Genomic DNA, 115,343 nt, shown 5'->3' with positions numbered 1-115,343 from the left:
AAGATGACGGATGGCACGTTCGAGAAGATTTCGAAGAAAGAACGCCTGATGATCGAACGCCGCCGTGAAAAGCTGCTCGAATCCATCGGCGGTATCCGTGATATGAACAGGCTGCCGGGCGCGATGTTCGTCGTCGACGTGCGCCGCGAGAAGATCGCGGTGGCTGAAGCTCGCCGGCTAGGTATTCCCATCTTTGCGATCACCGACACCAACGTAGACCCGGATCTGGTGGACTATCCGATCCCGGCCAACGATGACGCCTTCAAGTCCATCGCCGTCGTCACCCGCGCCTTCACGGACGCCGTTGCCGAAGGCCTCGGGGCTTATCGCGCCACGGCCCACTTGCATGAAGCCGCACAGGAGACCTCCGCGCGTGATCAGGAGCATCGCGAGCCGCGTGGCCGTGATGGCGGTGGCCGTCCCGGCGGTCCGGGCGGACCGGGTGGAGATCGTGGTGGCGATCCGCGACGCAAGAGAGTGCGTCGTCCCGGTGAAGGCGGCCCCAGCGCGGGACCGAGCAGACCGCCGCAACACGGCGGAGAAGAGAAGCCGCAACCTGCAGCCGATGTGACACCCCCCAGTGCCCCGGAAGCTCCGCGCGCGGAAACCGCCGGCAACAGCGGCGAACAGGCTTAAGACGCTTTGGAGTCTATGGTGGGCAACTGCCGGTGATTCGGGCGGATAGGCAATATAAACATACGACCATTAGCTTGTAGAGGATAACGTGGCAGAAGCAGGAATTACCGCATCTCTGGTCAACGAACTGCGTCAGGAAACCGGCGCGGGCATGATGGATTGCAAGAAGGCGTTGACGGAGTCTGGCGGAGACAAAACCAAGGCTCTGGAATATCTGCGCAAGAAGGGCAAGGCTGCCGCTGAAAAGCGTGCCGACCGCTCTGCGGAGCAGGGACTTGTGGTGATCGCCCTTTCCCCCGATTCCCGCACGGGCGCCCTGGTGGAATTGAACAGCGAATCTGATTTTGTCGCCAAGAACGATATGTTCCGGCAACTCGCGACCAATGCGGCGGCCGTTGTGCTGTCGTGGACGGATGCCGATGGCAAGTCCGCCGATGAACTGGCGGCGAAGCCGATGGCTGACGGGACGAAGATCGGCGACGCGCTTTCCGACCTGATCGGCAAGATTGGCGAGAAACTGCAGATCGGACGTTTCGCCCGTTTGCAGGTGGCGGATGGCGTGATCGGCACCTACATCCACTCCGACCAGAAGTTGGGCGTGATGGTGGCGTTGAAGGGCGCGAAGGCCGCCAATGCCGATGACGTGACGCTGGGCCGTGATCTTGCCATGCAGGTAGCCGCTTCCGCACCAACGTTTGTGACGCGCAATGAAGTGCCCGCCGAGAAGATCGCGTCGGAGACCGAACTGGAAAAAGAGCGCGCGCGTGCCGAAGGCAAGCCGGAAGCCGCCGTGAACAAGATCGCCGAGGGCCGCGTCAACAAGTGGTTCTCGGAGGTCGCTCTGATCGAGCAACCGTTTGTGAAGGATCCCAAAGTGATCATCAGGGACCTCATTGCTGCCACGTCCAAGAAGTCCGGCAGTCCCATCGAGGTCACGTCGTTTGTGCGCGTCCGCGTGGGCGCGTAACCTCAATCCTGCGAGATTTTTCTGCGATACAGTCGTGTTCTGCTTAAGCTCTCGGGTGAGGCGCTGGTTGGGGCGGGGGACTATGGCATAGACCCTGCCGTGCTGGCGGCGATGGCCGAAGAGATCGCCGAGGTGCATGCGGACCATGTGGACCTCGGAATTGTCATTGGCGGCGGGAATATCTTCCGCGGCTTGAAGGGTGCTGCAGGCGGGATGGACCGCGTGAGCGCCGATCAGATGGGAATGCTGGCCACGGTCATCAATTCCCTTGCTCTGCAGGATGCGTTGGAGCGCCTGGGCGTGGTTACCCGCGTGCAATCGGCTATTCCCATGCAGACCGTTGCCGAACCGTTTATCCGTCGCCGGGCGCTGCGTCATCTGGAGAAACGGCGCGTGGTGATCTTTGCCGCCGGCACGGGCAGCCCGTTCTTTTCGACGGATACCGCCGCGGCGCTGAGAGCGAAGGAAATCAAAGCCGACGTGCTCATGAAGGGCACCAAGGTTGACGGCATTTTCACGGCAGACCCTGTGACCACTCCCGATGTGACCATGTTCGACAACCTCACCTATCTTGAGTTTGTGAGCAAGCAGCTTCGGGTGATCGATACGACGGCGGTCACCTTCTGCCTCGAGAACAGTATTCCGATTCACGTGTTCAATTTCAAGAAGCGCGGCAACCTGCGGCGCATCCTTGCCGGCGAGAAGATCGGCACATTAATTGGCAGGTGAGTAATTTATGGTCAAGGAAATCGTAGCGGACTGCGAACTGCGGATGAATAAATCCGTAGAGAAACTCCGTCTGGAATTGACGCACATTCGGACGGGGAAGGCATCGGTCGGGTTGGTAGAACCTATTCGGGTGGATGTGTACGGCTCCGAAATGCCGCTGGCCCAGGTCGCATCGGTGTCGACACCGGATGCGAAGTCCATCGTCATCCAGCCGTGGGACAAGAGCACCTTGGGTGCGATTGGCAAGGCGATACAGATGTCGGATCTCGGATTGAATCCGATGAATGACGGCACGATGATCCGCCTGACTATTCCGCCGCTCACCGAAGAACGCCGCAAGGATCTGGTGAAGCTCGTGAAGAAGTATGTCGAAGAGGCCAAGGTTGCCGTTCGCAACATCCGCCGCGACGCCAACGAGCATATCAAGAAGCTCGAGAAGAATCACGAAATCTCCGAGGACGAGACAAAGAAGGCCGAGCATCGCACTCAGGAGATGACCGACAAGCATATCAAGGAAATGGATCACCTCTTCGATCTGAAGGAGAAGGAGATCCTCGAAGGGTGAGTACGGACGGGAGCAGCGGACTATGAATCACATCTCACCTGTCCGCGCGGAAGAAATTCTGAATGCCGCCCGTGGGAAGCGCATTGCCGTGCTGGGTGACTTTATGCTTGACCGGCATCTGTCCGGCAGTGTGAAGCGGATCAGCCCGGAAGCTCCGGTGCCGGTGGTGGAAATCGAATCCGAGAGCACGGGGCTGGGCGGTGCGGGAAATGTGGTGCAGAACCTCGGCACGTTAGGCGTGGAACCCTTTGCCTTCGGCGTGATGGGTGAAGATGCCGCCGGCCAGGTGATGCTGGGCCATCTGGAAATCTGCGGAGCGGTTACTTCCGGAATGATCATTACCGCCGGACGCCGCACCACCGAGAAGACCCGCATTATCGCGCACGATCAGCATGTGGTCCGGGCCGACCGTGAGACGCTGGGTGATATTTCCGCCGCTGAAGAGAACCGGTTGCTGGCCGCTTTGGAAAGCGCCATGCCGACGCTTCAGGCCATCATCCTGCAGGACTACAACAAGGGCGTGCTGACAGGCCACGTGATCGAATCCGCGTTGAAAATCGCTGCCGCGCACAACGTGCAGGTCGGCGTCGATCCCAAGTTCGAGCACTTCTTCGACTACCGCGGGACACACCTGTTCAAGCCGAATCTGCGGGAACTGGAGCGCGCGATGGGAGTCAAGATCGGTGACGAAACGCAGCTTGCGGATGCGGGACGGGCTCTGTTTGACAGGATTTCCCCCGACCTGTTGCTGGTGACGCGCGGCGAACGCGGTATGACGCTGTTTCATGGCCGGGATGTCATGCAGCATATTCCCACCCGCGCCATCAAGGTCAGCGACGTTTCCGGTGCGGGTGACACGGTTATTTCCACATGTATGGCTGCCGAAGCGGGCGGCGCAAACCCGGCGGAAGCCGCGGTAATGGCCAATTATGCGGCCGGAATCGTTTGCGGTGAAGTCGGTGTGGTTCCCATCGAGCGGCAGCGGTTGCTTGATGTGATCGCGCAGCGAGACTGAAATCGCCTTTCAGCGTTTCAGTTTTTCGGCCTTTCAGATTTTGAATTCTTGGGCGACTAGCTCAGTTGGTTAGAGCGCTGGTCTCACATACCAGAGGTCACAGGTTCAAGTCCTGTGTCGCCCACCATGAAGAGAGACACTAATTTCCCTGCACTGCTGACTCGCGAAGAGGCAGCGCGCCGCTGCAAAGTCGAGCGCGTGATGAGTGGCACGATAGTGTTCACCAACGGCGTATTCGATATTCTGCATCGCGGTCATATCGAGTACCTGTGCGCGGCGCGCGACTTGGGGACCGTGTTGATTGTCGGTGTGAACAGTGATGACTCCACCCGGCGGCTGAAAGGCCCGAAGCGGCCCTTGATGAGCGCCGAGGACCGGGTCTATGCGCTCGCGGCGTTGCGATGCGTGGACCACGTGGTGTTGTTCGATGAAGATACTCCGGAAGATCTGATCAAGGCGATCACACCGGACGTGCTGGTTAAAGGCGGCGACTACAAGCCGAGTGAAGTGGCCGGTGCGAAGCATGTTGAGCAGAACGGCGGCAAGGTGGTGATTCTGCCTTTTCGCGACGGATGCTCTACCAGCGGTTTGATCGAAGAGATTGTAGAGCGGTTTTCCTGATCCATGTTTGATGATCTGACCTCACGGCTTGACCAGGTTTTCCGGAACCTGCGCGGAATCGGCAAGATTAGTGAAAGTAACATTCACGAGTCGTTGCAGGAGATTCGGCGCGTTCTTCTGGATGCCGACGTCAATGTGCAGGTGGTGCGGGATTTCCTCGCGCACGTCGAAGAGAAGGCTGTCGGACAGGAAGTCGTCAAGGCCGTTATGCCCGCGCAGCTCATCGTCAAGATCGTCTATGACGAACTGGTGGTGTTGCTCGGCGAAAAGGAGAGCCGGCTTGTCACGGCGTCTCAGCCGCCTACCGTCTACATGGTGGTCGGTCTGCAGGGCTCCGGTAAGACGACGTTCTGCGCCAAACTGGCGCGGCATCTGAAGACTAAGGGCAAGCGTCCGCTGCTCGTAGCGGCGGACTTGCAGCGTCCTGCCGCGCAGGATCAGTTGCAGGTGCTGGGCGAGTCCATCGGCGTTCCGGTGTTTCGCGGCGACAGCAAGAGTTCGGTGGAGGTATGTGACGCGGCGCTGAAGCACGCGCGGCGCATCAGCCTTGATCCGGTCATCCTGGATACCGCGGGCCGTCTGCACGTGGACGACGAGCTGATGAATGAACTGGAGCGGATCCAGAAGCTCGTTAAGCCGACCGAAATTTTGTTTGTGGCGGACGGCATGACCGGCCAGGACGCGGTGAATTCCGCCAAGGCCTTCCATGACCGGCTGCAGTTTACCGGTTCGGTGCTCACCAAGATGGACGGCGATACGCGCGGTGGCGCGGCGATCTCCATCCGCAGCGTCACCGGCAAACCGCTGAAGTTCGTCTCCGTCGGTGAAAAACTCGAAGCGCTGGAGCCGTTCCATCCCGACCGGATGGCCGGACGCATTCTGGGCAAGGGCGACATCGTGTCGTTCGTCGAGAAGGCTCAGGCGACCGCCGACGAAGCAAAGACCGCCAAGTTAGAAGAGAAGCTCCGCCGCGCGGAATTCACGCTGACGGATTTTCTCGATCAGTTGCAGCAACTCAAGAAGATGGGATCGCTGCAGAGCCTGCTGGGGATGATTCCCGGCGTGGGCGCGAAGCTCAAGGACGTGCAGGTGGACGAGCGCGGATTGAAGCACATGGAAGCGCTCATTCTGTCCATGACTCCCGAGGAACGTGAGCGTCCGCAGATCCTCAATGCACGCCGCCGCCGCCGCATCGCTTTGGGAGCGGGGCGCAATGTGCAGGAAGTGAATCGCCTGATCCAGCAGTACGAGCAGATGGTGCAGATGATGAAACGGCTGCGCAAGGCGGGGCCGGGTCAACTTCGACGTGTGCTCGGCGGGAATTAAGAATCATAGTGTACTAACCATAGGAACCTGTTGTGTCCGTACGCATCAGACTCACACGCGCGGGACGTAAGAAAGTGCCGCACTATCGCATCGTCGTGATGGACTCCCGGAACCGCCGGGATGGCGCTTATTTGGATCAGATCGGCGTGTATCATCCTAACCTGCAGCCCGCGCAGTTCGAAGTGAACGAAGAAAAGGCGCTGCGGTGGCTGACCCAGGGCGCCGTGCCTTCCGATACGGTGCGAAGCCTTCTTTCGCAGCGCGGCATCCTGCTCCGGTTTGATCTCATGAAGCGGCAGACGCCGCCCGAAAAGATTGCTGCGACGCTGGCAACGTGGCGCGAGGCCGCGGCGGCGAGGACGGCACAACGGGCGGAACAGAAAAAGCTGAAGCGCAAAGGCAAGGCTTCCGCCGAGAGCGCCGCCACTTCCTGAACAACTACACATTCTGCCTGATCTTTGCCACGTTAGAGCGCAAGGGTGACCCGGATTATGGAACAGTTCATCAGCTTCATAGTCAAGCACCTGGTGGACAACCCGGATGCTGTTCACGTCGAACATGTCGAGAAGGAAAGCGGTCGTCATCTGTACCGGCTCCATGTCGGTGATGGCGATCTCGGACAGGTCATTGGGAAGGAAGGGAAGACCGCCAAGTCCATCCGGACTCTGGTGATCGCCGTCGCGGCGCGACAGGGACTGCGCGCCGGATTCGAAATCGTTGACCCGGCGCGTCCGCATCTGGAGGACGGTCAGGCCGCCGACCACGAGTAGGATAACGGAAAAGGACAGAGGATGAACCCGGAAGACCTTCGCACAGTTGGAGTCATCGTCGGTGCGCACGGGCTTCAGGGAACCTTCAAACTCGAGCCCCTCTCTGATTTTCCTGAACGGTTTGAAGCGCTGCGCACAGTGTATCTGCTGCGCGGTGAGACTGTGCTCGCTCAATGCACCGTGAAGAACCTCCGCTGGGCGAATGCGCTACTGCTGCTTACGCTTCGGGAAATTCGCACCCGGGATGAAGCCGACCAATTGCGCGGCGTGGAGGTGTGCGTGCCCGATACCGAGACGTGGACGCTGCCCGAGGATGTCTACTACACGACCGACATTATCGGCTACATGGGCGTGGCGGAAGACGGAACTGTGCTGGGAACTCTGAAGGATATACAGGCCGGAGCGCAGGACATTCTGCAGTTTGAGAAAGATGGGGACGAGCTGCTGGTGCCCTTCGTCAAGGAATGGGTGGGTACAGTGAACACCGAAAAGAGGACCATCGAAATCCTCAACTGGCGCCAGTTGGCGAGTTCGGAAGTGATTGAACCGTCGCCGGAAACGGATGACGATTGACATTCTCACCGGCTTTCCGGAAATTTTTTCCGGACTGATCAACAGCTCGATCCTGCGCAATGCGCTGCTGTCGGGCGCGGTGGAAATCTGGGTTCATAATCTGCGGCACTACACGACGGACCGGCATGGAAACATTGACGATTCGCCGTACGGAGGTGGAGCCGGGATGGTGCTGATGGCGCAGCCTGTATGGGCCGCGCTGGACCATCTCAAAACCATCCGCGCCGCAGAGCCGTTGCGACTGTACATGTCGCCGCAGGGGCAGACGCTGACCCAATCGCGTGTCCGCGATTTGGTAACGGCCGAAGAACTGATCCTTCTGTGCGGACACTATAAGGATGTCGACGGCAGGGTCTTTGAGCGCGACGAATGGCACGAAGTCTCCATCGGCGACTATGTGCTCAGCGGCGGAGAAATTCCGGCCGCGGTGCTTGTTGACGCGATGGTGCGGCTGCTGCCCGGAGTGATCAGCGATCCGGAGTCGGCGGACACGGACAGTTTTGAAGATGGCCTGCTCGACGCGCCCTACTACACGCGTCCCGAAGAGATTAATGGGCGGCGGGTGCCTGAGGCATTGCTCAGCGGGCATCACGAGAATATCCGGCGCTGGCGAATGGATCAGCGCGTTGGGCGTACGAGAGAACGCCGCCCGGATTTGTGGAACGCCTGGCTGGCGGCCCATCCTGAGTTTGAAAAAGACAGACGAAACCATAAGTAACTATCATGAACCGCATTTCGAATTGGACCCAAGATGACCTGCGCAAAGACGTTCCGAGCTTTGTCCCCGGAGACACCGTCAGTGTCTCGGTGCGCGTTATCGAAGGTGATAAGGAGCGCCTGCAGGCCTTCCAGGGTACCGTGATCGGCCGGCATAGCGGCGGACTCGATGAGACGTTCACCGTCCGGAAAATTTCCATGGGTGTTGGCGTGGAGCGTATTTTCCCGCTGCATTCGCCGTCCGTGGCGCGCATCGAAGTGATGCGCAAAGGCCGCGTCCGCCGTGCGAAGCTCACGTACCTGCGCGGATTGAAGGGCAAGAAGGCGCGTATCAAGGAGAAGGCTCGCGTGATCGTCCCCGAGACCACGGCAACGGCTGAGGCCGCGAAGTAGTTTCGATTGCCTCGGCGATCTGCTTTTTGTTCTTTGTTTGCACACCAGCGGTTGGTGTCCGCGCAAGCGGAAGAATAGGGAAGACGGTGTGATTCCGTCGCTGACCCGCAACTGTGAAAGCGCGGCTTTCTTCACTGAATGCCGCGCTCAGCCAGGAGACCTGCCAGCCGTATACAGTATCCTTCGGTCGTAAGGTTCAGGTGGAGGCTCTCCGCTTTGGCGGGGAGATGCAGATGAGTATCGAGTCCCGGCTGGGTCGTCCGCCGCTCCTGCTCACGCGTCTGGCGATGTTCGTCGCGCTGGGACTGGTGGCGGGAGTCGCGCTGAGCGGCATACCCAATGTTGAACTGGTAACGGCGATCTGCTTTATCGCCGGGTTCATGCTCGGGCCGGGCGGGGGATTGCTGACCGGAGGTCTGACCGAGGCTCTGTTTGCCGGCTTCAACCCCATGGGAAGCTCGCTCGGACTTGTGCTCGTGGCGCAGGTCATCGGCATGGCGGCGGCGGGATTGGCCGGATCGCTGGCGGCGTTTCTCGTGCGCGGACGCGAGAAAGGCACATGGTATGCGAGTGTCATGGTCGGACTCGGAATCGTCGCCACTCTATTTTTCGATTTGATAACGAACCTGGCCTTTCCCGTGATGGCCGGGTTTTCTGTTTCCGAGATGTGGGTGACACTGGCGGCCGGCGTGCCGTTCGCGCTCATTCATCTGATCTCCAACACGCTCGTGTTCCTCATCATCGTTGTTCCTTTTGTGCCCCGGCTTGAAAGGGCCTTGAAAGTCTCGTGAAACGTACCGCACTTTTCGTTCTTGCTTTCATCCTCGCCGCAGGCGCGGCGTGGTGCCAGGGACCGGTATTCCGGCAGAAAGACCTGTGGACACTGCCGTATGAAGATCTCAGCGATCTGCTGCGGCGGTATCCCGGCATGTATCCGCTGGACTACGGCAACGTCGGGCAGCCCCTGCTGTTCCGGCCATGGAATCTGAATCCCTGGGAACTCCGCGTGGATCGCGACGGTATCCCGCAGAACCGTGTTTCCGACGGGTTGTATGATCCGAATCTGCAACCGGGCATCGAACTCGACTCGATCCGTTATGATTACCTGCGTGATGGAGGAGCGGGCCGGTTTGACCTGGCAACGCGGACGTTTCAATCGGATACGCCCTATACCGAGGTGCACATCCGCGAGGGATTCTACGGTTACGGGACGGTAGACTTCGCGCAGGGCGAACGCATTCACAAATCGCTGACTCTCGAGGTGACGGGACGCCTGCTCTTTTATAACGGACTGCGCAGCCTCCCGAACAATCCGGGGCGCAACGATTCCTCGCGAGACCGCTGGGTGCGAGGACGCGTGGGATTTGATCTGGGACCGCGCTGGCGTTCGTACATCACCTACGCCGGTTCGGTGGTCAACAGCCTGACCCCTCTCAGCCCCCGGCAGTTCTATCTTGAGCGGCACGAGGGAATTCTCACCGTTGCGCAAAAGGACTCCGCGCGCACGGCGTTCGATCCATCATTGAAACTGTACGCCCGGCAGGACAGGGAGAAGTGGGGCAATCCCTTCCAGCAACGCGAACTGACGCGGGGTGCTATTTTAGAAGCCCATGCCACGCTGCCGGATCAGCGTTTCACATTCCGGCAACTGAGCACCTTGAGCACCATCAACTTCCCGGGCTTTGCCAAACGGGATGAACTCTGGCTCGAATTGCATGCGGCGGACTCCATCGGCTTGGCGGTCGGGGGTGTGACAGTCTTCGGCAACGTGCGGCGGGAATCTAACACCGGTCTGGGCATTCCTAAACAAAACGATGTCGTGTCAGGGATCGGCGCGCGATTCGAATCGGTGCCGATGTCCGATTTCGTGCTGCACGGCGGCACGCAATGGACAGAAGAACTGGCGCCGCTGGCATGGCGGTTCGGATCGTACACATTAAGCGACCGACCACTATTGGCCGCCCCGGAATTTGGTGATGTGTCCCTTCGATATGTTCCCTACACAGATACGACGGCGCGGGCAACTGACAGATACTGGAAATCCGACCTGGGTGTAAGATGGGATCTCAGCGGCGGATATGTGGATGTCACGGCCATGCGCCTGAGTCATCCTGGACATTTGCGGAATGTGTTCAGTCTCAGCAATGACCAGTTTCACAACATTTACCTCGCGCCAACTTTTGTGAGCAGGGATACGGCGCAGGTCGGGGTGTCCGTAGCGACTTCCATTCCCTTGAAATGGGGGCTTCGCCTTGAAGGATGGGGATTTGGACAAGCGGCGGCCAATGACCTAGGTAATCTTGTGGATTCCCGCGGCTACGCCCGGCTCTATTTCGAGCATGCGTTTTTCAGCACGCCGCTGATTATTCGCGCTCATGTCAGCGACGAGTTTTTCGGGCAGCGCGTCGCGTATTCGGAGTTAGGGCAGGCGGTCCTCGGTCCTAATAGCTCGATGGGTATTCGAATCTCGGCCACGATTCGAGGTGTGACCGCTATCTGGGGCACGGAAAACTTCCTCAATCAGCCATACTATATTCTCCCGGGGTACAAGATGATCGGCAAAGAGGAGTACCTTGGCTTTATGATCAGGCTCTGGCTGTGATTCGGCTGGCCGCGGTGATCTGCCTGATCTGCACGGTCATGGCCCTTGCTCAGACGGGAGCGTCCATCGACGTGCGGGTTCTGGATGCGGGCCGTCCTGTATCTTCCGCCACAGTGTTGCTTTGGCCTTTTGATCGTGCGGCTCAGACTGACGAGATGGGCAAAGCGACATTTGACGGATTGGCCGCCGGGCAATACCGCCTTGAAGCCGCAGCGGAAGGATATGCAGCACGGGATACGTCCTTTGATCTTTCCCCCGGGCAGCGGCTGGGCATGCCCATCGCCTTGCAGAGGCTGTCCGTGACCCTCCCGGAAGTGGTCGTGGAAACGCAGCGGCGTATGGGCGACGCACACGTCTTTACTCGCAAAGACATTCAGGCCGGCACCGCTCGCACTCTACCGGAGTTTCTGAACCGCTCCGCCGGACTCGATGTGCGCAGCGACGGCACCGCGGGCGGGGCGCAGATCGTGCGGATCGGCGGCTCAAATGCCGATCAGGTGCTGGTGCTGGTCGATGGTCAGCGCATGCGCAGTCTCGGCAGTGGTGAGGCGGATCTGTCGGCTATTCCATTGGATTGGGTCCAGTCGGTCAAGGTGTCGCGTGGCGGACGTCCGGATGAGGGAGGCGAAGCCATCGGCGGGATTCTGGAAATCACCACCCGTAACGCCGGCGAGCGCGGCGAACTCTCGGTGGAAGGTGAGGCGCATCCGACCTATCAGACACTTAATGTCCTGAAATCTGCAAAGACTGGAACTCTCTCCAGTCTTTTGTCGTATTGCAGGACTCAGGGTCCCGGTGATTTCCGGTACACCATTACGGAAGATGACGGCAACGGGCCGTTCACTGTGAACCTCGGCAAGTCTTTTCGAAGGATCAACGCCGATGTGGCCCGCGATCAGCTTCTGCTGAAACTGTCCGCCACGTTGGATGGCGATGGCCTGCTTGAAGCCACAGGTTACTTGGATCGTGCCGTTCGCGGCATGCCGGGTTACCTTGCGCCGCAATTGACTCCGCTGGCCCGGCAGAGCACGACTCAACAGTCGGTAAATGTGCGCATGGAGCATAGCATCGGCCCGGTTCGCATGCAAGCGCGCGGAGCCTATGGACACGATCGGCGCGGCTTCACGGATCCGGACATCTATAGCCTCGCGCCGTACAGTTCCGAATCCAGCTCCGGATGGGAAGGTGAACTGCGCGGCAACACGCAGGCCAAGGGTGCCTCACTTAGCGGGGGAACACTAGTGTCCCGTGAGTCGCTGTACAGCAGCCAGATTAGTGCGGGACGCGCCGCACGTACCCGCTGGGCGGGCTGGACACAGATCGGCCATACACTCTACACGTCGTCACACCGTGAGTTGGCGCTCTCCGGGGATGGCGGCGCCCGCTGGGAAGCGTACGGTCACGGCCAGGCGCTGCTTCCCAAGGTCAGCGTGACTCTCGACCATCCCGGTGCCCTTGATGCAGGAGCAACCGTGTCCTGGGGAAAATCCTATCGAGCGCCAAGCTTCTATTCTCTGTTTTGGCTCGATGACCAGGCGGCACAGGGGAACCCGGACCTGAAATCAGAGCTGTCATCGGAGTGGACGGGCAGCGCACACGTTGAGCCGTCCATCGTTCACGGGTTGCGGCTCGAGGCGGAAGCATCGGATCAGCGCGTCAATGACCTCATTTATTGGAAGCGTACATTCGATGGCCGCTGGAAGCCGTTCAACTTGAATCGTGCGCATGTGCGGACTCTCGATCTTGACCTCAAGCAATCCGCCTGGAACGACTGCGTGCAGTTGTCAGCCGGCGTGAACTGGACGGAAGCTCGCGACGCCACGAATGACCGCAACACGGGCGGCAAGTATCTGACCTTTCGCGCACCGCGCTCATACCGGGGAACGCTGACGCTCAAACTGCACGGTGCGGAATTTGTCGCAAACTGCCGTTGGCTGTCCGCCCGCCCTGTGCTGGAAACTAATTCCAAATGGCTTCGCGCGTATCAGGTCGCCGATCTGCGCTTCAGCTACGGTTTCCGTCTGAGCCGCATGTGCATTGAACCGACCGTTGGCGCCAACAACCTGTTTGATGAAAACTACCGCATTGTGCGCTTTGCCCCTATGCCCGGGCGGGAAATCTATGCGGCTATCCGTGTTTCCCAACTTTAGCCTGTAAAGAAACATGATTCGACTGCTGGTGTTTTTGATATGCGCGGGAGCCCTGATGGCTCAGGAGCGGCTGTATGTGGTGCAAGTCAGTGATGAATCCCTCGGGGAGATCAATCTGGCCAATGGTCAGGTGGATACTCACGTGCTCTCGCTGGGGCACCTGTGCAATGACATTGTGGCGCACGGCTCCCATCTCTATGTGACCAACTCGGGGCTGAACACGGTTCAGGAAATCGACGCCGTCACCAACACAACGTTGCGCGAAATCCCCGTCACGGGCGGTGCGAACCCCTATTCGCTGGCTTTCATCAATGATGATACTCTGGCCGTCACGAACTGGCTGAGCAACAATGTGGTCCTGTTGCGGCTGTCCGATGGCGCTCAGGTAGGAACTATCCCCGTGGGTCTTGGACCGGAAGGAATTCTGGTACATGACAGTCGATTGTTCGTTTGCCTGACACGCTACCAGACCTCCGGCTACGGTCCCGGAGTAGTGATGGTCTATGACCGGAGCACTCTGAGGCTGCTCGACAGCATCCGAGTAGGCACAAATCCCCAGTCGGCCCAAGTGGATGACCGGAACCGCCTGCATGTGGTCTGCACAGGTAACTACGCTGATGTACCCGGTCAGATCCATGTCGTAAATCTGGAAACTTTGCATACCGATACCGTTCTGGCCGTGGGTGGAACCCCTGGAAACGTCAGCTTCGGCGGCGGTACTGCGTTCGTGGCCGCTGGCGGATGGGGTGGACCCGGAGCGGTTTTTCGATACCGACTGGATGACTTGTCCATCCTGAACAGTTCGGCTAACCCGATCCCGGTGGGAGAGGGGGCGACGGATGTCGAGGCCCAGCCCGACACGACCTTCTTTGTCAGTTGTTTTGCGGCCAATCAGGTCGAACACCGAATGCGTGACGGCAGCAGGATTGACGTCTTTCCGATGTCCACAGGCCCCGGTCAGATGGTGTTGTTCGGTGCCCCAGATGAGGCGAGGCCAATAATTGGGCCTGTCCCGAGGCAATTCGCCCTGACAGAGGCGTTTCCCAACCCCTTCAACAGCGCCGTCCGCCTGAAACTCAGCACGACGATGCCAGCCAATAGTTATATATTGATTTATAACGAATTAGGAAGGCAGATAGCCAAAGTGCTGGTTCCAGCGGGAGCAAATGAGATTCTCTGGGCACCTCAGAGTTCATCTCGAAGTTACATAACATCAGGAATTTATTACGCTATTTGGGAACAAGCAGATCCAAAAACGGTGCAAAAGCTTGTCTACCTGAAGTGAACCGCAAGCTGACCTATTGCGGGTAACTTGGGTTGCTATTTTTGTGAAAATATTGTATCTTGCGGTTTATTCTGAAGGGTAAAGACCAGCAAATTATGACGCGCAAACGGCGTTTACTTTCCGGCATGAGGCCCACTGGACGATTGCATCTTGGCAATTACGTCGGGGCTTTGGAAAACTGGGTTAAGCTGCAGGAGCAGTTTGAGAGCTTCCTGTTCGTGGCGGATTGGCATACACTGACTACCGATTACGAGCACACCCGGCTGATTCCCGAAAACACGTTCGAGATGGTGACGGACTGGCTCGCGGCAGGCATTGACCCCGCGAAGAGTCCGATTTTTGTGCAGTCGCAAGTGAAGCAGCATGCCGAACTTCATCTGATCTTGTCCATGCTGATGACGACAGCCCGTTTGGAACGCAATCCGACTCTGAAGGAGCAGGTACGCGATCTGGATCTGGAATCCAAAATGACTTATGGGCATCTTGGTTATCCGGTTCTACAGGCGGCGGACATCCTGATGTACAAGGGAGAAGTGGTTCCAGTCGGCGAAGATCAGCTTCCCCACATTGAGATGGCGCGCGAACTGGCGCGGCGCTTCAATAATGTGTTTGCCCCTGAGAAACCCGTTTTCCCGGAACCGGAAGGTTTACTGACCGAGTTTCCGCGTTTGCCGGGGTTGGATGGACATCGTATGTCGAAATCGCTGGGCAACACCATATTGCTCTCCGATTCTCCCGATGACATCAAGGCCAAGATGAAGAAGGCGGTGACCGACCCGCAAAAGGTTCGCAAGGGCGATCCCGGACGGCCGGACATCTGCCTGGTGTTTACCTATCATACGAAGTTCAATCCGGCGGAAGTGCCGGAGATCCGCGCGGGCTGCGAAAGCGGCGCGCTGGGCTGTGTCGATTGCAAGATGCGGGCGGCCAACCGGATTATCGAGCATCTGGCCCCGATCCGCGAGCGCAGACTGCAACTCGAAACGCAGCCGGAGAAGGTTCAGCAGATTATGGCGGACGGCAACGCCCGCGCACAAGAAGTCGCCGCGAAAACGATGGACGATGTACACGACGCTATGGGGTTTGGATGAGCGCTTGGCATGTGAAACTTCCGCGCTTCGATGGGCCGCTTGACCTGCTGCTGTTTCTGGTTACTAAGCAGGAATACGACATTCTGGACCTGCCGATTTCGGAAATCACCGACTCCTACCTCGGAGTGATTGATTCTATCGGCGTGGAGAATCTTGAAGACGCCGGCGAGTATCTGCTGATGGCGGCAACGCTGATCTCCATCAAGGCCAAGATGCTGCTGCCGAGGCCGCAGATCGATGGCGCCAAGGATGAGATGGATGATCCGCGACACGAGCTGGCTCAGCGTCTGTTGCTGTACCAAAAGACCAAGGAAGAATCCGCGGATCTGGCGCGGCGCGAAGCCGAGATGGCCGAACGCTTCGAGATGGGCAGGCCCGCAGTTCCGCCCGCCGTCGAACCGGAGCCGGAAGAGTACCTGATGCAGATGACGCTCTACGATTTGACGTGCGCCATCGAAGACATCATGAAACGAAAAGAAGAAAAGCGCTATCATCAGGTGCGGCTGGACAAGGTGACTCTGGATGAGCGCATCCGATGGGTCCTTGACCTGCTGGCGAATAAGGAGCGGTTCGGATTTGTAGGCTGTCTCCAGTCCGAGATGGAGCGCATGATCTGGGTTGTGACGTTTCTGGCCGTGTTGGAGATGACGAAGCGCCAGCGGATCCGTGTCGAGCAGAACGAGTTGTTTAGCGAAATTTATGTCAGCCGCGCGGAAGTGCCTGAACTTCAGGCGGCATAGGTAACCTGTGAGCATGGTGGAAGACGAGAGAAGAGACGAGCCGGAGGAACCGGACCTGAACGACGCGCCGCCGCGCATTCTGTATGCGCCGCCGGAAGGTGAGGATCCGGATAAACGGTTTCTGCTTGCCGCCACCGAAGCGCTCATCTTTGCCAGCACCGAGCCGCTGACCGCCAACCAGCACGCGGCTGCTTTGGGTGACGGTGTCAAGGGCCGCCTGGCCGAGTTCGTCGCGGAATTGAACGCCGAGTACGAACAGCAGGGGCGGGCTTTCGAAATTCTGGCCGTGGCCGGCGGCTACCAGTTCTTCACGCGGCGAGACTTCTCCGGCGTGTTGCGCAAGTTGTTTATGGAGAGAGCGCGTGCGCGGTTGTCCCGCGCGGCTCTGGAGACTCTGGCTGTGGTCGCTTTTCGCGGCCCGGTAACGCGGGCGGAGATCGATGAAATCCGCGGCGTGGACTCCGGTGGCGTGCTGCGCACATTGTTGGACCGCCATCTGGTGGCGGTGAGAGGACGGGCGAAGGTGATCGGACGGCCATTGCTGTACGAAACCACGCCGGAGTTCCTCAAACACTTTGGTCTTTCAGACCTGTCAGAACTGCCCCGTGATTCCGAGCTTTTGCGTGAGTGGGGACAGCCACGCGCAATTGATGAATCACCGGTCGAAGAACCGCCCCCGGCGGACGACGGAGGGGAGATTCTGGAACTGAGCCTTACAAACGCACAAACGAACGGCCGGCCGGATATTCCGCCGGTTGAGGAAACTGATTCTGAGAAGGACATCGGCCATGATGTTGCATAGGTCAAAAGTTTTAGTCGTCGGCGGGTGGGGACTGGTTGGCTCGTCGGTTTGCCGCAGGATTCTTTCGCGCGGACCGGATAAGATGGTAATCCATTCCCTGAAGCAGACGGAAGCGGAAGACGCTTGCCGCGAGATGCGCGCGGAATTTCCGGGTGTTCAGATCGTCCCCGCCTGGGGTGACATTTTTGTTCGTGAAGAGTACAAGGATATGCCGCGCAAGGAAATCATGACGCGCGCGGATTTACGGCGTGAGTTTATCGAGGACGTCTTCGAGAAGCCGGTTGCTGACCGCCTTGGCCGCTTCTTCCTTTACAAGCTGATCATGGAGCACAAGCCCGATGTCATCGTGGACTGTGTCAACTCCGCGACCGGGTTTGCCTATCAGGACATCTATTCGGCCTACTACGATCTGAAGGGCGTGCTTAATCTGAAGGATCAGGGCTTGCCGCCGAATGATCCGTTCTTTGAGACCGTCGAGCGCTTCTGCGGCACGGATTACATTCCGCAGCTCATCCGCCATATTCAGGTGCTGGCCGACGCGACGATGCATGCCGGTGTCCACACCTATGTGAAGGTCGGAACCACCGGTACCGGCGGCATGGGATTCAACATCCCCTACACCCATTCTGAAGAAAAGCCTTCGGGCCAGCTTCTGGCCAAGTCCTCGATGGGCGGCGCGCACAGCCTGCTGCTTTTCCTGATGGGCCGCACCCCCGGCTGTCCGTACGTCAAGGAGATTAAGCCTGCCGCGGCAATTGCCTGGAAGAAGATCGCCTACGGCGAAATCAAGCGCGGCGGCAAGCCGATTCCGTTGTTTGACTGCCCGACCGAGTCCGCGGAGACGCTCAACGGCGAGTTTGTCCGCAACAAGCCGGATTCCGGCAAGGCCTTGGGCGAGAATTTGAAGTCGGTGTACATTGACACCGGCGAGAACGGTATTTTTTCCACCGACGAATTCTTCACTATCACAGCAGCTGAACAGATGGAGTTTGTGACTCCCGAAGAGATCAGCCAGGCGGTGCTGTGGGAAATCGAAGGCGGCAACAGCGGCATGGATGTGATCGGCGCGCTGGACTCCGTGGTGATGGGCCCGTCCTATCGCGCGGGAATTCTGCGTGGCGCGGCGCTGAACGAGATGCGCCGTCTCGAAAAGGAGACTAATACCTCCAGCGTGGCCTTCGAAATGCTCGGCCCGCCGCACCTTTCCAAACTGCTGTATGAAGCCTATCTGCTGAAGCTGGCCTATGCCGATCCGTCCACCATTCCTTCCGAGAAGCCCGAAACGGTCTCACAGAAGATGTTGCAGGTGATCGAGCAGGATAAGAAACTGCGCGCGACGATTATTTCGATCGGCGTCCCCATTCTGCTTCCCGACGGCAAGCGGATTTTGCGTGGTCCCGAAGTCAAGATTCCGGCTTACTCCGGCAGCAATGAGATCTCGATTGAGAATCCGGCGCTGGTGGACGAATGGGCGGACAAGGGCTGGGTGGATCTGCGCCCGTCCAACGTGAAGCGCTGGCAGTCGCGGATTACCGCATTCTTTACCACTGCGGGCGCCGGCGCGCCGGTGGATACCTCGTCGGCATTCCCGTGGGAGCGCATGGTGCTCGGCAGCGGCGAAGATAATTTCGCGGGCAAGATCGTCACCCATATTTTCATCGAAGAAGAAAAGGGCAGGCGCATCAAGTCGTGAGCGGACCGCGCGGACTCATTATCGCCATTGACGGAGTCGCCGGCTCCGGCAAGTCTACGACCGCGAAGCTTGTCGCCAAGCGGCTCGGCTACATGCACATCGATACCGGTGCCATGTACCGTGCGGTTGCGCTCAAGATGCTTCGCGTTGGTTTGGAGCCGACAGACAACGGCAAAATTGACGACATGTTGAATTCCACGCATGTCGGCCAAAAGGATACGGAGACGCAGGTCCACATTTTCCTTGACGGACGTGACGTCACAGAAGAAATCCGTACCCCGGAAATCTCTCTGTGGGTCGGCCCTGTATCGGAGAATCCGCGCGTGAGAACACACCTCGTGCGCTGGCAAAGGGAGCTGGGCCAGGAAGGCGGCGTCGTGCTCGAAGGCCGCGATATCGGCACGGTTGTCTTTCCGGACGCGGACCTGAAAGTATTCATGGTCGCCGATTTGAAGGCGCGTGCCAAGCGTCGCCGTAAAGAGATGCTGGCACGTGGGATTGAGCAAAGCTGTGCGGAAGTCGAATCCGCCTTGGCGGCCCGCGATGAACGGGATTCCACCCGTGAGCACAGTCCGCTGCGCAAGGCGCCGGATGCTATTGAACTGGATACCACGGATCTGACCATCGGCGACCAGGTCGACCGCGTGGTGGCGCTGGCCCGCAAGATCTCCATCAGCGCTCCGCATCCCTGATTCCATGCGAGCGGGCTATGGAATCGTCTCGTGGCTCTCACGAACGGCCTTCCGGCTCCTCTACGGAGTCGCGGTGCGGGGACTCGAAAATGTTCCGCGCACGGGCAAAGTCATCTTTGCCTCGAACCACCGCAGCGATTTTGATCCGCCGATCCTCGGCGGGTTCATCCCGCGGGAAGTGCATTTCTTCGCCAAGGAAGAGTTGTTCCGCAATCCGCTTCTGGGCCGCTTCATCCGCTATTTGAATGCGTTTCCGGTGCGGCGCGGACAGTTCGACCGTGAGTCCCTGTCCAAATGCCTCGATGTCTTGAAAGCCGATGGCGGCCTGATCTTCTTTCCCGAAGGTACCCGCGCCCCTGCCGACGGATTCCTTAAGGCAAAGCTTGGCCTCGGCTGGGTTGTCTGCCTGTCGGACGCCCCGGTGGTTCCGGTGTACATTCACGGAAGCACGGAAATGAAACCGCGATTCACGCGGCGGCCTGTGATGAGCCTGGTGTTCGGAACCCCGGTTTCGCCGTCGGAACTCAAGAGCGGTGAACTGCGTGGGAAGGACCTTTACCAGCAGGTGTCCGACCGTGTGCTGGAGATCCTTCGAGACCTGTCCCTCGCAACGCCGGGCGGCAAGGTGACCGCCAAGGGCCCGGTATACGAGCGCACTATTCTGAAGAACGAACGTTTACGATAACCGTCTCTAACCAACCCCGCCGAAGCTCCGGGCGGGCGATACAAATCCCGGAGACCACTAATGCAAGAACCTACTAACCCCACTCCCGAAGAAGCCATTCAGGCGTTTACCGAAGTCGCTCCGCCTCCGCCCGTGATCCGCGATGAAGTTCGCTTCCGCGGCCGCAAGGTGAAGCCCGCTGAGTTGCCTGAAGCCCGCACCGAACAGCGCGATGAGACCTCCGACCTTGCATCGCTCTATGAGAAGATGATCATGGAGTTCAAGGAAGGCGAGATCGTCAAGGGCAAGATTATCGCCATAGGCGACAAGGACATCTCGGTGGACATCGGCTTCAAGTCCGAAGGGACCGTGGCTATTGATGAATTCAACCCCGGCGAGACGTTCAAGATCGGCGACGATATTGAAGTATTCCTCGACCGCGTGGAAGATGCAGAAGGACAGTTGCTGCTTTCCAAGAAGAAAGCGGACTTCCTTAAGATCTGGGAACGGATCGGCGCAATCTACCGCGACGAAGAGATCACCAAGGGCCGTATTGTGCGGCGCATCAAGGGTGGTTTTGTCGTCGACCTGATGACCGTGGACGCCTTCCTGCCCGGTTCGCAAATCGACGTACACCCGGTGCGTGATTTCGATGCGCTCGTCGGCCAGGAAATGGACTTCCGCATTGTGAAGCTCAACGATGCCCGTAAGAACATCGTCGTGTCGCACAAGATCATCGTCGAGAAGAGCCTGCAGGGCATCCGTGAGAAGGTGCTTTCCGAACTCAAGGTCGGCGATGTGATGGAAGGTACCGTCAAGAACATCACCGATTTCGGCGTGTTCGTGGACCTCGGCGGCGTGGACGGCCTGTTGCATATTACCGATCTGTCCTGGGGACGCGTCAGCCATCCGTCCGAAGTCGTGCAGCTTGACCAGCGAATCACGGTCAAGGTGCTGGACTATGACAAGGAGCGCCAGCGTATCTCCATCGGCCTCAAGCAGCTTCAGCCGCATCCGTGGGAAGGTGTCGAGACCAAGTACCCGGTGGGCGCGAAGGTGCGCGGCAAGATCGTCTCTATCGCGCGTTACGGCGCGTTTGTGGAACTCGAGAAGGGCCTCGAAGGCCTTGTCCATATCAGCGAGATGAGCTGGACGCAGCACGTCAAGCACCCGTCGGCTTTGCTGTCGGTGGGCGACGAAATCGACGTGATCGTTCTGAACATTGACAAGGAAAATCGCAAGATCTCGCTCGGCCTCAAGCAGGTTGAGCCGGATCCGTGGGAAAACCTTGAAGCCAAGTACGCGGTAGGCTCACGTCATCGTGGCCGTGTACGCGATCTCGTTCCGTTCGGAGCATTCATCGAACTCGAAGATGGCATCGATGGTCTGGTCCATATTTCCGATCTGTCCTGGACGCGCCGCGTGCGGCATCCGGGCGAGATCCTGAAGAAGGGCGAGGAAGTTGAAGTCGTCGTGCTCGGATTCGACCGCAACGAACGCCGTATCGCCCTCGGCCTGAAGCAGGCGCAGGCGAACCCGTGGGAAGAGTTCGAGCGCACCTATTCCGTGGGAACGCAGACGACCGGCAAGGTCGCCCGCATTCTGGAAAAGGGCGTCGTTGTGGAACTGCCCCGGGAAGTGGAAGGCTTCGTTCCCAACAGCCAGCTTAAGCGCGTGACCCGCGGCGGCAAGCAGGCCGTGTCCGTCGGCGACGAACTGCAACTCGAAGTGATCGAATTCGACCGCGAGTCGAAGAAGATCATCCTCGCGGCGCAGGCTCCTGCCGGTGCGGACGTGGAAGCGACCGAATCGGAAGACGAGAGCTATAAGCAGTACATCGTGGGCAGTGACACCGATGCGACGGATGTTTCCACGAATGAAGCGGCTCCCGACATGAGCGCCGGCGAACCGGGTCCGGAAACGGGCGCGGCCGACGCGCCCGAACAGCCCGAAGCGTAATCCTAAGATGAATCCTTCGGAGTGGAGCCGCGCCATGCGGCTCCACTCCGATTCACTCCCTGATATGGCCGTTCCTTCTCACAATCCGCAACGCACGGTCTCGGTCTCGACACTCGGCTGCAAGCTGAACCAGTACGAGAGCGAAGCCATTCTGGCTCAGTTTCGTCAGGCAGGTTACGCGATAACGGACTCCGTCGAAGCGGCGGATGTCTGCGTCGTCAATACCTGCGCCGTGACTGCCATCGCCGAGCGCAAGGCGCGGTCCATGCTGCGTTCGCTCCACCGTAAGAATCCACAGGCGGCATTGCTGGCCGTTGGCTGCATGGCGGAGCGCTCCTCTGCTGCCTTAGTGCAGATTGACGGCGTGAACGCGGTGCTGGGCAATCGTGAGAAAGAACATATTCTGGATTTCCTGCCGTCGGCATCACAAACCGAAGCGGAAGTGCATATTGGCGAGACGGAACGCGCCGAATCTTTCTTCGGCGAGGGCCTTGCGGTAGAAGGGCTGCTGGGACGCACCCGGGCCTTTTTGAAAGTGCAAGACGGCTGCTCGCAAAAATGCACCTACTGCATTATCCCGCAATTGCGGGGACGCGGCAGAAGCCTGGAAATTCCCAAGGTGGTTGAACAGGCACAGCAACTGGCCGATCACGGGTTTGCCGAAATTGTGATCACGGGTGTGGCGCTCGGTACGTACGGAGGCGATCTGGGCCTCGAAGACGGTATGGCCAAGCTGCTGGCGGCGCTCGAGTCCGTGAAGGGTGTGCAGCGCATACGGCTTGGAAGCATTGAGCCGTGGGCGGTGACAGACCGCTTTCTGAAGACGGTTGCGAACTCTTCGGTGATCTGCCCGCATCTGCACATCCCGCTGCAGAGCGCCGAGGATTTTATCCTGCACCGTATGAACCGGCGGTATACTGTCGCCGAAATCGAATGGATTTTTGAGCAGGCGTTTGCGCTGCGGTCCGATTGGGGATTTGGTTCGGACATCATTGTGGGTTTTCCCGGCGAGACGGAAGAGCATTTCGGCCGCACGCGGGAATTCCTGGCGCATTCTCCCATCGCTTACCTGCATGTTTTCCCCTACAGTTCGCGTCCGGGCACTCCCGCAACGCGACTCCCCGGCAGCGTCCCCGATTCCGATAAACATGAGCGCGTTGACGCGCTGAAGACGGTGGACAGCGCCCTGCGGCTGCAGTTCCGCAATAAGTTCTTGAACACAACACAGCGTGTGCTCTTCGAGAAACGCCGCCACGGCGACCTTCTGGCCGGACATGCTGCCAATTACCTCGACGTGTATGCTGACGTTCCCGAGTCCGTGGCCGGGAGTGTCGTTGACATGATGATCACAAGCCTTCATTCCGATGGAGTAGTGGGCGAACTTGTAAACCAAGGGTGAGTTTCTCCATGAACATCCCGACTCACAACACGGATCGTCTGGTCCGCACATTTTTGGATCTGGTACAGATCGACAGCCCGTCGAAGCAGGAATCGGCGGTTGCCGATTATCTGGAGAAGATCCTTGCGCCGCTGGGCGTTACCACCTTTCGCGATAATGCCGGCGAGAAGATCGGCGGCAACTGCGGTAATCTGCACGTAAAGATGCCGGCGAATAGTTCCAAGGCGCCGGCGTTGCTGTTTTCCGCTCATATGGATTGCGTGATGCCCTGCCTCGGTGTTAAACCCGTCATCAAGGACGGAGTCGTCTATTCCGACGGCACCACCGTGCTCGGTTCGGATGACAAGTCCGGTGTAGCGACGGTTGTGGAAATGCTGCGCTGTCTCCATGAATCCAACATGCCGCACGGGCCGATTGAAGCAATTTTCGATGTGGCCGAAGAGATCGGCCTGCTGGGTGCCAATCAGGTGGATCTTACCACCGTGAAGGCCAAGACCGCATTTGTTCTGGATAATGAAGAACTGGATACTATCGTCTACCGCGCACCCAGCGCCAACCGCATGCATTACGAGATCGATGGCATCGCGGCCCACGCCGGCATGGCGCCGGAGAAGGGTGTGTCGGCCATTGAAGTGTTTGCCGAGGCCGTATCCAGAATGAAGCTTGGCCGGCTGGACCCTGATTCCACCGCTAACATCGGAACGGTCAATTCCGGCCGCGCGACCAATATCGTGGCGGACAAGCTGGTGGCCACTGCCGAAGCGCGCAGCCACTCCAACGACGTGCTCGAAGCGCAGTCTCGCCATATGACGCAGTGTTTCGAAGATGCGGTCAAGAAGTTCACCAAGACCGTGGACGGCAAGACGGTGGCTCCGGTTTTTCGCGCGGACGTCAAACGCGAGTTCAATGCCATGAACATTCCGTTCGACAGTCCGGCCTACAAGCTGGCGGCGGACGCGGGCAAGGAGCTGGGCATTACGATGCAGCCTCTGGCCATTGGCGGTGGCACGAACGCCAACGTCTATAACGAGAAAGGTCTGCCCGCCGTCGTCATTGGCTGCGGTATGAGAAACGAGCACACCAACAGCGAGCACGTCCATATCAAGGATATGGAGACCAGTGTGAAGCTGTGTTTGACGATTGTGCGGAAGAACCACGAATATTCTGTGTAGACTTTCCAACCTCTCTGCATGAAATTCCGCAATCAGGCAGTAAGCGCTCTCTTTCTGGTGCTGACCCTCGTGCTGACGGCGCCTGTGCGTCCGGCCGAGGGTTTCACGTTTTACGAGCAGCGCAGCCCCGTGCCTTCAACGCTTCCCCAGCTTAAGGCGCAACCGCATCAGGCCATTCTGGATCTTTCCGGCGCATGGGAATGCCGCGTCGGCGATGAGGGCGACTACTCGCCCGGCTGGATCCCCGGGGCCTTCGATAACGGGGAGACGGTCGTCAGTTACCGGCGGACATTCACTCTGGCCGACTCGCTGAAGCCGATGTACTTTGAACTGGTCGTGCCCGAAATCCACTATGCGGTGGAGGTTTGGGTGAACGGCAGTTTCGTGACATCCTTTACCGGAAGCCATCTCGGATTTACTTGCGACATTCCCCGTGAACGGTTGCGCTTCGGTTCCTCCAATGAGGTGACGCTTCGGGTGAGCAACCGGCTCAGCCCGCGCAAGACATTGCCGGTCCGCTCGCAAGTGTTGCAGCCCGCAAATTATGGCGGCGTGTTCTCGGGAGTCTACCTTCGCGGCACACCCAGTTGGGCCATCGAAGATGCGAGTTTGGTTTCGGAAGTGGCGGATGATTCCACGGCGATTCGCGTCAGTGCGCAAATCCATGTTGCCCAGCACGGTCCCTTAGCCGCGAGTGCGGACAGCTCCGGAAGAATTCCCTCAGAAGTCCGGCTGTACGTGGCCTTGCGGGATTCGGGAGGAAAGGTCCTTTCGGAAGCGCGGAGCGAACCGCTGACGCGCGGCGGCAGCGAGAGCTTTCAGACCGTGATGCCGATGCCGAGATTCGGCGCGTCGCTCTGGTCTCCGGCGCGGCCCGTCTGTTATTTTATGACGACGTCTCTGGTCGCCGGTTCCGATACCCTGCACCGCATTTCGCGCACGGTGGGTTTCAAAAGCGTGAAGATCCGTAACGGCCACGTCATGGTGAACGGGCAACGGCTTCGCGTGCGCGGTTTGGATTACGTGCCGGAAGGGCCACGTGGAGCCCGGGCCATTGCGGTTTCTACGATACGCGAAGATCTGGCCCGGATGCGGGATCTTGGCGTCAACGTCATCCGCGTTCCATTCAGTCCGCCGCCACCGGAGTTGCTCACGCTGTGCGACGAAATGGGACTGCTTGTGCTGGTAGAGGAGGGGCTGGATTGGATTCCCAGCGATGTGCTGGCAAAATCCGCCTACCGGAATCTGGTGCAGCATTCCACCGAGCGCATGGTCCTGTCCTATCGTGACCATGTCTCTGTGCTCGCGTGGGGGCTTGGGTCTCAATTGAACTGGCGCGATCCGGCCACTCAGGCCTTCAGCCAGTGGCTTTACCAGACGGTGAAGGGCCTGGATGGCGCTCTCTGCTATGTCGAGACGGAGAATCCCGCGAGTGCTGCGGGACTGGCGGATTTCGTGCTGATTTCATTGCGTCCGGACAGCGAAGCACTGAAGCTGGACAAGGCTGGCGCAGGCTCCATGCCGGTGATCGTATCCCGCGTGCAGAAACTGGCGGCGATGGAAGATCCGGATCGCAGTCAGACATCCGCAGGGATTGTCAATCAGGCCGAGTATCTGATCCGCGAAGTGCTGGCCATTGAGGCGACCGATAACCTTGACGGCTATCTGATCCATGCCTACTCGGATTATCATGGCAGCAGCCCATTGCTGGCGCAGCCGAATCGTCCCGATCCGTTCTTGTTGAGCTTCGGCATTGTGGGCCTTGACCGCCAGGAGCGCATCGCCTTCTCGAGACTTCGGGAGTTGGCGCACACCGGCCAGACGTCGCCGCCGGTTCCCGCCGGAACACCGGAGCAGGCGCCGGTGGCATTTCCCGCCATTGGATTAGCGGCCCTGGTGGCGCTGTCCATAGAGTTGCGCCGCAACAATGTTTTCCGCCAGAACCTGAAGCGCGTTTTTCTCCACGCGCACGGATTCTACAGCGACTTGCGGTACCGCCGCTTTCTGCATACGGCCCAGCCGTTGCTGTTGTGGTTCCTCGAAGCCGTCACGCTATCTCTGCTGCTCTCCTCGCTGCTGTATATGTACCGCAACAGCTTTGCGCTGGACTATTATCTGACGCATTTCTTCCCGTGGCCGCATCTCAAGGGCCAACTGATCAATCTCATCTGGAATCCGGTCCAACTCATCGCGTTCTTCACCGCGATCTTCATGGGACTGATTCTTGTTCAGACGCTGCTGGTGCAGGTCATCTCTCTGCTGTTCCGCGAGCACGTGGATTTCTGGCAGTCCGCTAATTATGTGATCTGGTCCTTCTCTGCACTGTTGTACCTGTTGCCCATCGCCGTGGTCTTCTACCGCGCGGTGGAGGTGCCAAGCTTCGCGCAGGTGGCGTTCTTCGGAGTGCTGATTGGGCTCGTCTGGAGTTTTATTCGGCTGCTTACTGCCCTGCGCACCGGCTTCGGCGCCACGCCATGGCGGATCTACGTGACGGTACTGGGCGTCGGCGCCGTAATCGCTACCGTTGTTCTTGTCTTATTGGAAAACCGTTTGGGTACCCTGACCTATTTGCGATTCTTTCATGACGTTTTCATGTCGCGATAGATCACGACCCGTGAACATAGCTAAAAAGTAATGTCTCAACAGGATAAAATCCGCTATCAGGGAATCACATTCGACGACGTGCTGCTCATCCCCGCACGCTCCACTGTTATTCCTTCACAGGTAGCCCTTCATTCGCGTTTCAGCCGCAACATCACGCTGAATATTCCGCTGGTGTCCGCGGCGATGGATACTGTCAGCGAAGCTTCGCTGTGCATCGCTCTCGCCCGGGAAGGCGGCATTGGCGTCGTTCACAAGAACATGAGCGCCGAGGCCCAGGCGGCCGAAGTCAACCGCGTCAAGCGCAGTGAGTCCGCCAGCATTTTGAAACCGCACACGCTTCCGTCGAATGCGCGATTGCGGGATGCGATTGCCCTCATGCGCGATAAAGGCATTAGCGGCATGCCCGTGGTAGACGGGGATCTGCTGGTCGGCATCGTCACCGACCGCGATCTGCGCTTTGAAGAAGATTTGTCCAAGCCGCTCTCTGAAGTTATGACGCCGCGCGAGCGCCTCGTCACCGCGCCTCCGGGCACGGATCCCAAAACGGCGCAGGCACTGCTTCAGAAACACCGCATCGAAAAACTGTTGCTTGTTGACAAAGACGGCCATCTGGCCGGCCTGATCACCGCCAAGGATATTCAGAAGCGTTCACTGTATCCGAACGCCTGCAAGGATGCCAATGGGCGTCTCCGCGTGGCCGCGGCGGTAGGAACCCGTCCGGATACCGAAGAACGCGCCCAGGCCTTGGTGGATGCCGGCACGGATGCGCTGGTCGTAGATTCCGCGCACGGCCATTCGGAAAATGTCATCACCGTGGTGAAGGCGTTGCGGAAGCGTTTTGCGGATGTGGATATTGTCGCGGGCAACGTGGTGACTCCGGAAGGCGCTCGCGAACTGGCGGATGCCGGCGTGGACGCGCTGAAGGTTGGCGTCGGTCCCGGCTCTATCTGCACTACCCGCATTGTCGCGGGCGTGGGCGTGCCGCAGATCACCGCGATTCTCGAAGTCAGCGATGTCTTGAAGCCGCTCGGCGTGCCCGTCATTGCGGACGGTGGCATTCGTTATTCCGGAGATATTGCGAAGGCGATTGCGGTGGGCGCGGATTCCGTGATGATCGGCAGCCTGTTTGCCGGTACAGAAGAGAGCCCCGGCGACACGATCCTCTTCGAAGGCCGCAGCTACAAGCAATTCCGAGGAATGGGTTCGCTCGGAGCCATGAGACAGGGAAGTGCGGATCGCTACTTCCAATCCGCTTCGGACGCCAACGCGAAGTTTGTACCGGAAGGAATTGAAGGACGGGTGCCCTACAAGGGCAAGTTGGCCGATACGGTCTACCAACTGATGGGCGGGCTGCGTTCGGCGATGGGTTATTGTGGCGTTGCGACCATCGGCGAGATGCAAGAAAAAGCCCAGCTCGTGCAATCCACGACGGCTGGGTACAGGGAAAGTCATCCGCACGATGTGATCATTACGCAGGAAGCGCCGAACTACGAGTCACCGTTTGACCGCCACTCCTGAGAGAAGCGGATTCCCGGACAAAGAAGAGCCGGTGTCGCGACTCTGGCAAGAGGGGGGAGGAGCGCCAAAGTAACACCGGCTCGGCGGGGAAACGATGTAAGAAAACTTCAGGCGGGCAGTTTGCTCACCAGGTTCGTAAGGCGGGACTTGCGGCGTGCAACCGTATTCTCATGAAGCACACCCTTGGCAGCCATATGATCCAGTACCGAGAAAACTTCGCTGAGTTGCGCCCGGGCATCGGCCTGAGTACGAGCTTCGACAACATGCTTTTCCACCGAACGGCAGCGCGAGCGATCACGACGATTACGCAGACGCGCGATGGCGCTGGTCCTCATCCTCTTAACGTTTGACTTGTGCTGGGGCATTGATTAGTGTCTTCTGACCTTAGCTGATTTTCAGAATGTCGACCACGACGAACCAAGGGGCTCGCGCACCGACTGGAAGAATTGAGCTAATATACTCAATGACAAATCGAATGTCAAGGGAAATAATGTGAAGATGGATCTCGCCGCCGGTCTTGTTCAAGATATTGTAAATGCAGAACATGTATGCGTTTTTACCGGTGCGGGCATTTCCGCTGAATCGGGCGTCCCGACATTCCGAGGAGCAGAAGGTCATTGGCGGAGTTTTAGGCCGGAAGAATTAGCGACTCCAGAGGCGTTTGTCGCCAATCCGAGGCTTGTCTGGGAATGGTACCAGTGGCGGCGTGATCTCTTAACCAAAGTTCGTCCCAATACAGGGCACTTAGCCTTGGCCTATTGGGAATCACTCTGTCAGAATTTTACACTTATCACTCAGAATGTTGATGGCTTGCACCGTGCAGCAGGAAGCCGTCGCATTATTGAACTGCACGGCAATATTCACATCAATCGTTGCTTCAATTGCGGCGTGGAAACGTCGTTAGAATTTATTACCTTTACGGATGACGTGCCGTGCTGTTCATGTGGCGGCATGCTGCGCCCGGGCGTGGTCTGGTTCGGCGAAGCACTGCCGCAGGATGCGGTGGACGCAGCCCGCAGAGCGGCGCAAGCTTGTGATCTGTTCGTAACCGTTGGAACATCGGCCGTGGTCTATCCGGCCGCCGCTTTGCCCGGGATCGCCCAGCAAGCGGGAGCCGTCGTTATTGAGGTAAACATCGAGGAGACACCCTTCACATCTCAGGCTAAGGCGCATGTGCGAGGCAAAGCGGGAGACATTCTGCCGGGCCTCGTAGCTCTGTATGAGAAGACGCATCCCCATTCTAACGCCTCTATCGGCAACCCATGAAACGATTTCCCCTTTTCATAGCAATTTTTCTGTCGCTGCTTCTGCTTTCCGGTTGCGGCTACTTCAACACGTTCTATAACGCCAAGAAGCAGTTCGGCGAGGCGGAGCGGGATACCCGCGCCCAGCAACGGCAGGCGCGGCGCCAGCAGCAGCAACAGCCGCAGCAGCCGAATAATCCCAATGCGCCTCCACAGCAGGGAGGAAGTGTTCCTCCCGGGGCGGGCGGGGCACCGGGACAATCGGGTGTAGCTTCGGAAAAGTACCGCAAGGTCATCGAAACGTCTGCGCGCCTGCTCGAAGAGCATCCCAAGAGCCGCTGGGCCGACGATGCCCTGTTCCTGATGGGAGTGTCATACTATCGTCTGGGCGATCTGCCTCGCGCAGAACGCAAGTTCACCGAGTTGATGACGCTCTTTCCCAACAGCAAGCTGGTCAGCGAAGCCACGTTGTGGAAAGCCCGGACCCTTGCCGCAGAGAAGAAGAAGGACGACGCGATTCAACTGCTGCAGACCGGACTCGAACTGCTGAAACCGGGTCCGGAAAAAGCAAGCGCACTCCTCCTGATGGGATCCCTCTGCTACGACGCCAAGCGCTATTCCGATGCATCGGGCTATTTCGAGCAAGCCGCCGGGATGCGGCAGCCGAACATCGACCGCATTAATGCGCTGAACAGCTACGGTCAGGCGGAGTTTGATCTGGGCCATTTCGAGAAGGCTCGTGACGCCTTTGCCGAGGTTGCATCCTCGACCGGCGACGTGCAACAGGGGTACGATGCGTCTATCCGCTGTTCGCAGTGCGAGGTAGAGCTGAAACATTTCGACCGGGCGCAGTTGATTATCGAGAAGCTCAAGTCCGGCGAGCGTTTCCTCGATTACTCCGAAGATATTCCGTTGGAACTGGCTCAACTGGCCGTGCGTACCGGGCGCGTGGATGAAGGCATCCGCCTGTACCAGGAGTTCATTGACCAGCATACCAACGGTGAGCGGCGCGGTCTCGCGTTCTACAGGCTTGCGCTGATACATCGTGATCAGCGGGTCGATCTGACTTTGGCCAAGGCGCTGCTCGATAGCGCCATGCGGGTCGGACCGAGCCGCCAGATCGGTGACTCGGCTCGCGCGGCAATGGAGCAGATTTCCAAGGGCCTGCTCGCGCTCGATAAGATCAAGGCATTGCAGACCGAAATTGCCGATCTCCAAACTCAGGCGGACAGCATTTCGATTCCGCGTGATGCGCTTACTCCCTCGGCGTTGCTTGCATTCGAGGATTCCGTGCGCCGCCGGGAATCGGCTCTGAAACCCGCCGTCGTAAAGGCGCCGCCGGCTCCTGTTCAGCAGGCGGCAGCGCCCGATACTGCCCATCCTGCGCTGCCGCCAGTCGCTGCGGCAACGGATACGGCGCGCCATTCTCCTGCGAGTCCAAAGCTCCCACATGCCGTTAAGGATTCGACGCGCAAGCCTGCTGGACCGGCAGTTGTCCATACGCTGCCTCCGGTGGCTAAGACCGTGTCGCCGCCGCCTCTGGTAAAGGCCGTACCCACGCCACTGGATTCCAACGAGACGTGGGAACTGGCCCGGCGCGCCTTCCGTGCGATGATCCTCGAAGAACGGTTCGGCTTGCAGACGTTGACTCGCGCGATCGAGACGCGCGATTCATCCAGAACCGAAGGAAACAACGACCACGTGCTGCGAATGCAAGGCGTGATCAACCGTGCTTACGGTGTCGGTACGCGGAACCTCCCTGCCGTGGCCGACTCGCTCAAGGGAAATGCCTCGCCGAAGAAAGCCACCAGAGTTGCCGTTGCTCCCAGCGCACTCGATTCCGTGGAGAAGGTGAATGCTGCCGCGAGTGGCCGGATGGCTCGCTCGGATTCTGCTGCGGCCCCCGTGAGAACCGATACTCTGGCCCGTCCGTCTTCTCCCGATACGACAAGGCCCGCAGATGAGCGGCACAGCCTGCGAGGATTTCGTTCAACGGCAGATTCGCAAGGTGGCGCTCCGCCGGATTCCACTCAGAAGCCGCCCGCGCAGGATTCCATTCCGGTCGGTGGTTCGCGGCCGCCATTGCCTCCGTTGCCGTCACCGACACGGCCAGCACCTGCCGACTCCACGTTCGGTGGGACCCGGCCGCAGCACTTTGTTCCCTTGTCTGCTTCGGATTCGACAGATCGGCGCCCGCTTCCGGTGGATTCCGCGCGGCCTGACACGATTCCGCATCCTGTCGGTTCATCGGTAAGACCTACTCATACCGACAGCACTGCCGCCGCCTCTGTGCGCGCCACTCCGGCGCAGACGCTACGCACACAGTTGCTCGCCAAGGAGCGGGAACTCCAGTTGGCCTATTTGCACGCCGCGGAGTTCTATGCATACAGTTTGACGGAGCAGGACAGCGCGCTCAACTACTATCGGCTCGCGGCAACGTCGCCGGTCAACGCCGAGGTTTTCTGGCGGTCCAACCTCTTTCTGGGAAGCGCACTTACTCCCAAAGCCGACTCCACAGCCAGAGATTCGCTGACGGGCGAGGCCGCGGACCACTATCGCTATGTGGTCGCAGCCGACAGCGTGCCATCGGCGGCGGCAAATGCGGCGCGGGCCGCGTTGAAGCTTCCACTGATCGAGGTGCCGGTTCCCGCTCAGGTCGCCGCTTTGCACGCCGCCGAAAACGCGCAGTTCACACCCCATGCGCCTGTGGATTCCGTGCTGGCTCTATACAGTCACGTGATCGCCTTCGACTCGACCAGCCGGGAAGGGAAGAAGGCGCTGTTTGCCAAGGCTACTCTCCTCGAAAAGGATCTGCGCCGATACGATCAGGCGCGCGTCGTGTACCAGCACCTGCTGGCACTGAATCCCGACTCGGCGATGGAGGTAATCTCCAAAGCCAAGGTTGCGCCGCCCGACTCCAATTCGATCTTCAATATGTCCGATGCCGAATTATTCGGCAAACGGGAGCCGGTGGAAGCGCTGTTCGATCAGAAACAAGATGAAAGCGGTTGGCCGCCTTCCGAGGAAACTCTTCGTGGACGCCATTTCCGATAGTGAGTAATCTCCTTCGCCGTGTTATCGTTGCCGCCATCGGAGCGCCGCTGGTCGTGTTCATCGCGATCCACGGCTCCTGGCCGCTGCACCTCCTTGCATGTGCTCTGCAGGTCGGTGTTCTGTGGGAGTGGAACCGGCTGAATACCGCGCGAGATGCACGGATTTTCTGGCCCGGTCTGCTTGTCGCCACCGCAGGTCTCGACGCTGCGATCTTTATGAACGGCCATCCGCCTGCGATGGCACTGGCCACTCTTGGACTGGGCGTGATGTTGTTGTCCGAGACATTTCGCGGCGACCGCAAACCGCTGGCTAATCTCAGCGCGTCCGCTCTCTACCTGTTGTATGCGGCGCTGCCATTGGCACTCTGGACGCAGCTCGATGCTGTAAGGTCCTCCACCTTTTACCGCCCGGCAGGCGCACTGACCGCCATGCTTCTTGCCACGTGGATGTGTGACACCGGGGCGTATTTCATGGGACGGGCCTTCGGCAAACACAAGCTGTACGTGGCCGCCAGTCCGAACAAGACCGTGGAAGGGTTCTTTGGCGGTATTCTGTTCGCTGCGGTAGTCTTGCCCGTGTTGTCCGTCTTCGGCTGGGCTGAGCCCAGGCTGTGGGACTACCTTGCGCTTCCCTTCATTGTGTCCATCATTGGCCAATGCGGCGACCTGCTCGAGTCCCTTATGAAACGCGAGGTAAACGTGAAAGACACGTCGGCCTTCTTTCCCGGGCATGGCGGATTCCTTGACCGCTTCGATTCCCTGCTACTCTCAACGCCATTCTTCTTTGCATATTTGCTCCTGACGGCTAACTGATCCGGCGCACGTTTCGGCGACGGTTTGCCGCGCAACACATAGGACTCCGGAACTTTGAGCCGTGTGGCTTCCCGAGAGATCGCCGGGATGTTTGACCGCATCTCGCGATCCTACGATTTTCTGAACCACTTCTTCTCCTTTGGGACGGACCGCCGGTGGCGCAGAATCGCGATCCGCCGGCTCGACCTTTCGTCCGGGTGCCGCATTTTGGACTGCGGCGCGGGCACGGGCGACATGTCCCTCACGGCGCTGGAGCGCGTGGAAGGCATCAGTGCCGTGCTGCTGGATCCGGCTCAGGCCATGCTCAATATAGCGGACAGCAAGTCCGGCAGCATCCGTCCGCAGGATTACCGGCTGGTGCGCGGAGTGGCCGAAAATCTGCCCTTTCCTTCAGAGTCCTTTGACCGCTTCATGGTGGCCTTCGGCGTGCGCAACTTCGTGGATCTCGAAAAGGGCATGCGCGAGCTGCATCGTACGCTGAAAAGGGGCGGAAAGGGCGCCGTGCTGGAGTTTACTCCGGATCGCGCACGTCTCATTAATCGCATGTTCCAATGGTATATGAAGCATGTGATGGAGCCGCTGGGTGCGCTGATCTCGCATGACCGCGAGGCGTACACCTATCTCTCTCGAACGGTGGAGCGATTTTCCACGTCCGCAGAGTTGATGGCTTTGTTCTCCGAAGTGGGATTCACCTGCACGGAGAACAAGCGGCTAAGTCTGGGAATTGCCAGACTGTTCATTCTTGAGAAGACTTGACTCTCTCATAAAGCACAACCGTCGCTATGAAAGCGGCCGCCCTTGACCCGCGCAAGGTGCCTGTTCTGCCCTTTGCGCTGGCGGTGATTGTCGGAGTTGTCACCGCACTTTACTCCGATTTCCGGTCCGGTACGCTGCTCGTTGCTTGTGCCGGACTGTTTTTGCTCAGTGGCGCCGCGCTCTGGGCTTTCGGCACGCGGCTCGTGGCGCTTCTGCCTTTGTTATTGTTCTTTGCAGCTCTGGGCGCCTATCGCGCAACGGACAACCTTGGACGGGAGATCCGCTCGCGCGTGGCCACGCTGGCGGAACAGGATTCGGTCGTTGCCATCATCGGAGCCGTCGCCGTCAGCCCCGACGTATCTGAGGGCAACAGCGCAGTGATTGTGCAATCCGTGAGCCTTGTGGCGGACTCTCAAACGGTAGCCTGCGGGTCGATGCGCGCGCGAATATTCGGGAGTTCGACAGAGCTTGCGGATCTGCAGTATGGCGACCTGCTGTATGCTCGAGGCCGGCTTGTGGCGGCGGCGGAGCGCCAAACCGGCGTTGGCAGCATGATTACCCTCGTGTCGCAGCGCGATGTTGCTTCGCTTTACGCGGACACCGCGTCGTATGTGGTGCAGCATGTTTCCGGATTTTCGCTGCGCCGGATGGTGGACCGCCTGCGAGGTTTCATTACCGGCACGTACGACCGGCGTCTGAGTCCCGATGGCGCAGCGCTCTGCAAGGCGCTTGTGCTGGGAAACCGATCCGATTTCAGCGCGGCGTTCTCGGACCGTCTGCGGCTGACGGGTCTCAGCCACGTTTTTGCTCTCAGTGGCATGAATGTCGGCTTTCTGATGGCGACGGTGTGGGTGCTGCTTAGCGTACTGTTCGTGCCTCGCGGCGTTCGGTTAGGCGTGCTGTTCGGCATTGTCCTGCTGTACATGGAGCTCGGCAGAGAAGCGCCGTCGCTGGTGCGCGCCACGCTCATGGCGGCAATCTACATAACGGGTGCGGTTCTGCATCGCAGACCCAGCCCCGTGAATTCGGTGGCCTGTGCGGCGTTTGTCGAAACCCTATGGCGGCCGCTGGACATTGTCGACGCGGGATTCGCCCTGTCCTATCTGGCGGTGCTTGGACTGATTGGCGGCTATGAGTACATTCATGAGAAACTGGCCGCCGCTGCGCGCCTTACGCGAAGGAAGAGCACTCTCCGGGCGCTCATAGAATTATTATCTGCCTCGGCAGGCGCGCAAATTGGCACTCTGCCCATGACCGGATTTCTCTTCGGACGGATTCCCGTACTGGGCGTCCTGGGCAACATTGCCGCGGTGCCTGCCTTTGGCGCGATGCTGCTCTTGGCCGTAGCCCTGCTGATAATAGAGGCCGTTGTTCCCGCACTGTCGCCATGGTTTGCGGGCTCACTGAATGGCGCAGCCTACCTCATGGGGAGTCTTGTGAGCTTCACAGCGTCGCTCCCGCTGGCCAGCCTTTCGGTGCCGTTGTTTTCGCCTTGGATTGCCGTCTTGCTATATGCGGCAACGGCAGGATTACTGCTCGGATTTGCCATATCCCATCGGGTCTGGATCGGTGCATCGCTGTTGCTTGCGGGCAATGTCATTGTATGGGCTGCGGTATTTGCCAAACCCGATCCGCTGTGCCGTCTATCATTTCTCTCCGTCGGCAATGGAGATGCAACGGTGATCTCTACGCCGTCGGGTGGACAGATACTGGTAGATGCCGGCCCTGCGTTTGGGGACTGGAGCGCCGCCGATAGAATTCTGCCTTTCCTCGCCGAGCAGGGTATTCGGCACCTCGACGCGTTGATCCTGACTCATCCGGATAACGACCACATCGGCGGCGCGGCAAAGATCATCGAGAGCATGCCCGTAAATCACGTCTATATCAACGGGGACGTTTCGCCGTCGCAGACGCGGGTGCGGCTGGATGTGGCCGAGAGTGCCAAAGGAATCCACGAACAACGTTTGACTGCCGGTAATATGGTGCGGTTGTCCGATCAGGTTTCTGTAATGGTGCTCTCACCGGACAGCGCTGTGAGGCCGATGATGGCAACGGAGAATCAGCGTTCCCTTGTGCTGCGTCTGAAGTGCAGCCACAGCACGGCCCTGCTTCCCGCCGATGTGGACAGCGCCATGGAGTGTGCTTTGCAGGCTTGGGGAGCGGAATTGGATGTAGATTTGCTGAAAATCGCTCATCATGGAAGCAAAGCATCTACCACGTTAGCGTTCCTCAAACAGACCACACCCACAGAAGGAATCATTTCGGTGGGACGGCACAATCTGTATGGCCACCCGCATCTGTCTGTAATTTCGCGGCTGGAGTCACTGAAAATTCCCATCCATATGACATCTCGCGAAGGAACTGTGACGTACGCGTCGGATGGGCACAAGTGGACGCGGGAGGAATCCCGCGCCGCGCGGCTGACACGTTTGTGGAGACTGCCGCATGGGTAAGCCTTCCCGTGGACAAAGAGACGAACTGTTTGGTGCGCGTCTGCCCATCGAGCGGGAACTGCTTGCCTCTGGAATGTCGCTCATCTGCGGTGTGGACGAAGCCGGGCGCGGGCCGCTCGCCGGACCCGTCGTGGCAGCGGCTGTGCTGTTCCGCGATTGCGAACTGCTCTGGTCGGCGCAGGACTCCAAGAAGATGACTGTCTCCGCCCGGGAAGAGTTCTTTGCCCGGGTGCCGCACGAGCTGGAATTCGGGGTCGGCGCGTGTACACCGGAGGAAATCGACGAGATCAATATCCTTCAGGCGTCTCTGCGGGCGATGGAACGGGCGGTTGCGTTGCTGCCGTGCCCACCGCAGATGATTCTGGTCGACGGCAACCGCCGCCTCAATCCAAGCTTGCCTTCGCGCGCGATTGTGCACGGCGATGCGTGTGTGGCGGTCATCAGCGCAGCTTCGATTATCGCCAAGGTTACTCGCGACCGTCTGATGCGCGATTACGATGCAGTGCATCCGGAATACGGGTTTGCTCGCCATTTCGGATATCCGACAGAGGAACATCGCCGCCTTCTCAAGCAACTGGGGCCGTGCCCCATACACCGCAGGACATTTCAAGGTGTTCGCGAGTTTTTTCAAGAAAATCTGGAGACGAAATAAGCCGCTGGCCTCGCGCACCACTGCTCAGATCGGCAGGGACGGCGAAGATGCTGCGGTGAAGCATCTGTCGCGCCTCGGCTTCCAAGTCGTGGAGCGCAACTGGTCGTGCAAGGCGGGGGAGATGGACATCATCTGCCGTCACCAGAACGCGTGGGTGTTTGTCGAGGTGAAGGCCAGCCGCAGGCTCACCGAGTTTCCGCCGGAAACTCGCGTCAATCAGGACAAACGCCGCCGGCTGCACACGCTGGCGCGATTCTATCTCGGACACAAGTACGGCGTAGTGCCGTACCGTTTCGACGTAATTTCCGTATGGTGGGAGCATGACGATGTCAAGATCCGTCATATTGAAAATGCGTTTTAGCGCCGCCCCGGCTTTGCTTTTGCTCTGCGGGCTCATGATGGCAAAGCATGGTTTTGCGCTGACGCTGAACGAAATCATGTACAATCCCGCCGGTGCCGATAACACCGACGAGTTCGTCGAACTCTACAACGAGAGCCAATTCGCCGCCTCAGTGAGCGGCTGGCGGCTTGTGATCGGTGCCGATACGGACGCGGTCGTGGCGATGGAGCAGGGGCTGATTGCCGCTCCACACCAGTATGTGCTCATTATGGACCCGGACTACTTTGCTCAAGGCAGCACTACCTACGACGGGCGCATTCCATCGTCCGCGCTGGTCGTGACGATCGACAATACCGCCTTCGGCAGCCGCGGATTAGTGAACGACCGTTCCGATACACTCACGCTCATCGATGCTCAAGGCCACATCCGCTCCCGCTACGCCTATCATATCGGCAACACGGAAGGATTCTCCGATGAGAAGATCCTGCCGCAAGATGGTGACAGCCTCTCGAACTGGAGAGACTCCGCTGTGTTGTACGGCACGCCCGGTGCGCGCAACAGCGTAACACCTCCAGACAGGGATCTGGCCGTCACGGCCTTCTTTGCTGAACCCTCATCACCTCAATCGGGCGACAGTTTCAGTGTGACAATACAAGTCACCAACGTCGGCAGATCCGTGTTTGGCGATTCCTTGTCGTTGTACCGGTCGGAATCGGGAAATGTGCTGACGCTGCTCGCCGCGTGGCCAACCGGAACGCTGAGCGTGGGCGACTCTGCCCGGTTCTCGCACCGCCTGCGCATGGAGTCCAATGCTCCGCTGTCTCTGGTGGCTGATCTGAGCGGTGCTGATGAGATCGAGACCAATGACCGCCGGATGCTGCTTGTGGGAGCTGCGGGTGCCCCTCTTGCCATTGTCATCAACGAGATTATGTTCAGCCCGGAGCCGCAACGCAGCGAATGGGTGGAACTGTTTAACCCCAGCGCGGTCCCGTGGAATCTGGCAGGCTGGCGGTTCAGCGACGGCACCGGCATCGGCGACACGTCCCGGCGTGTGAACCTGCCGGATGTGACCATTGCGCCGCAGAGTTTCGCGCTGCTCGCCTCCGATTCCACCATGCTCTTCGAAAATGTTCCGGCGAATGTGCCGACTGTCATATGGAACACCACACACGTCACGCTGAACAACAGCGGAGATTCCCTGGTTCTCTACAGTGCCGATGGCCAGATGATAGATCGTGTGGATTACCGTCCCTCATGGAGTAGCGGCGTCGCAGGGATAAGCATTGAGCGCGTCGCGTCGCAGGCTGCGTCGAACGACCTGTTGAATTGGGCCTCGTGTCTGGACAGCACCGGATCCACGCCGGGACGGCCGAACTCCCGCGCCATGCCTTTCGCGGGTGGTGGAGTGGAAGTGCTGCGCGTGCAGCCGAATCCGTTTTCGCCGGATGGCGACGGCCGGAACGAAGTGCTCAGTATTCAGTACCGCCTCGAGCAGCCGGATTCACGATTGGATCTGAAGATTTACGATGTGCGAGGACGCCTGATTCGCCGTCTCGCCAACAACGAAGCGGCGGGTTACTCGGGCGAGAAACTGTGGGATGGAAAGGATGATCACGGGCGCATGATGCCTACTGGACTCTATATTATTTATCTTGAAGCTTTGGGTAAAGGCGGCACGCGCATTCAAACGGCGCGCCGTCCGGTTGCATTGGCGAGACGGTCATGAGACTCCTGCACCTTTCCGAACTGACCGTAGAATTGCCGGGCCGCACGCTGCTTGACCATGTCAACTGGTCTATCTTTCGCGGCGAGCGATATGGTCTTGTCGGCCCCAATGGCGCGGGCAAGACTACGATTCTTCGGCTGATTGCCGGGCAGAATGAACCCTCATCCGGCACAATTCAACGCAGCCGCGATCTGACGGTCGGGTATCTGCCGCAGGATGGCGTCGCTCACAAGGGCCGCAGTCTGTTTGAAGAAGCCTGGAGCGGTCTTCCTGACCTGCCGCATCTCCAGGTCGAAATCACGGCACTGCGCGAGGAGATAGCCGCATCACCGGACAACCTCGAGCTGATCGAAGAACTGGGCGTGCTCGAACATCGCTGGGAAGATCTCGAAGGCTATCACGCCGAAGCTAAGGTCGCGCGTGTGCTGGGCGGTCTGGGCTTCAGAGAAGAGGACTTCACACGCCAGATCGAAGAGTTTTCCGGCGGCTGGCAGATGCGTATTGCACTGGCCAAACTCCTGCTCTTCGATCCCGATCTGCTGCTGCTCGACGAGCCTACCAACCATCTGGATTTGCCGGCGCTGGTCTGGCTCGAAGATTACCTGCGCCGATTCTCCGGCTCGTTGATCATTGTCAGCCATGACCGCAGCTTCCTGGACCGTGTTGTAGGCCGTATCGCGTCTCTGGAGCGCAGCGAACTGATTGTCTATCTCGGCGACTACTCGACCTTCGAGAAGGCGCGCGCCGAACGGCAGGAACAGCTTGAAGCGCGTGCGGAGAAGGTGGAAGGCGAGCGCGAGAAACTGGAAGCGTTCATCGACCGTTTCCGCTACAAAGCCAGCAAGGCCCGGCAAGTTCAAAGCCGCGTCAAGATGCTCGAAAAACTGGAAGACGTCGAAGTCACTCCGGCAAACACGAAGCGGGTGCATTTCCGTTTTCCTGCGGCCCCGTCCAGCGGTCGCGTGGTACTCGATATCAAAGCCGTTACCAAGAACTACGGCAACCGCAACGTCTTCCATGATGCCGGCGTGGTGTTGTCCCGTGGCGAAAAGGTGGCACTGGTGGGCGTGAACGGTGCGGGAAAGTCAACGCTCTGCCGCCTGATTGTCGGTGTGGATCAGCCGACCACGGGCGAAATCAAACTCGGCCATAACGTGACGGTCGATTACTTCGCGCAGGAAGCCGATTTCCACCTCGATTCCAGCCTGACTGTACTCGAGCAGCTCGAGGCCGAATCCGGCTCGGCGCCGCAGAGCGGGTTGCGCAGTCTGCTCGGTGCGTTTCTGTTTTCCGGCGACGATGTCTACAAACGCGTGTCCGTGCTCAGCGGCGGAGAGAAATCACGCCTCGCATTGGCCAAGATGCTGCTGCATCCGTCCAATTTCATTATTCTCGACGAGCCCACCAACCATCTCGACATGGCCTCTCAGAACGTGCTGCTCGATGCTCTGAATGCCTATGAAGGAACACTGCTCGTGGTTAGCCATGATCGCTACTTCCTCGACCGGCTCGTTAATCGAGTGCTGGAAATCGAAGGCGGAACGCTGCGCGACTGGCCGGGCAACCTCTCCGAATACCTGTCCCGCAAGGGCCTGACCGATGCTTCAAGTGCGCAAAAAGACAATAAGTCCGAGCGCATCCCCTTTGCGACCGGCACCGACGCCAAGTTCAAGAGTAAAGAGCAGAAACGCGCCGAAGCGGAAATCCGCAACCGTTTGTCCAGCGCATTCCGTGCTGTGCGGGACGACGTGAATGGTCTCCAGACCCGCATCGACAAGCACGAAGCGCGCAAACTTCAAATCGAAAAACTCCTCGCCGATGAAGAACTCTATCGGGATCCGGACAAATGCCGCACTCTGATGTCGGAATATGAACAGATTCGCAAAGAACTACCGGCACTGCTGACACAATGGGAAGAGGCGGCAGTCCGTCTTGAAGAGCTGGAACGTCAGAAATTGGACGAATTGAAGTCCCAACCCGGCGCAAATCCGGCTTGACATTCTGAGCAAGTTCTTGTATATTGTTCACTCTGCGTTGTGATAGTTATTGCAAACTATCTTCTTGTGAATCAACTACTCCTGTGCCCAAATCCCCGGAATCTTCATCGCCGGTTGCTGTTGTTGCCTTAGGCGGCAACGCCATTTCCAATCCCCGCGAAACCGACACCATTGCCAACCAGTTCCGCCACACGCGCGAGGCGCTGACCGGCGTTGCCGGATTGGTGGAGCGCGGCTATCGGCTGGCCATCACGCATGGCAACGGTCCGCAGGTCGGTAATGCGCTTTTGCGGGTGGAATGCGCCAAGGATCGTGCGCCGTTGCTGCCCCTTGGCGTTATTGTGGCGGATACCGAAGGCGGCATGGGGTATATGATCGAGCAGTGCTTTCAAAACGTGCTGCTGCGCCGCGGCTTGCATCCGGAAGTCGTGACCGTTGTTTCGCAGGTGCTGGTCGATCCCAACGATCCGGCGCTGCTCAATCCTACCAAGTTTGTCGGACAGTTTTACTCGGAGCGTCAGGCGACCGAACTGGCGGAAACGCACGGCTGGACGGTGAAACCGTACGGGGATCGTGGCTGGCGCCGTGTGGTGGGAAGCCCGCAACCCCTCGAGATCGTGAACGGTCCGACCATCAAACAGATCATCGAGTCCGGCAAGATCGTCATCGCGGCAGGTGGCGGCGGAATCCCTGTCTATCGCGAGCCGGACGGCTGGCTGGAAGGTGTGGATGCAGTGATTGACAAAGACCGTGCCGCCGCAATTCTGGGTCGCGACATTGGCGCGCAGGAATTGTTTATCCTCACCGACGCGGATTACGTAGCTCTGCATTTCGGAACCCCCGATCAGAAGAATCTCGAACGGGTGACGGTCTCCGAATTGGAAGGCTACTACAAGGAAGGACATTTTCCCGCCGGCAGCATGGGGCCGAAGATCGAAGCGGCAATCAAGTTCCTGCGCGCGGGCGGACAGCGAGTGATTATTTGTGCACTCTCCAGATTTCTGGAGAGTCTGGACGGCAACAGTGGCACCACGATCGTACCGGACTGATTCTATGAAACCGGGCGCGTGCGTGCATTTCCCTGCTAAAGGCGTGGAGCCAAAATGAAAATTCACGAACATCAAGGTAAAGAGATTCTTGCCCGCTATGACGTTCCCGTGCCGCGCGGCCGCGTGGCATTCTCGGTGGACGAAGCGGTGGAGATCGCAAAGGGTCTGGGCAAATATCCGGTCGTAGTCAAGGCGCAGATTCACGCCGGCGGCCGTGGCAAGGGCGGCGGCGTCAAACTCGCGAAGAGTGAGGAAGAAGTCCGCATGTACGCCGGCCAGATTCTTGGCATGCAACTCATCACGCATCAGACCGGCCCGGAAGGGAAGAAGGTTCAGCGTCTGCTGATTGAAGAAGGCATGGACATCAAGCGCGAACTGTACGCGGGCATTCTGCTCGACCGTGCCGTGTCGCAGAATGTGTTCATGGTCTCGACCGAAGGTGGCATGGAGATCGAGAAGGTCGCCGCCGAGACTCCCGAAAAGATCGTCAAGGTTTACATTCATCCCGCTACCGGTTTTCAGCCCTATCACGCGCGCCGTCTGGCGTTCGCTCTGGGTCTGACCGGCGATGCATTCAAGAACGGTGTCAAGACCTTCACCACGCTTTACAAGGCGTATGAAGCCGTAGATGCCAGCCTGCTCGAGATCAATCCGCTCGTCGTTACCGGTGACGGCAAGGTGATCGCCCTCGATGCCAAGGTTAATCTCGATGACAACGCCCTCGACCGTCATCCCGATATCCTCGCGATGCGCGATCTGTCCGAAGAAGATCCGGCGGAAGTCGAAGCCTCCAAGTTCAATCTGAACTACATCAAGCTCGACGGCCAGGTCGGCTGCATGGTCAACGGCGCCGGTTTGGCGATGGGCACGATGGACATCATCAAGCTCTTCGGCGGCACGCCGGCTAACTTCCTCGATGTTGGCGGCACCGCCAACACGGAGACCGTGTCCAAGGGCTTTGAAATTATTCTCTCGGACAAGAACGTCAAGGCGATTCTCATCAACATCTTCGGCGGTATCGTCCGTTGCGACCGCGTCGCGGGCGGCGTGATTGAAGCCGTGAAGAAGACGAAGGTGAAGGTGCCCGTCGTCGTCCGTCTCGAAGGCACCAACGCCGACATCGCCGCCAAGATGCTGGCCGAATCCGGCGTCGCGTTTATCGTGGCGAAAGACTTGACAGATGCCGCTCAGAAGGCGGTGAAGGCCGCGCAGGCGTAAGCATCGCGGGCTTGAGTCACAACATACAACTGTAAATTCATCCTTTCGGATTGGAGCCGTAAATGGCCATACTTTTGACAGACAAAACCCGCGTCCTCGTGGTCGGCATCACGGGCACGGAAGGCACCTTCCACACAACCCAGATGTTGGACTACAACACCAAGGTTGTCGGTGGTGTCACGCCCGGCAAGGGCGGGCAGACGTGGGAAGGCAAACTTCCCGTATTCAACACCGTAGCGCAGGCAGTCAAAGAGACCGGCGCCAATGCTTCGGTGATCTTCGTTCCCCCGGCATATTGCGCCGACGCCATCCTCGAATCGATCGACGCCGGCATCGGCTTTATCGTCACCATCACCGAAGGCATTCCGGTGAAGGACATGGTGCGCGTCAAGCATTTCTTGCGCAATTCCAATTCCCGCATGGTCGGCCCGAACTGCCCCGGCGTGCTGTCTCCCGGCATTGGCAAAATGGGTATCATGCCCACCATGATCGCCAAGACCGGCAAGTGCGGTGTTATCAGCCGCTCCGGCACGCTCACCTATGAAGCTATGAAGCAGCTTTCGGATCGCGGCATCGGCCAGTCCACTTGCGTCGGCATCGGCGGTGATCCGGTCAACGGTACCAGCTTCCTCGACGCACTGAAGCTCTTCAAAGACGATCCGGACACCGATTCGGTGGTCATGATCGGCGAGATCGGCGGCAGCGCGGAAGAAGAAGCGGCCGAGTACATTCAGAAAGAATTCAAGAAGCCCGTCGCCGCGTTCATCGCGGGCATGACGGCTCCTCCGGGACGTCGCATGGGCCACGCCGGTGCCATTATCGCCGGTGGCAAAGGCACGGCTTCGGAGAAGGTGAAAGCACTGCGTGAAGCCGGCATTTTCGTGGCGGATTCGCCCGGCGACATCGGTGCGCAGATGGTAAAGGCAATGGGACGTTAATGGAAAAAACGCTGATGATCATTAAGCCCGACGCTGTGCGGGCGAAACACATCGGGGACATCGTCGCCCGTGTGGAGAAGGAAGGCTTCAACGTGACCGGTCTTCGCTATCTGCACCTGACAAAGGAGCAGGCGGAAGCCTTCTATGCCGTCCACAAAGAGCGTCCGTTCTTCTCCGGCTTAGTGGCCTACATGACCAGTGGTCCCGTTGTGGTTGGCCGTCTTGAGCGTGAAGGCGCCGTGGATCACTGGCGTAAGGTGATTGGTGCAACCAATCCTGAGAAGGCTGATCCCGGGACGATCCGCAAGCTGTACGGCACGAACATCGAAAGCAATGCGGTGCACGGTTCGGACTCTCCGGAGAACGGTGAAATCGAGACCAATTTCTTCTTCGCATAAGCGATTTTTTCCGTTGATTTTTGGGATCGCCCCGGGAAGCTCTTCCCGGGGCGATTTCGCTTCGGAGATGGGCAGAAAGAGCCGCTTGATTTTGGCTGCAATTCTTTGTATGTTTGATAGTTTCACGCAGATAAAGAGGTACTTTTGGAGTCGGGCGCGCCTTTCCGTCCCCATCCCGTTAGCCTGCTTTTTGCTTCGCTGGTCCTGATGGGAACGTTGATCTTTGTCAATCGCTTACTTCCATTTATCTTACTGATAGTATTGTGTTTGTGTATGATGCTGGCGGGGCGCGTCCCGCTAACTGTGGTCGGACGGAAGACGCTAAAGCTGTGGCCGTTCCTGCTGCTGACCTTCCTGCTGCACGCAGCGCTAAGCAGCCATCCATCCGCAGCTTTCAGCTTCTGGCCAAGAATTGATCTTAATGCGTCGGGGCTTGCCACTGCCGGATTCTTCACGACTCGCCTTGTGGTGATCCTCGCGCTGGGAATTGCGCTGCTAAATGCGTACACCCCCCAACAGTATAGCCGGGAGTTGGCGCGATTGGCTGCTAAACTGCCATTCTGGCGGGCAAAGGCGGCGCATCTCGAATTGACCATAAGCTTGGCCCTGCAGTTTGTGCCGTTCCTCGAACAGGAATATCAACGGCTGAACCTTGCCTTAGCAGCACGCGGAGAACCAGCAGACAAGACAATTTGGGACAAGTTGACGCGAAATCGAAAGCTGCTTTTCCCGCTGATGCTCAATGCCTTCCGGCGCGCGGATCAGGTGTCCCTGGCCCTGGAAGCCCGAGGTTTTGATCCGGCGGCGAAACGCACCTCCATGAATGCTTCCGAAGTGTCGCCGTATGAAGGGGTTGCCACCTTTCTGTTCGCTATAGGGTGTGTTCTGACCTTATGGACCTGAACCTGAGCGCTCCCATCGATTCCGATCTGCATCGACAATATACATATCGCTTCGATGTGGAATATGACGGCACGGACTTCGCCGGATGGCAGTTCCAGCCGCGCGAGAGAACCGTTCAGGATTGCCTTCAGAAGGCTGTAATAGAGCTATTCGGCGAAGAGGTTCCTGTCATCGGGGCCGGGCGAACGGACGCTGGAGTTCATGCCACTGGGCAAGTCGCTCATTTTCGGGTGGACAGCTACCGTGAGCCGCCAGTCGTCTTCCGGGCCATGAACGCCCTGCTTCCCCCGGATGTTCGCGTGCGGAATGTTCAACTGGCAGAATCCGACTTTCATGCGCGCTTTAGCGCACAGTGGCGCGGATATCGCTACCGCATTGCTCGCAGACCGATTGCCATTGGCCGTTCTTACTGCTGGACGTGTCCCAATACCCTGGACCACCGTCCAATGCATGAAGCCGCGCAACTCATTCTGGGCAGTCACCGATTCCGGGCCTTTGCCCATTTCAATCCCAAAGAGGTTCACTACCTCTCCACCGTCTACCGCGCGGAATGGATCGCCGCTGATCCCTTCCTTGAATTCCGCGTTGAGGCGAACCGGTTTTTGCACGGCATGGTCAGGCTGCTTGTTGGAACCTTTGTCAACATAGGCCGTGGAAAGACTGAAATCGAACGACTGAAGCAAATTATGGCGGCGGAAGATGTCCGGCAAGCCGGACCGAAAGCGCCAGCGGCAGGCCTGACACTGATCAAAGTAGGTTACGAACCCTGGCGGGAACATAGCCAGCCAAGGAATGAGGATTCTGACACGTGGTGATGAAAGTACTTAATTTCTTTGCAATCGGCCTGATTTTCGGAGGACTGTTCTTTTACCAGTTCCACCGCAATCAGCAGCTTGAGCAGGAGATTGACGTGCTGCGGGGGTTCGCTACGGGTTCTCAAGTGGCACGTGCCCATCTCGCGTCCGGCGCGGGGACAGACGCGCCCAAAACGTTTTCGACCGATGATCCCAAGGCGCACGATGTGACCGCCGAACTGTCCGGCAGCCGCTCCAATGCGATTACCCGCGCGGTAGCCAATACCTCGGGCGCAGTGGTCGGCATCAACGTTGTACAACTTCGCGAAGTGCGCAATCCCTACAGGCCGGTGGATCCCCTCGGCTGGATGATGTTCGATGAGCGCCTGTGGCCGCCGACCATCAAACAGAAGGTGCAGAACCTCGGCTCGGGGTTTATTATCAGCCCGGATGGCTACATCGTCACCAACGAACACGTTGTGCGCGACGCCGCGCAGGTGTTTGTTACGACCACCACGCGCAACAAATATCCGGCCAAAGTGGTGGGCACCGATCCGCTGCTGGATATGGCCCTGTTGAAAATCGACGCCAAGAATCTGCCGTGCATTCCGCTGGGCGACAGCCAGGATGTGCTGGTCGGTGAATGGGCGATTGCACTGGGAAACCCGTACGGTCTGTTTGATATCAATGATCAACCGTCCGTTTCGGTCGGTGTCATTTCCGCCGTGCACCGCGATTTTCAGAGCGCGATCGACGGACGCGTTTACACCGATATGATCCAAACCGACGCTGCCATCAACCCCGGCAATTCGGGCGGACCGTTGCTCAATGCCGATGGAGTCGCTGTCGGTATGAACACGATGATCTTTTCACAGTCAGGCGGTTCGGTCGGCATCGGCTTTGCGATCCCGTCCAATCGCATCACGGCCACGATCGATGATCTTCTGAAGGGCGGAGTCAACCGCAAGTTCTGGGTCGGAATTCGCGCACTGGATCTGTCACCGACGTACGCCCGCCTGCAAGGATTAGCCAACAACCACGGCGCCGTCGTAACCAGTGTGGATCCCGGCAGCCCAGCCGCCAAGGCGGGTATTCACGTGGAGGATATTCTGCTGGAGATCAACGGCAAGGCCATCGAGACCGCGATGGGGGCGCAGGAAATTTTGAAGAGCGCCGACTTGCGCGTAGGGGATAAGCTGCCGCTGAAGATCTTCCGCAAAGGCCGGGCAATGGACATTACATTAACGCTTGTCGCCCTTCCACAGGAAGGCCAGGGAGCCGGATGATCGAACGCTATTCACGCGAGCCCATGGCGCGGATTTGGACCGAGCAGGCGCGCTATGAAAATTGGTGGAAGGTAGAAGCCGCCGTGGTGGAAGCCCGGGTGGAACGCGGCGAGATTCCCGCTGACGCGGCCCGGCAGATCCTGCAGGCGGCCAAATTTACGCCGGCGGAAATTCAGGAAGTCGAAGCGGAAGTCCAACACGACGTCATCGCTTTCTTGACAGTGATCGCCCGCTATGTCGGACCCGATTCCCGGTTCGTGCATGTCGGTCTCACGTCTTCGGACGTGGTCGACACCGCCTTCGCGTTGCAGATCAAGGACGCGTCGCAACTGCTGCTTGAAGACATGGCGGCGTTGCGCGTGATCCTGTCCCGCCGGGCATTGGAATTCCGCCGTACGGCGACCGTCGGTCGCACCCACGGCATTCACGCGGAACCGACGGTTTTCGGATTGAAGTTCGCCCTGTGGGAAGATGAATTCGCCCGCCACAACGAGCGCATGATTCAGGCCTTGCAGCGCGTGCTGGTCGGTAAGCTGTCGGGTGCGGTAGGAAACTATGGCCACACCGACCCGGAATTGGAAGAGAATGTGATGCAGCGGCTGGGCATCGGCGTCGCGCCGATATCCACGCAGGTCGTGTCGCGCGAGCGGCACGCTGAATTCCTGTCGCTGCTGGCGCTGGTCGGCACCACCGTGGAGCGCATTGCCACCGAAATCCGCCATCTGCAGCGCACCGAAGTGGCCGAAGCCTTCGAGCCGTTCGGCAAGAAGCAGAAGGGCTCGTCGGCAATGCCCCATAAGCGCAACCCGATTCTCTGCGAGCGGCTTTGCGGCATGGCGCGGCTGCTCCGCGGCTATGCGTTGACAGGTCTCGAGAATGTTGCCCTGTGGCACGAGCGCGATATTTCCCATTCGTCCGCAGAGCGCGTGATCTTCCCGGATGCCTGCATCGCGTTGGATTACATGCTGCATGTGCTGATCCGGGTGCTGGACGGTTTGGATGTAAATCCGCGGCGCATTGCCCGCAATCTGGATATGACTCACGGCCTGCTGGCTTCCGAACGCGTGCTGCTTGCCTTGACCAAGGCAGGGTGGACGCGGGAGACGGCCTACGCTCATGTGCAGCAGGCAGCGAAGGCTGTTTTGGAGAGAGACAGTTCCTTCCTTGATGAACTTGCGAAGGACGAAGAAGTGACGGCGGTTTTGAGCAGGGAGCAGCTTGCTGACCTTCTGCGTGTGGAACCGCGCTACGACATGTCGGATCGAATCCTGCGCCGGCTTGGCATTCTTGAAGCCGAATAACCGGCTCAAAAGATAAGGGACGACCTTGGACAAACGGGAATTGCTTTTCGAAGGTAGCTCCAAGCGGTTCTACACGACAGACCGCGAGAATCTGCTGGTCATGGAGTTCAAAGATGATTTCCTCGACCAGAACGGAAGCAAAAAGAGCCGCATTCCGGGCAAAGGCGAAATCAACGCGGGTATCTCGAGTTTCCTTTTTCAGTATCTCGAGAATTCGCATGTGCCCACCCATTTTGTTGAGCCCAACGTGGGGGCCGATTTTCTGGTGCGCAAGCTCCGGATGATCCCGATTGAGGTCGTGGTGCATAACGTCGCTTCGGCAAAACTGGCTCAACGTTTTCAACTGGACGAAGGGCAGCAACTGGATTCGCCGGTAACGGAGTTCTTTCTCAAGGCTCCGCGGCTGGGAAATCCGCAAATTAACGACACCCACGCCCAGGCCTTCGGCTACGCCAAAACGGATGACATCCGCACCATGGCACGCATGGCCTCCAAGGCCAACGCGATTCTGAAATCACTGTTCGACCGCCGCGGGCTGCTGCTGGTGGAATTCTCTCTTGAATTCGGCGTTTCGGGAGACCATCTCTGCATTGGAGATGAAATCACTCCGGATACATGCCGGATCTGGGATAAGAAGAAAAACCGGAAGCTCGACAAGGACCGGTTCCTGCAGGATCTTGGCGGCGTCGAGAAAGCATACCGGGAGTTGTTTGAACGTCTCATTCATGCCATATGAGTTTTCCGTCGTGCGCGCAGGAGGCTACTGATGCGATTTGCGCCTGAAGCTTTTCCTATTGTCGCGCCGTTCTTTGGTCTTGCGGTTGCCGCACTGATTTGGGTGGGAGTCTCCCGCAGCACTCTGGCCATCACCCTGGCCGCCGTCTTCGCGTTTCTCGGCCTGGTGCTTTTGGCGTTCTTCCGCGATCCGGTGCGTCACACTCCGCAGGGGCAGGGCATTGTCGTGTCCCCCGCCGATGGCAAAGTGCTTGCCGTGGAGTCGCTGCCCGATGGTCGCAAGCACGTGGCGATCTTCCTGTCCGTCTTCAACGTGCACGTAAACCGTGTGCCGTTTTCGAGTCAGGTGCAGGTGGTCAACAATATTCCGGGTTCGTACTTCCACGCAGGTTCGGAACGCGCTTCGGGAAATGCCCGCGTGGAGGTCCAGGCGGAGTCCGTCTACGGACCCGTGGGCTGGCGGCAGGTATCCGGCGCAATTGCGCGCAAAATCGCCTGCGGTCTGAAGAGCGGCGACCGTGTCAAAACGGGCGACCGCTTCGGTTTGATCTATTTCGGTTCGCGAATGGATGTGTATCTGCCCGCATCCGCTGAGCTGTTAGCCCAGCCCGGACAAGTGGTGCATGCGGGAGAATCTGTGATCGCGAAATTTCCAACAGAGGATAAATGATGAGACGATGGCCTGCTAACATCCTGACGTCGGGCAACTTGTTTTGCGGCTTCTTGTCCGTTCTGCTGGCAATGGAGAACCATCCGCAACTGGCGGCGTGGTTGATTGTCTTTGCCGCCGTGCTGGATGCATTTGACGGCAAAGCCGCCCGCTTCTTCGGTGGCGGTTCCGAGTTCGGCCTGCAATTCGACTCGCTGGCCGACATGATGTCCTTCGGCTTCGCGCCTGCATGCCTGATCTACACGGTTGCATTCTCCAATTTGAGTATGCCCGGACTGATTGTGACCTTTATCCCGGTTCTGGCCGCCGCCATCCGTCTGGCGCGCTTCAACGTGACCGCCGACGGCAAAGCGCACGACTTCATCGGCTTGAGTTCCCCGCTCCACGCCTGCCTGATCGCGTCCTTCGTGGTCATGAGTTACTCGACGTGGGGACAGATCCTCGACACCAACATTCTGGCCGGTCTGGTGATTCTCACCAGTCTGCTCATGGTCAGTCGTTTGCCGCTCCCCGGATTGCCGCGCTTCACGCTGCGCGAGCCGGGCTATAATCTTGTGAAGATGCTCTTCCTGATGATCGCCGTGGCGTTCATCGTGATCAATCCGCCGCGTTACACCTTCCCGTCCCTGGCCGCCGTGGTCTCGGTTGCGCTCATTACCGGCGCGCTGCGTGCGCTGTTCGTGCGCGAAGTCAAGGAAGATGAAGAGGACGAGGAACTGGATGAAGAGAACACCGAACCTGTTACCGTTTATCATCGGGGACAACGTTGAAAGCCAAAGTCTACGTGACCTATAAGCCGGGGGTGCTGGATCCGCAGGGCCAGACCGTCTGCCAATACTTGCAGCATCAGGGACAGTCCAAGGTGCGGGATGTCCACATCGGTAAATTGATCGAATTCGAACTGGACGATATGCCGGATGCCGAAGCGCGCCAACTGCTTGATGAGATCGGACGCACCGTGCTGGCGAATCCTGTGATCGAGACCTACCGGGTGGAGGTTCCGTGATTTTCGCTGTCATCACCTTTCCCGGCTCCAATTGTGACCGGGACTGTGTGGATTCGCTGGGCCGCGTTCTGGGCTATGAAGTGCGGGATGTCTTCCACAAGGAGAACGTTCTGGGCGCGTGCGACGCCGTGGTGATCCCCGGCGGGTTCTCCTATGGCGATTATCTGCGCTGCGGGGCGCTGGCCAAGCTTTCGCCGATCATGAACGACGTGCGGGCCTTTGCCAAACGTGGCGGTCCGGTCATCGGCATCTGCAACGGTTTCCAGATTCTCTGCGAAGCGGAACTGCTGCCCGGAGCGTTAATCCGCAACCGTTCGCTGAAGTTCGCGTCCCGCATGGTCACCATGCGCGTCGAGAACTCGCGCACACAATTCACCTCTGCCTATCAGGCAGGCCAGCTCATTTCGATGCCGATCGCTCACGGCGAAGGCTGCTATGTGGCCGATGCGAACACCATCCGCGAACTGGAAGCGGAAGGCCGCGTCCTTTTCCGTTACGCATCCACGGACGATGAAACCCGGTTGGATGCCGGAAACCCGAACGGGAGCATCAATGCCATCGCCGGCATTACGAACTCCACGGGAAATATCTTGGGTCTGATGCCTCACCCCGAACGCGCCTGCGATCCGCTGATCAACGGCACGGACGGCGCGGGGATTTTCCTTTCCATGGCGGATGCCTTTTCGCGCGCGGCTCAGAAGAAGCCGCTGCCCGAACTCGCATCCTGAAGCGGCATTAAGGAGCGGAGTCCATGAATCTCGGCGGTTCCGAGATCTTCCTTATCCTCGTCGTGGTTCTTCTTCTGTTCGGCGGCAAGCGGCTGCCCGAACTGGCCCGATCCCTTGGCAAGGGGCTGGCGGAATTCCGCCGCGCCACGCAGGACGTTCAACGGGAACTTAACGCCCCACTGAACGAACCGCCACCACCTGTAAAGCCTACCCCGCCGTCCACCGCGACTTCCGACAGCGAGCCACCTAAAACCGAAGTCCATGCCAATCCTGCTGCCCAGCCCCGAACATCTGAAACTCCACCCGGACCGGATTCCGGACGCAGTTGAACAGTCCCTTGCACTGGCCCGAGACGGAAAAGATCTGCGGGCCTTTGTCACTCTTTTTGACGACCGTGCGCGGCGAGAAGCTGTGCGCGTACGCGATGCGCTGAAGGGTGGGGAGGATCTTCCTCTCGGCGGCTGGTTGCTTGCGATCAAGGATAACATCGCCATCAAGGGCGAGCGCCTGACCTGCGCCTCGCGCATTCTGGATGATTTTCACAGTGGCTTCACCGCCACCGCTGTGGAACGTCTCGAACGTGCCGGGGCCATCGTGCTTGGCAAAACCAATCTCGATGAATTCGCTATGGGCTCCTCCACGGAGAACACCATCTTCGGACCGGCGCACAATCCGATCGACCCAACCCGCGTTGCCGGAGGGTCTTCCGGCGGCAGTGCCGTGGCCGTCGCCGCCGGATGGGTGCACGGTGGACTCGGCAGCGAGACCGGCGGCAGCGTCCGTCAGCCCGCTGCCTTTTGCGGCATCGTGGGCCTTAAGCCGACCTATGGCCGCATTTCCCGCTATGGACTGGTCGCCTTCGGATCGTCCCTCGATCAGATTTCGCCGTTCGCGCATTCCTGCCGCCACATCTTCGACTTGATGTGCGTCATGTCGGGCGTGGACAGCATGGATTCGAGCAGCGCGCATGTTCCGCCTCCGCAGCATAACGGCGGCCTCCGTCCACTCAATCGCAAGCTGCGCATCGGTTTGCCGTTGGACTGTTTTGAACACGGTCTGGCTCCCGATGTCGAGCAATCGGTCATGGCGATGGTGGACAAACTTCGCGGCGCGGGTCATGACGTCGTGGAGCTTTCCATCCCGCATTCAAAATATGCGATTCCGGTGTATTACATTCTTGCCACGGCGGAAGCCAGTTCCAATCTGGCTCGCTTCGACGGCGCGCGCTACGGTTGGCGTGATCCTGACGCGAAAAGCGTGGCCGATGTGTATGCCATGACGCGCGGCGAAGGCTTCGGCCCTGAAGTCCGTCGCCGCATCATGATGGGCACCTTTGTACTCTCCGCCGGATACTACGACGCCTATTACCGCAAAGCGCAGCAGGTGCGCCGGATTCTGCTTGACGAGATCCAGCAGGCCTTCCGCGACGTCGATGTGATGATTACGCCGACCACCCCCACCACCGCGTTTCGTCTCGGCGAAAAGATCGATGATCCCCTTGCCATGTATCTGTCGGACATCTACACGGTCCCTGCCAATCTTGCGGGCATTCCCACCGTATCCGTTCCCGTTGGAAAAGATCGCGACGGACTGCCCATCGGCATGCAGATTTGCGGCCCGCATTTTTCCGAGGAACTGATCCTTCAGCTTGGCGAAGACGTCGAGCACCTTCAGAGCGGAGGCGCGCGATGACGTATGAACTGATCATTGGTCTGGAAATTCACGCGCAGCTTATGACGGCGACGAAGGCCTTCTGCCGCTGCCCGAACAGGTACGGCGAACCGCCCAATACCCTCACCTGTCCGACATGCCTTGGCATGCCCGGTGCGCTGCCCGTGTTGAATCAGGATGTCGTGCGGCAGGCGGCGAAGCTTGCTCTGGCGTTGCAGGCGACGATTCATCCGCATTGCAAGTTCGACCGCAAGAACTATTTCTATCCGGATCTGCCCAAGGGCTACCAGATTTCGCAGTATGACGAGCCCTTCAGTACGGGCGGATTCCTCGATATTCAGACGGACGCCGGCATCAAGCGCATCAACATCACGCGCGCTCACATCGAAGAAGACGCCGGCAAATCCATGCACCAGAATGACGGCTCCACGGTTGTCGACATGAACCGCTGCGGCGTGCCGCTCGTCGAGATCGTCACCGAGCCGGACTTTCGAACTCCGCAGGAAGCCGGAGCCTTCGTCACCGCCGTACGGGAACTGCTCCGCTATGTCGAAGTCTGCGACGGCAACATGGAAGAGGGCTCCCTGCGCTGCGATGTCAATATTTCGGTTCGGCCTGTCGGCCAGGACACGCTGAACGAGCGGTCGGAAATCAAAAATCTGAATTCCATTCGCGCGGTGGAACGGGCCATCGAATGGGAACGCAAGCGCCAGATCGGTGTCTATGAATCCGGCGGTACGATCCGGCGCGAGACCCTGCTGTGGGACGAGTCCACTGAGGAACTCCGTGCCATGCGCCGCAAGGAAGGCTCCGATGACTACCGATACTTCCCCGAGCCGGATCTTGTGGTGCTCAACGTCGCTCCCGCCTACGTGGCTGGCATCCGTTCGAGCCTTCCCGAAATGCCGTGGGAGCGCCGCCGCCGTTATCGCGAAGAATTGAAACTGCACGAGGAAGCCGTTTCCCTGCTCGCCTCGGAACGCGACATGGGCGACTATTTCGAGTCCCTGATGCGCACCGGGATCGACCCCCGCGCCGCCGCCAACTGGATGCAGGGCGAAATTCGCCGCGCGCTTCTCGAACGCGGCTGGTCCATCGCGGACTTCCCGCTTGCTCCCGAAGGATTGGCAGAACTTATCCGTGCCGTCGAGCAGGAGACGGTCTCGCTGACCAAGGCGAAGGATGTCTTCCGCAAGATGATTACCGATGGCCGCAGCGCGTCCAAAATCATCGAGGATGAAGGCCTGTCGCAAACCGGCGATTCGGATCAATTGAAACCGCTGCTCACCGACTTAGTGAACCGGTTCCCCGATGAACTCAGCCGCTACCGTTCGGGCAAGAAGAACCTGTTCGGCTTCTTCATGGGAGAAGCGATGAAGCTCACCGGCGGCAAGGCCAATCCCAAGGTGCTGAATACTCTCCTGCAGGATTTGTTAAACGCGTAATCGCTCACCCTCTAAACGCCAGAATTTGTAATGCAGCTTCTCTCTCTTTCCATCAACGGATTCAAGTCTTTCGCCAAACCTACCCGGCTGGAATTCGCTCCCGGCATTACCTGCGTGGTCGGCCCGAACGGTTGCGGCAAGTCCAATGTTGTGGATTCGCTGCGCTGGGTGCTCGGTGAACAGCGCTCGCATGTGCTGCGCAGCGATCGCATGGAGAATGTGATCTTCAACGGCACTGCTTCGCGCAACGGCGCGGGTCTTGCCGAGGTCAAGATTACGCTCGACAACAAGTCGGGTCGGTTGAATGTACCCTACGCCGAAGTGGAAATCGCCCGCCGCTTGTACCGCGATGGAACGAGTGAGTACCTGCTGAATGGCAGCGAACGCCGCCTGAAGGACATCACCGATCTGCTGCATGACAGCGGCATGGGCCCGAACCTTTACACCATTCTTGAACTCAAGATGGTCGAGGACATCTTGCGGGAAGATGGCGAAGGACGGCGCACATTGTTTGAAGAGGCCGCCGGCGTGGCCCATTACAAGATTCGCCGCCGACAGGCGCTGCAGAAGCTTCGTCAAACGGAAGAAGATCTGGTTCGTCTCGCGGACATCGTGAGTGAAGTCGAGCGCCAGGTGTCTTCTCTAAAGCGTCAGGCCATGCGGGCCAAGCGCTATGACGATCTGACCGCGCAGATGCATGCCTTAGAGGCTGCGCTGGCCTACACGTCATATGTCCGGCTCCGCAACGAACTCTTGCCTCTCGAGCAGGCGATGCAGGAAACTTCGGCATCGTCCGAAGCCGTCAAGACCGCGATCCGTCTCGAGGAAGCGAATCTTGTGGCCATTCGTACCACCGAAATCGATGTCAACAAGGATGCGAGCGCGCTCCGCCAGAAACTGGCAGCGGTGGTATCGGAAATTTCCGCGATGGAAGCGGAAGAAGCCGGACTGCGCGCCCGTGACCAATCTGCGCGGCAGACCATTGAGCGTGCGCGCCGCGAGCGTCAGATGCACATGGACAAGCGCGGCCTGCTCGAAACCCGCCGTTCCGGTATTCAGGAAGCACAGACGGTTTGCCGCGAAGAACTGACGCAGGCTGAAGAGCGTATGCGCAAGGCCGCTGAAGGTTTGGCTGCCGCCGAGGCTGGCTTGCAGGAAGTGCAGTCCCGTTCCCGTGCCCATGCGGAATTACTGGCTGGGCTGCGTTCCCACGCGTCGAAATGCCAGAACGAAATGACGCAGATCGCCATGGCCCGTGCCGGGTTCGTCAGCCGCAAAGAGATGCTGCAGAACGACCTGAAATCGGTGGATGCGGAGCGTCAATCTGCAGCGGGACGGTTGCAGGAACTCAAGGCACAAATGGGGACGTCGGACGCCGAGGAGGCTGCCGCCCGCGCGGAGGAAGCGCGGCTGATTTCAGAATCGCAAACCCGCAGCGCCGAACTCTCCCGGCTCGAAGAGAATGTGCGCGCCCTCGCTTCCTTGATTGACGCCACTCGCTCCAAGCTCGAGCTGCTGGCCACTCTCGAAGAAAAGGGGCCACGCTCCCACAGCGCGTTGCGCACGTTGAAGTCCAAACCTGTGAGCGGACTGATCGAGTTGCTGGGCGATACCATTGACGTTGCCGAAGAGTACCGCCGCGCTTTGCAGACCGCATTGGGTCCCGCCGCCTACTACTATCTGACGGAATCGGTCGAGTCCGCCTTGGACGCCATGGACCTGTTGCGCCGCGAAAACGCCGGACAGACAACGTTTCTTCCCGTATCCGAATTCCGTTCGGATGCTCCGCCGCCGGTTCAACCCCCGGAAGGCACGGTCGGCACCGCGCTGGGAATTTTGAATGGCCAGGCGCAAAATCCGGTGCTCGAGCATTTCCTTGGACGCGTTGTCATTGTCAAAGATTGGTCTTCGGCGGTGGCGAATTTCGCGTGGGCGCGCGATAACGGTTGCACGCTCGTTACGTTGGATGGTCAGTGGATCGGGCGTGGCGGCCTGCTGTTCGGCGGGTCCAACGACGCTGGAGTCCCCGTGGATCTCGGCTTACGCCGCCAGATGACCGAGGGCCGTCAGCGTCTCGACGAATCCACCCGCACCCGTGAAGCGACACTGGTAGAGATCCGCGCGCAGCGCAGCGGACTTGCGCAGGTTGAACAGGAATTGGGCAGTGTGCAGAAGCGCATCGATGGTCTCAGTGCCCGGCGCACAGGCATCCGTGAGCAGCAGGTCAAATTCGAAACCCGGATCACTGCCCTTGATGAGCGTACGCAAGGCGCCCGCACTCAAATTGCCGATCTGGACCAGAAGACTGCCGATTGTGATGTGCGTCTTACGGCGGCCCAGGAAGCCACGCAAACTGCCGACGCGGAGGTCAAGGCTGCGGAAGCATCCGGCGGCGACATTGCCCGCGATTTGTCCGAATCCCAGCGCATTGTGGCGACCGAGCGGGACCGCAAGCACACCACCGACCGCGAACACGACGCCGCCCGTCACCGTCTCGAAATGCTGAATGTCGATGAGCAGCGCATTAACCAGACGCTGACTGAACTCGCCGAGGACCTGAAGACCACCGAGCAGAATGCTGAGCAGGCCGCCAATGATCTGGTCGAACTGGAGAAGCGGCTGAAGGAATTGGACGCGCTGTCCATCGAAAAGTATCGCGAGCGTGATCAGGCCGCGCAAACCGTGGATAAGGCGTCGCAGCAATTGGATGAGATCCGCAACCGCATCGCCGAACAGGAGAACCGTTTGCGCAATCTGCGCGACAGCCACTCCGGTGAACTCGAGGGAGAACGCCGGATCGAACTCGAAATTGCCCGCCTGCGGGGCGAATTGGATGCGGTCATCCACAGCGCCCAGGCCCAGTTCAATTTCGATTTGACCGCCGAGGATTTCGTGGAGCAGAATCCTAATATTCTGCAAACCGAGACCTCGCCGGAATTGCTGCAGGAATGCAAGCACAAGATCGAGCGCCTCGGTCCCGTAAACTCCCTCGCCATCGAGGAGCACGCCCGCGAGAATCAGCGGCTCGAAACCATGCTCCAGCAGCGCGACGATCTGCTCAAGGCTAAGAAGACGCTTGAAGAGACCATTGCCCGCATCAACGAAACTGCGCAGGCGCGCTTCCTGCACACCTTTGAGGCCGTGCGTTCTCACTTCCAGCGGCTGTTTCAGGAGTTCTTCGCCGCGGGCGAGGCCGACTTGATTCTCAGCGGCAACGATCTGCTCGAAGCCGACATTACCCTCTGGGCCAATCCGTCCGGCAAACGCCTGAAATCCCTGTCCCTGATGTCCGGCGGTGAAAAGACGATGACGGCGATTGCCCTGCTTTTCGCGCTGTACCACGTTAAGCCGTCACCGTTTTGCGTTTTCGACGAAGTGGATGCTCCGCTCGACGACGCCAACATTGACCGCTTCAATCGCGTCATCCGTATGCATGCGGAAAATACGCAGTTCATTTTGATTACTCATAATCGCCGGACCATGGAGATCGCCGACAATCTGTACGGTGTGACCATGGAAGAAGAAGGCATTTCCAAGCTTGTTTCCGTCCGGTTGCTTTCATCTATCACTTGATGAAAGGTTGGCGAACATCATGAAACGATTCACTGCCTTACTCTTCGCGGCGCTGCTGACGCTCGTCGCGGCTCATCGCTGCCATGCCGGCTCCACTCTGGATATGGATGCGGCCGCCTTCCGTGCGTCAGACTCGCTCGGATACGTGGAGGTGTACACCTCAGTCCAGCGGGCCGGTCTCGAATATCGGCGCACGGGAGATTCCCTGATCGCAGATTTTCGCGTGCTGCTGGAGATCCTCAAGGATAACGAAGTCTCGATGACCGACACCTTTGTGGCGCGGGACGTGGTAGACACCACCGAAGCGCGCAAGAACATCTCCGGTCAGTATTTTGCCCATGCCTTTCGTTTCTTCATGGTGCCCGGGATCTATGGAATCCGGGCGTCTCTCTATCAGGCCGCGCCTGATGCCCGCGATATTATCCAGGACACCTTGCGCGTGTCTGCACTGACCATAGATTCCCTGCGGGTATCCGATATCGAACTCGGCAGCAAGTTGGAATTCGTCAAGGAAAACTCGCCTTTCGTCAAGAACGGCGTGCTGCTGATTCCCAATCCTGCCCGGTTCTACGGAACGAAGCTTCCGGTGTTCTATTACTATCTCGAAACGTACGGTTTAGACTTCGATTCGGCGGCAGTCGACTCCTATGCGGTCTTCCAGCGGGTGGTGGATGCGGAGTCAGGCAAACTGGTCCGGCCCGAGACCAGCAAGATGCATCGTGCCGCCGGACATACCGGTGTCATCGCCGATGGATTTCCCGTCACGACCCTTCGCACGGGGATCTATTACCTCGATGTGGAAGTGAAGAGCCTCCGGTCCGGACGATCGGCGGTGGCCCGAAAGAAATTCTGGACGTACCGTAAGGAAGACCTGGCGGCAGGCAGCACCTTCAAGCATCAACCTAGCTATGACCAGCGCGTCGCGTCGGCGGCGCCCAATTTCCTGGAAGTGGTTGACGCGGACAGCGCTATTCAATGGATGAAGTACGTGCTCTCCCGCGACGAAGCCAGACAGGCCAAGCGGCTGACGCCCGATGGCAAGCGCGCATTTCTGGTGAAATACTGGAAGGAAAAAGAACTGGAGAAGCCGGATGCGGCTAACCAGTATTTTGCGCGGATCGTTGAAGCCAACCGCCGCTACACCTTCCTGAAGAAGGCGGGCTGGAAGACAGATCGCGGCCGGATCTTTGTGCTCTATGGCGAGCCGGACCGCGTGGTGCGCGGCGATGTCAACTCCTCCACGTATGACAATGAGACGTGGGAATACGACAAACTGAGGGGCGGCGTCATCTTTGTGTTCGCCGACACGCGCGGCTATGGCGACCTGGATATGGTGCATAGTACCATGCCCGGCGAAACCTACAATCCCAACTGGAATACGATTACCAATTCCATGATTCCCCGCGCCGGCCAGAATCCCCGCTGATGATAAGCGATACTCTTGTCTCCGTTCAACACCTCCGCAAGGACTATTACGATTCCCTTGGACGCGTGGTCACGGCATGCCGTGACCTGACTTTCGAGGCGCATGCGGGCGAAGTATTCGGCCTGCTCGGAACCAACGGGGCAGGGAAGACCACGGCCTTGCGCATGCTGTCCACGGTGCTCAAACCCACGGCGGGCGACGCCCATATTGCCGGACACAGCGTTCTTGGGGAGCCGGATGCGGTGCGCAAGTCTATCGGCTTTCTTTCGGCGGATACCGGGGTTTATGGCCGTCTCACCGCGCGGGAGATGATGGAGTATTTCGGACGGCTGAACGGTCTTTCCGAAGCCCGAATCGCCCAACAGGTGAAGGACATTGCTGCGGCACTCGATATGGAGAGTTTCCTGACGCGGCGATGTGATAAGCTTTCCAGCGGGCAAAAGCAGCGGGTAAACATCGCCCGCACCATCATGCATGACCCGCCGGTTCTGATCTTCGATGAGCCTACGTCCGGACTGGACATTCTTGCCTCTGCGCAGATTGTGCGCTTCATTCGCGAATCCCGCGAACGCGGCCGGTGTGTGATTTTTTCGACGCATGTGATGCGCGAGGCGGAAAAGCTCTGCGACCGGCTCGTTATTCTCCACCAGGGACAGGTGTGTATTGCGGGCACGCTCGCGGAGGTCCGAGACCTGGTGGGAAAAGAGGACCTCGAAGAGGTATTCCTCGAAGCGATTGGCGAAACGCGGTTGTAAACTCCCGACCTCAACTGGCCTTGCTTTTGCCGATTTCCGGTACAGCATCGCGGAATTCCGTGATCCGTCTGAACCGAAAGTCACCCTGCAGGGACCATGAGCCAGCAAGAACTTGACCTCCTGATTGTTGATGATGACCCCGAGATTCTCCACCTCCTGACTGAGACTCTCGCCGATTCCGCCTTGACGGTGCAGACCGCGACCGGAATCGAGGAAGCCCGGGTCTGTCTGAGCTACTATGCCTTCAAGGTTGTGCTCTCGGATCACAATCTCTCCGATGGCTATGGAGTGGACTTTCTGACGGAAATGCGGGCACTGGGGGTGAAGTCCGTGCCGATCTTAATGACGGGGCTCATGGACGTCAACGTCGCCGTCGAAGCCATCAACCGGGGGAAGGTTTATCAGTTTGTGGCCAAGCCGCTGGACGTCTTGGCCCTCACGCAGACCATCCATCGCGCGCTGCAGCACTACGCGGCGCTGCGCGAACAGGAGCGTCTGACGCGGGAGATCATCGAACACAATGACCGCCTGCGCCGCGAGGCTGAGGTCCGGGAACGCAGCTTGCTTCAGGCCGCGGACAAGATCCGCGTGGAAGAAGAGACGGTGGAACGCCAGAAGGCGCACATCGAATCGCTGTACAACGAAATCCAGAGCGCCTACCTTCACACGGTTACCTCGCTCACCGCGGCGATTGAAGCCAAGGACCCGTACACGCGCGGCCACAGCGAGCGTGTCTACTACTACTGCTCGATCATGGCGGACGTGCTGTCTTTGCCTGACTCCAGCCGCCAGGATCTGAAAATCGCCAGCGTGCTGCACGATCTGGGAAAGATCGGCATTCCGGATTCCATTCTGCAGAAGACCGGATTCCTGTCCGCTGACGAAAAGCGCACCATGGCGTCACACACCACGTTCACTGAAGAGATCCTGCATCCACTGCCGTTTCTGGGAGAGGTGCGCAAGATCATCAGTGAACACCATGAACGCTGTGACGGCTCAGGATACCCCTTGGGTCTGAAGAGCGAACAGATCAGCCTTGAAGGCCGCATTCTGGCTACTGCCGATTCCTACGATGCCATGCGCTCAGATCGCGCCTACCGCCGCGCGCTGACCAAAGAGCAGGCGATGCTTGAACTGCAATCCGGCACCGGTTCACAATTCTGCCCGCTGTGTGTGGGTGCATTACTCTTTGCACTCAACAGCCGAGGAGAATTTGCCGGAGACACGGACGCAAATTATCAGGATGAACAGTGGGAGGAGGACTTCCTCCGGCTTCGACCTGCCTCGAGTTCGGTGCGCGTGGATTCCGTATTGAATTAAGAAACAATAGATTAGGTCATTTGTGGAGTAGTCCCGTCAGGAAATTCACTCTGCCGACTAACCTTGACATTCGTCGTAAAAATCTTTATTCTAAGTCGTTAAGTATTTGTTCGCGAGTTCCAAGGTCAGGAGAGACATGCCCGTTCGGTAGAGGATTTATTGTTCTGTCGCTATTTCCAAGGATAATTCCGCTGACACCTCTTTCCGCAATGGGCATGATGAGTTTTTTTGACGTGGATACATGCGACCGGGCGTGCCCCGAAGGCGCGTTCGGTCGTTTTTTGTTTCTTCTAACCCACTCTTCTGAGCCTAAATACCTATGAAAATAGTTGCTTACGCCGTGGCAGCCCTCGCCCTTTGCGCCTCATTGGCCCTTGCCGGGACCAGTGCCGTGCGCTCGTCGGCTCAGGAGTTTGTCTGGACCTATTCGCCCGGAAAGCCAACCCTCGAGCAGCAGGACTCCATCAACACTCAGGGTGTGAATCTGCAGTGGGCGGATGCCGACTATTTGACCTGCCGGAATCTGGTCCAGCCGGTTCGCATCTTCTATATCGCAGTTCCGCCGGGCACAACCCCGCAGCTCACCATACAATCCGTCCGCACGACGGGACAATTGCGCGGTCTGCCGGGCAGGCCTCCGGTCGCTGCCGTCCGCGCGGAAACTCCCAGCACCGCATGGGCTCGGCTTACCAATCTTGAAGACTGGCGCGGCTTCCGCCTGGCGCAGGTTACGGTGTATCTCCAAGTCGGAGATGCCAGCCGCAGTGCCACTCTCGACGACATTTCCCTTTCCCTCGCTTTCACGGGTTCTCCTGCTTCGTTTGCATCCCAGCCACGTGAAGCCGCATCGCTGCGCCGCATAGCAATGAACGGCAACATCGCCGCCACGTGGTGGCAGGATCAGCGCCGCGCCCTCAAGACCACCCCCACGATCCAGTCTGTCCAATCAGCTTGGCCTCAATTTGACCTCCAGCGGCTTGCCGTTACGGAGGCGGGACTGTATGAGGTGAGAGGAAATTCCGTCATCGGGTCCAGTCTGGTTGGCCGGCAGGTCGGGAGCATCAAGCTTTTCGGCAATGGCGGTCGGCTGCTGCCGGTTAATCCCGACACCCAAGTGGATTCCTCATTAAAAGAAGACGCCATCTTTGTGGATGATCGCAATGGCAACGGCGTCTTTGAGGCGGAGGACCGCATCCTCTTCTATGGCCGCGGCGTCAAAGGTGCGGACTACTGTGACGGTAATGCCGATTTGGGCGGGAAAGCTCACCAGAGTCCGTACACCACGGAGAACATTTACTTCCTTGGAGCGGACCCCGCCGCGACGGATGGCCTGCGCATGGCTGCCCTTCCTACAACCGGAAGCGGAGCCACCAACGTCCTTGCCAGTCGCGCCCGCGCCTATATTGATCAAGACGTGTTTATCTTCGCCGGTGGCAATGAGCCTCAATCCGGCCTCGTCTGGTTCATGACCACCATCGGCCCTTCGGAAACGCGCAGTTTTACGATGACCCTCGAGGGTGCGACCGGTGCAACGATTGACACCTTGATGCTGGCCCTGGATAAGGTCAGCGCCTATCCCGCCCGTCTGACCGTCTGGGTCGGTGACACAACCATCTCTACCAACTATTACAATGACCGCATGATGCTGCCCATTCCGCGCGGCGTGCTGAACCGCACAGGGAGCGGCAACAACGTGGTCATCCGGCTCGAGAATACGTCCAGTGCCACGATCTATGTGAACTTCCTTGAAGTGCGCTACGAGCGGACTTTGACGGCGGCCAGTGGCTCTGCCGAATTCTATGCCCCGCCCAGCCAGACCGGACTCTTCCGTTACTCGGTAACCGAATTCGATCCCAGCGGCTATGTTCTCGACGTCACCAATCCGCTTGTTCCGCGCATCGCTGTCGGCAATACCATCGTAGATTCCTCCTTTGTGTCGGCCCAGCACCGGTACTTCGCCGTTCAGTCTGCCGGCATTCGGACGCCGCAGTCCCGCGGTGTCAAGCCGGGCAATCCTAACGGTTTGGATTACACCAGCCTGCGCGACACGTCGAATGTGGCGGATATGATCATCCTCACTTACGACGATGGATACACGCTGCTGGATTCACTGAAACGGTTCCACGAGACCTATCGCGAAGAGCCCCTGCGCACGATGCGCGTACGGCTGACCGATGTGTATGACGAGTTCAGTTGGGGACCGCACGACGCCGTCGCAATCCGCAATTTCCTGAAATATGCCTCTGTCATGTGGAGTGGCCAAACGCTCAAATACGTCCTGTTCGTCGGCGACGGTGATTATGATTACCGCAACCTTGAATCGGCCGCCGATGCCAACTGGATGCCGCCCTTCGAACTGGGGGAGGACTGCCGCGATGACAGTTACGTGATGTTCTCCGCGGGCTCCACCATTCCGTCGCTGCGGATTGGCCGCTGGCCCGTTCAGGGCAATTCAGAACTGGAGAACGCGATGGCCAAAACCATCGCCTATGCCGTCCATCCACTCTACGGTCCCTGGAAGAACACCGCAACCTTTGCGGCGGATGACGAATGGAAGGGAGGATGCGGCGGCGGGGAGACCACCCATACTCAGCAGGCTGAAGCCCTGATGTCTACGGTGCTTCCTCAGTATTTCACCTTCAAGAAGATTTACGAGATCCTCTATCCGTTCCGATCCAGTCCTTTAGGCTCCATCAAGCCCGATGCAACCCGGGATCTTATTGAGGCCATTAATCGTGGCACTCTGGTAGTCAATTTTACCGGACACGGCAACCCCACGGTATGGACCGACGAGCAGTTGCTGGTCATGGATCGCGATAAGAATCTGCTCCGCAACGGTCGTAAATGGCCGTTCTATCTGGCGGCCACCTGTTCTTGGGGCCAGTATGACCGCCCCGTGGGCCGCTGTTTCCCTGAGATCTTGCTTACCGATCCCACGGATGGTTCGGTAATGAGTCTGGCCGCCACCCGGTTCACATATCCCTACTCGAACCAGGCCTTTATGGTGGCCTTTTATGACAGCCTGTTCCGTCCCGGATTGGCTCAGCGTACGAGCTTCGGCGAGGCTATGCTCACCGCCAAAGCTGCGCACTCTCTCGGAACCGAATACTATCATTGCATCGGTGATCCGGCATTGCGTCTGGCTACGCCGGAGTTCTTCGCCAAGGTGACTCCCACCAGCGACGATACCTTGCAGGCACTGTCGCTCTTTCATCTCGATGGCGAAGTCTCGCAGACAAATGGCGGCCCGGTCTGGTCGAACTTCCGCGGTGTGGTGGATGCCCGTGTGTTTGATACGCAGGATTCCGCTGCCTATTACTGGTGCGGAAATACTACGGATACCCCGTTCTATTACGGCTTGCCCGGCAACGCAATCTTCCGCGGCACGGCTACGGTGGACAGCGGACGGTTTCATGTGACGTTCCGTGTTCCGCGCGATGTGCGCTTCGGTGGCAACAATGCCAAGATCAGCCTCTATTTCTATGGGGCAGATAACAGCGCCGGCGCGGATTCGGCGGACGGCATCGGTATTCAGGAGCATATTCCGATTGCCAGCCAGCCTTCTGCCGAGCAGGACACCATTCCGCCGGCGATCAGCGCATGGCTGGAGGTACCGTCGTTCAAGCCCGGCGATCTGGTCAGCAGCACGCCGAAGTTGCATGTCAATCTGTCGGACAACTCCGGCTTGAACTTGTCCGGCGAAGTTGGCCACAAGATCACGGGCCGGATTGATGACGCGCAGACCGAAGATCTGACGTCCTTCTTCAATTATGATCTGGACCGCTATACCACAGGCAGCTTAGAGAAAGTCCTCGGACCGCTGACCGTCGGCGAGCATCGCCTGATCATCGAAGCCTGGGACTCCTTCAATAATCTGAATCAAACGACGCTTACCTTTATGGTAGGGCAGGGCGGCGAGGCAGGCTATGCCATCCGCGACGTCTACAACTGGCCGAATCCCATGAAGGACGTCACGCACTTCACCTATTTCCTGACAGAGGACGGCACCAGCCGGGTGAGTCTGAAGCTCTTCACGCTCTCCGGCAAACTGGTCTATGAGATGAATGGTCTTGGCACGCGCGGCCCGGCATTCAACAGCAATGCGGATCGCCCGTGGGATGGCCGCGACCGGGAAGGCCATCCGCTGGGAAACGGCGTCTATTTCTATCGCATCAAGGCCGAACACACCAACGGTCACAGCGCGGAAGCCACCGGTAAACTGGTGATTCTGCGCTGAACGTACGCGAGCAAACGAAGTCTATATAGTTAATGGAGGCATGATGAAGCGAATGGGGTTGTTCCTGCTGGTCGCCGGGCTTGTGACTTTCGCAGCCACGGCGCAAGCTGCCAGCGTCAGTCAGGCTACGCTTCTGTTCCTGAAGATCGCGCCCGGTGCGCGGCCCGCGGGCATGGGCGAAGCTTTCGTCGGACTGGCCGATGACGCCACGGCGACGTGGTGGAATCCCGCCGGGCTGGGCTTCCAGCACGGCCGTGAGTTCACCATGATGTACGTGCGCTGGCTGCCGCAGTTCAATCTGTCCGACCTCTACTACGCGTACATGGCCGGAACGTACGAGGTCCCGGAATGGGGAACCTTCGGCGGTAACATTATCTTCCTCAATCTCGGAGAGACCCAGCGTACGGACGAACAGGCCCACTCGCTCGGAACCTTCTCGTCCTACGAAATGGCCGTCACCGGCACCTACGGCGCGCAGATCAACCGCCATCTGGCGATGGGCGTCGCCCTCAAACTGGCCTACAGTAACCTGTCGCCGAGCGGCGCGGGCGCTGAAGCCGGCACCGGAACCGCCACCGCCGTGGCCGCGGACGTCGGCCTGCTCTATAAGACTCCCTTTATGCGCGGACTGTCGTTCGGTGCGAACCTCTCCAACATGGGTCCCAAGGTCTCTTACATTGACCGTGCCCAGGCGGATCCGCTTCCCACCACCCTCAAGGCCGGTCTTGCGTACAAGATCATCGATCAGGAATACAACAAGCTGACCGTCGCCTCCGACCTCAACAAGGAGCTGGTCAAGCGTTATCCTTCCGGCAAGTCGGACGAATTCTACGAGGCGCTCTTCAGCGCGTGGAACGACAACGCCCTGCTCAAGACCATGATCTGGAACATCGGCGCGGAATACTGGTATTCCACGCTGGTCGGCCTTCGCGCCGGTTACTGGAATGATCACCTTGGGAAGGTCTTCCCGTATACGTTCGGTATTTCTCTCAAGTACAGTAGCTACCGGTTCGATTTCAGCTATCTGACCGCGGGCGCCAATCACCCGCTCACAGATACCATGCGGTACTCACTCTCCGTTGATTTATAAATCCAAGCTCGTGTCAGCAAGACACCTCGTACTTTCACTGGCGCTGTTGGGGCTTCTGTCTCATGAAGCCCCCGCTGCCGTCAAAGCGGCACGGCCGCTCGCCGTGCCTTCCACCGCGCGGACGCTCGATGATCGCTGGATCGGAGGGCGGCCTCTGCGCGTGCTCGCGCTGCGTGTTGAATTCCGGGAAGACAGCGTGACCGGCACAACGGGCAACGGCCTCATGGAGTCGGCCTTCGATACGTCTCTCGTGCTCGATCCCCTCCCGCACGACAGCCTGTATTTCGCCGACCACCTGAAGTTTCTCCGCACATATTACGAGACCGTCTCCAAGGGCCACATCGTATTTGCTGACACGATCCCCGTTTTCCCTGCCGGCGATAGCTCCCATGCGGCCTACCGGCTCGATTACCCGATGTGGCACTATAACCACAACACCAGCGAACAGGATCTGAATCGCGGTCTCGTGTCGCTGTTTGTGGACGCCGTGCGGAAAGCCGCCCAGCAGGACCCCTCGCTGAATTTCAATCTCTACGATGCCGTCATTGTCTTTCATGCGGGCACCGGCAAAGATTTTAATCTCGGCTTCGACAACACTCCGTTTGATATTCCGTCCGCGTACATCAACGAGACGGACTTGGCCGGGCAGACCGTTCCCAGCGGTGTGGTCCGTGGTCTGATTCTTCCCGAAGGTGAGAACCAGCAGGAAGCCCTCGACCTTGGCATCGAACTGTCCATGAACGGCATTATGGTCAAGCTCTTCGGCAACTGGCTGGGCCTTCCCGATCTGTTTAACACCCAAACCGGGACCAGCGGCATTGGCCGCTGGGGCATGATGGATCAGGGATCGGGCAACGTGAATGCCCTTGTTCCTGCCCTGCCGGATGCCTGGTCGCGTGTCTATATGGGTTGGGAACATCCGCTCGAAGTTGTGCCGTCCGGATCCGGCGACACCCTCCACGTGGCCCGTTTCGGCAGTTCCGATACGCTTCAGGTGGTGAAGCTCCCGGTCACTCCGCGCGAATACTATCTGATCGAGAACCGTGCTGCCGACCTGGACTCTCCCTTTACGGCGATTCCCGATACCGGCGCGTATGTCGAATTGCTTGATCGCGGCAATCGCCGCCTGCAGGTGTATCGCGATGGCCGCATGGCTATCGAACCCGGATTTCGCGTTGCGGTGCGGGTGCGTGACAATCGCTATGATTTCGGCATCCCCGGCAACGGGGTTCTGATCTGGCATGTGGATGAAGACGTCATTGCGCAGGGGCTCTCGACCAACTCCGTCAACACGAATCGCGACCATCGCGGTGTTGATCTTGTGGAAGCCGACGGTGCGCAGGACATCGGGCAGGAATATGGCTTTGCCTCGGCAGGATCGGGGACCGAACTGGGTGTTCCCGAAGACGCATGGTACAGCAGCAACAATTTTCACCGCGATGCCAACGGCAACTCGCTCACCGTGCGCTTTGCGGACGGAACATTCCCCTCCGACCGCCTTTATGACGGCTCCCTGCCGCACCTGGATGTGTCACACTTTACCGACGTCGCTCCCGTGATGAGTTTTGTCGTGCGGTCGACTAAGGTTGTACCGGGATTTCCCGTCGCCTTAACCGCGCCCGCAGACTGGGTCACGGCTGATCTGAACGGCGACGGCCGCCCGGAAATCTATTTTGCGTCGAACGATTCGCTGATCAAGGCCGATTCCGTCGGGCATCTTTCCTTCGTTGCTCATCTTCTCACGGGTATGCACTTAAGCAGGTACTCGCTCCCTGCCTCTGTCGGCGACGGGTTCCGCGATCAATTGCTGTTCGAAGGCCGCCGCGTCGGTCTCGTGCGCAATGTGAACGGTGTCGATACGCTGCTCTTGCTGCCGCCGCTGGAATACAACGACGTGCATCTTTATCCTGCGATGGTCGACGGTTCCGAGGCCTACGTTCCCCGAGTTCTCGCGGTCGCGGCAGACACCAACCAGATGATCGGCACCCTCTATACCGCGCTTTACGATGGCGATCTGAACCGCCTTGTCTCCTGGCAGAGTGCCGTTCATGGCACGGGCCTGTCCACCGTTCCCTTCAATCTGAAACCGTTTCCGTCGCCCGGCTTTGTCCTCATGGCCAACGACTCCGCCGTGTGCCTGAGCGTGCGCGATTCGTCGTTTGCCTGGCCGTGGACCAAAGGCGACCAGCGGATTCAGCCGCAGGCGATTGTTGTGAATGTGCACGGCGATTCGTCTTATGTTTACTTGAAGGGCTTCGGCTATGTCAGCGCGGCATCCGGCGCCACGCTCTGTGAAGAGCCGCAATGTGTGGCTCCTCAGGTGGACTGGAACGGCGATGGCATCCCCGATGGCGGTGGACGCTTCGGACGGCATGAACTCGAGCGCGAGGACGCTCCGCACATAGCGGCAGACACCTCGTGGGTTATGGATGTGGATTGCAGCGGCGATCCGGATCTGATCGGGCTGGCTGATCGTCAGGTGGCGGATTCCACGCTTCCGGCAACGAGCATCGTGCACACCAGGGTTGCGGCAGTATCCCATAATGGCAGCGCCTTCCCCGGATTTCCATATGCTCTTCCTGTAGCGGATTCGAGACGGCCCTTTACGTGGACGCGTGATCAGGCGCTGCATCTGGTGTCCACTACCCATGCGAATGGAAAGTACTATTACTCGGTGGTGCGCCTGGCGGAAGCCGGACGCCGGACCCGCTTCAACTACACGGACGATGTGTCCATCATCAATGTGGGCCAGCTTCGGCCGCAGGTGAACAGCCGCGCCGAATGGGTCTATTGCTGGCCGAATCCTACGTCGGACGTCAGCCGCATCCGTATTACGTTGCCCTATGCCGCCGACGCGGACGTCCGCATCTTCGATCTTGCCGGACGCAAGGTGGCGGAGCTGCATGGCGGATCCTCCGCGCCCGGTCCCTTGGCCTTTGAAGTCCCGTGGAATGTTTCCGGCGTGGAAAGCGGCGTCTACATTGGCCGCGTAATCGTGCACGGTAACGGTGGCAGTCAGGAATCCCAAATCAAAATCGCGGTGGTAAAGTAGTGCGAACCCCAAGATACGTGCTCGCGGCGTTGTTCCTGATCCTGGCGCTCGGCCATCTTCCGGCGTTCGCGCTCTTCGATGATTACAACCATCCCGAACTCAAATGGCTGAGCTTCGAGACCGATCATTTCGTGGTCTATTACACCGAAGGCCTTGAAGACGTCGCCTCCATGGCGGCCAAGGTGGCGGAAGACGTGCACGGTCCGCTCTGCAAGCTCTACGATTACGTCCCGGATACCAAGGTCTCCCTGATCTTCTCCGATGCCGACGACATCGCCAACGCGGCGACGTACTTCCAGTCGAACAAGATCCATTTCTATGCGACCTCCATGGCGTGGGATTTCCGCGGCACCCATAACTGGCTGCGGAACGTGGTCACCCACGAATACACGCATATGATTCAGCTTGGCGCGGCGCGCAAGTGGGCGCGGCGTGTACCGGCGTTGTATGCGCAGTTCCTTGGCTATGAGCCCGAACGCCGCCCCGATGTGCTCTACGGCTATCCCAATCGCCTCGTCAGTTGGCCGCTGCCTTCGGTGACGGTCCCTGCCTGGTTTGCCGAAGGCGTGGCACAGTTCCAGTTCACCGGCAACGGCTACGATTACTGGGATAGCCACCGCGACATGCTCCTGCGCCAGTCTACGCTTTCTCACCGCCTGCTGTCCTTTGAGGACATGGCCTATTTCGGCAAGACCAGCCTCGAGAGCGAAGGCGTTTACAATCAGGGCTTCTCTTTCGTACGTTATGTTGCAAAACAGACGGGCGATACGAAATCTCTGGAGCGTATCAGTCAGGCTCTCTCCAGCCTCCTGCCGTTAACCATGGATGCCGCCATGAAGCGGGCCACCGGCAAGAGCGGCAATGATTGGTACAGGGAATGGCGCGCCTCGCTGGAGCGGGAGTACGGCGCTACTCGCGATGAGCTTTCTCCGACCTTGACCCGTGCCGATACCGTGCCCGTGAAGGGCTACGTGAATCTCTATCCGCGACTGTCTCCCGACGGCAAGCAGGTCGCGTTCATCTCCAATCAGAAGCGTGACTACTTCGGCCAGACCAGCCTTTACATCTACAATTTCGAAACGGCCAAGGCCGAACTGGTTGCCCCGGCGGCGCACAGTGGCCTGTGCTGGCTTCCCGACGGCAGCGGCGTGCTTTTCACGCGGCAGCAGGTTCGGGTCGGCACCGGATCGCTGCAGCATGACATCTATTTGTATCAGGTCAAGAGCAAGAAAACTCTTCGCCTGTCCAACGGCGTTCGCGCCGAGTCGGTAGACATCAGCCCCGACGGCAAGACGCTGGTGTTTACGGTAAATGAGCAGGGCAGGAGGGAGATCGCGTTCGCCTCGATGCCGGACGTATCGAAGAAGCCGAAGCCCATCACTCCCGAGACCCTGCTCTACCGTCATCCGTCTTTGCCCCACGAACAGTACTATCTTCCCCGCTGGAGCAGGGACGGTAAGTTCATCGCCGTTGCGCAGAATCTCTATGATGGCCGAGGCCTCCGTATTTTCGAAGTGCAGGACGGCGGTCGGGGAATGGTTCTGAAACAGGAATTCAGCGGCGAAAACCTTGAACTGCGCGACGCGGCATGGACTGCCGACAGCAAGAGCCTGCTCGTGTCGTGGGACGTTTCCGGTATTGCCAATATCTACAGGCTGAATCTGGCCGACAGTTCGCGCCAGCAGCTTACCAGTGTGCTGGGTGGCGCCTACTATCCGGATATGCAGGGCGACCGCCTCGTCTATTCGGACTTCTGCGGGCAGGGCTATCGCATCTGCAGCCTTGGCAATCCCTCGGCGCTGTCCATCGCGGACCCGCCACCGCCCGGCGGCAATTACGCCTTGCGTGTTCCCAAGCCGGACTTTACGGTCACGGCCGAGCGCCACGTCGGCAAGCTCTATAAGCCTGCCTTCGAAAATCTCTACTGGTTCCCCCGCATCGCCTTCGATTACGGCACCTTCAAGCCGGGCGTGTATGTTCTGCTGAATGATGTTCTGGAAAAGCTGAATTTCCTCGGCGGCTTTGCCATCAACGAGAAGAAGGATTACGATCTGTTCGGCTCGGTCGAGTATCGCGCGCTTTATCCCACGATCTTTGCCGAGTACTATAATGTTCAGCGCAATCTGAGCCAGCGATTTTCCGACTCCACGCGCATCACCGGGGAAGATCCCAATTTCCAGCCGATCTACGACACCTACGGCATCAAGTACCGCTACAATCTAAATGAGATCGAAGCGGGTGTGAAACTGGCGGCGGGGAAGGGGACCTACGGCAAGCTTTCGGGCGTGTATGACCGCTATACCGCTCACAACCGCTTCGACGATGGTTCTACTGTTGGCCTGACCTATTTCAAGGGTTGGGCAGGCAAGTTGGGATTCTACACCGATCAACGCCGCCCCGGCGTCGCGTCGGAGATCAATCCAAGCGGTGGCTTCAAAGGCTACCTCGAACTCACCCGCGCTAATCAGCTCTTCTTTACGGGTTTTGACATCGCGGGCAGCACCATCGGTCTCAAGGAAGCTTATGCGCCTTACAACTACGATATGATCGAAGGTGGCGCGGAAAAGTACTTCCAATTGCCCGGCTGGGACCATACCCTCGAACTGCGCGCCCGAGGCGGCGCGGTGGATCGCCACGTGGACCCGTTCTTCTTCCTCTATGCCGGCGGTCTGCCGGGCATGCGCGGCTATTCCTTCTACAGTCTGGGTGGGGAGCGCATCGGCGTGGGTACGGCGACGTACCGTTTTCCGATTGTTCGTCGTGCCGACTGGAATCTCTGGCCGCTTTCGGTCAATCGCATTTACGGCAGCCTCTTCGCTGACGTTGGCAGCGCCTGGAAGGGCGACGTGCATCCCGGTGGTATCAAAAAAGACATCGGCGCCGGCCTGCGCGTTCAGCTTCATTCGTTCTATTCATATCCGACGGCCATCGCCTTTGATGCCGCCTACGGATTTGACAAGTTCTCCGTGACGGAAACGGGGCGCACCCCCACCGAATACGGAAAAGAAATGCGGTATTATCTGACCGTGCTGTTCGATTTCTACAGCCCCTTCGCCGGGCACGGGACGGACCTTGGCTCATCTGCTTACAAACAAGAGTGATCATAAATTCGGAGAAACTCCCATGTCGAGCAAATACGCGTTCGGCTGGCTGATCGTGCTCGCACTGTGTGTCGCATTGTTCCCACGCGTGGCCTCGTGCGCCGAGTGGAACGTGTCACCTTTCCGCGCACAACTGGCAAGCGCCGATCCTGCCGGCCAAACTGAAGCTCAGGCGGTTACGGACAGCAGCACCTCCGTGATGTCCAATCCTCTCAAGAAAAACATCGGCAAGGCCGCTCTGTTCTCGCTGATCATCCCCGGTAGCGGTGAGTTGTACAGCGGGCAGTGGTGGCGTGCCATTCCGTTCTTCGCGCTGGAAGTGGGAAGTTGGGCGGTGTTCGCCACGTACCACGGCAAAGGCAACAAGAAGACGGATGAGTTCCAGGCCTATGCCGGCTGGCGCGATACCCCGAACAATTTCGACACCCGTGCGTATCTGTATGCCGAATACCTGATCGCATCCGACTCCATCAAGAACGGTGGCCGTCCGACCTATCACGGCAATTTCGAGGATTACGGCAGCCTGCCGTGGGATGAGCGTTACCAGTCTCTGCCGGCCCCGTTCACCCATGATGTGAACACGACGGATCAGCAGCAGTTCTACGAAATGATCGGCAAGTATTTTCTCCAGTTCGGCTGGGGTTGGAAAGACACGTACAACAGTGGCATCGGCTGGACCGATGCCGGACGCGCCAACTGGGCGGACCCGGCGGCTGGGCAGACGCCGGATAACACCGCTACCATCGCCTTTGACGGCGGATCGGCGATGTTCTTCCATTATCGCGATATGCGCGGTCTGGCGAACTCGTATTACAACAAGGGCAATACGGCGATGGAAATCGTGCTGGCCAACCATATTCTCTCCGCGCTCGATGCCGCCTTCGCCGTGCGTTCGGCCAACAAGCGCCTCGAGAAGAATTCGGGAACGTCGAACATGGGGCAGCTTCACTTCCACTACGATGCCAAGCAGGTCAATGGCAGCCTCGCACGTTATGTCACGGTTACCGTACCTCTGAACTAAACAGGCCGCCATGCGTTTATCCTCAGCATCTTCCCGCCTGATCGCCGTTTCGCTGGTGCTCTCGCTTTCGCTTTCGGCCTTCGCCGCAGAGAAGCCGCAGAGTTCCAACAAGGCAGCCTTCCTCAAATCCTTTGTGATTCCGGGATGGGGGCAGTACAGTCTTGGGCGGAAGAATGCCGCGCTTACCTTCTTCGGCGCCGAGCTGATGCTCGTCGGCGGAATGTTCACCCTCAATGCCTATGGCCGTTCCACCCGCGCCGACTATCAGGCGCTGGCGGCGGCTTACGCCGGCGTGAAGGGCAGCCACAGTCACGATTTCTACGTGGATGTGGGCAACTGGACCAATACCGATCAGTTCAACCAGCGCCGCCTGCAGCAGCGGCAGTTCGATGCCCTTTACACCGATCCGGCGGACCAATGGGCGTGGGACTCCGATGCGCATCGCTCGCTTATGGAGACGAATCGCATCCGCTCGGACCGTGCGTTCAACAGTGTGCTCTACCTGGTGGGTGGTCTCGTGCTCAATCACATCGCGTCCGCCATTCATGCCGGGCGCATGGCCGCCCTCGACCGGGAGCAGTCCGCGACGCCGAAGACAACCAGTTGGAACGTGGACGTTCAAACCGTGGCTCCATCGAAGGGACTCGCGGTCCGGTTTACACACGATTTCTGATCTGCCGTGCGCATTCTGATTACTGGAGCGTCGGGCTTCGTCGGCTCGCACCTTGGAAAGCACCTGTCCGCAGAGCATGACGTGCTTGGGGTCGTTTTCCGTACACAACGCCGGTTGCCCTTCCGCTATGACAGCGCTGACCTGACCGCCCCCAAGGCGGTCGCGGCGCTCCTGCAAACGTTCAAACCGCAGGTGATTATTCACGCGGCGGCCATGTCCCGTGTGCTGGAGTGCGAGCAAAATCCGGCGGAAGCGCAGAACGTCAATGTCACGGCCACCGCCACACTGCTGCACTGGGCCGAACGTCTGCATTCCAAGTTTATCTTCCTCTCCAGCGATCAGGTCTTTTCGGGCAATCGCGGCGGATACCGCGAGAGTCATGATCCCGATCCGGTCAACATCTATGGCCGCACCAAGCTTGAAGCGGAGCGCCTGGTACTCACCTCCACAGTGCCCAATCTTGTGGTCCGCAGCAATTCGGTTGTAGGACCGTCACTGGGCTGGGGCGAGAGCTTCACCGACATGATACTCCGCAAACTGCGCGCGGGCGACGCTGTCACGCTGTTTGCCGACCAGTACCGCTCCCCCATCCACATTCGCATGATGGTGCGACTGCTCGAAGCGGCGTGTGTGCTGGAATTCTCCGGCCTGCTCCATGCGGGCGGGCCGCAGCGCATCAACCGTCTCGACACCGGATACGCCGTGGCGCGCGCCTACGGCCTGTCGCCCGATCCCATCGAAGCGGCTCCTTTCGCGTCGCACCCGCATGCGGAAATTATGACTGCCGACAACAGCTATGACATCTCGCGTCTGAAACAGTGGATGCCGTTTCTCGATATCCGGTCGCTGGATGAAGAACTTGCCGAAGATGCCACCCAGCCTAACAGGTGACAGAATGAAAATTGCTGATGACAAAGATCGGGTGCTGGTTCGCTTTGAAGTGGGGGAGAAGCTCCCCGGTGCCTTGATCGAGCTGGCGCGGCAGCGCAAGTGGGGTTCCGCCGTAATCATGGGTCTTGGCGCCGTGAAGGATGTGACTCTTGCCTACTATGATCTGCCCCATCACACGTACATCAATCACCCGATCGACGGTATCGTCGAACTGGTGAGCCTTGTGGGCAATCTCGCGCACTTTAACGGCGCGCCCGTGTGGCATATTCACTGCACCGTGGCCGATGAGCATGCCCAGGTCAAAGGCGGCCATCTCGTCAGCCTTGAAGTCGCCGTGACGGTCGAATGTTGGATCCGCGGAAGCGACCAGCAGATCAACCGCCGCCTCGATGAGTTTTCCAATCTGAATCTACTCGATCTGTAAACCGGTCCGGGAAAGCCATGTCCGAGTTCTCCCAGCGCAAGTATTTCGTCGCTATTGCCGGCAATATCGGTGTGGGCAAAACCACGCTGACGCATGCGCTCGCTTCGCAACTGGGCTGGAGTTGCTATCTCGAGCCGGTCATCGACAATCCGTATCTCGATGACTTCTACGCCGACATGTCGCGCTGGGCGTTTCATCTTCAGGTCTATTTCCTGAGCAAACGCTTTGTCAGCCAGCGGGAAATCGAGACGGCGCAGGTCTCCTGCGTGCAGGACCGCACCATTTATGAAGACGTCGAGATCTTCGCCCGCACCTTGCACAACCGCGGCCATCTGGTGGGACGTGACTGGGACAATTACCGCGACCTGTTCTACAACATGGCCAACTATCTTCGCGCGCCCGATCTCATCATCTATTTGCGCTGCGACGTAGACACGCTCATTCGCCGTATCAATAACCGTGGCCGTCCGTCGGAGAAGTCTATCAGCCGCGACTATTTGGTCGAGTTGAATAATGCCTATGATGAATGGGCGCAGCGCGGCTCGCAGGAGTTCCGCATGGCCGTTCTCGATACGGGGCACTCGCAGGAACTCGACGCCGGGCAGGTGCTGAAACAATGTCTTGAATTATTGCGAGTCAAATTGCAACTGGAAATGCCGCTCAACCATGACTCTTTATAGCATTCTGGATTCCATTCCCAATCCGTGGAATTGGCGCTTTCTCGCGATTGCTGTCGCGGTGTCCGTGCTCGCAGTCATTGCCGCCTGCGTACGCGCCGCCGCGGACAGCACCGTCGCCGGTGTGGTCGTCCTCGTCCTTAGTGCGGCTACGGTCATCGGCGGGCAAAAGTTCGCCGGTCCCGCGTTGCATTCGCTCGCCGCGAGCCGCTTTGTCCGTCTCTGCGTTGCCCCTTTGCTTCTGGGGTTGCCGCCGCTGGTGGCCGCCATCCTTATGGGACGGCCCGGCGCGGGCGGTTATCCGGCCGTGCTCGCCGTGCTGCTGGGGCTTGTGGTTCTGACCACCCGTGACATCGAGCACCGCGCTATGGCCGAAAGCGGCGGCCGCGAAGACTTTCCGGTCCACACCGTTTATCACCGCACACTCGCCTGGGTATCCACGGTCTTCTTCTTCTTCGGCGTAACGACTCTCTGGCCGTGGCTGGGACAGATTTACGACGGCGGATACTTCTGGATTCTGGTGCTTGGCGTGCTGATGCCCGTCCTCTATCTGTGGGGACGACTTCGGCAGCCGCGCGGGCAGAATTCCCTCGAAGCGCTGATTCGCTTCAACCGTACGCTGCCCTACCTTGGAATCATCCTGCTGATTGCCATCCTGATTGGCTAAAGTGATTCCGGCCCGCCTGACCTTAGTCTCGGCATCACCCCGCCGCCGTGAACTGCTTGCCCGGCTGGGCCTGCCGTTCGACGTTTGCCCTTCGGATGCGCCGGAACTCGATACCGCCGACGATGGCCGGACGCTGGCTGTGCTCAATGCCGAGCTGAAAGTCCGGCAATCACCGCTCGTGAACGACCCCGCGCGCGTTTTGCTCGGGGCCGATACTCTCATCGAGTTGGATGGCCGGTTCCTCGGCAAGCCCGATGGCCTGGAGTCCGCCCGCGGCATGCTTGCCGTGTTAGCGGGCAGGACTCATGATGTCATCACCGGCGTATGTCTTTCCGGCCCTGCGGTCTCTTCTGATTCACCCTTCATTTTCGTTTCATCCGCTGCCGTCTCCCATGTAACCTTCCGCGCTCTCAGCTTTGTCGACATCCAGGCTTATTTGGATGGCGGCGAATGGGAAGGGAAGGCGGGTGCCTACGCCATTCAGGGGGAAGGACAATCCCTTGTCTCCCGTCTCGAAGGCGATTTCGATAACGTCGTCGGCCTTCCGACATCCTTGATTCATGACCTCCTCAGCACGCATTACAGCCATTGCCGTTTTCTGTAAGGAGCTGCGGCAAGCCCGGGAATACCAGCGGATCACCCTTCGCGAGGTAGCTGCGGTGACGCGCCTCGGACTTGACTTCCTTGAGGCCATTGAAGAAGGCCGCTGGAACGACATTCCCCGCGCCTACATTCGTGGCTACTTAAACCTTTATGCCCAGGCCGTCGGCATGAACACCGACAAGGTGCTGAAGAGCTTTGACCGCTTGATGATGCCGGAGACCGAATCGGATGCGGCCATTCTCGACGAAGCCCCGCCACTGCTCCGCCAGCCGCAGGCCGTGGACATCACCCGCGCCAAGATCCGCACCACGTGGTTCGCTGTCCTCAGCCGCAACCGCAAAATGCTCTATCTCATGAGTTTCTTTGCTGTTGCCGGACTGCTCGGATTACTCTACCTGACCCGCCGAATCGAAGACCGCCGCGCCGTGCCGATGCTGCCCTTTGGCGAGGCAATGGCTGAGAGCCGGACGCGCGTCACGAGCCCTTTCACAATACTCCCCCTTGATGACGTGCCGCCGGGTGCAAAAACTGCAGATAACTGGATTCAATGGGTCGGAAATTCCAGAGGCTGGCTCGTCGTTGATCGGGACAAAGACATGCCGCACCACTGGCATTTTGACGCGTATGATACTATAAAAATACAATACGTTAATACTTTGTCCGCAATTATCTATCCTGCCGCAAGCGCTTTCGCCTTTCGCGATACAATTAAGGTTCCGGTTAGCAGGGTGACCCCCGGCGACACCGCGGTTTATATCATCAAGCCCGGAGCGCCTAACCGTCCCGATTCCACGAAGAATCTTGCGGATAGCCTTGTGAAAGGTTGATTGTAAGCTAATTTGTCAGTATATTGAATCGCTTTCTCCCAAGCGTAGCGCGGGACACTGCCGTTTCGAGCTAAGATTTGCTTCCCCATGATTTTTTTGATTTTGTTTGCTCTCGCCCTCACCGCGCTCGCGGTCGTCGAGTTCTACGCCCACCAGCGGCGTGCCCTTTCCATCCCCATTCGCATCCATGTGAATGGCACTCGTGGCAAGTCTTCCGTTACCCGCCTGATTGCCGCCGGACTTCGCGCCGGCGGAATTCCCACTATGGCCAAAACGACAGGCACTCTGCCCCGCATTATTGATATGCAGGGGTTGGAGATTGCTATCAACCGGCCAGGCGCTTCCAATGTTATCGAACAGGTCAAGGTGTTCCGGTACTTCTTTGAACGCCGCCCCAAGGCAATCGTTATCGAGTGCATGGCGGTCAATCCGGAGTACCAGTGGCTCTGCGAGAATAAGTTCGTACATGCGACGGTAGGTGTCATTACCAACTGCCGCATGGACCACATTCTCGAAATGGGCCCCACGATCGAGAATATCACTCGTTCGCTGTGCAATACTCTGCCCGAAAACGGCATCGCGTTCACCAGCGAGGACAAGATGTTCTGGCTGATGAAACAGCAGGCCCGCAAAGCGAACTGCAAGCTGTTTCTCGCCGACGGAAACAGCGTCTCCTACGCGGACCTGAGCCGCTTCGACCACATTGAGCATGCCGACAACGTGGCTCTTGCGCTCGCCGTGTGCGGGCATTACGGCGTTCCGCGGGATGTCGCGCTTCGGGGGATGGTGAGCACGCACCCTGATGTCGGCGCGCTCCGGATCTATGAATGCAGCGAGGGCGCCAAGACCGTCCAGTTCGTGCATGCGCTCGCGGCGAACGATCCCGATTCCACGCTGGCCATCTGGCAGAAGATGAAGTCACTGACCGCCGATCTGGGTACGGTCTTCGTCATTCTCAATACCCGCGCCGACCGTTACGATCGCACACAGCAGCTTCTCGAGATGCTTCAACAGGGGATGCCGAACGATTTCCATTACCTGTTCCTCACCGGCGAGAGTATCGAACGTGTTTACGGCAGCCTGCCCCGCTACGGTATCGCGCAGAGCAAAGCTCTGAAACTGGGGATTGTTTCTCCGGAGCATACCTACGCCGAGGTCTTTAAACGCGTAGACTCCATCGGAACGGTGTTTGCCATCGGGAATGTCGGCCAGGGTGGGCTGGAAATCGCCCAGTATTTTGCTTCCAAGAAAAAGATGCGTCGAATGACTTCGGCGGAACAGCAGGGTTGAATCAGGAGATAATCGAAGTCCATGCACGTTGACCGTAATTCGTGTGCCGGCGGGAGCAGCGCCGTATGATCGAGCTGACCGTCGGTCTGGGTGTTCTGATCAGTCTCGTGTTCCATGAGGTGTTTGGCGCCGCGGCGGGCGGTATCGTCGTGCCCGGCTATATTGCCATGCACCTGGACCAACCGCTGAGACTGGTCGGCACGATTCTCGTTGCCTTCATCGCCTATCTGGCGATCCGCATCATTTCCCGGTTCGTGTTTGTCTACGGACGCCGCCGCCTCGTGATGGCGATTCTGTTCGGCTTCATCTTCGGCTACCTCAGCCGGCAGATGATCTCGTACGAGATCCTCTCCGCGGACATCCGTCTTCAGGCGGTCGGTTTCATTATTCCCGGGCTTATTGCCAACTGGTTCGAGCGTCAGGGTGTAATCAAAACGATTGCCACCATGATGATCGCCGCCTCTCTCGTGCGCATTCTTGTGATCTTGTTCACCGGCGGGGAGATCTTCCATGCAATTTAGGCCTTCTCTCCGCTCCGTCTGGACCCTCGTCACCCTCGCCGTCGTCTGCTACGGCCTCTATCTCTGGTGCGAGAACAGCCACGTCAAGCGCAAGACCCCTTTCTACGAAGAGAAGATCGCCGCTGCCAATCTGATGGATCGCGCTCTGCGTGCTTATCAAGGCGCCACCTCCGAGAAGGGCGTGTTCGGTGAGAACTACAAAGATCCGCGCCTCGATGCGGTCATCGGCCAGCAGTTCTCGCTGATCACCACCGATATTGGTGCGTTTGAGACCGAAGTCGTCGGCGCCAATCCCAATTTTGCGGCAGTAGTCGTAGATCTTCTGGGCAAGGCCGGTGTGGAACGCGGGGACTATGTGGCCGTCGGCTTTACCGGATCCCATCCCGGCGTCAACACCGCCGTGTTGTGCGCCTGCGAGGCTCTCGGTGCGACGCCCGTCACCATTTCCGCCGTAGGCTCCTCCTGGTGGGGTGCCAACGATCCCGACTTTACGTGGGTCGACATGGAGACCCTGCTGAACCGGGAAGGCATCGTGCATTCCCTGCCGATTGCGGGATCGTTCGGTGGCATCAATGACATCGGCGTCGGCCTCTCGCAAGTGGGGCAGGAACTCATGAAGGAAGCCATTCAACGGAATAACCTCGCCCTGATTCACGAAGAGTCCGTGTCTGCTTCCGTACAGAAGCGCTATCAGCGTTATACGGATGCTGCCAAGGGCCGCAAGTTCAAAGCGTACGTGGACGTGGGCAGCGGCATCGCCAGCCTCGGCCACGACGAAAACGCCAAGCTGATTCGTAACGGCTTCAATCACCGCCTGCCGCTTCAAAACTACCCCGCTCGCGGCGTCGTGCATCTCTTCAATGCTGATGGCGTGCCGGTCATCAACATTGCCGACATTCTCGCTCTCAGCCGCGATTACGGTCTCGGCGGGGCTCATGTGCCGCTGCCTGCGATCGGCAACGGCCTGGTGTTCATGGATGATCGCTATGACCTGCGGGTGGCGGGCATTTCCGCCTTTCTTGCGATCCTCGTAATCGTTGTGCTGGTTAAGCTCGACTCACGATTGTTCAAACTCGCGGACAATGGTGTGGATCCTGACACGCTGAGTACAGAAGTCATTCATCACTAGGGGTTGTTAGGTACGAAAATGGTCAAGCGAATTTTCTTTGTGCTGTTCGCACTGCTGATTACAGCGGCATCCCCGGCCATGGCCCAGGGGGTCTCCGCCGGGTATCGCTTTGTTGCCCCAACCACGTTTGACCGCAAAGTGGAACTGCTGATTTCCGGCAAACGACGCGAATATTACGCGCTGGAGCAGGGCAAGCAGCTTCAGATTACGGTCCAGGGTCCTTCGCGTTTGCGCATCGTCTCCCGCGTCCTGCTCGATTCTCCGAAAGACACGGCCGACTACGGCTACGTCATCCAGAGAAAGAACGGCAAAACGTTTACGATCGTTCACACCGCCGGCTTGTCCGATAAGGCGCTCATGGCCGGTGAAGGCGCGAAAGTCGTCGGCGAAAGCCGCTCGAAAGTTATGGATGTCCCGCAAGGCGACCAGACCTTTGTCTTCACTCTTCCCAAGAATACGAAGCGGTCGGTAATCTTCCGCTTTGCCGTCGAGACCAACGAGTTTACCGCGGGCGCGCCCGTGGTGGCCATGACGCCTGCCGATTTCACCAAGGAAGTGGACCTCACGTCCGGCGAGAAGACGGTGCCCTACTACCGGGTCGGCACGGGATTCAATGTCGCACTCAAGATTATCGGCCCCGCGACCATCAAAGTGCTCTCCCGCATCGAATTCGATCAGAGCATGAACGGCAAGCAGAAGTGGAAAGTCCAGGTCGCCGAGGACGGCAAGGTAAAAGCAGTCTATCCGCTCAGTGCCGGACGCAGCGACACCATTGCCTACCACGAAACGTCCTCGCTGGTGGCCAGTTGGGCGGAAACGTTCTTTATCGAAGTCCCGCAGGGCGAACATCGCTATGAGTTCACGCTGCCCGACAATCATCGCACCGCTCTGCTTCGCTTTCTGCTTCCCAAGAATCAGCTCGTAAGGGAGTAACGTGCGCGGTTCATCTCTCCGGTGGTTGACGCTCGCTCTTGGTCTGGTGCTGCTCGCGGCCCCGGCGCATGCGCGCAAAAAGAAGCACGTATCGCTTCCCACATGGGACTGGAGCCTCAGCCTCTCCGAAGGGGCGGTCTATAACGACAACGTGCTCGGATTCTCCGGACGCGACCGTGATGCCTACTCTCTGAGCCCCTCCACGTTTCCCACGCCGCTCAATTCGGTGGACGATATGCAGAACGAGTTCCAGATCCGGCCCGGCATTCGCTGGCGCGCGCCTCTGAAACTCATGGTCTCCGGCGAGTACCGCTTCAAAACGGTCAATCGCGCTGAGAACTCCTTCTCCGATTATCAGACCCACTGGCTCGGTCTGTCCGTGCGCCCGCGCGTTGCGGCCTACAAGTGGTCGGCGTCCTTCCGCACCTTCGTGATTCCGTCCTACTATCTCCGTGTCTACAAAGACCGCGATTGGGGCACATGGGAGCCCGCGCGCTTCCGCAATTGGGATTATGAGGGTGCCTTCAGGTACCGCTTCTATCAGCCGCTGTGGCTCGAAGCCAAAGCGGCATACGGCACCTATTATTATGGCCGCAAGTTCACGGAGTACGATAGCGACTACCGCGAATTCTCCCTCGGTGCCGCCTACGAATCTCCGTGGTTCGTAACGCTCAATGCCGGCTTCACGCGCCGCCTGTCCACCAACGTCGGCAAGGACCAGGCCGGCCCCGTGTACAACGCGCCGGAAGATCCCAGCCTGATCGGTGATTCCGAATACGGCGATGCCGATTTTCGCGAGAACGAGGTTAACGCGTCCGTCTCCAGCGTCGTGCCGTGGATTAAGCTGCGCCGGGTGGAAGCCGGGCTGAGCTACAAGTTCCGCCGCCGCGCCTACATTAGCAGCCGGCCGTTGCTGCTCGACCCCATCCACCGTGGCCGCCTCGACAAGCGCTGGGAAATCAGCCCGACGCTCAACGTGAACATCATCCGGTCCCTCGACGCCGCCGTCTATTTCACCTATGAACAGCGCCGTGTGGATTCGCCCGATCCCCGGGTGCCTTTGGTCAAGGACTTCACTCGCCACGAATATGGCTTGGCATTGACCTACATGCTCAAGTGACCCGAACCCGATCCTAAAGAATGCAAAAGCGGCGAGCCTCACGGTTCGCCGCTTTCTTATTGTCCAACATGATCGAGGAGGGGCGGATCTTAGATCCGCCCGTATCATCAAATTAGAATGTCCGGCCCTTCCATGGCACCCGGCGCGATGCCGCCAGAAAGTACATAATTCCCAGGCCGTACATGCAGGCGAAGATCGGATACATCGGTACCAGAATCATCAGCCGCTTCAGACGATACTGCCGCAGCATTTTGCCAAGCACCATGCCGTCTCCCAGCATGAGAAAGGTGAATGGCAGCAGGAATTCCCATCCCAGATAGAACGGCCACAGCGGCATCGTGACATGCGTAATGGTTCCGAAGATAATCACCGCTTTCCCCTGCCAGTTCGTATAGCGGAACCCCTTCATCCAGCGCCGGCGCTGCCGTGCCAGTTCGGCAATGGACTGCAAAGGACGCGTGAAAATCCTGACCTCAGGATTCGCCGGAAAAACCACCTGCCACTTGCCGGACTGCTTAATGGCCATCAGCAGCGCAATGTCGTCGATGTCCGTGTATTCCAGACCGCGAAAAGTCCCGATGCCGTGATACGCTTCGCGCCGCACCGTATAGTTGTTGCCGATCAGCGCCTGCGGATGGCCCTTTCCCGACAGACCCGCGCTCGCACCCAGCAGGAACATCCAATCCAGCGTCTCAAACCACGTGAGGGGATACTTGGCCTGCATCTCCGGGTGCGGCAGCGTTGTTCCGCACACCATACCGACATTCGGCGCAAAGAAAGACACCATCGCCTTCACCCAACCTGAAGGCACGATGCAATCTGCGTCCGTCATCAGCACGATCTCGCCCGTGGCACGGTCAAGCCCTTGCGCCAGTGGCCGGGTCTTCAGAATCAGTTTGTCGCCGGGCACCGTCACTACGTCGATAACTTCATAGCGGCAGGCAAAACGATTCTTATAGGACAGCGCGATCTCCCGCGTCCGGTCCTCGGAGTCATCGTTGACCACGATCACTTCCATCTTCTCCGCGGGGTAGTCGGCGGTCAGCAGCGAATCCAGCAGGCAATGCAGTTGTGCTTCTTCGTTGCGCACCGGCACCACAACACTGACCATCGGGAAATCATTCCGGGTCTGATAGTGACCATGTATTCCGCGCGACAGATAGGCGGCGATCAGAAGATATACGAAGCAGGTGCCAAGAAGAATGAGCAGTAGCGTCACGTGTTGTTACCAGAGATGAAAGTAGATGGTAATAACGGAACGAAAGTCCAGCCACGTTTTCCCACTTCATCGGCGAGGCGGGGAAGGAGGCGCACGACGCGCGCGGTCGTCGGATGCCCGTCATGCAGCACGATGATCGCGCCCTCGTGCAACTGCGGTTGTAACCGCTGCCAGAGTTGCTCGTCCGTCTGCTCCGTCCAATCCGAAGCAATGACGGACCACAGCACGCCGGCATAGCCGAGGCGTTCAAGGACACCTTGCGTCCAGTTATTGTATTGCCCGAAACAGGGCCGGAAAAAGGAACACCGCTCGCCGGTGCCGGCGGTCAGGATCGCGTCGGCGGCCCTCAGACTCTCTTCCTGATAGGTCCCCGGCCGCCAGAGAAAACTCTTGTGCTGGAAGGAGTGATTCGCCACCGCATGCCCCGCCGCGCGGGTTTCCTCCACCAGTGATGGCGCGGCGGCGGCGCGTTCTCCCACCAGAAAATGCGTGCTGACAATGCCGAGTCGCGCCAGCTCGGCAAGGAGAGACGGAGTGGTCTGCGCATCCGGCCCATCGTCAAAGGTCAGAGCGACAGCGCCGCTGTGTGGCGGCAGTCGCCACAGCCAGCGGCGGAAGATCTTCTCACGTAATCTGACAGCCATGAAAGTATGTCAACTGACCGTTTCGGCCTCGTTGCGCGAACGAACCATTCGGCGCATGCGGACAATCCCGCGCTTGACCCCGAACGGCAGCGTCGTCGTATGATAGGAATTGCCTTTCCAGCGGTAAGGCACCAGCAAACCTCCGACGCCGAACACCGGAGTCAATACCGTGTGCAAGGCGACAAACGGCAGAAAATAGCGTAGCAACTCCCGCTCGCCAAAGATCCGGCAGCCCGCACGAATCGTAAAATAGTCCCATGCTGCTTTCCATGCCGCAATCCCCAAGATGGGCAGCGCGCACCATGGCGCGGCAAGCATTATCAATGGCGCGGCGACCCAAAGCAGGTAATAAGCATACATGCCGAAGAGAAAGACTGACATGCTTTTGCGGTACGCCAACCCTTTGGAGGCCCAGCGGATGCGCTGCGAAAACACGTCGCGAACCGTTCGCACCGGCAGCGACCGCACAATGCTCTCCGGTTCCGTGGCAAACACCACTTTCCACGACGTTAACTTGGAAACCCGCTGCGCAAACAGCACGTCGTCACCCGATACCAGCGTCGCAATGCTTCCGAATCCGGCAATCTGTTCATAGACGCTTCGCCGGTACGCAAGATTGGACCCGTTGCAGCTCGACGGCACACCCGCGCCTGCGGCGCCTGCCGCCAGAAGCTGCTGTGCGAAGAAGTCCAGCCATTGAATCTTCTGCCAGGCCGGAACCGCCGCTTCCGGAAGATCGAACACCGTGAGCCCCGCCACCACGCCGGTATCTTCCGTCATATGCGAGACCATCGTGCTCAGCCACGAGCGATCATAGGTACAATCGGCATCGGTGGTCACGATAATCTCCCCGCGCGATTCGCGAATTCCCAGCGCCAGCGCGTTCTTCTTCGGCGAAACCGGATACGGTACCGTTACCGTCAACACGCGCACGCGGTCGGATGACTGCACAAAGTCCTGTAGAATCGCCGCCGTTCCGTCCGTGCTGCGGTCGTCCACCACAACCACTTCCCACCAGCCCTTATAGTTCTGATGGAGCAGCGACTTCAGCGTGCGCTCCAGCACTCGCGCTTCATTTCGCGCCGGAATGATAATGCTGACTGAAGGCAGATACCCGGTAGTCTGCGACGCGATTCGGCGCAGTTTCACCAGACCCCGCAAAAAACCGGACAGCACCAATCCGTAGATCAGACTGAGCAGCGCAAGCACGGAAACAAAAAGTACCGACAGGCTCATGCGGCATCAACCTTTGGCTTGGACAGCGGCAATCCTCGGAGCGTATTGATAAACGGCAGACCGATCAGACTCGGCACGAACACATTGATCGTAAACAGCACCAGCGAAGCGGCCACGGACACCGAAGGCTCCACACCCAATCCGCGAAAACAATACACGGCAACCCACTCGCCGACGCCGAGGCTCCCCACTGAAATCGGCAGCGCGCCTTTCAGGAAAAATGTCAACAGCGCCGCCAGCATTCCGGCAAACACCGGCACAGGCGCTCCCATCGCGCGCAACAGCAGCACGAACTGCAGCAGGGCGGAGGCCAGCGCTGCCGCCGCCAAGGCCAAATAGAGAATTCCGCGCGCCGGTCCCGCGGGCTTCAGAACGTCAATCGCTCGTTCCATCTTCTCCCGGAACGGCAGCTTGGACGCCAGCCAGTTCAATGGCCGGAACATGCTCCGCGGAAACACTCCCAGCACCAGCAGCAGCAGCCCCGCTACAACCACGATGGCGCGCATCCAGGCATTCGGCATCACATACGGCGGCGCCCAGCCCAGCCACGGCAGCATTACAATCGCCAGCAATCCGAATCCGTTAATCGTGATCGCGCTGTAGCCCCGCTCAATCGCCGATACTCCAATGGCCCGCGAAAGCGAACAATTATGCAGCGCCAGCGCGCGCCCGAATTGCCCTACGCGTCCGGGAGTGACCAACCCCAGCGTGAATCCCACCCAGTACGATTTGTGAATATCCGCGCGGCTGACCCCTTTGCCGGCTTCCCGTGCAAGAATCGCCCAGCGGATGTACTGCAAATACTGCGTCGGAATCCACAGCAGGCACACCCAGAACAGAAGATGCAGATCAAGTGTCTGAACGGCATCCCACACCTGATGCCAACTTACCTGCCAGAACAGAAGCACGAACAACCCCGCGGTCAGCCCGATCCGCAGCACGATCTTCCACGGATTCGTCGGGCCGGAGGTCGGCGTTTGCGCAAGATCCCCGAGATCCTCGGAGGTGCGGGCCGAAGTTTCGCCGTGCGAAATTTCGGTGGTCATACCGCGCCGGTCGTCGGTGCCGTCGTGGTGCGATGGGTGCGGGCTTGCCATGAAAAAGATGGAAACAAAGACAGCACCGCCCGTATCAAAAGATAGACGGGCAGGCAAATCTCAGCCGTCAAAAACTCCAATGTAGAAAGCCGGATCTCATAACAGCGGCAGAAGGCGCGAACCGCAATGCCTTCAATCAGCAAGCGCCCCGTCATTGCCGCCAGCAGAAATCCCAGCAGTTCGGGCACGAATACGGTTGCCGCCAATACGGCGAGCAGTCCCAGAGTGCTCAAAATCGATAAAATGTAAATCAGCCGCCAGTGAAGCGGATAATAGCGCGTTGTGCTCTGATGGCGGATCGTCGCGTTCACCTGCTGGCCCATCGTGGGCCGCCGCAGATGTTCCACCACCGACTCTGCACCCCGCGCATACCCGACCTGCCAGCCATGTCGCGCAATGGCCTGAGCCATCAAATCGTCATCCCCCGAAGCCACCTGCGCATGGGCAATCCCGCCCACCGAATCGAATGCGGCGCGGCGATAGGAGAAATTGCCTCCCGAGGCGGAGGCCGGAGAGCCCCAGCCAATAGCCGAGGCCGATGTGTAACTGATCAAAATGCGTTCGAGCCGCAAAAGCCGATTCACAAACCCTGCCTCCACGGGGGGAAGCACCGGCCCCGTGGCCGCACCCGTCTTCTGCCTGTAACTGCTTACAGCACACGTTGCCCAGCCCGGTTTGACCAGACAGTCTGCATCGGTAAAGAGCAGCAACTCTCCCTTCGCCTGGGCAACCCCAAAGGCAATGGCGTTCTTCTTAGGACCCATACCGGCAGGGCAGGGGGGAGCACTTAGTACCCGCAAACGGCCACCGCTTTCTACCGCCAGACCTTCCGCAAGTGCTCGTGTCCCATCGGTGGAATGGTCATCCACGAAAATCAGTTCCGTGAGCTGCGGATCATAGTCTAACTGTAGCAGGGACCTGAGGCAGCCTCCCACATATCGCTCCTCATTGCGTCCAGCCACAATGATGGATATAGGCGGCATTTTCGCACCGGCTTTGACACTTTGGACAAGCCAGCGAAGCACGCCAAGCGCCCAAAAGAGCGAGACAGCCACAGCCAGAGTTAGAAGGATGATACTTCCAAACCACATAGCCGGGGCTATATCAGAATTTACCAAAAAATTGGGGCTCATGGATCGGTTCAATATACCCAAAGCGTCACTTAATTGCAAGCGGATTTCAAGGAATATCATAATCCTGTGAACAGTTCAGGCCTACTTTCCTGCATCGGGACTCCCCATGTCAAAGAGGCACCGCCTAAACATCCGGGGTTGCTATTTTGTGTATGTTTTAGTAAATTGCGACGCTATAACGTACCTTGGTAAGCTGGGAGTGCGAGGAGGATTCGCACCCTGCTATAGTGATGTTAACCTCAGGTCTTCATGGTGGATCCCCAAAAAGAGATCGAACGGCTGCGCGCCGAGATCGCCCACCACGATCATTTGTACTACGGCAAGGCCGAGCCGGAAATCTCCGACGAGGAATACGACCGTCTGTTCAAACGGCTGAGGGACCTCGAAAGCCGCCATCCCGAGTACATTACGCCCGATAGCCCTACCCAGCGGGTGGGTGAAGCCCCGCACGCTGGCTTCAAGGTCGTCAAGCATCCTTTTCCGCTGATCTCGCTCGACAATTCCTATGACGAAGCGGATATCCGGGAGTTCCACGAACGTGTAGTATCCGGGCTGGAAGGGAAGCAACCGGAGTATGTCTGCGAATTGAAATTTGACGGCGTCGCCGTCCTGCTGACGTACGAAAACGGAACGATTTTGCAGGCCGAAACCCGTGGCGATGGTCTCTTCGGAGATGACATTACGGTCAATATCCGCACCATTCGCCGCCTGCCGCTAAAGATCTATCCCAAGGATCACCAAGCCCCGGATCCTTTGGTCTATATTCGCGGCGAAGTCTACATGAACAAGGCAGACTTCGTCAACCTGAATGAAGAGCGTGTGGCCGAAGGCGGCAAGGCTTTCGCCAATCCCCGCAACTTCACGGCGGGCACCCTGAAGACGCTTGACCCCGCCACCGTGGCTCGCCGCCGCCTGTCCATTGTCTGTTACGGCTACGACACGCTGCGCGCCGATGGAGTCGCTTCGCAAGCTGAAGCCCTGGTAAAGTTGGCGGATTTGGGCTTCCCCGCCAGCCCCCACTGGGCTCTCGCGCATTCCATCGATACCGCCATAGATTTCTGGCGCAAATGGCAGGATGAACGGGATAAACTGCCCTTCGAAATCGACGGGGTAGTGCTCAAGGTCAATTCCTTCGCCGACCAGCGGCGACTCGGACTTACAGCGCGTTCCCCACGCTGGGCCATGGCCTTCAAGTTTTCCGCCCGTCAGGCCCGGACTCGCCTGAATCAGATTCTTCTGCAGATTGGCCGCACCGGAACCATCACCCCGGTGGCTGATCTGGAGCCCGTTCCACTCGGCGGCGTCACTATCCGCCGCGCGACGCTGCACAATTTCGAAGAGATCGAACGCCTCGGTGTGCGCGAAGGCGATACTGTAGTGCTCGAGCGCGGCGGGGATGTCATCCCCAAAGTCGTCGAGGTGGACCTTTCCGAACGCGTCGCCGACTCAAAGTCCTATCACCCGCCGAAGAAATGCCCCTTCTGCGGGGCTAAGCTGGAGAAGGTGGAAGGTGAAGTCGCGCTGCGCTGCCCCAATCCGGATGATCCGGAAGTCATCAAGCGCCAGATCGAGCACTTTGCCTCACGCGATGCCTTGGACATCGAAGGCCTTGGCTCTGAGACCGTGAATCTGTTGGTCAATGAGGGCTTGGTAAAGGACTTTGCTGATCTGTTTGAGCTGACCCTCGAGCAACTCTTGAACCTTGCGCGCTTCGCCGACAAATCCGCGCGCAACCTGCTTCAAGGTATTGAACAGGCCAAGACCAAACCCCTCGACCGCCTCATTTTTGGCTTGGGTATCCGTTTTGTTGGAGAAGGCACCGCCCGCACGTTGGCCGTCCGCCTGGGAAGCCTCGACGGTCTTGCTCAAGCCGGCGAAGAGGAGCTTCAGGCAATTCCTGAGGTCGGCCCGCGGGTTGCCCTTGCCATTTTCGAGTACTTCCGCGAGCCCAAGGTCGAAAAAACGCTGCGCAAGCTCAAAAAAGCAGGCGTCAGGTTCGAACCTGAGACACCCGTCAAGCACGGGGACAAACTCGCCGGACAGACCTTTGTCATCACGGGTTCTCTGGTATCCATGTCCCGCGATCAGGCCGAAGCGGCCATCGTCGCGCTGGGCGGACGACCGACCGGTTCGGTATCCAAAAATACCAACTACGTGGTGGTAGGGGAGAACCCAGGATCCAAATACGACAAGGCTTTGACCTTGCAGATCCCTCTCCTGACTGAAAACGATTTTCTTAAGCTGATCGGAAAGTGACCTCGCGGTTGCGCTCCGCTCTTTTCCCTGTTCAACATCGAGATTACGGAACCCTTTAAACATGGCGACGACTGCTGACATCCGCAAAGGCCTGACTGTTCAGATGGAAGGCCAAATTTTCCTGATCGCTGACTTCCAGCATGTGAAGCCGGGCAAAGGCGGTGCCTTTGTGCGGATTACACTGCGTAACATCAAAACAGGCCGCGTCATCGAGCGCACGCTCAATTCCGGCGCGTCCCTCGATATCGTGCGCGTCGAAACGCGCGATATGCAGTTCCTTTACCACGACGGCGACGGCTACAACTTCATGGACCAGGAGTCCTTCGAACAGATCGTACTCGGCCCGGAACTGGTCGGCGACAACGGCAAGTGGATGAAGGACGGGGTCGTCTGCCGCGTCAGCTTCCTCCAGGACGTTCCCCTCAGCATGGAAGTCCCCAACTTCCTTGAACTGCAAATCACCGAGACCGCGCCCGGCGTCAAAGGGGATACCGTGTCCGGCTCCGGCAAACCCGCCACTCTCGAGACCGGCGCGGTCGTGCAAGTCCCGTTCTTCGTGGATCAGGGCGACGTGATTCGCGTTGACACGCGCACCTCGGAGTATTTGGACCGCGTGAAGCGCTAACGACCGTCCGGTGAACTGATTATGGATTACCGGGCTCTGCTTGCGACGGTTTCCGTCGCGGCAGGCATTGTTTTGGGGACGGTCGCCGCCGTCAAGGCATGGCGGCGTCGCAAGCCGGTTGCAGTGTTCGGAGTGTATGGGGTGCTGTTCTTCGGAGTAGCGCTTCTCCTCTGGAAAGGCAGAGCGCCGCATAGCCTGCCCGCACCGGTTGCCGAGGCTCCGGCCTTTCTGACCATGCCGGAACCTGTGGTTCCCGTACGGGTACAACCAATGCCATCTGTCCCGTTCGTAAGGAAGAAAGCCAAGCCAGCCGGCCCGCAGGAGCCCGACTCCATGCTGCCGGAATGGCGGCTCTACCGGGCTCTGTCCCGGGCCTTCGATTCGCTTGAAGTCGTCATCCCACGACAAAACACGCCGGAAATCAGACCGGACTCCGGTGCGGTGCCCGAACCGCATAGCGCGGGAAGCACGCCGCACCCCACAGGGGACTCTCCGCCGCGCAAGCGCCGGACTCCCGTTTGACAGTTACTGAGCAGCGACATCCGCGCCACGATGCATGTGGCCCGGACGTGAGCGAACAGGAACGGATCCAGCAGGCAACGCACATTTTGCTCCCTGGGCCGCAGATTAGGAGGACGTTTATGGCCGCTACGCGACCGAAGATCGAAAAAAGCCGCATCGAGCTTCAAGATATCAAGAAGCTCATTGAAATGATTGAGAAAAGTCCGATCACCGAGTTCGAACTCGTGGACAAAGAGCTGAAGATCCGGATCTCGAAGAACGGCGTCGCGAACTCTGCTGTTCACATGATGCCCGCTCCGGCAATGACCGTCGCCGCGCCTGCCGCTCCCGTGGCTGCTGCGCCTGCCGCCCCGGTCGCGGCGCCGCCTGCCGACAGCAAACGCCAGCTTCATGAGATCAAGTCGCCGATGGTCGGAACCTTCTACCGCGCACCGTCTCCCGATGCGGAGCCGTACGTGCGCATGGGGGACACCGTCGAACCCGGTAAGGTGATTTGCATTGTCGAGGCGATGAAGCTCATGAATGAGCTGGAATCCGAAGTCCGTGGCCGCATCGTCGAAATCGTGGTCGAGAATGCGCAGCCCGTCGAATTCGGCCAGATTCTCTTCCGTGTAGACACCAGCGTGGCCTGATGTTCGAAAAAGTACTTATTGCCAACCGAGGCGAAATCGCCCTGCGGATTATCCGCGCCTGCCGCGAGATGGGAATCAAGTCCGTCGCCGTGCATTCCACGGCTGACCGTGACGCGTTGCACGTGAAGTTCGCGGATGAGTCCGTGTGCATCGGACCGCCGCCGTCTTCCGAGAGTTATCTCCAACCCAAGGCTCTCATTGCCGCGGCGGAGATCACCAATGCCGACGCCCTCCATCCCGGCTATGGATTTCTGGCGGAGAATGCCGACTTCGCGCAGATTTGTATCGATCACGGTCTTGTCTGGATCGGCCCCGATCCCTCGGTCATCAACAAGATGGGCCACAAGTCCGAAGCCAAACGCACCATGCAGGCCGTCGGGTGTCCGGTGATTCCCGGCAGCGATGGTCCCGTCAGCGGTGTCGCCGAGGCACGCCGACTTGCCGAAGAGATGGGCCTGCCCATCATGATCAAGGCCGTCGCCGGTGGCGGCGGACGCGGTATGCGGCTGGTGACCCGCATGGAGAATCTCGAATCGTCCTTCGAAATGGCACACGCCGAAGCCGAAGCGTCGTTCAATAACGGCGACCTCTATGTGGAGAAGGCGATTCTCGAACCCCGTCATGTGGAGATTCAAATTCTCGGCGACGGCAAGGGCGGCTGCATTCACCTCGGCGAGCGGGACTGCTCCACGCAGCGCCGCCATCAGAAGTTGATCGAGGAATCTCCGTCCCCCGTGGTGACTCCCGACCTGCGGCAGCGCATGGGCAAGGTCGCCTCGGAAGCCGCTGCGGCCATTGGCTACGCGTCCTGCGGCACGATGGAGTTCCTGGTGGACCGCGACCTCAATTTCTACTTCATGGAAATGAACACGCGTATTCAGGTGGAGCATCCCGTTACCGAAATGGTGACCGGTGTCGATCTCGCCAAGGAACAATTGCGCGTCGCCCTCGGCGAGCCGCTCCTGAAGCAGAGTTCGATTCAGTTCAGAGGCCACGCCATCGAGTGCCGTATCAACGCCGAAGATCCCAGCCGCAGTTTCATGCCTTGCCCGGGCAAAATTACGGCGCTGAATATACCCGGCGGCCCCGGAATCCGTGTGGACACCCACATCTATCAGGGCTATACGATTCCCCCGTATTATGACAGTCTGATTGCTAAACTCATCGCCTGGGGCCGCGACCGCTCCGAAGCCATCGCCCGCATGCGCCGCGCCCTCGATGAATTCGTCGTTGAAGGCATCAAAACGACGATTCCGTTCCATCAGAAGGTTCTGCTGCTCGAACAGTTTATCGCCAGTGACGTACACACCAAGTGGGTTGAAGAATTCATGGAGCGGGAGGCTGCTAAAACAGCTTCTTGACCAAGTATGAAGGGCTACACGTTCCTCGGATTGTGTTTCGTTTTGTGCGCGATCCTGCTTGCCACAAGTTGCAAACAGGATGACAAGGCCGTCGGCCCGGAGCCTGTGCTTCCGGATGGTACGCAGCTGATGTTCGCCAATTGCGATCCCTTCAGTTTCCGTCATCAGGTCGGTTTGCAGGAATCGGTCACACTGGTGTCCGATCCGACTCTTGCTTGTGACGGCAGTGTCGAGTTTGTCGCGGGGGAGACCGCCTCGTGGACCAGCGCCGGATTTCAGATCCCGGCAGGGACCTACCGCGAAGGATTCCATCTCGCGCTCAACCGCACGATCAATGGCGCCGAAATTCCGGCAGTCATCCAGACATCGTTTCGGGGCCTCGCCACCCAGTTCACACGGGTGGACACCATGCCTGTCGGCAACAGCGGCGAAGCACTGAATAAGGTCATTGAAGCGGCGCAGACCGGAACCGTTGGCATGTTGGATTCCGCTCGCACGGTGACCTTCACCGTCACGGCCCTCAGCGGACGGTTTACGGCAAATCTCAACCGGGGAGTGGAAGGATCTTTCGTAAAGATCGGAGCCGATCCTTCGACGCTCTGCCAGTTCCGGGTCTATCTCGATTCGCAACACGGCATCGCCTTCGATACGCTGCATGCGTTCGATCTCTCCTTTCATAGCACTGCCGGCGCGGTCAGCGACTCGATTTTCCTCGACTTCACCCACGGCGCGCACATGCTCACCGACAGCCGTATTCAACTCGGCGACAAATATGGCGTGACGTACCTTGCCGCCGCCTCGGGCGGGTGCCGCGATACGCTCTCTTTCTGGGCCATTCCCCCGATGCAGTCTTACCGCCGGGATAACCTTGGCGTCTTTCCCGCCGGGAATATTATCTCCGATGGCCGCGATGTATTTCTCTACGGGGTGTATGCTGCGCCGGACTCGTCTCCCTGCGGCATCGTTCGCGTGGTTAGGGATTCGACAACCGGTCACCCCATCGTAAGTCATCCGGTTTATAACTGCAACGATCAGATCAGTGTCGAGTACGACCGCGTCGCGCACCTCGTTTGGGTCATAGAGCATTCGACCGGCCCCGACACCGCGTGGGGCTATTCCATCGAAGGTGTTCTCGACTCCACCGTGATCGCCGATTCCTTCCCCATCGGAAGGCTTTTTCAACAATACTGGGTTGTGGACCAATCCTCGGCTCAGGATCCTCTTCGCCGGGAAATCGCCCGTTACCCCTTCACCGGCGGCAGCGCGGTTTCCACCCAGGCCTACCCCACCGAACTTACGGAGCAGTTTGCAGGTGGTGCGGGGCTCGGTTTCCCCGGCGCCGCGGTCAACGACAGCACATGGTCGGTTCATGTCTTCAACCCGGACGGTCATTGGATCAGCGCCTTCAGCGTCGACGGTGCGGGTACCGGCACCAGTGTCCGACTCGTCATGGCCGACAGTGTCATCGTCTACTCCGTGTCGTACAGCGGCTTCTCCCAGACCGTTTACAGACTTTCCCCCAACTAATTCACGCCCGGGGCCTGTTCGGCTCTTGGGCAACCTGATAGGACTCCTACTGCAACGCGGCGGCGGGCGCATTGCCTGTTCGCCATAAACTTTTGAGGAAGCTATGAACATTCCACAGGATTTGCTCTACACTAAGGATCACGAATGGGTTCGCGTTGAAGGCGACACCGCTGTGGTCGGTATCACGGATTATGCCCAGGGCGAACTCGGCGACGTCGTCTTTGTCCAGTTGCCGTCCGTCGGCACCAAGGCCTCGCAAGGCCAGTCCATCGGTTCGATTGAGGCCGTCAAGGCCGTAGCCGACATCTACTCGCCCGTTTCCGGCGATGTGATCGAAATCAACAACGTGCTGAATGACAATCCCGAGACCATGAATCAGGATCCATACGGCAAGGGTTGGGTAGCCAAATTCAAGCTGTCCAATTTCTCCGCCGAGCGCGCCAACCTGCTCAATGCCGCGGCGTATTCCGCTCTGGTCTGACATTCCTCGTTACGTTCCCCAACTTTTGCTAACGGCTACTGACTAATGAGATATATTCCTCTTACCCCCGAAGATCGCGAGCAGATGCTCCGCGAGATCGGGGTTTCATCATTGGATGAACTTCTGACCAATGTGCCGGATGCCCTCCGGCTCAAGCGGCCGCTGGATCTTCCCCCCGGCAAGTCCGAATGGGAAGTGACCCGCGCGATGACCGCTCTGGCTCGGAAGAACCTCCATTCCGCCGACCTCACCAGTTTCCTCGGTGCGGGCAGCTACGACCACGTCGTGCCGGCGGCCGTCAATGCCCTCGCGGGCCGCAGCGAATTCCTCACCGCGTACACTCCCTATCAACCGGAAGTGTCGCAGGGTACGCTGCAAACTATCTATGAATTCCAGTCCATGATCTGCGAGCTGTTCGGCATGGATGCCGCCAACGCCAGCATGTACGACGGCGGCACCGCCCTTGGCGAAGCCGTCATGCTTGCCGCCGGCCACACCCGCCGCAATCGCGTGCTCTGGCCGTCCAGCGTTCATCCCCACTATCGCAAGGTCACGCAGACCCTCGGACATCCGTCCGGACTGCGCTTCGATCTGCTTCCCATGCAGGATGGCAAACTTGCTCCGGACGCCCTGTCGTCCACGCTGAATTCTGATGTTGCTGCCGTGGTCTTCCAGTATCCGAACTTCTTCGGCGTGGTGGAGAACCTTCAGCCGCACATCAAGGCCGTGCAGGACGCCGGCGCACTCGCGATTGTTGTCGCCGATCCCATCGCTATGGGCGTTCTGGAAGCTCCGGGCAACTGGGGCGCTGATATCGTCGTCGGCGAAGGCCAGTGCCTGGGCAACTACCAGTCTTACGGCGGCCCCTATGTCGGGCTCTTTGCCGCTCGCGAGAAACTCATGCGCCGCATGCCGGGCCGGATCGTCGGCGTCACCAAGGACGTCGATGGCCGCCGTGGGTATGTGCTCACTCTGCAGACGCGCGAGCAGCACATCCGCCGCGACAAAGCCACCTCCAACATCTGTACCAATGAAGGCCTCATTGCCGCGCGCGCCACGTTCTACATGGCGATGCTCGGCCCGCAGGGCCTGCGCGGTGTGGGCGAAGCCTGCATGAATCTTTGCGCCTATCTGCGCCAGCAACTCCAGACGATTAAGGGTGTGCAGTTCCCCTTCAGCGGCCCGCACTTCAAAGAATTCGTCATCAAGCTCGAAGGCCAGGATATCGCCGCGTTCCTCGAGTTCATGGCCAAGCGCCGGATTCTCGCTGGCATTCCGCTCAAGCGTTTCCGCGTCAAAATGGACGACGCCCTGCTCGTGGCGGTCACCGAAAGCCGTACGAAAGAAGAGCTGGACCAGTATGTGGCGAGTGTCCGCGACTTCATGGGAGGGCAACGCTAATGCCGAAGAAGAGAAATGTCCGCAGTCTGCAATCGGAAACTCCGCTGATCTTCGAACTCAGCCACCCCGGCCGCGTCGGCTACGATGTGCCCGCCGTGCCCGGCGTCGCCAAAGCAGCCGCGCTTCCCGCCGATCTGCAACGCAAGACCTTGCCGCGCCTGCCCGAGGTCTCCGAAAATACCGTGATGCGCCACTACACCAATCTCTCCGTGCGCAATCACCACATCGACCGTGACTTCTACCCGCTGGGTTCCTGTACCATGAAGTACAACCCCCGCGTTAATGAAGAAGTGGCCGCTATGCCCGGCTTCTCCGCCATTCACCCGCTGCAACCCGCCATCACCTGTCAGGGTGCGCTCGAAGTCGAGTACCAACTCGCTCGCGCGCTCGCCGAAATCAGCGGGATGGATGCGGTGACGCTCCAGCCGTCCGCCGGCGCGCAGGGTGAACTCACCGCGCTGCTCATGTTCCGCGAATATCACGTCAAGACCGGCGGCACGCCGCGCAAGAAGGTGATTATTCCTGACAGCGCCCACGGCACCAATCCCGCGTCCATCGTTATGGCGGGGTATGAGGTGATCGAACTTCCCAGCGGCCCCGATGGTCTCGTCGACGTCGAAGGTCTGAAGAAGGTGCTCGATGCCGACGTCGCCGCCTTGATGATCACCAATCCCAACACAGTCGGCCTGTTCGAATCTCGCATTGCCGAAATCACGAAGCTTGTGCACGACGTGGGCGGCCTCGTTTATATGGATGGCGCCAATCTCAACGCTCTGCTCGGCATTGCTCGTCCCGGCGACATGGGCTTCGACGCCTGCCACATTAACCTGCACAAGACCTTCTCCACGCCTCACGGCGGTGGCGGTCCGGGCAGCGGTCCCGTGGCCGTGAAGGCGAAGCTCGAGCCGTTCCTGCCTTCTCCCGTTGTGGTAAAGGTCGACAACGGTTTCGAATGGGATTGGGAACGCCCCAATTCCATCGGCCATCTGCACACCTTCTTCGGCAACTTCGGTGTTCATGTCCGCGCCCTGACCTACATTCTCTCCATGGGCGGCGACGGCCTGCATCTTGTCAGCGAAGCGGCTATCATCAATGCCAACTACGTGCGCGCCAAGCTGTGCGATGCCTACGAACTGCCGTACAAGGCCTATTCGATGCACGAAGTCGTCTTCTCCGGCGACCGTCAAAAATCCAGGGGCGCGCGCACGGCGGACATCGCCAAGCGCCTGCTCGACTACGGCTTCCATCCGCCGACAGTCTACTTCCCGCTGATTGTCCACGAAGCCCTGATGATTGAGCCGACCGAATCCGAGACCAAGGAAACGCTCGACGACTTCATCGACGGCATGCTGCAAATCGACGCGGAGATCACGGAGAATCCCGACCTCGTTCGCAATGCTCCGTATACCACGCCCGTGCGCCGTCTCGATGAGGCCACCGCGGCGCGTGCCCTCAATATCTCCTTCTACAAGCGCGGGTAGTCGACACCGATGACGGCGCCAGCTTTTGAACCCGGTACAGCCGAAAGCGGCGCGGCAGGATGGCTCGACAAACTCGGGCTTTCCAGCTACGTTGCCATCGACCTCGAGACCACAGGACTCGATTCCTCGGTCAATCAGATTATCGAGGTCGGTGCGGTTCGGTTCAGAAATGGCGTTCCCGATTCGGAGTTCCGCTCATTTGTTCGGGCGGATCGCCCGCTCGATCAGTTCATTATCGAACTGACCGGCATCACCGACAAAGACCTGACCGGCGCCCCCGCGTTCGCCGATATCGCGAATGACCTTCTCGATTTCATCGGCACGGATCCGCTGGTCGGTCAAAATGTCGAATTCGACTTGGGCTTCCTGCGTGCGGCGGGAGAGAATCTGCTCCCCCGCACGCAGGGTGACCGCTTGGCGTTCTTTCAGGCGCGAGTCCTCGACACGGCGCTGCTATCCCGCACCTTTTGGGCGGAGTTCCCCAGCTTTTCGCTGGCATCCCTCTGCCGCGCCTTCGGCGTACAACTTGTGCAGGCACATCGCGCCCTCGACGATGCCCGCGCCACGGGCGAAGTCCTCGCGCGCATGATGCAGTCGCTTCCTTCCCGCGTCTGGGAAGAGTTGGCCCGCGAGTTGAATTGGCTCGTCTCCGGAACCACGCATCGCAGTCGCTTCTTCTTTTCCGCTCTCGAAGAGGTAACCACCGGACTCGGCAGACCAGAATTTCCTCAGATCTCCGATGGGGAAGAGGATGAAGAACCTGCCGCGACACCCGATCTGGATCAGCTTTTCGGCAAGGACGGCGTCTTCGAAAAGAAGCTGCCGTTCTTCCGTTTTCGCCCCATGCAGCTTGAACTTGCCAAGGCGGCGGAAGCATCCTTCGACCACAACAAGATTTTGCTTGCCGAGGCCCCTACCGGCGTCGGCAAGTCTCTCGCTTACCTTGCGCCCGCGTTGCGCTGGGTGATGGCGGACCCCGAAGCGAGCCGTCAGGTTATCGTCTCCTCGCACACCAAGGTGCTGCAGGAGCAGCTCTTTCGCAAAGACATGCGCGAGATCCACACCGCGCTTGGCCGTGGATTCCGCGCCGCGGTGCTCAAAGGCCGCGCCAACTATCTCTGCAAACGCCGCCTGCGGTCTCTGGTACGTGAGTCCCGCGAACGCCTGACCGATGTCGACCGCATGAATCTTATGCCGCTTCTGCGCTGGTCCGAACTCACGGCCACCGGCGACATCAGCGAGATCAGCGGTTTTAACATCCGCACGTTGCCGTTTCTTTGGACGCAAGTAGCTTCCGATTCTCTGGCATGTGCAGGCTCCGCCTGCGGCGCGGCCAAAGGCGATTTCTATCGCGTCGCTCAGGAGCGCGCCGCCAAAGCCCATGTGCTCTTTGTCAACCACGCGCTGCTCGTCTCCGATCTTCCGCGCTTTACCGGCGGCTTCAAAAAGCTCGTGTTGGATGAAGCGCATCAGATCGAACGCGCTATGGTCGGCGCCATGACGCTCGAAATTTCTCCCGCTCTCTTCCGTAACATGCTCTCCCGGCTCGTGGATGAGCGCACGTCGCGCGGCCTGCTCGGCGCAGTGTCCGCCAAACTGAAGAAGAGCGAGAAATCGTCCAAGGTCGAAGGCGCAACCCCGCTGCTTTCACAGGTGCGCGGCCTCTACGCCACGTCGCGTCAGGCCTTCGGCTATCTTGCCGACCAACTCGTGCGCATGCTCTCCGAGAATGACCGCGCCTCCAAACAGCGCTTCCACGTCGGCCAGCGAATTCACGACGAGATCTGCCGCGCCCTTGGTCCGTTCCTTACCGATTGGAGTGAGTTTTCCTCCGCGCTGAAGAAGTTCACCCTCGAGCTTTCCGATCTGCGCGGCGACGATAAGCTTGCCCCGGAAACTCTGGTCGAACTGCGCAGCGCCTGCGATGGGGTGGAGCAGATTCGCGAGCAACTCGCCCACATGCTTCGCGAAGATGATCCCAACGCCGTTACGTGGGCCGAGTTTGGCCGCAGCCCGCAGCACAACTGGTGCGCGCTCTATGCCGCTCCGGTGTCCGTCGGCAAGATCATGGCTAAGGTTTTCTGGCCGTCCGTCGAAAGTGTCGTGCTCACGTCGGCCACGCTCACCGTTGGCGGAAAATTCGATGTGCTCAAATCGTCCCTCGGCTTGGAATCGCTGCCCCCCGAGCGTCTGTCCGAGTCCATTCTGAGCAGCCCCTTCCGCCTGTCCGAGCAGATGCGCACCTTTGTCCCCACCTATCTGCCCGCGCCGCGCGCCGGCGATGGTGGACATTCCGATGCGACGGTTGACCTGATCGCCAAGCTTGTGGAGCGCTTCCCGCGTGGCACGCTCATTCTCAGCACCTCCAATGTGCTGGTTGACAAATTGACCACTGCGCTGAACCCCGTCGCTCGCAAGGCCAATCGCCGCCTGCTCAGCCAGGGCGCCAGCGGCTCTCTGGCGGAAATGGTGGCCGAGTTTCGCAAGCAGGGAAATGCTATCTTGGTCGGCGCCGCCAGCTTCTGGGAAGGGATTGATGTGGTCGGCGACGCGCTGCAGATTCTCATCGTTACCCGCATTCCTTTCGATGTGCCCACCGACCCGTGGGTCGCCGCCCGCAGTGAAGCTCTCACTGATGCCGGGCGCGACGCCTTCTCCGAGTACAGCCTTCCCGTATCGGCGCTGCGCCTTAAGCAGGGAGTCGGCAGACTGATTCGTCATCCGCAGGACCGCGGTATCGCCATCATCACCGATCCGCGCCTGTTCAAGTCCCGCTATGGCCGCGTCATTCGTGAGAGTCTGCCTTCTGCGGCCATCGCCGTTGCCAGTGAGTCCGAACTTTTTCAGGAAACCGAACGCTTTTTCGGTGCGTAATACCATATGTTGACCGGCCTGCATCATATCGGCATCGCGGTTATGGATCTGGAGGACGCCGTTCGCTCGTGGGAAACGATGAGCGGCGGCCAAGTGGTTCACCGCGAGTTTGTGGAAAGCCAGGGAGTGGAAGTGGCCGTCATCGAGATCGGCTCGCTGCGTGTCGAATTGTTGAAGGCTACGCGCGAAGATTCGCCCATCGCCCGCTTCATCTCCGCAAACGGAACCGGTATCCATCACCTTGCGTTAGAGAGTACCTCCGTCGAGGAGGAACTCACGCGAATGAAAGCTTCCGGCGTGCGCCTCATAGACGAAAAGCCGCGCGCAGGAGCTGAAAACACCTCCATCGGGTTTGTTCACCCCCGCGCCTTACACGGCGTGCTCACCGAAGTGGTGGAACGCAAGTTGAAGTGATACTGTACAAAGACATGGCAAGTTTGGAAGATAAACTCCGCGCACTTCCCGATTCGCCCGGAGTCTATCTTTTCAAGGACGATCAGGGAAAAGTAATTTACATCGGCAAGGCCCTTGTACTGCGCAACCGCGTGCGCCAGTATTTTCAGTCGGGGCATGATGGCCGCTACCAATTCGATCATCTCGTCAAGCGCATCGCCGACGTCGAAGTCATTGCGACGGACACCGAACTCGAAGCGCTGATCCTCGAAAATAATCTCGTCCGCGACCGCAAGCCGCGATACAATATCGATCTGCGCGACGATAAATCGTTTCCGTTCCTGCGAGTTTCCAACGAGCCTTTCCCCCGCGTCTTTCTCACCCGTCACCCCGTCCTTGATGGCTCGAGGTACTTCGGACCCTACAGCGATCTGTACCATCTGAAGGGCCTGATTCGCGTGCTGCGCAGCATGCTCAAGATCCGCACCTGCAATCTGCCCCTCACCGAAGACGCAGTGGCGCAGGGCCGGTTCAAGGCCTGTCTCGAGTTTCACATTGGCCGCTGCAATGCTCCCTGCATCGGTAATGAAACGATGGCCGAGTATGCCCGCCGCGTGCGCGATTTTGTCGATGTCGTCAGCGGCAAGGGCAACGATGTCGTGCGGCGTCTGAATCAGGAAATGCAGCGGCTTTCCGACGACCTGAAGTTCGAACAGGCGGCGCAGCTTCGCGATTGGCTCTCCGCCCTCGAGATGCTCACCGAGCGGCAAAAGGTGATCTCCCCCGAGCCCGTGAATCGCGACGTCTTTGGGCTCAAAATCGAAGACGATCTGGGCAGCGCCGTCGTGCTGCAGATCCGCAATGGCCGCATGCTGGGCCGTCTCGATTACCGCCTGAACCACCTCAAAGAGCAGGAACCGGGCGAAATTCTCGAGTCCGCCATCGAGCATTACTACAGCGATCCTGTTTCCATGCCCGATGAGATCTTTCTGCCCTTCGCCGTTCCCGATCAGGATCTCCTTGCCCAATGGCTGCGGGAACGCGCCGGCGGCAAGGTAGACATCCGCATCCCTGAACGCGGCGACAAGGCTCATCTGGTGGAACTGGCCGAGCGCAACGCCGAACTTTGCCTTCAGGGCTACCGGCTGAGCCGTGACGTCAAAGACCGCGTGCCGCAGTCCCTGCGCGAACTGCAGAAACAGCTTTCCCTCAGCAAACTGCCCGACGAAATTATCGCTTTCGACATTTCGACTCTGATGGGCACGGACAAAGTGGCATCCATGGTGATGTTCCGTGAAGGCAAACCCGCGCGCTCCCAGTACCGTGTGTTCAAAATTCGCACCGTCGAAGGCATGGACGATTTTGCGTCGATGCACGAGGTCGTTGGCCGCCGCTTCGCCCGCCTCCAGCGCGAGAACAAACCGTTTCCCGATCTGGTGCTGATTGACGGTGGCAAAGGCCAGCTCGCCGCGGCGGGAGAAGCCCTGGCGGAACTCGGCATCGTGGATCAGCCCATTATCGGTCTGGCCAAGCGTCTCGAAGAGGTCTATCTTCCCGGCGATTCCGAGCCGCAGAATATTCCCAAAACCTCTTCCGCGCTGAAACTTCTGCAGCAGATCCGCGATGAAGCCCACCGCTTCGCCATCACCTATCATCGCAAACTGCGGCGCAAACGATCTCTTCAATCCCTGTTAGATGAGATCGACGGCGTCGGCCCCGCACGCCGCCAGATTATTTTTTCGCATTTCGGCACGGTGCGCAACCTGCAGGAAGCCACCCTCGAACAAATCGAGAGTGTGGATGGAATTCCCAAGGCGGTCGCCGCGCAAATCTTTGCCTTCTTTCACGATAAACAGCAGCAATTGGATCATGTCCAGCCAGACACCGAATAAATATCCGCCCGTCACGCTTGAGCTTGTACTCAAGCATGGGCTTACCGAAGAAGAGTTCAGCCAGATACAGAAGACGCTGGGCCGCATGCCCACCTACGTCGAACTCGGCCTGTATTCGGTGATGTGGTCCGAGCACTGCTCCTACAAGAACTCCATTCTCGAAATCAAACGCCTGCCGCGCAAAAGCCGTCGCGTCGTCGTCGAAGCGGGCGAAGAGAACGCCGGCGTACTCGATATCGGAGACGGCCTGGCCGTCTGCTTCAAAATCGAGAGCCACAATCACCCGTCCGCCATCGAGCCCTACCAGGGCGCGGCCACGGGCGTCGGCGGCATTCTGCGCGACATCTTCACCATGGGTGCCCGGCCCATCGCCGCGCTGAATTCCCTCCGCTTTGGGCCGTTAACCACCCCCCGTAACCGCGAACTCATGCGCGGCGTGGTGCGCGGCATCGGCGACTACGGCAACTGCTTCGGCGTTCCCACCGTTGCGGGCGAGGTGTACTTCGATCCGTCCTACGATGAGAACCCGTTGATTAATGCTATGGCCGTCGGCGTGCTGGATCGTAAGAAAATGGCGCGCGGCGCGGCGGAAGGCACTGGCAATCCCGTCTTCGTCGTCGGCGCGGCTACCGGTCGCGACGGCATTCACGGCGCAACCTTCGCCTCCGAAGACCTGTCCGAAGAGTCCGCTTCCAAGCGTCCCTCCGTGCAGATCGGCGATCCCTTTAAAGAAAAGTTGCTGCTCGAAGCCACGCTTGAACTGGTGGAGTCCGGCGTGCTGGTCGGTATTCAGGATATGGGGGCGGCGGGTATCGCCTGTTCCTGCACCGAAACCGCCGCCCGTGGCAACTCCGGCATCGAGTTTGATGTCAATAAAGTCTCCCGTCGTGAAGCCGACATGACCGCCTACGAGGTTTGTCTCTCCGAGTCGCAGGAGCGTATGCTCGCCATCATCAAGAAGGGCGGGGAAGACGTTGCCCGCCGCATCTTCGACAAGTGGGATCTGCATGCGGACCAGACCGGCGTCGTCACCGATACGGGCCGCTATGTGGTTTATGAGAACGGCGAAATCGTCGCCGATGTCCCTGCCGCCCACCTCGTGCTTGGCGGCGGCGCGCCGCAATACCGCCGGCCCTTTACCCGCCCCGAGTATCTCGATCAGTTGAGCCAGTTCGACATGTCCAAGTTCGCCGAACCGTCGGACTATGATGGCGTGCTCGAACGCCTGCTCGGTTCTCCCAATATTGCCAGCAAACGCTGGGTCTATGAGCAGTACGATCACACCATCGGCGCCAATACGCATGTCGGCGGTGGCCGCTCCGATGCCGCGGTCGTTCGCGTTCCCGGCACCCGCCGTGCGCTGGCTATGACCGTGGATTGCAACAGCCGCTACGTTGCCATGGAGCCCCGTCAGGGCGCCGCCCTGGCCGTCATGGAAGGGGCTCGCAATGTCGCCTGCTCCGGCGCGCGCCCCATCGGCATCACCAATTGCCTCAATTTCGGCAACCCGATGAACCCGGAGACATTTTACTTCTTCCACGAAGCCGTCACCGGAATCGCCGATGCCTGCAAAGCTCTCGACATCCCGGTCACCGGCGGCAACGTCTCTTTCTATAATGAAACCCGTGGCAAGCCCGTTCTGCCCACGCCTGTCATCGGCATGGTCGGTCTGCTGGAGGATGTCGCAAGCGCGGTCACCGTTGGTCTGAAAGCCGAAGGGGATTTCATCGCGCTGCTCGGCCATCTTCAACCGGATCTTGGCGCCAGTGAATATCTGTATCTCGAGCACGGCATTGTCGCTGGCAATCCACCCCATCTCGATTTCGAAACCGAAAAGGCGCTGATTGATCTGCTCGCCGATCTGGCGGACCTTGGCCTCATCCGTTCCGCGCATGACATCGCCGAAGGCGGCCTCGCGGTCACCATGGCTGAAAAGTGCTTGGCCGGCGGCATCGGCTGCGTGCTCACCTTCCCCTGGAAGGGCCGCGCGGTCGAGTCTCTCTTTGCCGAAAGCGCCGGTTGTGCCGTCGTAACGGTCGAACATGCCAATTGGGCGGCCTTCCGCCATGCCGCAGATCAGCACGGCGTTCCCGTCCAAATGCTCGGCAGAGTGGGCGGGGATCGCCTCGTCATTAACGACTGGATTTCCATTCCGGTCGCGCGAATCGAAGCTATTTACGAGAGCGCCATCCCCGTTTTGATGGGTGAGGCCGTGGCTCCGGATGCCGCGCCAACCGATCCGCTGCTGTCCCGGTTGTCATGAGCTGATCCCGGCTGCCTTCGGGACTGGTCACAGAATGAGAAAAGAGCGTCACACGACGCTCTTTTCAGATGCTTTTGCTTGCGCGACCTACCGGCCTTCTTTCCTTCGCCGGTTCGCTTTGCCCTCGTTAGTCAGAATTCTCCACTCGCGCTCCGCCTTTTGCCGGAGATGCACATCGTGCCGAACCGCATAGGCATGAGCCTCGCGCTTCAATTTGCCGAAGTGCTCAAACCGCTCAGCGGAGATCCTGCCGTCGGCTATCGCCGTTCGCACCGCGCACCCCGGCTCGTTGTCGTGCTGGCAGTCCCGGTACCGGCAATCCCGTGCAATCTTTTCGATATCGAAAAAGACAGCGCCGATGCCTTCGTCATCCATAAGCTGTAGTTCCCGCATCCCGGGAGTATCCAGCAGCAAGCCGCCTCCGGGCAGCACCACCAGTTGCCGCCGCGTCGTCGTGTGACGTCCGCGGCTGTCATCGGCGCGCACCGCGCGGGTAGCCATCCGCTCCTCGCCAACCAGCGCGTTGATCAGCGTCGATTTTCCGGCACCCGATGATCCGACAAACGCCGCGGTCATTCCCGGCAGAATCCGCGACCGGATTTCGTCAATGCCGCCGGACTGAACCGCACTCGTGGCGAAGACCGGAACACCCGGGCTTCGCGCTTCAATTTCGGCGATGCGCGCCTCGATGACGTCACACACATCGGTCTTGTTCAGCGCAACCACCGGCTGTGCTCCGCTGGCCCAGATCAGACTCAGGTACCGCTCAATGCGGCGTGCGTTGTAGTCAGCGTCCAGCCCGCATACCACAAATACCAGGTCCACGTTTGCCGCAATCACCTGTCCTCGCGCATCCTGTCCGGCGGCCCCGCGCACTAACGCGGTCCGCCGGCTGAATACGTGTTCGATGATCGCGATGCGATCCTGCTCCGGCGCCGACTTCAGCGCCACCCAATCGCCCGCGTGCGGCAAGGCATCTTCCGTCAGTTCTTTGTGCAGGCGGCCGGCCAGATGCGCAATACCGGTCCCGCTATGCGACCACACCTCGTAGCTTCCGCGGTGCTCCGAAGCCACGCGCGCCGGGTGTAATGGGTCTTCAGACCAATCCTTCAGCTGGGCTTCAAAGAAGGGGGTGAAGCCCAAGGCAGACAATTCATGCATGGTAGGGTTCTCATTTAGGCACGCAACCGCAGGGGCAACTGGCGCCACGGCGTCAGTCCCTACGATCGCGCACATGTGGGATCGTTCGACCTTTACAGAATCTGAGTAGGCCGAGGTGATCCGTCATCCGTTTCCGGATGGCGATCCCTCAAGGATTACTCCGCTCTGAGCGCAAGATCCACGATGAGAATGATACGACGCAGAAAGCCTCCAAGGACAAATTTGGGATATGGGTAAGTTACAATTTTCTCCTCAACAATGTCAAGCTTTGTTGCGCCGCCCGGCATGATGTGGCGGTTATTATGCAGCTTAATCTTTCTAAATCTATGTGATCAATAAGTTTGAACATCCGGAAAGGGCAATGCTCCAAGCCCGTATAGCTCTCGATTTGTTCTTGCGGAAGTCCTCATAGATTCGTAGATTAGCTGACTGTTACAATTTCCAGACCTCCTTCCTCCAGAGCAGTCTTGTAAGTCCTGTTCTATATTAGCGTATCCAAAGACAGAGCAGGTTTGTACACAAGCTGTTCTTCCTGCATCTCGGAGTGGGTATCCGCCCATAAGACGAGCAGCGGTAGCAGGGGGTTGATCCAGTAAGCACTGGTGTAGCAACTTTTCATGCTATCTCGCGGTAAATCAAGATAATACATTTTGCCCCCGTAGCTCAGATGGATAGAGCACCAGCCTCCGGAGCTGGGAGCATGGGTTCGAGTCCCGTCGGGGGTACTAAACCGAAGAATCGAAGATATGCCAGAACCGACTTTCCCGCCGCCAGAACAGCCTTCCGCTAACGTCTCCGAAGACGACAAGCTGTTGGCCGTGCTGTCGTATGTCCCCATCCTCTGCCTGATCCCCTATCTGCGCACAGATCGCAGCGCCTTTGTGTCGGCCCACGTGCGGCTCGGCATGACGTTGTTTGTCATCGAAATCTTTGCTCTGATCCTGCGGTATCTGCGTGTGGTGTGGGATGTCATTATCCTGCTCTGCGTCATCGCGGCGCTGGTGGGCATCGCCAATGGCGTACGAGGCCGTCTGTTCTCCTTGCCCTACCTGTCCGATCTGTTTTCGAAGAAGTACTGAAGCGCGGTTGCTCCGCGTCTTTCTGCTTACATGACGTCCATCGCCTGATCGAAACCCTTTCCGGTGTTGATTGCATAATTTCGAAAGGACTTCTGAGTGCGCATTGCGGAAAAAGTAGCCCGGTTTGAAGACGCTCGCAAAGTGATCGCGGCAGGAATTTACCCGTACTTCCGCGCCATCGAGTCCGACCAGGACACTATGGTGCGGATGAACGGCAAGGATGTGCTCATGCTCGGCTCGAATAACTATCTCGGGCTGACCAACCATCCGAAAGTCAAAGAAGCCGCCATCGACGCGTTGAAGCAGTACGGCTCGGGTTGCGCCGGTTCGCGTTTTCTGAATGGGACGCTGCGGATTCATATCGAACTCGAAGAGCGTCTCGCCGAGTACATGCAAAAGGAAGCCGCCCTGCTGTTCTCCACGGGAATGCAGGCCAATCTCGGCGCCATTTCCGCTCTGGTTGGCCGCAACGGCTTTGTCGTCACGGATGCCCTCGACCACGCGTCCATTATTGATGGCGCTCGCCTTTCCTTTGGCAAGATGATGAAGTTCCGCCACAATGACGCCGCCGATCTCGAGCGCGTCTTGCAGAGCCTCGATCACACCAAATCCAAACTCGTGATCACCGAAGGCGTCTTCTCCATGGAAGGCGACACTGTCAAACTGCCGGAAGTGGTCGCCGTCTGTCAGAAGTATGGCGCCGATCTGATGCTCGACGATGCCCACAGTCTCGGTGTGCTGGGTCCCGAAGGGCGCGGCACCGCGCTGCACTTCGGCCTCAATGATGAAGTCGACCTGGTCATGGGCACGTTTTCCAAATCGCTGGCCTCCATCGGTGGCTTCATCGCGTCGTCAGAGAAGGTGATTCACTATCTGAAACACCACAGCCGCGCGCTGATCTTCTCCGCCAGCCCGCCGCCGGCATCCGTCGCCGCGGTTATCGCCGCGCTCAAGATTATTATCGCCGAGCCCGAACGCCGTGAACTGCTCTGGCGCAATGCCAACTATCTGCGCAAGGGCTTGCAGACGATCGGACTCGACACCGGCACCAGCGATACCCCCATCATGCCGGTACTCGTCGGCGATCAGAACGTCGCCTTCCAGCTTACCGCCGCCATGCAGGAAGAAGGAGTGTTTATCAACCCGGTGGTGCCGCCCGCGGTACAGCCGGGTGGGAGCCTGATCCGCTTCTCCGTGATGTCTACGCACACGCTCGAGCAGTTGGACTTCGCTCTGGACAAGATGGCCAAACTTGCCCGCTATTTTCAACTGGACTCGGGAGCCTCTCATCGAACCGAAAATCTCTCCGGTAACGAACTCAACGGATCTGAAGGCGTTTCTGCGCTTCCAGTGGAAGGTGCAGGCCACTGACCCCGCGTGGGTTCCCCCTCTTCTCATAGATCTGAAATCGCGTTTCAACCCCAAGTATCCGTTTTATGAACACGGCGAGGTGGAATCTTACATAGCTCGCGATCCGCAAACCGGCGAGATCCTGGGCCGTGTCTGTGCAGTCGTCAACGGCTTGCACAACAAGTTCCACGAGGACAAGGTCGGGTTCTTCGGTTTCTTCGATTGCGTTAATGATCCCGATGTTGCCCGCGCGCTCCTTGACCACGCGGGCGCTTTTCTCAAGTCCCGCGGCCTCGATACCATTCGCGGCCCGATGAACTTTTCCGTCAACGACGAGATCGGAATGCTCATCGAAGGCTTCGACACGCCGCCCGTCATTATGATGACGCACAACCCGCCGTATTACAACACGCTCATGGAACAGTGCGGGATGGTTAAGGCCAAGGATGTCGTCGCCTACCAGATGTTTCAGGGGCAGCTTTCCGAGCGCGTCATTCGCGTCGCCGAGGCGCTCGAAAAACGCCTGCCCTTGCATATCCGGCCTTTCAACAAACACGATTTCTGGGGCGAGGTCGACCGCATTCTCTCCATCTACAATGCCGCGTGGGAGAAGAACTGGGGCTTCGTGCCGATGACCGACAAAGAGCTGAAACTCATGGCTCAGACTCTGAAACTGGTCTACGATCCCAATCTCGTCTACTTCGCCGAAACGGCGGAAGGCAAGCCCGTCGGCTTCAGTCTCGCCCTGCCCGATGTTCACGTGCTCTTCAAGCAGATCAAGAATGGCCGCCTGTTTCCCACGGGCATCTTCAAACTGCTCTTCGGTCTCAAGAAAATTCACCGCGCCCGCGTCCTGCTCATGGGCGTGCATCCCGACTACCGCTTCCGCGGCATCGACACCGTCTTCTATTACCGCACCTACAAAGCGGGAACGGAAGCCGGTTACAACTGGGCCGAGTTTTCCTGGGTCCTCGAAGACAATGAGCCCATGAACGCCGCCGCCTTGTCAATGGGCTCCACCCCCTACAAAAAATGGCGCATCTGGGAGCGCCCCCTGTAGCACCGGAACCGCTTTCCTCGGCACTTTCCCCCTTTGCAAAAGGGGGAATTTGAAGGGGTTCTTTTCGGGTTCCTTCCTCCACTTTAGTGGGGGAAGGTTAGGATGGGGGTTCTTTTAACTTTTAGCTTCTGTTCCGCTACCACGTCTGGCTTGTTACTCAATCCAATTTGGTACGCACATGTTCGCCGAAGTACTTTCCGCGGCCCTGATCGGCGTCGATGCCTATCAGGTGAAAGTCGAGAGCCATCTCGAAAATCCCGGCTCCGGTGAGCCGTTCTTCACCGTGGTCGGTTTGCCGGATAATGCCGTCAAGGAATCCCGCGCCCGCGTCTCAGCGGCTATCAAGAATTCCGGCATGATCTTTCCCCTGCGGAGGATCACCGTCAATCTTGCTCCCGCCGACATCCGCAAGGAAGGCAGCGCCTTTGACCTGCCTATGGCCATCGGCATTCTTACGGCATCGGGCCAGATTCTTCCCAACGGTCTCGATTCCACGGCGGTGCTCGGCGAGCTTGCCCTCGATGGCAAAGTGCGCCTCATCCGTGGCGCGCTCCCCATTTGCAGCTCGTTGCAAAAGGCCGGCATTCGCCGCATCGTTGTCCCCATGGAAAACGCGCGCGAAGCGGCGATGGTGCCGGACATCGAAGTCTATCCCATGGAGTCGCTGCACGACGTCGTCGAGTTCCTGAACGGCGCACTCACTCCGGCGCCTTTCACCGTAGATCGCGCGGCACTCTTCGAAGAGGCTCGGGAATTCGTCGGTGATTTCAGCGAAGTCCGCGGTCAGGCGTCTGTCAAACGCGCGGTGGAAATCGCGGCGGCTGGCGGTCACAACATCCTGATGATCGGCCCTCCCGGTTCGGGCAAAACCATGCTCGCCCGCCGGTTGCGGTCAATCCTTCCCGACTTCACGCTCGATGAGGCTCTGGAAACCACCCGCGTTCATTCCGTCGCCGGAATGCTCAAGGCGGGGCAAGCTATTGTTGCCAATCGTCCGTTCCGCTCGCCGCACCATACGGTTTCCGATGCGGGTCTCATCGGCGGCGGCATGATTCCCCGGCCCGGCGAAGTCTCCCTCGCGCACAACGGTGTGCTCTTTCTCGATGAGCTGCCCGAGTTCCACAAAAATGTGCTCGAGGTATTGCGCCAGCCCCTCGAGGACGGTGTAGTCACCATTTCCCGCGCGGCCATCAGCCTCAGCTATCCGGCCAACTTCATGCTGGTCGCCGCCATGAATCCCTGTCCCTGCGGTTACCTCACCGATCCGGACAAGGAATGCAAATGCACCCCCGAGCAGGTCCGCCGTTATGTCTCGAAAGTCTCCGGCCCTCTGCTCGACCGTATTGATTTGCATGTGGAAGTTCCTCGCGTCAAGTGGAAGGAACTCTCCTCCAATCAACTCGCGGAAAGCTCACAGTGCATCCGAGAACGGGTGAGTGAATGCCGCAAACGCCAGCGTGGCCGTTTTCTGTCCACCCGCTCCGATCTCTACAGCAATTCGCAGATGAGCAACCGCGAGGTGGAACGTTTCGCTCCCCTCGACGCGCCGTCGATGGACGTCCTGCATCAGGCTATCGAGCGCATGGGTCTCTCAGCCCGCGCCTATCACCGTATTCGTAAAATCGCCCGCACCATCGCCGATCTCGAAGGAACAGACGACATTCGTCTTCCCCATGTGATCGAAGCGGTGCAATATCGCTCCCTGGACCGCATCAAAGAACTGTCGGCGTGAGCATTTTCCCTTCTCATCCGTAGTCACCCTTATTATCACACATGCTCATTACCGCGTTCGACCATTCTGTTACCCGCTGCGCCGATCGCACTGCTGTTATCTTTAATGGCCAGACTCACAGCTTCGCCGCACTCGGTGCCGCGGTAGAGCGTCTGCGTGGGGCGCTTGCGGCTCGCGGCATTTCCAAAGGCGACCGTGTCGCGCTGCTCCTGCCCAACTGTCCGCATTTCGTGATTGCCCATCTGGCGGTGCTGGGATTGGGTGCCGTCTCCGTGCCCATTCACGCCCAAAGCAAGGCGCGCGAAATCACGTGGCAACTCGAAGACTCCGAAGCCTCCGCGATTATCGCCTGGAGCCACCTCGCTTTCGATGCCGAAAAAGCAGTTCAGCAAAGCGAGTCTTTGCGCTTTCGCGCTTACGTCGGGGAAGACATTCCTGCCGGTGCGGACAGCCTGGTGGACATGATTGCTCAGGGCTCGCCGCTGCCGTCGGATTCGTCTCTCACCGGCGACGATCTCGCCGTCATATTGTACACGTCCGGAATCAGCGGCCATGCGCGTGGCGTTGAATTGACGCACGGCAATCTGACGTCTCATGCGTCGGAACTGACCTCCATGCTCCGGATCCATGAAACCGACCGCTTTCTCGGGCTGCTGCCGTTTACGTCTGCTGCCGGTCTGTGTATGGCTGTTCATCTGCCGCTTTCCAACGGTGGGCTGCTCGACATTCAGTCTC

At 58.9% G+C, this 115,343-nt stretch carries 98 protein-coding genes, 2 tRNA genes and 1 riboswitch (2 of these 101 only partly in view); of the genes, 93 read left to right on the top strand and 7 right to left on the bottom strand.

Annotation, left to right across the window (positions count from 1 at the left end; translation table 11 throughout):
• The 28 genes from rpsB to guaB form a co-directional block, all read left to right on the top strand.
• Positions 1-636, top strand: partial view of a 30S ribosomal protein S2 gene (gene rpsB / locus VGL38_03085; protein ID HEY3294400.1) — the 3' portion only. 357 nt of this gene lie to the left of the window's left edge; 636 of the gene's 993 nt are visible here — the last part of the coding sequence; its start codon lies off the left edge, out of view; it ends in the stop codon at positions 634-636.
• Between the two features lie 88 nt (positions 637-724).
• Entirely contained in the window at positions 725-1,603 is an 879-nt protein-coding gene (gene tsf / locus VGL38_03080; GenBank protein HEY3294399.1) for a translation elongation factor Ts, read from the top strand.
• Positions 1,604-1,618: 15 nt separating this feature from the next.
• A complete protein-coding gene (pyrH, locus tag VGL38_03075) occupies positions 1,619-2,332 on the top strand; it encodes a UMP kinase (protein HEY3294398.1) in 714 nt (237 codons plus the stop codon).
• 7 nt (positions 2,333-2,339) lie between these two features.
• On the top strand, positions 2,340-2,897 hold the full coding sequence (gene frr, locus VGL38_03070; protein HEY3294397.1) for a ribosome recycling factor: 558 nt from the start codon (positions 2,340-2,342) through the stop codon (positions 2,895-2,897).
• A 22-nt stretch (positions 2,898-2,919) separates the two neighbouring features.
• Entirely contained in the window at positions 2,920-3,912 is a 993-nt protein-coding gene (locus tag VGL38_03065; protein ID HEY3294396.1) for a PfkB family carbohydrate kinase, read from the top strand.
• A 50-nt stretch (positions 3,913-3,962) separates the two neighbouring features.
• Positions 3,963-4,039, top strand: a tRNA-Val gene (locus VGL38_03060).
• On the top strand, positions 4,039-4,533 hold the full coding sequence (rfaE2, locus tag VGL38_03055) for a D-glycero-beta-D-manno-heptose 1-phosphate adenylyltransferase (GenBank protein ID HEY3294395.1): 495 nt from the start codon (positions 4,039-4,041) through the stop codon (positions 4,531-4,533). Before VGL38_03060 ends, rfaE2 begins: the two co-directional genes overlap by 1 nt.
• Before the next feature lie 3 nt (positions 4,534-4,536).
• Positions 4,537-5,859 carry a signal recognition particle protein gene (gene ffh, locus VGL38_03050; protein ID HEY3294394.1) on the top strand — a complete coding sequence of 441 codons (1,323 nt, stop codon included), beginning with the start codon at positions 4,537-4,539 and terminating at the stop codon, positions 5,857-5,859.
• Between the two features lie 32 nt (positions 5,860-5,891).
• Entirely contained in the window at positions 5,892-6,293 is a 402-nt protein-coding gene (gene rpsP, locus VGL38_03045; protein HEY3294393.1) for a 30S ribosomal protein S16, read from the top strand.
• A gap of 45 nt (positions 6,294-6,338) precedes the next feature.
• Complete coding sequence (locus VGL38_03040; protein ID HEY3294392.1) at positions 6,339-6,629, top strand: KH domain-containing protein; 291 nt, start codon at positions 6,339-6,341, stop codon at positions 6,627-6,629.
• A gap of 21 nt (positions 6,630-6,650) precedes the next feature.
• Entirely contained in the window at positions 6,651-7,202 is a 552-nt protein-coding gene (gene rimM / locus VGL38_03035; protein ID HEY3294391.1) for a ribosome maturation factor RimM, read from the top strand.
• Positions 7,192-7,920, top strand: coding sequence for a tRNA (guanosine(37)-N1)-methyltransferase TrmD (gene trmD / locus VGL38_03030; protein ID HEY3294390.1), 729 nt, complete (start codon positions 7,192-7,194; stop codon positions 7,918-7,920). Before rimM ends, trmD begins: the two co-directional genes overlap by 11 nt.
• Before the next feature lie 5 nt (positions 7,921-7,925).
• Positions 7,926-8,312, top strand: a complete 387-nt coding sequence (gene rplS / locus VGL38_03025) for a 50S ribosomal protein L19 (protein HEY3294389.1) — start codon at positions 7,926-7,928, stop codon at positions 8,310-8,312.
• A 35-nt stretch (positions 8,313-8,347) separates the two neighbouring features.
• Positions 8,348-8,495, top strand: a riboswitch (cobalamin riboswitch).
• Positions 8,496-8,545: 50 nt separating this feature from the next.
• A complete protein-coding gene (locus tag VGL38_03020; protein HEY3294388.1) occupies positions 8,546-9,103 on the top strand; it encodes an ECF transporter S component in 558 nt (185 codons plus the stop codon).
• Entirely contained in the window at positions 9,100-10,914 is a 1,815-nt protein-coding gene (locus tag VGL38_03015) for a hypothetical protein (GenBank protein HEY3294387.1), read from the top strand. Before VGL38_03020 ends, VGL38_03015 begins: the two co-directional genes overlap by 4 nt.
• Positions 10,911-13,064: a TonB-dependent receptor plug domain-containing protein gene (locus tag VGL38_03010; protein HEY3294386.1), complete on the top strand. Its 2,154-nt coding sequence runs from the start codon at positions 10,911-10,913 to the stop codon at positions 13,062-13,064. The genes VGL38_03015 and VGL38_03010 overlap by 4 nt, the downstream gene beginning before the upstream one ends.
• Before the next feature lie 13 nt (positions 13,065-13,077).
• Positions 13,078-14,349 carry a hypothetical protein gene (locus VGL38_03005; GenBank protein ID HEY3294385.1) on the top strand — a complete coding sequence of 424 codons (1,272 nt, stop codon included), beginning with the start codon at positions 13,078-13,080 and terminating at the stop codon, positions 14,347-14,349.
• A gap of 95 nt (positions 14,350-14,444) precedes the next feature.
• On the top strand, positions 14,445-15,440 hold the full coding sequence (gene trpS / locus VGL38_03000; protein HEY3294384.1) for a tryptophan--tRNA ligase: 996 nt from the start codon (positions 14,445-14,447) through the stop codon (positions 15,438-15,440).
• Positions 15,441-15,451: 11 nt separating this feature from the next.
• Entirely contained in the window at positions 15,452-16,180 is a 729-nt protein-coding gene (locus VGL38_02995) for a segregation/condensation protein A (GenBank protein HEY3294383.1), read from the top strand.
• A 13-nt stretch (positions 16,181-16,193) separates the two neighbouring features.
• On the top strand, positions 16,194-16,982 hold the full coding sequence (gene scpB / locus VGL38_02990; protein HEY3294382.1) for an SMC-Scp complex subunit ScpB: 789 nt from the start codon (positions 16,194-16,196) through the stop codon (positions 16,980-16,982).
• Between the two features lie 82 nt (positions 16,983-17,064).
• Positions 17,065-18,675: a short-chain dehydrogenase gene (locus tag VGL38_02985; GenBank protein ID HEY3294381.1), complete on the top strand. Its 1,611-nt coding sequence runs from the start codon at positions 17,065-17,067 to the stop codon at positions 18,673-18,675.
• Positions 18,672-19,367, top strand: coding sequence for a (d)CMP kinase (gene cmk / locus VGL38_02980; GenBank protein ID HEY3294380.1), 696 nt, complete (start codon positions 18,672-18,674; stop codon positions 19,365-19,367). The genes VGL38_02985 and cmk overlap by 4 nt, the downstream gene beginning before the upstream one ends.
• Positions 19,368-19,371: 4 nt before the next feature.
• A complete protein-coding gene (locus tag VGL38_02975) occupies positions 19,372-20,052 on the top strand; it encodes a lysophospholipid acyltransferase family protein (GenBank protein ID HEY3294379.1) in 681 nt (226 codons plus the stop codon).
• 60 nt (positions 20,053-20,112) lie between these two features.
• A complete protein-coding gene (rpsA, locus tag VGL38_02970) occupies positions 20,113-21,990 on the top strand; it encodes a 30S ribosomal protein S1 (protein HEY3294378.1) in 1,878 nt (625 codons plus the stop codon).
• Positions 21,991-22,024: 34 nt separating this feature from the next.
• The gene (mtaB, locus tag VGL38_02965) at positions 22,025-23,389 is read left to right on the top strand and encodes a tRNA (N(6)-L-threonylcarbamoyladenosine(37)-C(2))-methylthiotransferase MtaB (protein HEY3294377.1); all 1,365 of its coding nucleotides are present in this window, start codon (positions 22,025-22,027) and stop codon (positions 23,387-23,389) included.
• Between the two features lie 8 nt (positions 23,390-23,397).
• Positions 23,398-24,561: a M20/M25/M40 family metallo-hydrolase gene (locus tag VGL38_02960; GenBank protein HEY3294376.1), complete on the top strand. Its 1,164-nt coding sequence runs from the start codon at positions 23,398-23,400 to the stop codon at positions 24,559-24,561.
• A gap of 18 nt (positions 24,562-24,579) precedes the next feature.
• Complete coding sequence (locus VGL38_02955; protein ID HEY3294375.1) at positions 24,580-27,165, top strand: glycoside hydrolase family 2 TIM barrel-domain containing protein; 2,586 nt, start codon at positions 24,580-24,582, stop codon at positions 27,163-27,165.
• A gap of 30 nt (positions 27,166-27,195) precedes the next feature.
• A complete protein-coding gene (gene guaB, locus VGL38_02950) occupies positions 27,196-28,683 on the top strand; it encodes an IMP dehydrogenase (GenBank protein ID HEY3294374.1) in 1,488 nt (495 codons plus the stop codon).
• A 107-nt stretch (positions 28,684-28,790) separates the two neighbouring features.
• On the opposite strand, the gene rpsT is transcribed toward guaB, so the two are convergent.
• Positions 28,791-29,048: a 30S ribosomal protein S20 gene (gene rpsT / locus VGL38_02945; GenBank protein ID HEY3294373.1), complete on the bottom strand. Its 258-nt coding sequence runs from the start codon at positions 29,046-29,048 to the stop codon at positions 28,791-28,793.
• A 133-nt stretch (positions 29,049-29,181) separates the two neighbouring features.
• Here rpsT and VGL38_02940 point away from each other — a divergent pair, with 133 nt between their 5' ends.
• From VGL38_02940 to VGL38_02715, 46 genes are all read left to right on the top strand, one after another.
• Positions 29,182-29,949 carry an NAD-dependent deacylase gene (locus VGL38_02940; protein HEY3294372.1) on the top strand — a complete coding sequence of 256 codons (768 nt, stop codon included), beginning with the start codon at positions 29,182-29,184 and terminating at the stop codon, positions 29,947-29,949.
• Positions 29,946-32,981 carry a tetratricopeptide repeat protein gene (locus VGL38_02935; protein HEY3294371.1) on the top strand — a complete coding sequence of 1,012 codons (3,036 nt, stop codon included), beginning with the start codon at positions 29,946-29,948 and terminating at the stop codon, positions 32,979-32,981. The genes VGL38_02940 and VGL38_02935 overlap by 4 nt, the downstream gene beginning before the upstream one ends.
• Entirely contained in the window at positions 32,981-33,793 is an 813-nt protein-coding gene (locus tag VGL38_02930) for a phosphatidate cytidylyltransferase (GenBank protein ID HEY3294370.1), read from the top strand. Before VGL38_02935 ends, VGL38_02930 begins: the two co-directional genes overlap by 1 nt.
• A gap of 63 nt (positions 33,794-33,856) precedes the next feature.
• Complete coding sequence (locus VGL38_02925; GenBank protein HEY3294369.1) at positions 33,857-34,549, top strand: ubiquinone/menaquinone biosynthesis methyltransferase; 693 nt, start codon at positions 33,857-33,859, stop codon at positions 34,547-34,549.
• A gap of 26 nt (positions 34,550-34,575) precedes the next feature.
• A complete protein-coding gene (locus VGL38_02920) occupies positions 34,576-37,002 on the top strand; it encodes a DNA internalization-related competence protein ComEC/Rec2 (GenBank protein HEY3294368.1) in 2,427 nt (808 codons plus the stop codon).
• Positions 36,995-37,654 (top strand): ribonuclease HII, encoded by a 660-nt coding sequence (locus VGL38_02915; GenBank protein HEY3294367.1) that lies wholly within the window; start codon positions 36,995-36,997, stop codon positions 37,652-37,654. The genes VGL38_02920 and VGL38_02915 overlap by 8 nt, the downstream gene beginning before the upstream one ends.
• Positions 37,614-38,015, top strand: a complete 402-nt coding sequence (locus VGL38_02910; protein ID HEY3294366.1) for a YraN family protein — start codon at positions 37,614-37,616, stop codon at positions 38,013-38,015. Before VGL38_02915 ends, VGL38_02910 begins: the two co-directional genes overlap by 41 nt.
• A 34-nt stretch (positions 38,016-38,049) precedes the next feature.
• On the top strand, positions 38,050-39,720 hold the full coding sequence (locus VGL38_02905) for a lamin tail domain-containing protein (GenBank protein ID HEY3294365.1): 1,671 nt from the start codon (positions 38,050-38,052) through the stop codon (positions 39,718-39,720).
• Positions 39,717-41,717: an ABC-F family ATP-binding cassette domain-containing protein gene (locus VGL38_02900; GenBank protein ID HEY3294364.1), complete on the top strand. Its 2,001-nt coding sequence runs from the start codon at positions 39,717-39,719 to the stop codon at positions 41,715-41,717. Before VGL38_02905 ends, VGL38_02900 begins: the two co-directional genes overlap by 4 nt.
• Positions 41,718-41,800: 83 nt before the next feature.
• Positions 41,801-42,766, top strand: coding sequence for a carbamate kinase (gene arcC, locus VGL38_02895; protein ID HEY3294363.1), 966 nt, complete (start codon positions 41,801-41,803; stop codon positions 42,764-42,766).
• Positions 42,767-42,820: 54 nt separating this feature from the next.
• Positions 42,821-43,984 (top strand): ADP-forming succinate--CoA ligase subunit beta, encoded by a 1,164-nt coding sequence (gene sucC, locus VGL38_02890; protein ID HEY3294362.1) that lies wholly within the window; start codon positions 42,821-42,823, stop codon positions 43,982-43,984.
• Between the two features lie 62 nt (positions 43,985-44,046).
• The gene (gene sucD, locus VGL38_02885; GenBank protein ID HEY3294361.1) at positions 44,047-44,922 is read left to right on the top strand and encodes a succinate--CoA ligase subunit alpha; all 876 of its coding nucleotides are present in this window, start codon (positions 44,047-44,049) and stop codon (positions 44,920-44,922) included.
• A complete protein-coding gene (gene ndk / locus VGL38_02880; protein HEY3294360.1) occupies positions 44,922-45,320 on the top strand; it encodes a nucleoside-diphosphate kinase in 399 nt (132 codons plus the stop codon). Before sucD ends, ndk begins: the two co-directional genes overlap by 1 nt.
• Before the next feature lie 144 nt (positions 45,321-45,464).
• Entirely contained in the window at positions 45,465-46,223 is a 759-nt protein-coding gene (locus VGL38_02875; GenBank protein ID HEY3294359.1) for an energy-coupling factor transporter transmembrane component T, read from the top strand.
• Entirely contained in the window at positions 46,214-47,038 is an 825-nt protein-coding gene (gene truA, locus VGL38_02870) for a tRNA pseudouridine(38-40) synthase TruA (GenBank protein ID HEY3294358.1), read from the top strand. The genes VGL38_02875 and truA overlap by 10 nt, the downstream gene beginning before the upstream one ends.
• Positions 47,038-48,303: a trypsin-like peptidase domain-containing protein gene (locus VGL38_02865; protein ID HEY3294357.1), complete on the top strand. Its 1,266-nt coding sequence runs from the start codon at positions 47,038-47,040 to the stop codon at positions 48,301-48,303. Before truA ends, VGL38_02865 begins: the two co-directional genes overlap by 1 nt.
• The gene (gene purB / locus VGL38_02860; GenBank protein ID HEY3294356.1) at positions 48,300-49,604 is read left to right on the top strand and encodes an adenylosuccinate lyase; all 1,305 of its coding nucleotides are present in this window, start codon (positions 48,300-48,302) and stop codon (positions 49,602-49,604) included. Before VGL38_02865 ends, purB begins: the two co-directional genes overlap by 4 nt.
• A gap of 25 nt (positions 49,605-49,629) precedes the next feature.
• A complete protein-coding gene (locus tag VGL38_02855) occupies positions 49,630-50,340 on the top strand; it encodes a phosphoribosylaminoimidazolesuccinocarboxamide synthase (GenBank protein HEY3294355.1) in 711 nt (236 codons plus the stop codon).
• A 30-nt stretch (positions 50,341-50,370) separates the two neighbouring features.
• Positions 50,371-51,009: a phosphatidylserine decarboxylase gene (locus VGL38_02850; GenBank protein ID HEY3294354.1), complete on the top strand. Its 639-nt coding sequence runs from the start codon at positions 50,371-50,373 to the stop codon at positions 51,007-51,009.
• Positions 51,006-51,779, top strand: a complete 774-nt coding sequence (gene pssA, locus VGL38_02845; protein ID HEY3294353.1) for a CDP-diacylglycerol--serine O-phosphatidyltransferase — start codon at positions 51,006-51,008, stop codon at positions 51,777-51,779. Before VGL38_02850 ends, pssA begins: the two co-directional genes overlap by 4 nt.
• Complete coding sequence (purS, locus tag VGL38_02840) at positions 51,776-52,015, top strand: phosphoribosylformylglycinamidine synthase subunit PurS (protein HEY3294352.1); 240 nt, start codon at positions 51,776-51,778, stop codon at positions 52,013-52,015. The genes pssA and purS overlap by 4 nt, the downstream gene beginning before the upstream one ends.
• Positions 52,012-52,743 (top strand): phosphoribosylformylglycinamidine synthase subunit PurQ, encoded by a 732-nt coding sequence (purQ, locus tag VGL38_02835; GenBank protein ID HEY3294351.1) that lies wholly within the window; start codon positions 52,012-52,014, stop codon positions 52,741-52,743. The genes purS and purQ overlap by 4 nt, the downstream gene beginning before the upstream one ends.
• 62 nt (positions 52,744-52,805) lie before the next feature.
• The gene (locus VGL38_02830; GenBank protein ID HEY3294350.1) at positions 52,806-53,072 is read left to right on the top strand and encodes a twin-arginine translocase TatA/TatE family subunit; all 267 of its coding nucleotides are present in this window, start codon (positions 52,806-52,808) and stop codon (positions 53,070-53,072) included.
• A complete protein-coding gene (gene gatA, locus VGL38_02825; GenBank protein ID HEY3294349.1) occupies positions 53,005-54,435 on the top strand; it encodes an Asp-tRNA(Asn)/Glu-tRNA(Gln) amidotransferase subunit GatA in 1,431 nt (476 codons plus the stop codon). The genes VGL38_02830 and gatA overlap by 68 nt, the downstream gene beginning before the upstream one ends.
• Positions 54,432-55,859, top strand: coding sequence for an Asp-tRNA(Asn)/Glu-tRNA(Gln) amidotransferase subunit GatB (gene gatB / locus VGL38_02820; protein ID HEY3294348.1), 1,428 nt, complete (start codon positions 54,432-54,434; stop codon positions 55,857-55,859). The genes gatA and gatB overlap by 4 nt, the downstream gene beginning before the upstream one ends.
• 30 nt (positions 55,860-55,889) lie before the next feature.
• Entirely contained in the window at positions 55,890-59,432 is a 3,543-nt protein-coding gene (gene smc, locus VGL38_02815) for a chromosome segregation protein SMC (protein ID HEY3294347.1), read from the top strand.
• 19 nt (positions 59,433-59,451) lie between these two features.
• On the top strand, positions 59,452-60,858 hold the full coding sequence (locus VGL38_02810; protein ID HEY3294346.1) for a GWxTD domain-containing protein: 1,407 nt from the start codon (positions 59,452-59,454) through the stop codon (positions 60,856-60,858).
• Complete coding sequence (locus tag VGL38_02805; GenBank protein ID HEY3294345.1) at positions 60,858-61,613, top strand: ATP-binding cassette domain-containing protein; 756 nt, start codon at positions 60,858-60,860, stop codon at positions 61,611-61,613. Before VGL38_02810 ends, VGL38_02805 begins: the two co-directional genes overlap by 1 nt.
• A gap of 96 nt (positions 61,614-61,709) precedes the next feature.
• Positions 61,710-62,933 (top strand): HD domain-containing phosphohydrolase, encoded by a 1,224-nt coding sequence (locus tag VGL38_02800; GenBank protein ID HEY3294344.1) that lies wholly within the window; start codon positions 61,710-61,712, stop codon positions 62,931-62,933.
• 319 nt (positions 62,934-63,252) lie between these two features.
• Positions 63,253-67,170, top strand: a complete 3,918-nt coding sequence (gene porU, locus VGL38_02795) for a type IX secretion system sortase PorU (protein HEY3294343.1) — start codon at positions 63,253-63,255, stop codon at positions 67,168-67,170.
• 40 nt (positions 67,171-67,210) lie between these two features.
• Positions 67,211-68,260, top strand: a complete 1,050-nt coding sequence (locus VGL38_02790; protein ID HEY3294342.1) for a PorV/PorQ family protein — start codon at positions 67,211-67,213, stop codon at positions 68,258-68,260.
• A gap of 10 nt (positions 68,261-68,270) precedes the next feature.
• Complete coding sequence (locus tag VGL38_02785) at positions 68,271-71,312, top strand: hypothetical protein (GenBank protein ID HEY3294341.1); 3,042 nt, start codon at positions 68,271-68,273, stop codon at positions 71,310-71,312.
• Positions 71,312-74,413 carry a hypothetical protein gene (locus VGL38_02780; protein HEY3294340.1) on the top strand — a complete coding sequence of 1,034 codons (3,102 nt, stop codon included), beginning with the start codon at positions 71,312-71,314 and terminating at the stop codon, positions 74,411-74,413. The genes VGL38_02785 and VGL38_02780 overlap by 1 nt, the downstream gene beginning before the upstream one ends.
• A 22-nt stretch (positions 74,414-74,435) precedes the next feature.
• A complete protein-coding gene (locus tag VGL38_02775; GenBank protein ID HEY3294339.1) occupies positions 74,436-75,434 on the top strand; it encodes a hypothetical protein in 999 nt (332 codons plus the stop codon).
• Between the two features lie 10 nt (positions 75,435-75,444).
• On the top strand, positions 75,445-76,107 hold the full coding sequence (locus tag VGL38_02770) for a hypothetical protein (protein ID HEY3294338.1): 663 nt from the start codon (positions 75,445-75,447) through the stop codon (positions 76,105-76,107).
• Positions 76,108-76,113: 6 nt separating this feature from the next.
• The gene (locus VGL38_02765) at positions 76,114-76,998 is read left to right on the top strand and encodes an SDR family oxidoreductase (GenBank protein HEY3294337.1); all 885 of its coding nucleotides are present in this window, start codon (positions 76,114-76,116) and stop codon (positions 76,996-76,998) included.
• A 4-nt stretch (positions 76,999-77,002) separates the two neighbouring features.
• Positions 77,003-77,422, top strand: a complete 420-nt coding sequence (locus tag VGL38_02760; GenBank protein HEY3294336.1) for a PPC domain-containing DNA-binding protein — start codon at positions 77,003-77,005, stop codon at positions 77,420-77,422.
• A 17-nt stretch (positions 77,423-77,439) separates the two neighbouring features.
• Positions 77,440-78,102 carry a deoxynucleoside kinase gene (locus VGL38_02755; GenBank protein HEY3294335.1) on the top strand — a complete coding sequence of 221 codons (663 nt, stop codon included), beginning with the start codon at positions 77,440-77,442 and terminating at the stop codon, positions 78,100-78,102.
• Positions 78,089-78,766, top strand: a complete 678-nt coding sequence (locus VGL38_02750) for a hypothetical protein (GenBank protein HEY3294334.1) — start codon at positions 78,089-78,091, stop codon at positions 78,764-78,766. Before VGL38_02755 ends, VGL38_02750 begins: the two co-directional genes overlap by 14 nt.
• Position 78,767: 1 nt before the next feature.
• Entirely contained in the window at positions 78,768-79,370 is a 603-nt protein-coding gene (locus tag VGL38_02745; protein HEY3294333.1) for a Maf family protein, read from the top strand.
• The gene (locus VGL38_02740) at positions 79,327-80,196 is read left to right on the top strand and encodes a helix-turn-helix domain-containing protein (protein ID HEY3294332.1); all 870 of its coding nucleotides are present in this window, start codon (positions 79,327-79,329) and stop codon (positions 80,194-80,196) included. Before VGL38_02745 ends, VGL38_02740 begins: the two co-directional genes overlap by 44 nt.
• 87 nt (positions 80,197-80,283) lie before the next feature.
• Entirely contained in the window at positions 80,284-81,486 is a 1,203-nt protein-coding gene (gene pgsB / locus VGL38_02735; GenBank protein HEY3294331.1) for a poly-gamma-glutamate synthase PgsB, read from the top strand.
• Between the two features lie 65 nt (positions 81,487-81,551).
• The gene (pgsC, locus tag VGL38_02730; GenBank protein ID HEY3294330.1) at positions 81,552-82,007 is read left to right on the top strand and encodes a poly-gamma-glutamate biosynthesis protein PgsC; all 456 of its coding nucleotides are present in this window, start codon (positions 81,552-81,554) and stop codon (positions 82,005-82,007) included.
• Positions 81,997-83,136 carry a poly-gamma-glutamate system protein gene (pgsW, locus tag VGL38_02725; GenBank protein ID HEY3294329.1) on the top strand — a complete coding sequence of 380 codons (1,140 nt, stop codon included), beginning with the start codon at positions 81,997-81,999 and terminating at the stop codon, positions 83,134-83,136. Before pgsC ends, pgsW begins: the two co-directional genes overlap by 11 nt.
• Before the next feature lie 18 nt (positions 83,137-83,154).
• Complete coding sequence (locus VGL38_02720; protein HEY3294328.1) at positions 83,155-84,069, top strand: hypothetical protein; 915 nt, start codon at positions 83,155-83,157, stop codon at positions 84,067-84,069.
• Position 84,070: 1 nt separating this feature from the next.
• Positions 84,071-85,189, top strand: coding sequence for a hypothetical protein (locus VGL38_02715; protein HEY3294327.1), 1,119 nt, complete (start codon positions 84,071-84,073; stop codon positions 85,187-85,189).
• A gap of 112 nt (positions 85,190-85,301) precedes the next feature.
• Here VGL38_02715 and VGL38_02710 read toward each other — a convergent pair whose 3' ends face one another.
• From VGL38_02710 to VGL38_02690, 5 genes are read right to left on the bottom strand one after another with little or no spacing between them, the layout of a single operon-like run.
• Positions 85,302-86,408, bottom strand: a complete 1,107-nt coding sequence (locus VGL38_02710; GenBank protein HEY3294326.1) for a glycosyltransferase — start codon at positions 86,406-86,408, stop codon at positions 85,302-85,304.
• A complete protein-coding gene (locus VGL38_02705) occupies positions 86,405-87,052 on the bottom strand; it encodes a polysaccharide deacetylase family protein (GenBank protein HEY3294325.1) in 648 nt (215 codons plus the stop codon). Before VGL38_02705 ends, VGL38_02710 begins: the two co-directional genes overlap by 4 nt.
• A 9-nt stretch (positions 87,053-87,061) precedes the next feature.
• Positions 87,062-88,288 carry a glycosyltransferase gene (locus VGL38_02700; GenBank protein HEY3294324.1) on the bottom strand — a complete coding sequence of 409 codons (1,227 nt, stop codon included), beginning with the start codon at positions 88,286-88,288 and terminating at the stop codon, positions 87,062-87,064.
• Positions 88,285-89,385, bottom strand: a complete 1,101-nt coding sequence (locus tag VGL38_02695) for a lysylphosphatidylglycerol synthase transmembrane domain-containing protein (protein ID HEY3294323.1) — start codon at positions 89,383-89,385, stop codon at positions 88,285-88,287. Before VGL38_02695 ends, VGL38_02700 begins: the two co-directional genes overlap by 4 nt.
• On the bottom strand, positions 89,331-90,368 hold the full coding sequence (locus VGL38_02690) for a glycosyltransferase (GenBank protein ID HEY3294322.1): 1,038 nt from the start codon (positions 90,366-90,368) through the stop codon (positions 89,331-89,333). Before VGL38_02690 ends, VGL38_02695 begins: the two co-directional genes overlap by 55 nt.
• 399 nt (positions 90,369-90,767) lie before the next feature.
• On the opposite strand from VGL38_02690, the gene ligA reads away from it, so the two are divergent.
• The 13 genes from ligA (at position 90,768) to purL (ending at position 108,226) form a co-directional block, all read left to right on the top strand.
• Positions 90,768-92,774: an NAD-dependent DNA ligase LigA gene (gene ligA / locus VGL38_02685; GenBank protein ID HEY3294321.1), complete on the top strand. Its 2,007-nt coding sequence runs from the start codon at positions 90,768-90,770 to the stop codon at positions 92,772-92,774.
• Positions 92,775-92,835: 61 nt separating this feature from the next.
• A complete protein-coding gene (gene efp / locus VGL38_02680) occupies positions 92,836-93,399 on the top strand; it encodes an elongation factor P (GenBank protein ID HEY3294320.1) in 564 nt (187 codons plus the stop codon).
• Positions 93,400-93,420: 21 nt separating this feature from the next.
• Positions 93,421-93,921: a hypothetical protein gene (locus VGL38_02675; protein ID HEY3294319.1), complete on the top strand. Its 501-nt coding sequence runs from the start codon at positions 93,421-93,423 to the stop codon at positions 93,919-93,921.
• Between the two features lie 155 nt (positions 93,922-94,076).
• Positions 94,077-94,553 carry an acetyl-CoA carboxylase biotin carboxyl carrier protein gene (gene accB, locus VGL38_02670; protein ID HEY3294318.1) on the top strand — a complete coding sequence of 159 codons (477 nt, stop codon included), beginning with the start codon at positions 94,077-94,079 and terminating at the stop codon, positions 94,551-94,553.
• Positions 94,553-95,914, top strand: coding sequence for an acetyl-CoA carboxylase biotin carboxylase subunit (accC, locus tag VGL38_02665; protein ID HEY3294317.1), 1,362 nt, complete (start codon positions 94,553-94,555; stop codon positions 95,912-95,914). The genes accB and accC overlap by 1 nt, the downstream gene beginning before the upstream one ends.
• A 6-nt stretch (positions 95,915-95,920) precedes the next feature.
• A complete protein-coding gene (locus tag VGL38_02660; protein ID HEY3294316.1) occupies positions 95,921-97,441 on the top strand; it encodes a hypothetical protein in 1,521 nt (506 codons plus the stop codon).
• A gap of 103 nt (positions 97,442-97,544) precedes the next feature.
• Positions 97,545-97,922: a glycine cleavage system protein GcvH gene (gcvH, locus tag VGL38_02655; GenBank protein HEY3294315.1), complete on the top strand. Its 378-nt coding sequence runs from the start codon at positions 97,545-97,547 to the stop codon at positions 97,920-97,922.
• Between the two features lie 45 nt (positions 97,923-97,967).
• Positions 97,968-99,323 carry an aminomethyl-transferring glycine dehydrogenase subunit GcvPA gene (gcvPA, locus tag VGL38_02650; protein ID HEY3294314.1) on the top strand — a complete coding sequence of 452 codons (1,356 nt, stop codon included), beginning with the start codon at positions 97,968-97,970 and terminating at the stop codon, positions 99,321-99,323.
• Positions 99,324-99,349: 26 nt separating this feature from the next.
• The gene (gene gcvPB / locus VGL38_02645) at positions 99,350-100,804 is read left to right on the top strand and encodes an aminomethyl-transferring glycine dehydrogenase subunit GcvPB (protein ID HEY3294313.1); all 1,455 of its coding nucleotides are present in this window, start codon (positions 99,350-99,352) and stop codon (positions 100,802-100,804) included.
• A 9-nt stretch (positions 100,805-100,813) separates the two neighbouring features.
• Positions 100,814-103,678, top strand: coding sequence for a helicase C-terminal domain-containing protein (locus VGL38_02640; protein HEY3294312.1), 2,865 nt, complete (start codon positions 100,814-100,816; stop codon positions 103,676-103,678).
• A 6-nt stretch (positions 103,679-103,684) separates the two neighbouring features.
• Positions 103,685-104,092, top strand: a complete 408-nt coding sequence (gene mce, locus VGL38_02635; protein ID HEY3294311.1) for a methylmalonyl-CoA epimerase — start codon at positions 103,685-103,687, stop codon at positions 104,090-104,092.
• Positions 104,093-104,115: 23 nt separating this feature from the next.
• Positions 104,116-105,963 (top strand): excinuclease ABC subunit UvrC, encoded by a 1,848-nt coding sequence (gene uvrC, locus VGL38_02630; GenBank protein HEY3294310.1) that lies wholly within the window; start codon positions 104,116-104,118, stop codon positions 105,961-105,963.
• Positions 105,941-108,226, top strand: coding sequence for a phosphoribosylformylglycinamidine synthase subunit PurL (purL, locus tag VGL38_02625; GenBank protein ID HEY3294309.1), 2,286 nt, complete (start codon positions 105,941-105,943; stop codon positions 108,224-108,226). The genes uvrC and purL overlap by 23 nt, the downstream gene beginning before the upstream one ends.
• Before the next feature lie 87 nt (positions 108,227-108,313).
• Here purL and rsgA read toward each other — a convergent pair whose 3' ends face one another.
• The gene (gene rsgA / locus VGL38_02620) at positions 108,314-109,387 is read right to left on the bottom strand and encodes a ribosome small subunit-dependent GTPase A (GenBank protein ID HEY3294308.1); all 1,074 of its coding nucleotides are present in this window, start codon (positions 109,385-109,387) and stop codon (positions 108,314-108,316) included.
• 652 nt (positions 109,388-110,039) lie between these two features.
• On the opposite strand from rsgA, the gene VGL38_02615 reads away from it, so the two are divergent.
• The 6 genes from VGL38_02615 to VGL38_02590 all read left to right on the top strand — a co-directional run.
• Positions 110,040-110,112, top strand: a tRNA-Arg gene (locus VGL38_02615).
• Between the two features lie 21 nt (positions 110,113-110,133).
• On the top strand, positions 110,134-110,466 hold the full coding sequence (locus VGL38_02610; protein ID HEY3294307.1) for a hypothetical protein: 333 nt from the start codon (positions 110,134-110,136) through the stop codon (positions 110,464-110,466).
• 96 nt (positions 110,467-110,562) lie between these two features.
• The gene (locus tag VGL38_02605; protein ID HEY3294306.1) at positions 110,563-111,837 is read left to right on the top strand and encodes an aminotransferase class I/II-fold pyridoxal phosphate-dependent enzyme; all 1,275 of its coding nucleotides are present in this window, start codon (positions 110,563-110,565) and stop codon (positions 111,835-111,837) included.
• The gene (locus VGL38_02600; GenBank protein HEY3294305.1) at positions 111,719-112,876 is read left to right on the top strand and encodes an N-acetyltransferase; all 1,158 of its coding nucleotides are present in this window, start codon (positions 111,719-111,721) and stop codon (positions 112,874-112,876) included. The genes VGL38_02605 and VGL38_02600 overlap by 119 nt, the downstream gene beginning before the upstream one ends.
• A gap of 178 nt (positions 112,877-113,054) precedes the next feature.
• Positions 113,055-114,608, top strand: coding sequence for a YifB family Mg chelatase-like AAA ATPase (locus VGL38_02595; protein HEY3294304.1), 1,554 nt, complete (start codon positions 113,055-113,057; stop codon positions 114,606-114,608).
• Between the two features lie 41 nt (positions 114,609-114,649).
• Positions 114,650-115,343, top strand: partial view of an AMP-binding protein gene (locus VGL38_02590; protein HEY3294303.1) — the start only. Its footprint extends 815 nt past the window's final position; 694 of the gene's 1,509 nt are visible here — the first part of the coding sequence; it begins with the start codon at positions 114,650-114,652; its stop codon lies beyond the right edge, outside the window.

This window comes from bacterium, assembly GCA_036504735.1.
Taxonomy (GTDB): Bacteria; Electryoneota; RPQS01; order RPQS01; family RPQS01; genus DASXUQ01.
The sequence above is the reverse complement of the archived record's forward strand: the minus strand, read 5'-3'. Positions and strand labels throughout refer to the sequence as shown.

Bases quoted from the DNA above. Each gene is read 5' to 3' on its own strand.
- VGL38_02770 (HEY3294338.1), top strand. From the start codon at position 75,445: ATGCGTTTATCCTCAGCATCTTCCCGCCTGATCGCCGTTTCGCTGGTG.
- VGL38_02740 (HEY3294332.1), top strand. From the start codon at position 79,327: ATGACCTCCTCAGCACGCATTACAGCCATTGCCGTTTTCTGTAAGGAG.
- mtaB (HEY3294377.1), top strand. From the start codon at position 22,025: ATGCGGCTCCACTCCGATTCACTCCCTGATATGGCCGTTCCTTCTCAC.
- VGL38_02915 (HEY3294367.1), top strand. From the start codon at position 36,995: ATGGGTAAGCCTTCCCGTGGACAAAGAGACGAACTGTTTGGTGCGCGT.
- VGL38_02985 (HEY3294381.1), top strand. From the start codon at position 17,065: ATGGTAATCCATTCCCTGAAGCAGACGGAAGCGGAAGACGCTTGCCGC.
- VGL38_02705 (HEY3294325.1), bottom strand. From the start codon at position 87,052: ATGGCTGTCAGATTACGTGAGAAGATCTTCCGCCGCTGGCTGTGGCGA.
- VGL38_02695 (HEY3294323.1), bottom strand. From the start codon at position 89,385: ATGGCAAGCCCGCACCCATCGCACCACGACGGCACCGACGACCGGCGC.
- VGL38_02920 (HEY3294368.1), top strand. From the start codon at position 34,576: ATGAAAGCGGCCGCCCTTGACCCGCGCAAGGTGCCTGTTCTGCCCTTT.
- VGL38_02675 (HEY3294319.1), top strand. From the start codon at position 93,421: ATGGATTACCGGGCTCTGCTTGCGACGGTTTCCGTCGCGGCAGGCATT.
- VGL38_02760 (HEY3294336.1), top strand. From the start codon at position 77,003: ATGAAAATTGCTGATGACAAAGATCGGGTGCTGGTTCGCTTTGAAGTG.
- VGL38_02790 (HEY3294342.1), top strand. From the start codon at position 67,211: ATGATGAAGCGAATGGGGTTGTTCCTGCTGGTCGCCGGGCTTGTGACT.
- pgsB (HEY3294331.1), top strand. From the start codon at position 80,284: ATGATTTTTTTGATTTTGTTTGCTCTCGCCCTCACCGCGCTCGCGGTC.
- gatA (HEY3294349.1), top strand. From the start codon at position 53,005: ATGCCAATCCTGCTGCCCAGCCCCGAACATCTGAAACTCCACCCGGAC.
- VGL38_03020 (HEY3294388.1), top strand. From the start codon at position 8,546: ATGAGTATCGAGTCCCGGCTGGGTCGTCCGCCGCTCCTGCTCACGCGT.
- VGL38_02775 (HEY3294339.1), top strand. From the start codon at position 74,436: ATGTCGAGCAAATACGCGTTCGGCTGGCTGATCGTGCTCGCACTGTGT.
- trmD (HEY3294390.1), top strand. From the start codon at position 7,192: ATGACGATTGACATTCTCACCGGCTTTCCGGAAATTTTTTCCGGACTG.
- VGL38_02900 (HEY3294364.1), top strand. From the start codon at position 39,717: ATGAGACTCCTGCACCTTTCCGAACTGACCGTAGAATTGCCGGGCCGC.
- VGL38_02940 (HEY3294372.1), top strand. From the start codon at position 29,182: ATGGATCTCGCCGCCGGTCTTGTTCAAGATATTGTAAATGCAGAACAT.
- VGL38_02750 (HEY3294334.1), top strand. From the start codon at position 78,089: ATGACTCTTTATAGCATTCTGGATTCCATTCCCAATCCGTGGAATTGG.
- sucD (HEY3294361.1), top strand. From the start codon at position 44,047: ATGGCCATACTTTTGACAGACAAAACCCGCGTCCTCGTGGTCGGCATC.
- rplS (HEY3294389.1), top strand. From the start codon at position 7,926: ATGAACCGCATTTCGAATTGGACCCAAGATGACCTGCGCAAAGACGTT.
- purB (HEY3294356.1), top strand. From the start codon at position 48,300: ATGATCGAACGCTATTCACGCGAGCCCATGGCGCGGATTTGGACCGAG.
- rpsA (HEY3294378.1), top strand. From the start codon at position 20,113: ATGCAAGAACCTACTAACCCCACTCCCGAAGAAGCCATTCAGGCGTTT.
- VGL38_02660 (HEY3294316.1), top strand. From the start codon at position 95,921: ATGAAGGGCTACACGTTCCTCGGATTGTGTTTCGTTTTGTGCGCGATC.
- VGL38_02720 (HEY3294328.1), top strand. From the start codon at position 83,155: ATGGTCAAGCGAATTTTCTTTGTGCTGTTCGCACTGCTGATTACAGCG.
- ndk (HEY3294360.1), top strand. From the start codon at position 44,922: ATGGAAAAAACGCTGATGATCATTAAGCCCGACGCTGTGCGGGCGAAA.
- smc (HEY3294347.1), top strand. From the start codon at position 55,890: ATGCAGCTTCTCTCTCTTTCCATCAACGGATTCAAGTCTTTCGCCAAA.
- VGL38_02800 (HEY3294344.1), top strand. From the start codon at position 61,710: ATGAGCCAGCAAGAACTTGACCTCCTGATTGTTGATGATGACCCCGAG.
- VGL38_02810 (HEY3294346.1), top strand. From the start codon at position 59,452: ATGAAACGATTCACTGCCTTACTCTTCGCGGCGCTGCTGACGCTCGTC.
- VGL38_02595 (HEY3294304.1), top strand. From the start codon at position 113,055: ATGTTCGCCGAAGTACTTTCCGCGGCCCTGATCGGCGTCGATGCCTAT.
- gcvPA (HEY3294314.1), top strand. From the start codon at position 97,968: ATGAGATATATTCCTCTTACCCCCGAAGATCGCGAGCAGATGCTCCGC.
- gatB (HEY3294348.1), top strand. From the start codon at position 54,432: ATGACGTATGAACTGATCATTGGTCTGGAAATTCACGCGCAGCTTATG.
- VGL38_02960 (HEY3294376.1), top strand. From the start codon at position 23,398: ATGAACATCCCGACTCACAACACGGATCGTCTGGTCCGCACATTTTTG.
- VGL38_02755 (HEY3294335.1), top strand. From the start codon at position 77,440: ATGTCCGAGTTCTCCCAGCGCAAGTATTTCGTCGCTATTGCCGGCAAT.
- VGL38_02690 (HEY3294322.1), bottom strand. From the start codon at position 90,368: ATGCCGCCTATATCCATCATTGTGGCTGGACGCAATGAGGAGCGATAT.
- ligA (HEY3294321.1), top strand. From the start codon at position 90,768: ATGGTGGATCCCCAAAAAGAGATCGAACGGCTGCGCGCCGAGATCGCC.
- ffh (HEY3294394.1), top strand. From the start codon at position 4,537: ATGTTTGATGATCTGACCTCACGGCTTGACCAGGTTTTCCGGAACCTG.
- VGL38_02865 (HEY3294357.1), top strand. From the start codon at position 47,038: ATGAAAGTACTTAATTTCTTTGCAATCGGCCTGATTTTCGGAGGACTG.
- VGL38_02975 (HEY3294379.1), top strand. From the start codon at position 19,372: ATGCGAGCGGGCTATGGAATCGTCTCGTGGCTCTCACGAACGGCCTTC.
- rpsT (HEY3294373.1), bottom strand. From the start codon at position 29,048: ATGCCCCAGCACAAGTCAAACGTTAAGAGGATGAGGACCAGCGCCATC.
- rfaE2 (HEY3294395.1), top strand. From the start codon at position 4,039: ATGAAGAGAGACACTAATTTCCCTGCACTGCTGACTCGCGAAGAGGCA.
- frr (HEY3294397.1), top strand. From the start codon at position 2,340: ATGGTCAAGGAAATCGTAGCGGACTGCGAACTGCGGATGAATAAATCC.
- sucC (HEY3294362.1), top strand. From the start codon at position 42,821: ATGAAAATTCACGAACATCAAGGTAAAGAGATTCTTGCCCGCTATGAC.
- guaB (HEY3294374.1), top strand. From the start codon at position 27,196: ATGTCTCAACAGGATAAAATCCGCTATCAGGGAATCACATTCGACGAC.
- trpS (HEY3294384.1), top strand. From the start codon at position 14,445: ATGACGCGCAAACGGCGTTTACTTTCCGGCATGAGGCCCACTGGACGA.
- VGL38_02850 (HEY3294354.1), top strand. From the start codon at position 50,371: ATGCGATTTGCGCCTGAAGCTTTTCCTATTGTCGCGCCGTTCTTTGGT.
- efp (HEY3294320.1), top strand. From the start codon at position 92,836: ATGGCGACGACTGCTGACATCCGCAAAGGCCTGACTGTTCAGATGGAA.
- mce (HEY3294311.1), top strand. From the start codon at position 103,685: ATGTTGACCGGCCTGCATCATATCGGCATCGCGGTTATGGATCTGGAG.
- VGL38_02805 (HEY3294345.1), top strand. From the start codon at position 60,858: ATGATAAGCGATACTCTTGTCTCCGTTCAACACCTCCGCAAGGACTAT.
- VGL38_02640 (HEY3294312.1), top strand. From the start codon at position 100,814: ATGACGGCGCCAGCTTTTGAACCCGGTACAGCCGAAAGCGGCGCGGCA.
- pssA (HEY3294353.1), top strand. From the start codon at position 51,006: ATGATGAGACGATGGCCTGCTAACATCCTGACGTCGGGCAACTTGTTT.
- rimM (HEY3294391.1), top strand. From the start codon at position 6,651: ATGAACCCGGAAGACCTTCGCACAGTTGGAGTCATCGTCGGTGCGCAC.
- VGL38_02700 (HEY3294324.1), bottom strand. From the start codon at position 88,288: ATGAGCCTGTCGGTACTTTTTGTTTCCGTGCTTGCGCTGCTCAGTCTG.
- pgsC (HEY3294330.1), top strand. From the start codon at position 81,552: ATGATCGAGCTGACCGTCGGTCTGGGTGTTCTGATCAGTCTCGTGTTC.
- scpB (HEY3294382.1), top strand. From the start codon at position 16,194: ATGGTGGAAGACGAGAGAAGAGACGAGCCGGAGGAACCGGACCTGAAC.
- VGL38_02610 (HEY3294307.1), top strand. From the start codon at position 110,134: ATGCCAGAACCGACTTTCCCGCCGCCAGAACAGCCTTCCGCTAACGTC.
- VGL38_02955 (HEY3294375.1), top strand. From the start codon at position 24,580: ATGAAATTCCGCAATCAGGCAGTAAGCGCTCTCTTTCTGGTGCTGACC.
- gcvH (HEY3294315.1), top strand. From the start codon at position 97,545: ATGAACATTCCACAGGATTTGCTCTACACTAAGGATCACGAATGGGTT.
- VGL38_03065 (HEY3294396.1), top strand. From the start codon at position 2,920: ATGAATCACATCTCACCTGTCCGCGCGGAAGAAATTCTGAATGCCGCC.
- pgsW (HEY3294329.1), top strand. From the start codon at position 81,997: ATGCAATTTAGGCCTTCTCTCCGCTCCGTCTGGACCCTCGTCACCCTC.
- VGL38_02905 (HEY3294365.1), top strand. From the start codon at position 38,050: ATGATGGCAAAGCATGGTTTTGCGCTGACGCTGAACGAAATCATGTAC.
- VGL38_02935 (HEY3294371.1), top strand. From the start codon at position 29,946: ATGAAACGATTTCCCCTTTTCATAGCAATTTTTCTGTCGCTGCTTCTG.
- purL (HEY3294309.1), top strand. From the start codon at position 105,941: ATGTCCAGCCAGACACCGAATAAATATCCGCCCGTCACGCTTGAGCTT.
- VGL38_03005 (HEY3294385.1), top strand. From the start codon at position 13,078: ATGATTCGACTGCTGGTGTTTTTGATATGCGCGGGAGCCCTGATGGCT.
- porU (HEY3294343.1), top strand. From the start codon at position 63,253: ATGAAAATAGTTGCTTACGCCGTGGCAGCCCTCGCCCTTTGCGCCTCA.
- truA (HEY3294358.1), top strand. From the start codon at position 46,214: ATGGACCTGAACCTGAGCGCTCCCATCGATTCCGATCTGCATCGACAA.
- rsgA (HEY3294308.1), bottom strand. From the start codon at position 109,387: ATGCATGAATTGTCTGCCTTGGGCTTCACCCCCTTCTTTGAAGCCCAG.
- accC (HEY3294317.1), top strand. From the start codon at position 94,553: ATGTTCGAAAAAGTACTTATTGCCAACCGAGGCGAAATCGCCCTGCGG.